105 protein-coding genes, 2 tRNA genes and 2 pseudogenes (2 of these 109 cut by a window edge) are annotated in these 111,695 nt (G+C 73.1%); 54 read left to right on the forward strand and 55 right to left on the reverse strand.

The genetic code is table 11. From position 1 onward, the window contains the following. A protein-coding gene (locus K1Y72_RS05865; protein WP_220163990.1) for a thioester domain-containing protein crosses the window boundary here: on the forward strand, nt 1–167 show its 3' portion. It extends 1,531 nt beyond the left edge of the window; only the last 167 of its 1,698 coding nucleotides appear in the window; its start codon lies off the left edge, out of view; the stop codon is at nt 165–167. A 117-nt stretch (nt 168–284) separates the two neighbouring features. On the opposite strand, the pseudogene K1Y72_RS37540 reads toward K1Y72_RS05865, so the two are convergent. The 3 genes and pseudogenes from K1Y72_RS37540 to K1Y72_RS05880 all read right to left on the reverse strand — a co-directional run. Then, nucleotides 285–632, reverse strand: a pseudogene (locus K1Y72_RS37540) (suppressor of fused domain protein); the annotation flags it as partial. A gap of 127 nt (nt 633–759) precedes the next feature. Further along, nucleotides 760–1,443: a winged helix-turn-helix transcriptional regulator gene (locus K1Y72_RS05875; protein ID WP_220163992.1), complete on the reverse strand. Its 684-nt coding sequence runs from the start codon at nt 1,441–1,443 to the stop codon at nt 760–762. A gap of 37 nt (nt 1,444–1,480) precedes the next feature. After that, nucleotides 1,481–1,909: an Ohr family peroxiredoxin gene (locus tag K1Y72_RS05880; RefSeq protein WP_220163994.1), complete on the reverse strand. Its 429-nt coding sequence runs from the start codon at nt 1,907–1,909 to the stop codon at nt 1,481–1,483. A gap of 102 nt (nt 1,910–2,011) precedes the next feature. Between K1Y72_RS05880 and K1Y72_RS05885 the strand changes: the two genes are divergently transcribed. Together K1Y72_RS05885 and K1Y72_RS05890 are read left to right on the forward strand one after the other, a co-directional pair. Next, entirely contained in the window at nt 2,012–2,953 is a 942-nt protein-coding gene (locus K1Y72_RS05885; protein WP_220163996.1) for an LLM class flavin-dependent oxidoreductase, read from the forward strand. Continuing rightward, a complete protein-coding gene (locus K1Y72_RS05890) occupies nt 2,950–3,606 on the forward strand; it encodes an alpha/beta fold hydrolase (RefSeq protein WP_220163998.1) in 657 nt (218 codons plus the stop codon). The genes K1Y72_RS05885 and K1Y72_RS05890 overlap by 4 nt, the downstream gene beginning before the upstream one ends. Before the next feature lie 262 nt (nt 3,607–3,868). Here K1Y72_RS05890 and K1Y72_RS05895 read toward each other — a convergent pair whose 3' ends face one another. After that, a complete protein-coding gene (locus tag K1Y72_RS05895; RefSeq protein WP_220164000.1) occupies nt 3,869–4,507 on the reverse strand; it encodes a hypothetical protein in 639 nt (212 codons plus the stop codon). 184 nt (nt 4,508–4,691) lie between these two features. Here K1Y72_RS05895 and K1Y72_RS05900 point away from each other — a divergent pair, with 184 nt between their 5' ends. After that, nucleotides 4,692–5,969, forward strand: a complete 1,278-nt coding sequence (locus K1Y72_RS05900; RefSeq protein WP_220164002.1) for a hypothetical protein — start codon at nt 4,692–4,694, stop codon at nt 5,967–5,969. Between the two features lie 425 nt (nt 5,970–6,394). On the opposite strand, the gene K1Y72_RS05905 is transcribed toward K1Y72_RS05900, so the two are convergent. Both K1Y72_RS05905 and K1Y72_RS05910 read right to left on the reverse strand, forming a co-directional pair. After that, nucleotides 6,395–7,261: an alpha/beta fold hydrolase gene (locus K1Y72_RS05905; protein WP_220164004.1), complete on the reverse strand. Its 867-nt coding sequence runs from the start codon at nt 7,259–7,261 to the stop codon at nt 6,395–6,397. Nucleotides 7,262–7,301: 40 nt separating this feature from the next. Beyond that, nucleotides 7,302–8,456 carry an MFS transporter gene (locus tag K1Y72_RS05910; RefSeq protein ID WP_220164006.1) on the reverse strand — a complete coding sequence of 385 codons (1,155 nt, stop codon included), beginning with the start codon at nt 8,454–8,456 and terminating at the stop codon, nt 7,302–7,304. A 47-nt stretch (nt 8,457–8,503) separates the two neighbouring features. On the opposite strand from K1Y72_RS05910, the gene K1Y72_RS05915 reads away from it, so the two are divergent. Then, on the forward strand, nt 8,504–9,016 hold the full coding sequence (locus K1Y72_RS05915; RefSeq protein ID WP_220164008.1) for a CGNR zinc finger domain-containing protein: 513 nt from the start codon (nt 8,504–8,506) through the stop codon (nt 9,014–9,016). 16 nt (nt 9,017–9,032) lie between these two features. Here K1Y72_RS05915 and K1Y72_RS05920 read toward each other — a convergent pair whose 3' ends face one another. Beyond that, nucleotides 9,033–9,461 carry a nuclear transport factor 2 family protein gene (locus tag K1Y72_RS05920; protein WP_220164010.1) on the reverse strand — a complete coding sequence of 143 codons (429 nt, stop codon included), beginning with the start codon at nt 9,459–9,461 and terminating at the stop codon, nt 9,033–9,035. Nucleotides 9,462–10,133: 672 nt separating this feature from the next. Further along, the gene (locus K1Y72_RS05925; protein ID WP_308286919.1) at nt 10,134–11,111 is read right to left on the reverse strand and encodes a GlxA family transcriptional regulator; all 978 of its coding nucleotides are present in this window, start codon (nt 11,109–11,111) and stop codon (nt 10,134–10,136) included. Nucleotides 11,112–11,185: 74 nt separating this feature from the next. Here K1Y72_RS05925 and K1Y72_RS05930 point away from each other — a divergent pair, with 74 nt between their 5' ends. From K1Y72_RS05930 to K1Y72_RS37715, 6 genes and pseudogenes are all read left to right on the forward strand, one after another. Beyond that, the gene (locus tag K1Y72_RS05930; protein ID WP_258571989.1) at nt 11,186–12,004 is read left to right on the forward strand and encodes a dienelactone hydrolase family protein; all 819 of its coding nucleotides are present in this window, start codon (nt 11,186–11,188) and stop codon (nt 12,002–12,004) included. 1,359 nt (nt 12,005–13,363) lie between these two features. Further along, the gene (locus tag K1Y72_RS05935) at nt 13,364–15,733 is read left to right on the forward strand and encodes an ATP-binding protein (RefSeq protein WP_220164012.1); all 2,370 of its coding nucleotides are present in this window, start codon (nt 13,364–13,366) and stop codon (nt 15,731–15,733) included. Next, nucleotides 15,730–17,391, forward strand: a complete 1,662-nt coding sequence (locus K1Y72_RS05940) for a DEAD/DEAH box helicase (RefSeq protein ID WP_220164014.1) — start codon at nt 15,730–15,732, stop codon at nt 17,389–17,391. Before K1Y72_RS05935 ends, K1Y72_RS05940 begins: the two co-directional genes overlap by 4 nt. Nucleotides 17,392–17,401: 10 nt before the next feature. After that, nucleotides 17,402–17,986, forward strand: a complete 585-nt coding sequence (locus K1Y72_RS05945; protein ID WP_220164016.1) for a hypothetical protein — start codon at nt 17,402–17,404, stop codon at nt 17,984–17,986. Continuing rightward, the gene (locus K1Y72_RS05950; RefSeq protein ID WP_220164018.1) at nt 17,986–19,401 is read left to right on the forward strand and encodes a hypothetical protein; all 1,416 of its coding nucleotides are present in this window, start codon (nt 17,986–17,988) and stop codon (nt 19,399–19,401) included. Before K1Y72_RS05945 ends, K1Y72_RS05950 begins: the two co-directional genes overlap by 1 nt. 1,157 nt (nt 19,402–20,558) lie before the next feature. Continuing rightward, nucleotides 20,559–20,821 (forward strand): annotated as a pseudogene (locus K1Y72_RS37715) (transposase); the annotation flags it as partial. Nucleotides 20,822–20,833: 12 nt separating this feature from the next. Here K1Y72_RS37715 and K1Y72_RS05955 read toward each other — a convergent pair. From K1Y72_RS05955 to K1Y72_RS37550, 8 genes are all read right to left on the reverse strand, one after another. Then, complete coding sequence (locus K1Y72_RS05955; protein ID WP_220164021.1) at nt 20,834–21,319, reverse strand: transposase; 486 nt, start codon at nt 21,317–21,319, stop codon at nt 20,834–20,836. A gap of 193 nt (nt 21,320–21,512) precedes the next feature. Beyond that, a complete protein-coding gene (locus K1Y72_RS05960) occupies nt 21,513–21,878 on the reverse strand; it encodes a helix-turn-helix domain-containing protein (protein WP_308286940.1) in 366 nt (121 codons plus the stop codon). A 173-nt stretch (nt 21,879–22,051) separates the two neighbouring features. Then, nucleotides 22,052–22,828, reverse strand: a complete 777-nt coding sequence (locus K1Y72_RS37005; RefSeq protein ID WP_308286920.1) for a very short patch repair endonuclease — start codon at nt 22,826–22,828, stop codon at nt 22,052–22,054. Beyond that, the gene (locus K1Y72_RS05970) at nt 22,825–24,096 is read right to left on the reverse strand and encodes a DNA cytosine methyltransferase (RefSeq protein WP_220164023.1); all 1,272 of its coding nucleotides are present in this window, start codon (nt 24,094–24,096) and stop codon (nt 22,825–22,827) included. Before K1Y72_RS05970 ends, K1Y72_RS37005 begins: the two co-directional genes overlap by 4 nt. Nucleotides 24,097–24,865: 769 nt before the next feature. Continuing rightward, the gene (locus K1Y72_RS37545; protein WP_220164024.1) at nt 24,866–25,672 is read right to left on the reverse strand and encodes an Eco29kI family restriction endonuclease; all 807 of its coding nucleotides are present in this window, start codon (nt 25,670–25,672) and stop codon (nt 24,866–24,868) included. Nucleotides 25,673–25,916: 244 nt separating this feature from the next. Continuing rightward, complete coding sequence (locus K1Y72_RS05980) at nt 25,917–26,279, reverse strand: hypothetical protein (RefSeq protein ID WP_220164025.1); 363 nt, start codon at nt 26,277–26,279, stop codon at nt 25,917–25,919. 58 nt (nt 26,280–26,337) lie between these two features. Then, nucleotides 26,338–26,745: a hypothetical protein gene (locus tag K1Y72_RS05985; protein WP_220164534.1), complete on the reverse strand. Its 408-nt coding sequence runs from the start codon at nt 26,743–26,745 to the stop codon at nt 26,338–26,340. Next, a complete protein-coding gene (locus K1Y72_RS37550) occupies nt 26,661–27,566 on the reverse strand; it encodes a serine hydrolase (protein ID WP_372452842.1) in 906 nt (301 codons plus the stop codon). Before K1Y72_RS37550 ends, K1Y72_RS05985 begins: the two co-directional genes overlap by 85 nt. On the opposite strand from K1Y72_RS37550, the gene K1Y72_RS35965 reads away from it, so the two are divergent. Then, entirely contained in the window at nt 27,468–27,875 is a 408-nt protein-coding gene (locus K1Y72_RS35965; protein ID WP_258571990.1) for a site-specific integrase, read from the forward strand. The genes K1Y72_RS37550 and K1Y72_RS35965 overlap by 99 nt on opposite strands. Nucleotides 27,876–28,137: 262 nt before the next feature. Here K1Y72_RS35965 and K1Y72_RS06000 read toward each other — a convergent pair. Both K1Y72_RS06000 and K1Y72_RS06005 read right to left on the reverse strand, forming a co-directional pair. Then, a tRNA-Ser gene (locus K1Y72_RS06000) sits at nt 28,138–28,227 on the reverse strand. A 109-nt stretch (nt 28,228–28,336) separates the two neighbouring features. Then, nucleotides 28,337–28,786 (reverse strand): hypothetical protein, encoded by a 450-nt coding sequence (locus K1Y72_RS06005; RefSeq protein WP_220164028.1) that lies wholly within the window; start codon nt 28,784–28,786, stop codon nt 28,337–28,339. 183 nt (nt 28,787–28,969) lie between these two features. Between K1Y72_RS06005 and K1Y72_RS06010 the strand changes: the two genes are divergently transcribed. Beyond that, a tRNA-Arg gene (locus K1Y72_RS06010) sits at nt 28,970–29,042 on the forward strand. Nucleotides 29,043–29,126: 84 nt separating this feature from the next. Here K1Y72_RS06010 and K1Y72_RS06015 read toward each other — a convergent pair. Further along, on the reverse strand, nt 29,127–29,639 hold the full coding sequence (locus K1Y72_RS06015) for a winged helix-turn-helix transcriptional regulator (protein ID WP_220164030.1): 513 nt from the start codon (nt 29,637–29,639) through the stop codon (nt 29,127–29,129). A 75-nt stretch (nt 29,640–29,714) separates the two neighbouring features. On the opposite strand from K1Y72_RS06015, the gene K1Y72_RS06020 reads away from it, so the two are divergent. From K1Y72_RS06020 to K1Y72_RS06030, 3 genes are all read left to right on the forward strand, one after another. Then, nucleotides 29,715–30,548, forward strand: coding sequence for an SDR family NAD(P)-dependent oxidoreductase (locus K1Y72_RS06020; RefSeq protein WP_308286921.1), 834 nt, complete (start codon nt 29,715–29,717; stop codon nt 30,546–30,548). Nucleotides 30,549–31,054: 506 nt separating this feature from the next. After that, nucleotides 31,055–31,465 carry a hypothetical protein gene (locus tag K1Y72_RS06025; RefSeq protein WP_220164032.1) on the forward strand — a complete coding sequence of 137 codons (411 nt, stop codon included), beginning with the start codon at nt 31,055–31,057 and terminating at the stop codon, nt 31,463–31,465. Nucleotides 31,466–31,578: 113 nt separating this feature from the next. Further along, nucleotides 31,579–31,878 (forward strand): hypothetical protein, encoded by a 300-nt coding sequence (locus K1Y72_RS06030; RefSeq protein ID WP_220164034.1) that lies wholly within the window; start codon nt 31,579–31,581, stop codon nt 31,876–31,878. A gap of 45 nt (nt 31,879–31,923) precedes the next feature. On the opposite strand, the gene K1Y72_RS06035 is transcribed toward K1Y72_RS06030, so the two are convergent. Beyond that, complete coding sequence (locus K1Y72_RS06035; protein ID WP_220164036.1) at nt 31,924–32,646, reverse strand: hypothetical protein; 723 nt, start codon at nt 32,644–32,646, stop codon at nt 31,924–31,926. A 132-nt stretch (nt 32,647–32,778) separates the two neighbouring features. Here K1Y72_RS06035 and K1Y72_RS06040 point away from each other — a divergent pair, with 132 nt between their 5' ends. Then, complete coding sequence (locus K1Y72_RS06040) at nt 32,779–34,368, forward strand: AfsR/SARP family transcriptional regulator (RefSeq protein WP_220164038.1); 1,590 nt, start codon at nt 32,779–32,781, stop codon at nt 34,366–34,368. Here K1Y72_RS06040 and K1Y72_RS06045 read toward each other — a convergent pair. Then, nucleotides 34,365–35,285: an alpha/beta fold hydrolase gene (locus tag K1Y72_RS06045; RefSeq protein ID WP_220164040.1), complete on the reverse strand. Its 921-nt coding sequence runs from the start codon at nt 35,283–35,285 to the stop codon at nt 34,365–34,367. The genes K1Y72_RS06040 and K1Y72_RS06045 overlap by 4 nt on opposite strands. Before the next feature lie 120 nt (nt 35,286–35,405). Between K1Y72_RS06045 and K1Y72_RS06050 the strand changes: the two genes are divergently transcribed. The 4 genes from K1Y72_RS06050 (at nt 35,406) to K1Y72_RS06065 (ending at nt 41,101) form a co-directional block, all read left to right on the forward strand. Further along, on the forward strand, nt 35,406–37,928 hold the full coding sequence (locus tag K1Y72_RS06050) for a carboxylate--amine ligase/circularly permuted type 2 ATP-grasp protein (RefSeq protein WP_258571991.1): 2,523 nt from the start codon (nt 35,406–35,408) through the stop codon (nt 37,926–37,928). Between the two features lie 22 nt (nt 37,929–37,950). After that, nucleotides 37,951–39,723, forward strand: a complete 1,773-nt coding sequence (locus K1Y72_RS06055) for an N-acetylglutaminylglutamine amidotransferase (RefSeq protein ID WP_220164042.1) — start codon at nt 37,951–37,953, stop codon at nt 39,721–39,723. 65 nt (nt 39,724–39,788) lie between these two features. After that, on the forward strand, nt 39,789–40,556 hold the full coding sequence (locus K1Y72_RS06060; protein ID WP_220164044.1) for a class II glutamine amidotransferase domain-containing protein: 768 nt from the start codon (nt 39,789–39,791) through the stop codon (nt 40,554–40,556). A gap of 71 nt (nt 40,557–40,627) precedes the next feature. Further along, nucleotides 40,628–41,101, forward strand: a complete 474-nt coding sequence (locus tag K1Y72_RS06065) for a macro domain-containing protein (protein WP_220164046.1) — start codon at nt 40,628–40,630, stop codon at nt 41,099–41,101. A gap of 197 nt (nt 41,102–41,298) precedes the next feature. Here the strand turns inward: K1Y72_RS06065 and K1Y72_RS06070 are convergent, their stop codons facing one another. The 4 genes from K1Y72_RS06070 to K1Y72_RS06085 form a co-directional block, all read right to left on the reverse strand. Beyond that, nucleotides 41,299–41,961, reverse strand: coding sequence for a hypothetical protein (locus K1Y72_RS06070; RefSeq protein WP_220164048.1), 663 nt, complete (start codon nt 41,959–41,961; stop codon nt 41,299–41,301). Between the two features lie 117 nt (nt 41,962–42,078). Next, entirely contained in the window at nt 42,079–43,461 is a 1,383-nt protein-coding gene (locus K1Y72_RS06075) for a sensor histidine kinase (protein ID WP_220164050.1), read from the reverse strand. Next, nucleotides 43,458–44,165 (reverse strand): response regulator transcription factor, encoded by a 708-nt coding sequence (locus K1Y72_RS06080; RefSeq protein WP_220164052.1) that lies wholly within the window; start codon nt 44,163–44,165, stop codon nt 43,458–43,460. Before K1Y72_RS06080 ends, K1Y72_RS06075 begins: the two co-directional genes overlap by 4 nt. A gap of 12 nt (nt 44,166–44,177) precedes the next feature. Continuing rightward, nucleotides 44,178–44,630: a hypothetical protein gene (locus K1Y72_RS06085; protein WP_220164054.1), complete on the reverse strand. Its 453-nt coding sequence runs from the start codon at nt 44,628–44,630 to the stop codon at nt 44,178–44,180. Nucleotides 44,631–44,862: 232 nt separating this feature from the next. On the opposite strand from K1Y72_RS06085, the gene K1Y72_RS06090 reads away from it, so the two are divergent. Next, entirely contained in the window at nt 44,863–45,840 is a 978-nt protein-coding gene (locus K1Y72_RS06090; RefSeq protein ID WP_220164056.1) for a DMT family transporter, read from the forward strand. Here K1Y72_RS06090 and K1Y72_RS06095 read toward each other — a convergent pair. Next, nucleotides 45,763–46,131: a DUF6578 domain-containing protein gene (locus K1Y72_RS06095; RefSeq protein WP_220164058.1), complete on the reverse strand. Its 369-nt coding sequence runs from the start codon at nt 46,129–46,131 to the stop codon at nt 45,763–45,765. The genes K1Y72_RS06090 and K1Y72_RS06095 overlap by 78 nt on opposite strands. A 70-nt stretch (nt 46,132–46,201) precedes the next feature. On the opposite strand from K1Y72_RS06095, the gene K1Y72_RS06100 reads away from it, so the two are divergent. Next, on the forward strand, nt 46,202–46,975 hold the full coding sequence (locus K1Y72_RS06100; protein ID WP_220164060.1) for a class I SAM-dependent methyltransferase: 774 nt from the start codon (nt 46,202–46,204) through the stop codon (nt 46,973–46,975). Between the two features lie 416 nt (nt 46,976–47,391). Here K1Y72_RS06100 and recQ read toward each other — a convergent pair whose 3' ends face one another. Together recQ and K1Y72_RS06110 are read right to left on the reverse strand one after the other, a co-directional pair. Next, complete coding sequence (gene recQ, locus K1Y72_RS06105; RefSeq protein WP_258571992.1) at nt 47,392–49,467, reverse strand: DNA helicase RecQ; 2,076 nt, start codon at nt 49,465–49,467, stop codon at nt 47,392–47,394. A gap of 114 nt (nt 49,468–49,581) precedes the next feature. Next, on the reverse strand, nt 49,582–50,238 hold the full coding sequence (locus K1Y72_RS06110) for an HAD family hydrolase (RefSeq protein WP_220164062.1): 657 nt from the start codon (nt 50,236–50,238) through the stop codon (nt 49,582–49,584). A 154-nt stretch (nt 50,239–50,392) separates the two neighbouring features. Here K1Y72_RS06110 and K1Y72_RS06115 point away from each other — a divergent pair, with 154 nt between their 5' ends. Both K1Y72_RS06115 and K1Y72_RS06120 read left to right on the forward strand, forming a co-directional pair. Then, nucleotides 50,393–50,875: a hypothetical protein gene (locus K1Y72_RS06115; protein ID WP_220164064.1), complete on the forward strand. Its 483-nt coding sequence runs from the start codon at nt 50,393–50,395 to the stop codon at nt 50,873–50,875. A gap of 96 nt (nt 50,876–50,971) precedes the next feature. Continuing rightward, nucleotides 50,972–51,352 (forward strand): phage holin family protein, encoded by a 381-nt coding sequence (locus K1Y72_RS06120; RefSeq protein ID WP_308286922.1) that lies wholly within the window; start codon nt 50,972–50,974, stop codon nt 51,350–51,352. An 18-nt stretch (nt 51,353–51,370) separates the two neighbouring features. Here the strand turns inward: K1Y72_RS06120 and K1Y72_RS06125 are convergent, their stop codons facing one another. Next, entirely contained in the window at nt 51,371–52,282 is a 912-nt protein-coding gene (locus K1Y72_RS06125; protein ID WP_220164068.1) for an alpha/beta hydrolase family protein, read from the reverse strand. A 101-nt stretch (nt 52,283–52,383) separates the two neighbouring features. On the opposite strand from K1Y72_RS06125, the gene K1Y72_RS06130 reads away from it, so the two are divergent. Further along, the gene (locus tag K1Y72_RS06130) at nt 52,384–52,953 is read left to right on the forward strand and encodes a TetR/AcrR family transcriptional regulator (protein WP_220164070.1); all 570 of its coding nucleotides are present in this window, start codon (nt 52,384–52,386) and stop codon (nt 52,951–52,953) included. 988 nt (nt 52,954–53,941) lie between these two features. On the opposite strand, the gene K1Y72_RS06135 is transcribed toward K1Y72_RS06130, so the two are convergent. The 3 genes from K1Y72_RS06135 to K1Y72_RS06145 are packed head-to-tail and all read right to left on the reverse strand — an operon-like array spanning nt 53,942 to nt 59,709. Beyond that, complete coding sequence (locus K1Y72_RS06135; RefSeq protein ID WP_220164072.1) at nt 53,942–57,292, reverse strand: hypothetical protein; 3,351 nt, start codon at nt 57,290–57,292, stop codon at nt 53,942–53,944. Between the two features lie 54 nt (nt 57,293–57,346). Further along, on the reverse strand, nt 57,347–58,384 hold the full coding sequence (locus K1Y72_RS06140) for a hemolysin family protein (RefSeq protein WP_220164073.1): 1,038 nt from the start codon (nt 58,382–58,384) through the stop codon (nt 57,347–57,349). After that, a complete protein-coding gene (locus K1Y72_RS06145; protein ID WP_220164075.1) occupies nt 58,381–59,709 on the reverse strand; it encodes a hemolysin family protein in 1,329 nt (442 codons plus the stop codon). Before K1Y72_RS06145 ends, K1Y72_RS06140 begins: the two co-directional genes overlap by 4 nt. 313 nt (nt 59,710–60,022) lie before the next feature. On the opposite strand from K1Y72_RS06145, the gene K1Y72_RS06150 reads away from it, so the two are divergent. Genes K1Y72_RS06150 through K1Y72_RS06175 form a run of 6 tightly spaced genes read left to right on the forward strand, consistent with a single transcriptional unit; the run spans nt 60,023 to nt 68,189 of the window. Further along, complete coding sequence (locus tag K1Y72_RS06150; protein ID WP_220164077.1) at nt 60,023–61,294, forward strand: hypothetical protein; 1,272 nt, start codon at nt 60,023–60,025, stop codon at nt 61,292–61,294. Then, nucleotides 61,291–63,717 (forward strand): serine/threonine-protein kinase, encoded by a 2,427-nt coding sequence (locus K1Y72_RS06155; RefSeq protein WP_220164079.1) that lies wholly within the window; start codon nt 61,291–61,293, stop codon nt 63,715–63,717. The genes K1Y72_RS06150 and K1Y72_RS06155 overlap by 4 nt, the downstream gene beginning before the upstream one ends. A 48-nt stretch (nt 63,718–63,765) precedes the next feature. Next, nucleotides 63,766–65,106, forward strand: a complete 1,341-nt coding sequence (locus tag K1Y72_RS06160) for a VWA domain-containing protein (RefSeq protein ID WP_220164080.1) — start codon at nt 63,766–63,768, stop codon at nt 65,104–65,106. Next, a complete protein-coding gene (locus K1Y72_RS06165; protein ID WP_308286923.1) occupies nt 65,103–65,837 on the forward strand; it encodes an FHA domain-containing protein in 735 nt (244 codons plus the stop codon). Before K1Y72_RS06160 ends, K1Y72_RS06165 begins: the two co-directional genes overlap by 4 nt. Next, nucleotides 65,834–67,333 (forward strand): GlnX family signal transduction membrane protein, encoded by a 1,500-nt coding sequence (locus K1Y72_RS06170; RefSeq protein WP_308286924.1) that lies wholly within the window; start codon nt 65,834–65,836, stop codon nt 67,331–67,333. The genes K1Y72_RS06165 and K1Y72_RS06170 overlap by 4 nt, the downstream gene beginning before the upstream one ends. 25 nt (nt 67,334–67,358) lie before the next feature. Beyond that, nucleotides 67,359–68,189, forward strand: coding sequence for a glutamate ABC transporter substrate-binding protein (locus K1Y72_RS06175; RefSeq protein ID WP_220164082.1), 831 nt, complete (start codon nt 67,359–67,361; stop codon nt 68,187–68,189). 10 nt (nt 68,190–68,199) lie between these two features. Here the strand turns inward: K1Y72_RS06175 and K1Y72_RS06180 are convergent, their stop codons facing one another. Continuing rightward, nucleotides 68,200–68,544, reverse strand: coding sequence for an STAS domain-containing protein (locus K1Y72_RS06180; protein WP_220164084.1), 345 nt, complete (start codon nt 68,542–68,544; stop codon nt 68,200–68,202). A gap of 323 nt (nt 68,545–68,867) precedes the next feature. Here K1Y72_RS06180 and K1Y72_RS06185 point away from each other — a divergent pair, with 323 nt between their 5' ends. Beyond that, the gene (locus K1Y72_RS06185; protein WP_220164086.1) at nt 68,868–69,542 is read left to right on the forward strand and encodes a lysophospholipid acyltransferase family protein; all 675 of its coding nucleotides are present in this window, start codon (nt 68,868–68,870) and stop codon (nt 69,540–69,542) included. 35 nt (nt 69,543–69,577) lie between these two features. Here K1Y72_RS06185 and K1Y72_RS06190 read toward each other — a convergent pair whose 3' ends face one another. Beyond that, the gene (locus K1Y72_RS06190; protein ID WP_220164088.1) at nt 69,578–70,147 is read right to left on the reverse strand and encodes a hypothetical protein; all 570 of its coding nucleotides are present in this window, start codon (nt 70,145–70,147) and stop codon (nt 69,578–69,580) included. Nucleotides 70,148–70,283: 136 nt separating this feature from the next. Between K1Y72_RS06190 and K1Y72_RS06195 the strand changes: the two genes are divergently transcribed. The 8 genes from K1Y72_RS06195 (at nt 70,284) to K1Y72_RS06230 (ending at nt 77,546) form a co-directional block, all read left to right on the forward strand. Then, nucleotides 70,284–70,979 (forward strand): hypothetical protein, encoded by a 696-nt coding sequence (locus K1Y72_RS06195; RefSeq protein WP_220164090.1) that lies wholly within the window; start codon nt 70,284–70,286, stop codon nt 70,977–70,979. A gap of 85 nt (nt 70,980–71,064) precedes the next feature. Further along, entirely contained in the window at nt 71,065–71,703 is a 639-nt protein-coding gene (locus tag K1Y72_RS06200) for an RNA polymerase sigma factor (RefSeq protein WP_308286925.1), read from the forward strand. After that, nucleotides 71,696–72,925: a hypothetical protein gene (locus K1Y72_RS06205; protein WP_220164092.1), complete on the forward strand. Its 1,230-nt coding sequence runs from the start codon at nt 71,696–71,698 to the stop codon at nt 72,923–72,925. Before K1Y72_RS06200 ends, K1Y72_RS06205 begins: the two co-directional genes overlap by 8 nt. Further along, nucleotides 72,922–73,122, forward strand: a complete 201-nt coding sequence (locus K1Y72_RS06210; RefSeq protein ID WP_220164095.1) for an NfeD C-terminal domain-containing protein — start codon at nt 72,922–72,924, stop codon at nt 73,120–73,122. Before K1Y72_RS06205 ends, K1Y72_RS06210 begins: the two co-directional genes overlap by 4 nt. A gap of 113 nt (nt 73,123–73,235) precedes the next feature. Next, a complete protein-coding gene (locus K1Y72_RS06215) occupies nt 73,236–74,564 on the forward strand; it encodes a flotillin family protein (RefSeq protein WP_220164098.1) in 1,329 nt (442 codons plus the stop codon). Between the two features lie 61 nt (nt 74,565–74,625). Beyond that, nucleotides 74,626–75,306 (forward strand): NUDIX hydrolase, encoded by a 681-nt coding sequence (locus K1Y72_RS06220; protein ID WP_220164100.1) that lies wholly within the window; start codon nt 74,626–74,628, stop codon nt 75,304–75,306. Nucleotides 75,307–75,385: 79 nt separating this feature from the next. After that, entirely contained in the window at nt 75,386–76,990 is a 1,605-nt protein-coding gene (locus tag K1Y72_RS06225) for a hypothetical protein (RefSeq protein ID WP_220164102.1), read from the forward strand. A 16-nt stretch (nt 76,991–77,006) separates the two neighbouring features. Next, nucleotides 77,007–77,546: a hypothetical protein gene (locus tag K1Y72_RS06230; RefSeq protein WP_220164104.1), complete on the forward strand. Its 540-nt coding sequence runs from the start codon at nt 77,007–77,009 to the stop codon at nt 77,544–77,546. Between the two features lie 460 nt (nt 77,547–78,006). On the opposite strand, the gene K1Y72_RS06235 is transcribed toward K1Y72_RS06230, so the two are convergent. Together K1Y72_RS06235 and K1Y72_RS06240 are read right to left on the reverse strand one after the other, a co-directional pair. Further along, nucleotides 78,007–78,339 (reverse strand): hypothetical protein, encoded by a 333-nt coding sequence (locus tag K1Y72_RS06235; RefSeq protein WP_220164106.1) that lies wholly within the window; start codon nt 78,337–78,339, stop codon nt 78,007–78,009. Continuing rightward, the gene (locus K1Y72_RS06240; protein ID WP_258571993.1) at nt 78,336–78,614 is read right to left on the reverse strand and encodes a hypothetical protein; all 279 of its coding nucleotides are present in this window, start codon (nt 78,612–78,614) and stop codon (nt 78,336–78,338) included. Before K1Y72_RS06240 ends, K1Y72_RS06235 begins: the two co-directional genes overlap by 4 nt. Nucleotides 78,615–78,726: 112 nt before the next feature. Here K1Y72_RS06240 and K1Y72_RS06245 point away from each other — a divergent pair, with 112 nt between their 5' ends. The 3 genes from K1Y72_RS06245 (at nt 78,727) to K1Y72_RS06255 (ending at nt 80,790) form a co-directional block, all read left to right on the forward strand. Then, entirely contained in the window at nt 78,727–79,536 is an 810-nt protein-coding gene (locus K1Y72_RS06245) for a DUF5753 domain-containing protein (RefSeq protein WP_220164108.1), read from the forward strand. After that, entirely contained in the window at nt 79,533–79,724 is a 192-nt protein-coding gene (locus K1Y72_RS06250; RefSeq protein WP_220164110.1) for a DUF397 domain-containing protein, read from the forward strand. Before K1Y72_RS06245 ends, K1Y72_RS06250 begins: the two co-directional genes overlap by 4 nt. A gap of 280 nt (nt 79,725–80,004) precedes the next feature. After that, nucleotides 80,005–80,790: an SAM-dependent methyltransferase gene (locus K1Y72_RS06255; RefSeq protein WP_220164113.1), complete on the forward strand. Its 786-nt coding sequence runs from the start codon at nt 80,005–80,007 to the stop codon at nt 80,788–80,790. Nucleotides 80,791–80,861: 71 nt separating this feature from the next. Here K1Y72_RS06255 and K1Y72_RS06260 read toward each other — a convergent pair whose 3' ends face one another. Then, on the reverse strand, nt 80,862–81,380 hold the full coding sequence (locus K1Y72_RS06260) for a hypothetical protein (protein ID WP_220164114.1): 519 nt from the start codon (nt 81,378–81,380) through the stop codon (nt 80,862–80,864). Nucleotides 81,381–81,769: 389 nt separating this feature from the next. Here K1Y72_RS06260 and K1Y72_RS06265 point away from each other — a divergent pair, with 389 nt between their 5' ends. The 3 genes from K1Y72_RS06265 to hisC all read left to right on the forward strand — a co-directional run bounded on the left by K1Y72_RS06265 (nt 81,770) and on the right by hisC (nt 84,824). After that, nucleotides 81,770–83,251, forward strand: coding sequence for a glycoside hydrolase family 71 protein (locus tag K1Y72_RS06265; protein ID WP_308286926.1), 1,482 nt, complete (start codon nt 81,770–81,772; stop codon nt 83,249–83,251). 180 nt (nt 83,252–83,431) lie between these two features. Continuing rightward, nucleotides 83,432–83,707, forward strand: coding sequence for a DUF6401 family natural product biosynthesis protein (locus K1Y72_RS06270; protein WP_220164116.1), 276 nt, complete (start codon nt 83,432–83,434; stop codon nt 83,705–83,707). Nucleotides 83,708–83,747: 40 nt separating this feature from the next. After that, nucleotides 83,748–84,824, forward strand: a complete 1,077-nt coding sequence (gene hisC / locus K1Y72_RS06275) for a histidinol-phosphate transaminase (RefSeq protein ID WP_220164117.1) — start codon at nt 83,748–83,750, stop codon at nt 84,822–84,824. Between the two features lie 30 nt (nt 84,825–84,854). Here hisC and K1Y72_RS06280 read toward each other — a convergent pair whose 3' ends face one another. The 5 genes from K1Y72_RS06280 to purB form a co-directional block, all read right to left on the reverse strand. After that, nucleotides 84,855–85,826: a hypothetical protein gene (locus tag K1Y72_RS06280; protein WP_220164118.1), complete on the reverse strand. Its 972-nt coding sequence runs from the start codon at nt 85,824–85,826 to the stop codon at nt 84,855–84,857. Nucleotides 85,827–85,970: 144 nt separating this feature from the next. Then, complete coding sequence (locus K1Y72_RS06285; protein ID WP_220164489.1) at nt 85,971–87,233, reverse strand: transcriptional regulator; 1,263 nt, start codon at nt 87,231–87,233, stop codon at nt 85,971–85,973. Nucleotides 87,234–87,924: 691 nt separating this feature from the next. After that, nucleotides 87,925–89,211, reverse strand: coding sequence for a UDP-N-acetylglucosamine 1-carboxyvinyltransferase (murA, locus tag K1Y72_RS06290; protein WP_220164491.1), 1,287 nt, complete (start codon nt 89,209–89,211; stop codon nt 87,925–87,927). A 362-nt stretch (nt 89,212–89,573) separates the two neighbouring features. Beyond that, nucleotides 89,574–90,362 carry an MOSC domain-containing protein gene (locus tag K1Y72_RS06295; protein ID WP_220164119.1) on the reverse strand — a complete coding sequence of 263 codons (789 nt, stop codon included), beginning with the start codon at nt 90,360–90,362 and terminating at the stop codon, nt 89,574–89,576. A 25-nt stretch (nt 90,363–90,387) separates the two neighbouring features. Continuing rightward, nucleotides 90,388–91,698 (reverse strand): adenylosuccinate lyase, encoded by a 1,311-nt coding sequence (gene purB / locus K1Y72_RS06300; protein ID WP_220164120.1) that lies wholly within the window; start codon nt 91,696–91,698, stop codon nt 90,388–90,390. A 187-nt stretch (nt 91,699–91,885) separates the two neighbouring features. On the opposite strand from purB, the gene K1Y72_RS06305 reads away from it, so the two are divergent. Beyond that, nucleotides 91,886–93,229: a UDP-glucose dehydrogenase family protein gene (locus K1Y72_RS06305; RefSeq protein ID WP_220164121.1), complete on the forward strand. Its 1,344-nt coding sequence runs from the start codon at nt 91,886–91,888 to the stop codon at nt 93,227–93,229. Here the strand turns inward: K1Y72_RS06305 and K1Y72_RS06310 are convergent. After that, complete coding sequence (locus tag K1Y72_RS06310) at nt 93,199–94,329, reverse strand: low temperature requirement protein A (protein WP_220164123.1); 1,131 nt, start codon at nt 94,327–94,329, stop codon at nt 93,199–93,201. The two genes, K1Y72_RS06305 and K1Y72_RS06310, sit on opposite strands and share 31 nt — an antisense overlap. A 136-nt stretch (nt 94,330–94,465) precedes the next feature. Further along, entirely contained in the window at nt 94,466–95,089 is a 624-nt protein-coding gene (locus tag K1Y72_RS06315; RefSeq protein ID WP_220164124.1) for a TetR/AcrR family transcriptional regulator, read from the reverse strand. A gap of 54 nt (nt 95,090–95,143) precedes the next feature. Here K1Y72_RS06315 and K1Y72_RS06320 point away from each other — a divergent pair, with 54 nt between their 5' ends. Further along, nucleotides 95,144–95,944 (forward strand): SDR family NAD(P)-dependent oxidoreductase, encoded by an 801-nt coding sequence (locus K1Y72_RS06320; RefSeq protein WP_220164125.1) that lies wholly within the window; start codon nt 95,144–95,146, stop codon nt 95,942–95,944. On the opposite strand, the gene purD is transcribed toward K1Y72_RS06320, so the two are convergent. Further along, the gene (gene purD, locus K1Y72_RS06325; RefSeq protein ID WP_220164126.1) at nt 95,941–97,191 is read right to left on the reverse strand and encodes a phosphoribosylamine--glycine ligase; all 1,251 of its coding nucleotides are present in this window, start codon (nt 97,189–97,191) and stop codon (nt 95,941–95,943) included. The two genes, K1Y72_RS06320 and purD, sit on opposite strands and share 4 nt — an antisense overlap. A 379-nt stretch (nt 97,192–97,570) precedes the next feature. On the opposite strand from purD, the gene K1Y72_RS06330 reads away from it, so the two are divergent. Then, complete coding sequence (locus K1Y72_RS06330; RefSeq protein WP_220164127.1) at nt 97,571–98,671, forward strand: magnesium and cobalt transport protein CorA; 1,101 nt, start codon at nt 97,571–97,573, stop codon at nt 98,669–98,671. 17 nt (nt 98,672–98,688) lie between these two features. On the opposite strand, the gene K1Y72_RS06335 is transcribed toward K1Y72_RS06330, so the two are convergent. The 6 genes from K1Y72_RS06335 to fbaA all read right to left on the reverse strand — a co-directional run bounded on the left by K1Y72_RS06335 (nt 98,689) and on the right by fbaA (nt 103,785). Next, complete coding sequence (locus tag K1Y72_RS06335) at nt 98,689–99,585, reverse strand: glycerophosphodiester phosphodiesterase family protein (protein ID WP_220164128.1); 897 nt, start codon at nt 99,583–99,585, stop codon at nt 98,689–98,691. A gap of 119 nt (nt 99,586–99,704) precedes the next feature. Then, nucleotides 99,705–100,988 carry an adenylosuccinate synthase gene (locus K1Y72_RS06340; RefSeq protein WP_220164129.1) on the reverse strand — a complete coding sequence of 428 codons (1,284 nt, stop codon included), beginning with the start codon at nt 100,986–100,988 and terminating at the stop codon, nt 99,705–99,707. A 156-nt stretch (nt 100,989–101,144) separates the two neighbouring features. Beyond that, nucleotides 101,145–101,561, reverse strand: a complete 417-nt coding sequence (locus K1Y72_RS06345; RefSeq protein WP_220164130.1) for a DUF3151 domain-containing protein — start codon at nt 101,559–101,561, stop codon at nt 101,145–101,147. Between the two features lie 74 nt (nt 101,562–101,635). Next, nucleotides 101,636–102,166 carry a GNAT family N-acetyltransferase gene (locus tag K1Y72_RS06350; protein WP_220164131.1) on the reverse strand — a complete coding sequence of 177 codons (531 nt, stop codon included), beginning with the start codon at nt 102,164–102,166 and terminating at the stop codon, nt 101,636–101,638. Between the two features lie 55 nt (nt 102,167–102,221). Further along, complete coding sequence (locus tag K1Y72_RS06355; protein ID WP_220164133.1) at nt 102,222–102,671, reverse strand: winged helix-turn-helix transcriptional regulator; 450 nt, start codon at nt 102,669–102,671, stop codon at nt 102,222–102,224. A gap of 88 nt (nt 102,672–102,759) precedes the next feature. After that, nucleotides 102,760–103,785: a class II fructose-bisphosphate aldolase gene (fbaA, locus tag K1Y72_RS06360; protein WP_220164136.1), complete on the reverse strand. Its 1,026-nt coding sequence runs from the start codon at nt 103,783–103,785 to the stop codon at nt 102,760–102,762. A gap of 279 nt (nt 103,786–104,064) precedes the next feature. Here fbaA and K1Y72_RS06365 point away from each other — a divergent pair, with 279 nt between their 5' ends. After that, nucleotides 104,065–104,793 carry a DedA family protein gene (locus K1Y72_RS06365; RefSeq protein ID WP_308286928.1) on the forward strand — a complete coding sequence of 243 codons (729 nt, stop codon included), beginning with the start codon at nt 104,065–104,067 and terminating at the stop codon, nt 104,791–104,793. 72 nt (nt 104,794–104,865) lie between these two features. After that, nucleotides 104,866–105,264 carry a hypothetical protein gene (locus K1Y72_RS06370; protein ID WP_308286929.1) on the forward strand — a complete coding sequence of 133 codons (399 nt, stop codon included), beginning with the start codon at nt 104,866–104,868 and terminating at the stop codon, nt 105,262–105,264. A 34-nt stretch (nt 105,265–105,298) separates the two neighbouring features. Here the strand turns inward: K1Y72_RS06370 and pyrE are convergent, their stop codons facing one another. Continuing rightward, nucleotides 105,299–105,835, reverse strand: a complete 537-nt coding sequence (pyrE, locus tag K1Y72_RS06375) for an orotate phosphoribosyltransferase (protein ID WP_220164142.1) — start codon at nt 105,833–105,835, stop codon at nt 105,299–105,301. A gap of 121 nt (nt 105,836–105,956) precedes the next feature. Here pyrE and K1Y72_RS06380 point away from each other — a divergent pair, with 121 nt between their 5' ends. Continuing rightward, nucleotides 105,957–106,469: a hypothetical protein gene (locus K1Y72_RS06380; RefSeq protein WP_220164144.1), complete on the forward strand. Its 513-nt coding sequence runs from the start codon at nt 105,957–105,959 to the stop codon at nt 106,467–106,469. 10 nt (nt 106,470–106,479) lie between these two features. Here K1Y72_RS06380 and K1Y72_RS06385 read toward each other — a convergent pair whose 3' ends face one another. The 3 genes from K1Y72_RS06385 to K1Y72_RS06395 form a co-directional block, all read right to left on the reverse strand. Next, nucleotides 106,480–107,100 (reverse strand): tetratricopeptide repeat protein, encoded by a 621-nt coding sequence (locus K1Y72_RS06385; RefSeq protein ID WP_308286930.1) that lies wholly within the window; start codon nt 107,098–107,100, stop codon nt 106,480–106,482. Between the two features lie 90 nt (nt 107,101–107,190). Continuing rightward, nucleotides 107,191–108,561, reverse strand: coding sequence for an NYN domain-containing protein (locus tag K1Y72_RS06390; RefSeq protein WP_220164146.1), 1,371 nt, complete (start codon nt 108,559–108,561; stop codon nt 107,191–107,193). Nucleotides 108,562–108,996: 435 nt separating this feature from the next. After that, complete coding sequence (locus tag K1Y72_RS06395; RefSeq protein ID WP_258571994.1) at nt 108,997–111,486, reverse strand: sigma-70 family RNA polymerase sigma factor; 2,490 nt, start codon at nt 111,484–111,486, stop codon at nt 108,997–108,999. A gap of 170 nt (nt 111,487–111,656) precedes the next feature. Here K1Y72_RS06395 and K1Y72_RS06400 point away from each other — a divergent pair, with 170 nt between their 5' ends. Next, on the forward strand, nt 111,657–111,695 hold the start of the coding sequence (locus K1Y72_RS06400; protein ID WP_220164150.1) for a hypothetical protein. 720 nt of this gene lie beyond the right edge of the window; the window shows 39 of its 759 coding nt (coding positions 1–39); it begins with the start codon at nt 111,657–111,659; its stop codon lies beyond the right edge, outside the window.

Genomic DNA, 111,695 nt, shown 5'->3' on the forward strand with positions numbered 1-111,695 from the left:
GCCTGCCCACCGGCTCCCGCTGCACCGCCGCCGAACCCGGGACCGGCGCCAACCCGGCCGTCACCCTCGAGAAGCTCCGCGTCATCCCGCGCGCCGCCACCATCGCCAAGCACCACACGTCCACCATCAGAATCACCGACACCTACCGCCGCAAGCGCGTCAAATAGCGCGCCCGCCCGGCACCGCTTCCGGACAAGAGAAGTCACACCGCGGAAGGGCGCCCAGGATCGGAGAAGTCGATGCCGGCCTCCTCCAGCCTGGTCTCCAAACTCCAGACCCTGATCGCGCCATAGATCGCGCTCGGCCGGGGTGATGGGCAGGAGCCACAGGATCCGGACGTGGCCGCCCGGCCAGGAGCAGACCTCGAAGTCGGGACCGAGCGGGTAGGGCAGCGAGACGAGGTACCGGTCGCAGGCCGAACCATCGGACCAGGGCCGTCCGACGGGCACCACATGGCCGTGGTCGAGCCGCTGGCCGGGCGGACCGGCATGGTAGTGGGCCCGCCGGCGGTGACCTGCCGGCAGCCGGAGCTGACATAGGTCCAGCCGGGGAAGCGGGGACCCGGCCCGATGCGAAAGATCCGGAATCCGGGGATGCGCTTCCCGATCGGGCCCCGCGCACCGCTCACGCACTCGATCTCATGATCGGGGAAGTGCGCTTCCAGGTGGGCCCGGAGGGACGCGTGCGCATCGTCGCGGCCGGCCGTTCCCACGTCGCGCCGGCGCCGGATCGTCATGCGGGCAACCTATCTCGGCGCCGTCACGGTGCCTGCTCGGGCTTCCGCGACTTCGGCTCGGGGAAGCGGAACAGCTCGCCGAGCCGGCGGATCGCCTCGGTGCTCCCGGACACCGTGGCGTCGCCGGCCCCGATCGCCGCGCCCAGCGACGACCGGCCCGACGCGATCGCGATGAGCGCGTCCTCGCCCATCGTGACGGAGGCGTCGGGCCGCTGCGCGGGCCCGTGCAGCATCCGGACCGTCCCGTCGGCGATGTCCGCGTGGAACACCTCGTCCGCCACCCGGAACTCGTACACCACGCGCAGCCCGGCCGACGCCTCCGGCAGGAAGCATGCCTCCAGGCCGAGCACGGCCCATCCCGGCCGGAAGGTCTCGCCCTCCTGCCGCTCGCCGAGCGCCCACGTCATGCCCCAGCGCGCCAGCGCCAGGACCGCCGGGCCGAGCTCCGCGCCCGCCTCGGTCAGCGCGTACGCGGGGGTGCGGGCGGGCGGCGGCAGGGTCACCTTGCGGGCGAGGCCCTCCCGTTCGAGATGCTTCAGCCGCGCCGCGAGCAGCCCGGTGCCGAGGCCGCGCAGGTTCGCCTGCAGGTCGCCGAACCGCTTCGGCCCGGTCAGCAGCTCGCGGATCAGCAGCAGCGTCCAGCGCTCGCCGACGAGGTCGAGGGTCCGCGCCGTCGCGCAGTACTGGTTGTAGTTCCGCTGCTCCATCGGATCACTCTAGGAGGTCGCAGCGCCGGCGGACCGGCTAGAGGGCCGTCCCGTTGACGACGATCGCGACGTCGACGTTGCCGCGGATCGCGCTGGAGTACGGGCACGTCCGGTGCGCGGCGCGCCCGAGCTCCACCGCCTCGGCCTCCGCGAGCGACGGCAGGGTCACCCGCAGCTCGACGCCCAGCCTGAAGGCGCCGCCCTCGGCAGGGACGAGCATCGCCTTCGCGTCGATCTCGGCGTCGCCCGCCGCGAGCCCCTTGAACTGCCCGAGCACGTCCATCGTGGAGCCGAAGCAGGCCGCGTACCCGATGGCGAAGAGCTGCTCGGGGTTGACGCCCGCGCCGTCGCCGCCCATCTCCTCGGGCAGCCGCAGCGTCAGGTCGAGACGCCCGTCGGACGTCCGCCCGCGCCCGTTCCGTCCTCCCGTCACGCGCGCCTCGGCCGTGTAGATCGGTGCCGTCATCGCTGTTCCTCCTCGTTCAACTTCTTGAAAATGAATTCTAGACTTCAAAAATAGGAAGTCAATGGCTAGGCTCGGGCCGGAATCGATCATCGGAGGTGATCCATGCGGCGCATCCGGTTCGGCTACCTGCTGCCGACGCGCGACCAGGCGGCGGCGGGCGTGCACGACCCGCACCGCCTCGTCGGGCACGCCGTGCGCGCCGAAGCGCTCGGCTACGACTCGGTCTGGGCGGGCGAGAGCCCCGTCACCCGGCCGCGCGCGGACCCGCTGCTCGTCCTGGCGGCGGTGGCGCAGGCCACCCGCCGGGTGGAGCTCGGCACCGCGGTGCTGCTGCCCGCGCTGCGGCACCCCATCCCGCTCGCGCACCAGCTCGCCACCCTCGACCGGCTCAGCGGCGGGCGGGTCATCGCGGGCATGGGCGCGGGCTTCCCGGCCGACGCCACCCGGGCGCAGTTCACCGCGCTCGGCGTCGACTTCGCGACCAGGAACCGCAGGCTGGAGGAGTCGGTCGAAGCGATGCGGCTGCTCTGGACCGGTGAGGCCGTCTCCTTCCAGGGCGAGCACGTCGCGTTCGAGGACGTGCGCATCGCGCCGCCGCCGTCCCGGCCCGCGGGCCCGCCGGTCTGGCTCGCCGGCGGCGGACCCGCGCTCCGCCGGGTCGCCCGCATCGCCGACGGCTGGCTGCCCTACCCGCCCGAGCACGGCGTCTACGCCGACGAGGCCGCGACGATCCGGGAAACGGCGCAACGGCCGGTCACCCCGGCCCTGTACGCGACGTTATGTCTGGACGGCGACCCCGGACGCGCGCGTGAGCGCCTTCGCGCGAGCATCGAGCGCTACTACAACGCGCCGCTGGAGTTCGTCGCCTCCGTCCAGGCGATGTTCGCCGGCACGCCGGAGGACGCCGCCGCCTGGCTGGCACGCTACATCGAGGCGGGCGCCCGCCACATCGTGGTCCGTTTCGCGACCGGCGACCACGAGGCCGCGCTGGCGGAGTTCGCCGGTCGCGTCCGTCCCCTCGTCCCAGCGGAGGCCCGCTCATGACCACGTTCGTCCTCGTCGCAGGCGCCTGGCACGGCCCCTGGACCTGGGACCGGGTGACCCCGTTCCTGAACGAGACCGGTGCTCGCACGCTCACCCCCGCCCTCGGCGAAGGAGACGTCGGCCTCCACGACCACGCGGACGATGTCGTCGCGGCGCTCGACGGCGCCCACGGCGATGACATCGTGCTGGTCGGGCACAGCTACGCGGGCCTCGTCGTGCGGGAGGCCGCCGACCGGCGGCCCGGACGCGTCCGCCACCTCGTCCTGGTGGACGGCTGGGCGGGACCGGACGGGACGAGCCTGTACGACCTGGCACCCGCGCCGTTCGTGCGGGCGCTGCGCGCCCTCACGTCGGACGGCCTGATCGCCGTCCCGCCGCCCGCCGCCGTCGGCATCGACGACCCGGACGACGCGGCGTGGCTCGCCGCCCGCATGCACCCGCAACCGGCCCGCACCTTCGAGGAACCGACCCGCCTCACCGGCGCCGTCGACCGGATCCCCGGCACCGCGGTCCTCTGCGAGCCGAGCGCCTACCCGTTCGAGCGGTGCGCCACGGACATCGGATACCGCACGTTCCCCATCCACGGCCCCCACGACGTCATGCTCACCCGCCCCGATGCCCTGGCCCGCCTCCTCCTGGAAGCACGAACCTGAAAACCACGCCGGGAACGCCGCAGGAACATCGGGCACGGAGGAGCGAGGATTCCAGCTCCGAACGGGCAGTGCCTTCGCCCCGACCAGCGGCGACCTCGGACGACCGCCGCGTCGTCGAACGCACCGGGGGCCTGCTGCACCGCATGATCATGCCCGGTCCCGTGGAACTCGTGGGACGCGGCCGCGGGCCTCGGCTGTCGGACAGCCGAGGCCCGCTCGGCCGTTGGGGGAGCGATCGCCCTGTGCCCGGCGTGGCGGAACCTCAGTAGAGGGTGGTGCTCTGCCAGGGGCCGAACTGGGTGCAGACCTCGCCGTCGGCCAGCACCACCTTCCCGCCGGTGACCCGGGCCTCGGAGTACCCGGTGGTCCCGTGCTCGGTCTCCCAGTGCGTGTCCCAGGAGTAGCCGGCCAGCGGCTCCCGCCAGGTCCTGCTGCCCACGCCGATGCTGTCGGTGACGCTGACCTCCCAGGTGAAGCCGACCGCGGGCGCCATCTTGGTGACGTCGAAGCCGGTGTACACGTCGGCCTTCCGGTCGCCCATGGACGCGTAGTACAGGAACGACACCCCGCAGTCCCCGTACTTGACCGGTGCGCCGGAGGCCCGCAGGGCGCTTCCGGCGGTCTTGACGCCGTCCTGCCGGATCGGCCCGTCGGAGACCTTGACGGCCGCCTGCTCGCCGTCCAGCAGGACGATCTCGTAGCCGTGGGCGTTCGCCACGGCCCTGTCGAAACCGTGCGACACCAGCCTGGCGGTGGCCTTCACCTTCCCCTTCGCCGGCGCCGGCCCGTGCCGCCGGGGGGCCGGCGTCGGGTCGGCGGCCGCCGCCGTGGCGGCGGCCAGCGTGCCGGAGACCGCCATCGCGACGATCGAGACGCAGCGGAGTGACCTTGAATTGCGCATGGTTACCTCTCGTAGCCCTCGGACTCGGTGCACAGCTCCGCCCCGGGCCGCCGGCGGGCGTCCGGCGCGCTCCATCGGTGGTCCCCCCTTCTCTTTTCGACGTCATACAGACATGATTGTCTATTAGAGCTCCTCGCGCCACCGTCCCGGCCCGTCCGGCCGGGGAAGAAGGGGGAAGACAACGATGCGCTCCAGCAGAGCGACCCGCCGCACCCGCAGAGCGTCCTGGGCCCTCAGGACCGCCGCCGCCTCGGCCGCCTGCGCGGTCACCGCCATGGGCCTGGCGGTCTCACCGGCCGCCGCCGCGCCGGCCGCGCCCGCCGCCCAGACGGCGGCCGCGCTCGGCCAGACCTGTACCGCGGCCGACCTCGGCCAGCGCCACCCGATCATCAAGAACATCGAGGTCTCCCCGACGATCACCCACTTCACCGGCTGGTACGTCACCGCGGGCACGACCGGGACCCAGACCGTCACCACCAGCACCGAGACCACCATCGCGGTCTCGGTCGGCCTCAACGGCAACGTCCACGGCAGCTTCGCCGTCGAGGCGCTCGGCATGGTCGGCGCGAGCGCGGGCCTGAACGTGAAGGTGGACTACACCTCCACCAGCACCGAGTCGCAATCGCTCACGTGGAACTTCCTGGAGCCCGGCTACTACGGCCTCTACAAGGGCACCAAGAAGGTCACCGGCACCTACGGAAGCCTCAACTGCAACCGCGTCCAGCAGAGCGACGGCGGCTGGGCGCTGAAGTGGGTCCAGGGACCCGACGGCGGCGACTACACCACCTACACCACCCTGGAGGAAGGCGCGGTGCGCTGCCAGGACACCGTGCCCGCCAACAGCATCATGGCCAAGGCGCAGGGCCTCCTGGACTGCGCCGGCGCCGCCGCGAAGGCCCAGCGCCCGGCGGGCGCGGTGGCGCCGACGGCCAAGCAGCTCCAGGACCGCCGCGCGCAGCGCCCGGCGCCCGCCACCGGCACCGACCGGCCCAAGGCCGCCGCGCAGGCCCTCGCCCTCAACTGCAGCGCCACCGCCTACAAGATCGCCGTACCCGGGCAGCCCCTGTCCTGGGGCGGACCGCTCCTGAACGACGGCGTCCGCCTGCGGCCCTCGTCGATCTTCAGCGCCCACCTGGACAACTGGCGGCTGTGCAACACGACCGAGTCCAACGGCGTCATCGAGGCGACCCTGTGGAACTGGGGCAGCGGCGGGTGCGCGACCATCGCCGCCCAGGACGCCGGCACCGAACGGGCGGTCCTGAACACGGCCTCCTGCACCGAGGACGACCTCCAGCGGTTCTACATCTACCGCGACGTGCCCGGCTCCGACCGGATCGGCGTCCAGAACAAGTACACCGGCTCCATGATGGGCCACGACCGGTACGCCGACGGTGAGTTCATCCGCCAGTACTCCAGCGGCAGGCAGGACGGTACGGGCACCTACTCCCTGCTCGGAGTCTGACGCCCCGCACCCGCGAGCGGCCCCGGCTTCGGGGACCGGTGGAGCAGCCGGCATCGACCGCTCCACCGGTCCGGGGCGCGGCGAGCGGAGGAACGGAAATCCGCGCCACGCCTCCGGGCCCGGTCACGCAGAGATCACCGGATCGGGTGTGCGGTGCGCTTACGGCAGGTGAACGCCGATGCCGGCCGGTGACCGGCCGCTCGACGCGCATCCGAACGAGAAGCCGCGGTATCGACACCGCCGGGACGACCGTCAGCGCGGATCATCGTTGCTCCGCTCGTCACGGCCCGTGGCGGCCGCGATCGAGACCGGGGAGCCCGGTCCCGTGCCGCTGAGCGACGCGATCGCGGGCCCGGAGGTCATCGAGGCGGCGATCCCGCCCGGCCGACGGCCGGGCGGGACCGGGTTCGGCCCAGCCCGGATGATCAGCGGTCACCGGGGGCGAGGAAGCCGCGGATCAGGACGGCGATCTCTTCGGTGTGGGTCTCCAGGGCGAAGTGACCGGTGTCGAGGAGGTGGAGCTCGGCGTCGGGCAGGTCCTTGAGGTAGGCGCGGGCGCCGTCGGGGCCGAAGATCTCGTCGTGTTCGCCCCAGACGAGCAGGACCGGCGGCCGGTGGGTGCGGAAGTAGTCCTGGAAGGCGGGGTAGCCGTCGAGGTTGTTCTTGTAGTCGGCGAAGAGCTGGAGCTGGATCTCCTTGTTGCCGGGGCGGTCCAGGTAGGCCTGGTCGAGGGTCCAGGCGTCGGGGCTGAGGAGGGGCAGGCGGTCGGCGGGGACACCGTGGGTGTACTGCCACTTCGTGGCGTCGGCGGTCAGGAGCTCGCGGACGGCCGGTTCGTGGGCGGGACGGTCGTCGGCGTGGGCGAACAGGACCTCCCAGAAGGGGGTGAAGCCCGCCAGGTAGGCGTTGCCGGACTGGCTGACGATCGCGGTGATCCGCTCGGGCCGGCGGGCGGCGATCCGCAGGCCGATCGGGGCGCCGTAGTCGTGGATGTACAGGGCGAACCGGTCGGCGCCGAGGGTGTCGAGCAGCTTGAGGGTCGTGTCGGTGAGGTTGTCGAAGGTGTAGTCGAACTCGTCGACGAGCGGCATGGCGGACCGGCCGAAGCCCAGGTGGTCGGGGGCGATCAGGTGGAAGTCGGCGGCCAGGGCGGGCAGCAGCCCGCGGAACATCGCCGAGCTGCTCGGGAAGCCGTGCAGCAGCACCAGCGTGGGCTTGGCGGGGTCGCCGGCCTCGCGGTAGAAGACCTCGCGGCCGTCGATCAGGACGGTGTGGTGGCGGACGGTGCTCATGGTCGTCTCCTCGTGGTGAGAACTCGATGGAAAAACTCGGTCAGGCGCGCCGGGCCGCGGGCTCCGGGGCGCGGGCGGGCGTGAGCAGCAGGGCCGCGGCGACGGTGAGGCCGAGGGCCAGGGCGAAGTAGCCGCGGTAGCCGCCCGTCGCCGCGTGGACGGCCGTCGCGACGCCCAGGCCCGCGGCGGCCGATAGCTGGTGGATCACCCAGGCGGGTGCGAGGGAGCGGCCCATCCGGGCGGGATCGAGCCCCCGCGAAACGATCGCCATGGTCAGCGGGATCACCGGGAAGGACGCCGCGCCGAACAGCACCGCGACGACGATCAGCACGGTCTCGCCCGGCACGGCCACGGCCAGAACGAGCGCGACCGCCCGCACCGCGTACAGCGCCCTCAGCAGGGTTTCCGGCCGGTGGTGTCGCAGCAGCCGGACGACCGCCGCCGAGGTCGCGGCGGCGGCGGCCGCCGCGACCGCGACCAGGCGCCCCGCCCCCTCGATCGGCCAGCCGGTCTCGACCGCATGCTCGGGCAGCATCAGGACGACGACGTAGAGCGTCGCGGCGTGCAGCCCGAACGACGCGAGGACCCTGCCCCTGCCGGTCAGCGGCTCGCCGCGGCGCACGCCGCCGCGAACGGTGAAGCGGTTGGCGGGCAGGACGAGCCAGAGCACGGCCGTGACGGCGATGCCGACCGAGCCCAGCAGGGCGTAGGCGGCCCTGACGCCCACCGGCTCGAACAGGGAGGTCGCGGCCCACGGCCCGAGGAGCTGGCCGAGGTTGATGCCCAGGGCCGCACGGGCCAGGGCGGGGCCCGCTCGGTCGCCGTGCGCCCGGCCGATCAGCGTCGTCACCGTCAGGCTGGAGGAGGCCGCGAACCCGAGGCCGCCGAGCAGCATGTAAGCGGTGACGAACTGCCAGGTCTGCTGGACGACGGCGAGCGTCAGATAGCTTCCCGAGACCAGGACGAGCCCGCCGGCCAGCACCGCGCGGGCGCCCACCCTGTCGAGCAGCCCGCCGATGAACGGCTGGGCCAGCCCGGTCAGCAGCGTGCCGAGTGCCGCGGTGAGGGCGAGCGCGGTGGGGCTCACCCCGTAGTCGGAGGCGGTCGGCGCGAAGAACACTCCCATGGAGAAGTTGAGGCCGAAGGACACCGTCATCGCGGCGAGTCCCGCCCAGGCGATCCGTTCGCGCCGCATGTGGGACTCCTAACTGTCGAACTTGCATTGAACGGTTAACATCGGGCATGAGCATCCGACCGCTGATAGGCGAACCGCTGCCCCTGGACCTCGTGGACACCCAGTGGCGGGAGCACGGCGTGCCGGTCGACGGTCTGGCCGAGCCGGGGGCGGCCGAGGCGTGGCTGGCCGAGCACGGCCTGGATCCCGCGACGGCCGCGGCCGTCGAGCCGCTGCTCCAGGCGCGCCGGGCGATCCGGATCGCGCTGGAACACGACCGGTTCACCGACCTGAACGCGGTTCTCGAACACGGCCGGATCCGGACCGGGCTGGACAGCGCCGGGCCCACCGAGACGATCGAGATCGACGACCCGGCCTGGCTGCCCGCCTGGACGGTCGCCCGGGCCCTGGTCGACCTGGTCCGCGACGCCCCGCCCGGCAGGATCCGGCATTGCGACGGCGCGGGCTGCGTCCTGTGGTTCCTCGACACCTCCCGCAACGGCCGCCGCCGCTGGTGCAGCATGGCGGGCTGCGGGAACCGCGCCAAGGCCAGGGCCCACTACTCCCGGACGTCCTCCTGAGCGGCCGGGAACCCGGTTACGCGCGCGGCCCGAAGATGGTCCGGTCCGCCGCGTCGATCGGCAGGTCGTTGATGCTGGCCTCGCGCCGCGCCATCAGCCCGTTCGCGTCGAACTCCCACAGCTCGTTGCCGTGGCTGCGCCACCACTGGCCGTCCGCGTCGTGCCACTCGTAGGTGAAGCGGACCGCGATCCGGTCATCGGTGAACGCCCACAGGTCCTTGCGCAGCGCGTACTCGCGTTCCTTCTCCCACTTCTCGGTGAGGAACCGCACGATCTCCTCGCGTCCCACCAGGAAGCGGTCGCGGTTGCGCCACCAGGAGTCGGGTGTGTAAGCGAGCGAGACCCGCTGCGGATCGCGGCTGTTCCAGGCGTTCTCGGCCGCCAGGACCTTGGCGGCGGCGGTCTCCGCGGTGAACGGCGGCACCGGGGGGCGTGCGTCCGGCATGGGGGCTCCTTCGAGGTTCTAACTGATCATCATTAGTTAGAAGGTTAGCCCATGTCGGTGGATTTCCGGTACGGGTGCCGTTGACGAACGCGTCACCAGCCGCGAACGAGGGCCTTGCGGGGGCGGTGACCAGCGAGGGCGACCGGGCCGGCGCTGCTGTTGGCCGTCAAGAAACCATCGGTTCCAGGCACCGGTGAGAGATCCGAGTGCGATGTGACCGCTCGTCGGGCACCTGGCCTGCCCATGGTCCTGAAACCAGCGCGACTGCCGGACAACCTCGCGCCCCGAGCGGGCGGGGCCGCCAAAGCGGCCCATCTCCAGCAAACGTTCTTTTGCCCGGCCCCGGCAGTGCCTGTCGTTCCAGGTGACGCCGGTACCTGCTTCAGCCGTCGGCGCCCGCATACCGTGGGGCATGGAGGACCGCACCGAGATCAAGGAGTTCCTGGCCTCCCGCCGCACGAGCAGCGCCCTGCTTAAGATGCCCGGGCATGTTCTGCGATCCGCCGAAACCCTCTTTCCGCAGGTCACGGCCCATCAGGTGCCTCAAGACCATCCATCATGTGGGCCCTCTCGGACCCGAGGTTCGGATTCGCCCGCGGAGATCGGACAGCCCTGGGTTCAGCCTGAAGAACCTTAGGTTCGCTCGAACTCCGGGGCTTCCGGGACGGTCGGTCAGGTGATGTCACGCCGGAAGGCCGCGCGGTAATCCCTCGGGCGCCGTCCGGTGTGCCGGGCGAACAGGGCGGCGAAGGTTCCGGCGTCCCTGTAGCCGACGGCCGCGGAGATCGCGGCGACGGTCCGGTCCGTGGTCTCCAGCAGATGGCGAGCGCGACGGACGCGCGAGGACTGGAGGTAGTCCAGAGGGCTGCGGCCGGTCTCGTCCGCGAAGCGCCTCAGCAGCGTCCGGGTGCTGACGCTGAAGGCGTCGGCCAGCCCGGCCAGGTCGTACCGGGCGGCGAGATTCTGGTCGAGCCACCGCATGACCCTGCGAGAGAAGTCGTTTCCCGGCTGCGGGAGAAGGCGCGCGTCGACGTACGGGGTCTGGGACGAGCGCGCGTCGTCGATCAACGCGACCCGCGCGGTCGCCCGCGCCACGCGGGCACCGCTGTGCCGGCCGATCAGTTCCAGCGCGAAGTCGTACATGGCGCTGAAGGCCGCCGTGGTCGTCACCCCTGCGTCGGTCACGACCAGGTGCTCGGGGCGGACATCGGCTTCCGGACAGCGTCGCGCCAACTCGTCCGCGAAGAGCCAGGCGGTCGTGACCCGCCGCCGGTCGAGCAGCCCTGCCTCGGCGAGCAGGAACGCGCCGACGCAGATCGAGACGACGGCCGAGCCCGTCGCCGCGTGCGCACGGATCACCGCGATCTCGGGTGCGAGGGCCGCGAGCTCGGCGGCCACGTCGAGTCCGGGCACGAGCTCGAATCCCGGCACGACCAGCACGTCGACCTCGCGCGGTGGAGCGACGGCCAGCACCGTACCGCCCGACGCCGTGACGCGCCGCCGGGGCGAGACGACCGATACCTCGTAGCCGGCGCCGTCCGGTCCGGATACGTGCGCGGCCATCGTCAGAAGATCGGGCACACCGAACACTTCGGAGGCGAAACAACCCGGATAGGCCAGGATCCCGACCCTCAACGCGCTCACGCTCACGTTGGCGAAATTACCCCGGAATATGGCGATCGGGCCTGTCGCCGTGCGCGAGCCCCCCGGGCCACTCTGGTCGCATGGACACCGCCGACGAGCACCTCGACGACCCGATGACCGATTTCGCCTGCCGCCGGGTGGAGGTGGACGGGGCGGTGAAGACGGTTCGCGTCGCCGGCTCCGGACCCGCCGTCATCCTGATGCCGGAGATGCCCGGGATCAGCCCCGACGTCCTTCGGCTGGCCCGGTGGATACAGGCCGCGGGCTTCACCGTCCACGTTCCCTCGCTCTTCGGGACCGACGGCGCCTACCCCACGGCCGAGGAGGGCCAGAAGGTCATCCGCCGGGCCTGCGTCAGCGCGGAGTTCCGGGCATTCGCCGGCGGCGGAACCAGTCCCGTCACAGCCTGGCTGCGCGGGCTCGCGCGCAAGGCCCACGCCGAATGCGGCGGCCCCGGAGTCGGCGCGATCGGGCTGTGCTTCACCGGCAACTTCGCCCTGACGATGGCGCTCGAACCGGCCGTCATCGCCCCGGTGGTCAACCACCCGTCCCTGCCCCTGGACGACCCCGCCGGCCTTGAGATCAGCGACGAGGACGCACAAGCGCTCCAAGAACGCATCGCACGGGACGGACTGTCGGTCCTGGCCTACCGTTTCGAGGGCGACCGCTGGTGCACCCGGCAGCGCTTCGACGCCTACCGGGCACTCCTCGGAGACGCCTTCGACGCACGAGTCCTTCCCGACAGCGCCGCCAACACCGATCCGCCCCCGTTCTTCCGTGAAGTGGTCAGGACCCCGCACAGCGTCGTCACCGCTCACCTGGTGGACCAGGACGGACATCCCACCCTGGAAGCCCGAGACCAGATCCTCGCCTTCCTGCGCGAACGCCTGCACCCATGATCGCCTCGCCGACGCCATCGATCCGCTCAGCGGACCGCGACGACCGGCGCCGCCGCCGAGCACGCCTCCGCCTTTCGGCGCAGACCATGAAGATGTCGATACGGCCGAGACACAACCGCCGCATGCCGCGCTCTGGAGCGAACTTCCGCGACGCCTCATCCGCATCCTGTGCACGTTGAGCCGTCAAAACGGACATCTGGAACGCCGCAGGGCCTTCGCGGGAGACGCTCGTCTCGCGCGAAGGCCCTGGTCAGGTGCGGAGGATCGGGGATTTGAACCCCGGATGGGCGGTAAACCCAAACCGCATTAGCAATGCCAAACCTCGCGTGTTTTGGAGTGGTCTGCCGTCCTGTGGATTCTTATTTTCGCAGGTAGGAAGCCCATCGAGTGCGCTGCCATCCCGCATGATTGTCCGCAGTTCGTGCTCACCGCGTGCTCGCCAATACACCTCCCGGAAATGTGGCCTGGTCGCTTCTTTTGTGTACGTAGCGTTACGGGCCGCGCTGCTTGATCGGAGCGGGCAATAAAGTTACGGAAGTCCGCAGTGCAGGCCATGACCCGGTCGCGGTCACCGGCGACTTTGCCGATGTCGGTACCGCCGATCTCCCAGCGTGCCGCTGCACTGCCGCGTGGAGGGCGGCAGAGACGCTGCGATGTCCGGCTGGCGCAGAGTGCTGATCGCCAGGTTGCGCAGGGTGGCCATGTTGGCCGGGCTGTGGCCGGTGCGGAACTTGAGGCATCCTCGGCGAAGGTGGTGTCCCGGAAGGCGCAAGGCCTCGATTGTCCTCTGTGGCCTAGCCAAATGCCCTAGGACGCGCGGGAGACCCGGCGGCGGCCCCGACCAGCGGTCGTGTGTGACCTGGCGATGAAACGCCACGCCTCTGCTGGGCGCCCGAGGTGATCAGGTCAAGAGGCATCCCTTTCGCCTCCCGCGCCCCCAACTTCCTATCCCGCGCCAGTCCTGCCTGGCTTCACTGCGCGTCCCGGTCCAGGAATCTAGCGTACGGTCTTCGGCTCCGGCCAGCTCGGCGCGGATCTTCCCCGATGGTTGGTCATCGCTCACCGACGGCCGTAGCGCCGAGGCCGTGCGCCGTGCTGCGCCCGATCTCGGCGATGTCTCCACGCTATGAGAGGAAGCCCACCCTTCTTCTGAGTGAGGTGCAGGTCCCGCGGGAGAGCTCGCTGGCACGAGACATGCGAGATCTCACTTTCTGTAACACGGATTGTACGAATAAGCAAGTATCGCCACGGTGGGCCGGCGCTCGCCCTTACCATCGATATCAGCTTGATCACCCTGTCCGGCGTCCGCGTGGCATCGGTCTATTAGGTGTTCACCGAGGTGTAGGCGATGGGGGACCGATGAAGATCACGCCGTCCTCTCGCATCCTGCGGATGCTGGGAGAGATCGAGTTCGACGAATGGCAGTGCATCGCCGAACTGGTGGACAACGCTCTGGACGACTTCTCCGAGATCGAGCGCGACGACATCCCCTGGGCGGGAGGCTTCAAGGTCTCCGTGTCGCTGCCCAGTCCCAAAGCCAAGCTCGCTGACGCGGTCGTGAAGGTCTCCGACACCGGGCGCGGCATGAGCTATGACAGGCTAGAGCAGTCGGTCCGCGCTGGCTGGTCCAGCAATGACCGCTTCGACAAGCTCGGCTTGTTCGGTATGGGCTTCAACGTCAGCACCGCCCGGTTGGGACGCCGTACCCGGGTGCTGACCACTCGGCGCGGCGATGACCGATGGATCGGCGTGGAGATCGACCTGGATCAGATCGGCGATGACTTCGAGGCCCAGGACATCGAAGAGGCGAAGGCCGACCCCAACGAGCATGGGACCCGCATCGAGATCAGTGGCCTGCATCCCGACCGTGCGGACTGGCTGCGCCGCAACGCCAGCAACCTGCGCGAGACTCTGGGACGCACCTACTCCTGGATCCTGGACAACAAGCCCTTCGAACTGTGGGTGCAAGGCCAGCGTGTCAAGCCTCGGCTGCATTGTCGGTGGGGCGACGATCGTGCCGTGACCTACGGGCAAGGAGGCTCCGCCGAACGGATCCCGGCCTACATCGCCATCGACGAAACCTTCGACCCCGCCGAGGCCTGTACCAACTGTGGGAACTGGCAGGTGCCGGATAAGGGCACGTGCGAGCAGTGCGGCGGCGACCGGCTCACCCTGCGCGAACGCCGCATCCATGGCTGGCTCGGTGTGCAGCGGCACCTGCACAAGCGCGAGTTCGGGATCGATTTCCTGCGCAACGGTCGCAAGATCCTCCAGTGGGACAAGCGCCTGTTCGACTGGAAGAACCCCAATGACCCGGCTACCGGCGCCGTGGACACCGAGTACCCGATCGAACTGGCGAACCAGGGCGGTCGACTTATCGGTGAGATCCACCTCGACCACGTTCCCGTCACGTACCAGAAGAATGCTTTCGAATACAGTGACCGCGGCTGGCGCGCGGCCATCGACTACCTGCGGGGTGTAGGACCCATGCAGCCCGAGAAAGCCAAACGGCTGGGTTACCCAGTCAATGACAGTCCGCTAGCCCAGCTGTATCGGGGTTACCGTCGCAACGCCGCTGGATTGCGCTGCCTGATTCCCGGCGACGGTAAGGGCCCCATCCACGACGAGACTCGCCGCTGGGCACAGCTGTTCCACCAAGGCGACGCCGACTACCAGGACGACCAACGATGGTGGGACGCCGTCGTCAACCACGAGGAACTCAGTAAGGCCGCCAAGCTCGCCAAGGCCGAGGGCGCCGCCCCGTACAAGCCCGATGAGGCGGCTGTACTAGAGGCGCTCGGTGTTGCCATTGGCGAGTCCGACACGCCTGGGGCGCCCCCCGGCGCCGTGTCCTCTGCCGACCAGACGCCGGCCAGCGCGCCGGCGCCTCCTTCCGCAAAGACTACCAAGGAGACCTTCCAGGAACGGATCGCCCGTTACCGCGCCGACTCCACTATCGTCCCCGAACTCACCCGCGACTTCGGGATCCCTCGCATCGGTGACCTGCGCGTCGAGACCCGCAGGCTGTCCACGGTCGAGCTGCGCGATACGGCGGCCCAACCCACCCCAGTGCTGCTGGTCCAAGGTCCTGGCGGCACCGGCACCGCCTTCGTCGACCCCGCCCACCAGGTCTTCGCCAAGCTGGGCGCCGACCCCACCGAACTCCTGATCGTCGAGATCGCCGCGGTGTTGAAGGTCAAGGCGGAGAGCGACCTTACCCACGCCCAGCTGATCGCGTTGCTGCGCGCGCACTGCCTGCTCGACCTCGCTCCTCGGATGGACGTGGTCTTCGCCCAAGCCCGCGAACTGCTCAGCGACGTTCGCCGGATGATGGCCCTGCGGATCGACGCGGACCCGGGTCGCGCATTTCAGTACCTGTCTCCCGACGAGCTCACCGCGACCGAGAACGAGATGATCGCCAACGGGCAGGTCACTCATACCCAGGCGCTCGGCCAAACCGGGGAGTTCTTGCTCTACGCCCCCCCGTTGTTCGTGGTCAGGCTCTTGGAGGAATGGCCCGAGACGTTCATGGATGGCCACGTGTTCGCGGGGCCCTACGCCTCGGTGTCCTCCCTCTCGGCACGCCGCCTCAGCGTCGCCAAAGTCGCCGGCTACCTCAACGACATCGCCACCCTCCTCAGTTTCACCGCCGAGCGTGGTCCCCAGCAGCTGCAGCGCACCCGGCTCAGCATCCAACTGCTGGCCGACGAACTGGTGGCCGAGGCATGACCGGCGGCTTCCTGTCCTTCCAGGCACTGCTCGACGGTGGGCCCCGGGGCCTACCTCACGCCCTGGAACGGACGCTATGGCACCTGGGCTTCGTCGACGTACGCATCGTGGACGGAGCCGGCGACGGTGGTGCTGACCTGCTCGCTGTCCGCGACCGCGAACAATGGGTCTTTCAATGCAAATGGTCGGCTAACCGGCCCGTGGACCGTCAGGGCATCGACGATCTAGAGCGGGCCCGGACCCGTTATGGCGCTGACAAGGCGGTTCTGGTCACCAACACCGGCCTCGCTAAGGCCGCGCAGGAACGCCGCGCCGCGCTCGAGGCCATCGGCATCAAGATCTCGGCGTGGGACGGCCCTACCCTGGTCGCCATTTTCGAGCGGATGCCCGAACGTGTCCCCGCGCGTTACCAGCTGCGCGACTACCAACTCGCCGCCGCCGACGCGATCTCGGCCGACCTGAAGTCCCACGGCCGAGCGCTCCTTGTCCTAGCGACCGGACTCGGCAAGACCGTCATCGGCGGCGAGGTCATCCGCCGGTACTTGACCGTCGACCCCACCGCCCAGGTCTTGGTCGTCGCGCATATGAAGGAACTGGTCCAGCAGCTCGAACGCGCTCTGTGGCGGCACTTGGACAAATCCGTCTCCACCCAGCTCGTCACGGGCGAGACCAAGGCTCCCGTCCACGACGGTGTCTTGGTCGGCACCGTCGAATCGGTCTTGGGTGTGGTCCGTGCCGGATGGCGGCCCAGCCTCGTCATGATCGACGAGACCCATCACGTTGGCGACAACGGAAGATTCGCGGACCTGCTGGATCTGTGCTGTGATGCGCACCAATTCGGTGTGACGGCTACCCCCTGGCGTGGCGACAAGTTCGATATCACCTCACGGTTTGGCCGCCCCAGTCTACGGATGGGAATCGCCGAGGGGATGGCGCAAGGACACTTGTCCGCCGTCGACTACCGTCTCTTCGTCGACAACCTTGACTGGGATATGGTTCGCAAGGCTAGTGAGTACGGTTACTCCATCAAGGAACTCAATCGTGCGTTGTTCCTGCCCCAGCGCGACGAGGAGATTGTCGAGCAGTTCCGCCAGGCGTGGCACGCTACCCCGGACCCGCGGGCCATCGTTTTCTGTCAGACCATCGAACACGCCGAGCGTGTCGCCACCTTGCTTTCGTTGTCGGATAGCACCTGGCGCCGCGCGTCATTTCTGCACAGCGGCCTGCCGCGCCAGCGCCGGCAGATCTTGCTCAACGAGTTCCGCCTCGGCCGCATTCCCATCATCACCTGTGTCGACGTCTTCAACGAAGGCGTCGATGTCCCTGATGTCAACCTGATCGCTTTCCTGCGCGTCACCCACAGCAGACGCATCTTCGTGCAGCAACTCGGACGCGGCCTGCGACTCAGCCCGGAAAAGAAGGCCCTCAAGGTGTTGGACTTCGTGACCGACATCCGGCGCGTCGCCGCCACCTTGGATCTCAAGCGCTCGCTGGAGGCCGCCGAAGCCGAGCACCTACGGCTCCGCCTGCCTTCCGGCTCCCGCGTCGAGTTCAACGACGAGACCGCTGGAACTCTGCTCGACCACTGGATCCAGGACGCCGCGAGCTTGGAAACCGCTGCGGATGAGGTCCGCCTGCAATTTCCCTCAGCCCTCTAGGAGGACCTACATGGCCATCAGCAAGGAACTTCAAGACAAGGTCGCCGCCCTATTGTTCGAACAGGCCGAGAAGGTTCACTGGCCTAGCCTCAGCCTCCAGCAGCGCACCGAGATGTACAACCAATGGGTCCAAGACCCTCAGATCGGCGGGCGCCTCACCGAGTTCATGCCTGTTGAGCAGGCCAGGGTCTGGATCAAAGACGGTCCTATGAAGGAGTTCGCCCGCGCCCGCTTCGGCATCGGCGGTTTCGCCAAGCATGTCCCCAACCCCAGCGCTGCCGTCACCGACCTGATCACCAGTGCCCTCGGAAACGACTGGGAAGCCGACATGGACACCATGGCGATCAAACCCTTGCGCTTGCGCGTCTATAGCGAAGAAGGAGAGGAAGCGATCTTCGCCTGGGTGGACGACTACAACCATTTCAAGCATCTGGTATGGGCCGCGCTCAAGGAACAGGCCGATGGTGCCTCCACTCCATGGATCCTGTGCGTCGCCGCGACCTTCGAAAAGCCCGTCCCTGAGGATGTCAAAGCGTTCCACCTGCGCGTCGGACGGCGTTGCGGCTTGCAAGTGGTTCATGTGAAAGGTGTCTGATGCCCGAGCCTCCGGCCTCACAGGCCGACTACCCCCACTGGTTCCAGATGGCATGGGTGAGCATGGACGCCCGCACACGCGACATGCTCGTCCGCCGCCACCACGACCAGACCCTTGAGGCGATCGGTCGCGCCCATTACCTCACACGGGAGCGTGCTCGCCAGGTCATCCGTGATGCCGGTCAGTGCCTGCTCGTGATCGCCAAGAGCATGGAGAAGACCTGGTGCGATCAGCTCGATGAACTGTTTCATGACACCGTCGCTGTCGCCGACCATGCCCTCACCGAGATCTTTCCCGATCCCGGCGGAGCGGCCCGGTACGCGCTGCTGCATACCCTCGGGTATCAGCACCCTCGCACCTGGGCCGGCGTCCAGCGCGCTTTCTGGACTCGCGAGCCCAAGTTGCTCGCCACACTCCTGGGCGAACTAGCCGCCAACGCTCCCTACCGTCCCGCCGAACTCCGTTTCCGTGCCACCGCTCTCGGGATCCCTGACGCGCTACCGATCGAAGAGATCGCTTCTCATGGCAGGAGCCCCCTCGTCCAAAACGACGATGGCGCATGGGTCAGACGCAACGCGCGGGGCCGCGACGTCGCTTACCTGTGGCTTGCCGAGCAGGGCGGTCCTCGCACTGCCGACGAGATCGCCGATGCGCTCGGCGGGGAAGGACGAGCCGTCCGCGAGTCACTGCGCCGAGATAGCCGCTTTCGTCTGATTCGCCCGGAGGGCACTTGGGCCCTGACTGAATGGCCGCACGATGAAACCGCCGATTACGGCACCGCTATCGACGCCGTCTTGGACGTCATCACCGAACTCGGCCCCATCTCCAAACGCCGCCTCATTCAGGAGGTCCAGCGCCGTTATCCCGTCAGCCTCTCCCGTGTCACCCAGTGCCTGATCGACGACCGCGTTGGGATCACCGCCGACGGCAGGGTTGATCTCGTCGAGCGGGGTGCCGCTCCATTAGAGGACAGTGAACCCACTCGGCCCAGTCACGTCGCGCTCGACGCCGCTGGCGGGATTCTGGGCTTCACCCTCACGATCGACGCCGATCTCCTGCGCGGCAGTGGGGTGATCATCCATCGCTGGATCACCTGGTACCTGGGCTTACGTCAGGCTCCCATGACCCGGGCCTTCGACCTGACGGAACTGATCGACCCCTTCGCCCCGGCCACGATCACCACTCCGCTCGACCCGCCTGGCAGGCTAACGATCACGCGTAACACCAGCGCCGCGCAGATATCCAGCCTTCGAGTGCACGCCACCAGCATGGGGCTGTCTCGTAACTGCCGCTTGGCGGTCGTGTTGCGCCTGCGAGAGGGGACCGCCTACTTGCGTCACGCCTGTCATGCCGAGGCTTGCCCGGTGCGGGAGCGCCTCCATCCCCCGACGGGTAGTAGGACTCCCTCCCCATGACCGTGCGGCTTGAATCTCAGGCCGGAAGAGCCTCTTCCGTTCGAGCTAGGACGACCGCCCGCGGGAGCGGAGCCGGCCACCCACATCTTCCGCGCGTGAAACTGGCGTCCCGGATACACGCGGAGCGGCCAATAAGCAAATGGCCATCCCCGAGTTCACGGTTTTTGATATTCTCGCTCCCGGGTCATAAGTGATGGTAGGTGATTAATTGGATGTGATACAACAGTGCCGACATGGAGGAAGGGTTCGTCTATTTTCCTGAATGTAAGTGCTGTGTACCGCTAAGGCGGCGGTGGACAAAATGATCGACGCTCCGATAAGGAATTCTGTGCGGCCTGCGCGGCTCTATATCGCGTGGACGGCGTCGTCGCTTTGTGCTGCCGAAGAGGATTAATACCTGGCCGCTGGAATGATCGGAACCGGTTAGGCGGGTCCACGGGAGGGTTATTCGATAAGGCCAATTATAGTCGCGGAGTGAAGGTTGAGCTTGAACACTCCCGCCTCCGAACAGTCGAGAGCGTCGATTGCGTTTCGGGTGACTCGGCTCGTCGGCTGACGTCGGCGAATCCGCGTGGGACGACACGATAATCAGCTCACTAAAAGCAGAAAGCGGCCCCCCGATTACGGCGGAGGGCCGCCCGAAAGACCGACCACCAGCAGCTATGACGACCGGAGGTCAGCCTCATGAACATGCCTTCCTCCCGGGAGGGTTGTCAAACTCCGCCGGAGCCGGCCCGCCTGCGGCGCTGGCCGCGGCGTGCGGCCCTCATCGGGACCACCGGAGCGGTAGTGGCTCTCGCCTATCTCTATCCGCCGGCGGCGGTCCCGCTCGCCCTCGGCATCCCCACCTACGAGTTCATCCACCGGCTCGTCCAGCGGCCGTCCCAGGAAGAGGGCGACGAGCGATGAGAGCGGTCTGGGCCTCGAAAACGTCACTCAACGGGTGGCCATAGCTAGGTTGAAGAGCCGAACGGTACCGCATCTCACAGACCGTTGGTTGACCCGATTCACTCGTAGATGGCCGCAGTGGTGATTTAGCTGGTTGCGTCCACAGAGGCGGTGTATGGATTTGGCCTGGTCAGAGGGCATGGTGTTGTGATGTGAAACGGCCATCGCGTGATCTTACGAATCGACCAGGCCGAAGGGGAGGAAACGCGATGGCCGTGGACAGCAGGGTGGAGGACTCCGCAGGCTGGTTGGCCGAAAAGATCGGAATCCATGAGCCCGATGTGTTGCGGTCGATGGTAAGACAACGGCTGGGGCGGACGTGGTGTGCGGGGCTGGGTACAGGACCCGCTCCGTCGGACGAGCAGGTCAACTACCGCAAAACGGCTACCGGTCCCACGGCTGGGATGCCCGTACCAGCGCTGTGGAGCTGGCCATCCCTAAGCTGCGGGCGGGGTCCTGTTTCCCCGAGTGGCCGCCTACACCGCTAGAGGGCTTCAATGGTGGGGTTACTGGGTATTTGCAGGTGGGTGCGGTTGAGGATCACGGCGGGCCGGTGCTGGATGCGTTTGAGTCGGGTGCGGATCAGGTCGGTGAGCTGATCGATGGTGTGTTCAACAAGGTTGGTGAGCGAGGCCTTCAGGTGCGCCCAGACGCCTTCGACGGGGTTGAGTTCGGGAGCGTAGGGCGGCAGGTAGAAGACGGTCAGCCAGCCGCGGGTGTCGATGTAGCGGCGCATTTTCTTGGAGCGGTGGCTGCCGAGGTTGTCCCGAACAAGGACGATCGGGCCGCCGAGCTGGGCGTGGGCGGCGTCCAGCAGCCGGATGTAGTCGCGTTCGGTGAAGCCCTTCGGCTCGTCTTTGCGGCCTCGGTAGGTCAGCGTCCGGTAGAGCAGGTGGGGACGCTCCCCGTCTTTGACGGCCGGCAGCGCGGCCACGGAGACGCGGTGGGTTCCCTTGCCGGTGACGTTCACGATCGGTGGCGGCCGCGTCTGCCCCAGGTTCGTCCTTTGGGCGGCCTCAGCCCCTGGCCGGCTTCGTCCTCGAAGACCAGCCAGGCACCTAGGTCGCCGACCTTCTGCCCACCGTCGGCCACACCTGCGCTTCCCACCGGGCGATCTCCGCCTGGTCGCGCTCGGTCGCCCGCCGGACCGGAACCTGCACCGATCAGCCCAGCCGGTGCATCAGCACGTCCACCCCGGCCACGGTGCAGGACACCGTGAACAGCTCGGCGATGACCGCAGCGATCCGGGCGAGCGTCCACCGCTGATCCTCGTGCCGACCGTAAGCAGCCGGGCCCTTGGCCAACTCGACCTGCAAGCACGCGAGCTGGTCGTCGGTCAGCCCGTACCGCATCCCGCCCGCGCCCTTGGACGCCAGGGCGGCCGTCCCGCCCGCCGTCCAGGACCGCCTCCACCGGTTCACCGACATCCGCGTCACCCGGAACGACCGCCCGATCCCCGCGTCCGACCAGCCGGCCTCGAGCAAGGAGACCGCCTCCAGCCGCAACGCCTCACGCCGCACCCGATCCACCGCGGTCAACCCACCCCCTCGCCATACCGCATCCACCAGCAGTAACCCACCAGGCGACCGGCGATAAGTATCTGGATCGCGACAACCAGTAACTCCCGCTATTGAATCTCTCCACTTGCGGTGGTGGCCGATGACCCGGTCGGCTATCGCACAGGATGAATGGGGGCTGATAGCTATCCGCTTCTGGCTCGCACTACCTTGGCTATCCGCTCGGCGGCCGGTCCTGGAGCCTCGTGCTCCCAAACCCTGATCGCGATCCAGCCCTCATCAATGAGAATCCGGTTGGTCTCGCGATCCCTGGCCTGGTTGGTCTGGATCTTCTCGCTCCAGAACTCACTGTTCTTCTTCGACGGGCGGTGGTGATCCGGGCAGCCGTGCCAGTAGCAGCCGTCGGAGAAGACCGCGACCTTGGCCGTGGCGAACACCAGGTCAGCGCGACGACGAAGCCGAGGGATCGGACGCTGGTCAACGCGGTAGCGGAGCCCAAGAGCGTGTACCGCCGATCGAAGAGCGAGCTCCGGCTTGGTGTCGCGACCGCGGTTCGCCTTCATGACGGAACGAACGGCTGGAGAGCTCGCCCAGGACTTCGTTTCCGCCGCTTCTCGCAACAGACCTTTAGCCGCCGCTAACCTCCACCCTTCCGTCAGGTTCTCGGCGCGGGTGTCCTTGTCGACCTCACCCAGGTACTTGTTCTTGGTCTTCCCCCTGTCCGACCATCTCAAGTAGCTACGGATCCGCCTGCGCTTATCGAAGAGCTTCAGTTCGACTGACGCGCACGCGGTCAGGCCATCCCCAAGGTCGACCAGGCGGCGTTCACGCCCGCCGGCAGCACGGTCCTGCTCTGCGGTACTGGCGGCTCGGTTCTGTCCAGGCCGACATTTCCACGCCTTGTCAGGAGGCGGCTTGTCCTTCCAAAGCCCAGCCTTGGTGACATGTGCTGGATCCGTCACTTGTTCTCCGCCCCGTGAAGCACGGTAGCGACGGCTTTGGCGAAGACCTCGCCGAGGGCGACCGGGACGGCGTTGCCTAGTTGACGCATCTTCTCTCCACGAGGACCCGCGAGCTTCCAATCATCGGGGAAGGTCATGACGCGTGCGGTCTCCCGCACGGACATGTAGCGATGGGTTCCGTCGTCAAGAAGCATTACCGACTCACCTCCCGGCACACCGTGGACACCGGCCTTGACCGTCTTGGCGGGACGATCGAGCTCGTTGGGCGTATGTCCAGGGTAGATCCGGGCGTTCGGCCAGCCAATATGGTCGGTGAAGCCTCCGAGGTTGCGTTCCTTGCGGTCGAGGTACTTCGGAGGGATCGGAGGGAGCGGTTTTTGCTCGTCGATACCGGCGATCGCGTCGCGTAGAGTGCGCCAGGGAAGCGTCTCGTCTGGTACGGAGAGCTCCTTGGGGATCCTCGCCATCACTCGTTCGCGCACCTCCTTCGGCACCTTCGGGTGGCGCTCCCAGTACGAACCTTCGATCATCGATCGGAAGAGAGCGTGTTCGGAATACCGGGGCTCGACCAACTCCTTGAACTTGTCGATGTCGACACTCAAATCCTCGCGGAACGCGACGACGATGATCCGGTTTCTGACCTGAGGGACACCGTAGTCCGCAGCGTTGACAGCGGTCACCAACACTCGATAGCGGCGGCCAGCCGAGGCGGTTCCCTTGTGCAGGACGCGCCGCAGGACAGCGTCATGTTCTTGCCAGGTAACGCTCTCGTCACGCTCCTCGAACGGCAAGGCGAGTTCGCGGAGGATGTAGTCGAAGTACGGCTTGAACGATGGACGTAGGAGCCCGCGGACGTTCTCGCAGATGACGGCCTTAGGCTCGATCTGTCGGATGGCGCGGAACATCTCCGGGAACATGTTCCGCTCGTCCTCATCGCCCCTGGCGACGCCACCCAGACTGAACGGCTGGCACGGAGGTCCGCCCGCCAGGACGTCCACGCGCCCCTTCAGATACTCGAAGTCGATCTTGCGAATGTCGCCCTCTCGAATCGGGCAGGGCTCCCCTGGCCCGGGAACGGGGAGGATCTGCCCCTCCTCCACGGGTACCGCCCCGTTCGCTCGAAGGGTCTCGCATGCCCGTTTGGCGAACTCGTTGAACAGCAACGGTCGAAAACCCGCGCGGTGGACGGCCATGGCCAGCCCGCCACCGCCAGCGAACAACTCGACGCCGGTTCGGTCCTGATCAACCTCTTGTCGCTGCTCAAGCATGCTGGAAGAGTACCGCGGAGTTGCCGAACATGCATGCTCATCCGAAAATATTTTCGGATGAGCATGGTCTGGGAAGGTCACTCGCAGCCAGGCGCGCTTGAAGTGGGAGGCTGTGGAGCCAGGCGTCGACACCGCGTAGGCGAAGTTTGGCCGCCCCACGCATCTTGTCTCATCTAGTGCGGCAGTGAAACGGGGGCCCTCCTTGTCCATCGGTAGTGAGCGCGAACGACAACGGCTGTCAGCGACGGTCGGTCGTCAAGGACCTCGCCAGACACCCACCTTGGGAGCGTTCCACTCCAGCCCCTATAGCCGGGTTCGGTCGCGCCGTCGGATTTGGCAGCCTTCGCCAGACCACTGGCCAGTGTCGCCCTGGCCCTTGCGCCTCCTTTGGCGAAGTTCTCTTCTCAGTTTCGGCGGCTCGCTCCAGGATCTGCGGCAGTTCCGGACCCACTGCTACCCAGGCGCGTCATGATGGGAGCGCTGAATCGAGGAATACACACAGAGTCAGTGGCTCGCTGCAGGCGACGGGCGCGGAACCGTCGCATGAACTTATCCGGTTGCTGACGCAGGCCGACGATCGGACCAAAACGCCTGGTAGTAAGCGCGGATCGAGTAATTCCTACTCGGCATCGGCCGGGCTGCCGCGCGTCACGCCACACTCGCTATCAGAACCAACGATATCTGACCAGTGCAACGAGCGTAGCGATTCGATTCGAACTGCAAGCGAGCATTAGTGAGGCCTGTCGATAAAGGAGAGCATGGGGATCCGCTACAGCCGTTCCGCCTCGATGCGGGCGAGGTCCTCCGCAGAGAGATTTCCCCCAAATAGGGCGCGGACGCGCTCTTTCGATGTTTCGGCTGAAACCAAGCTCGGTGCCGGCATGTTCGCTGGATGTGACCACCAGCGACCGGGATGGAGCTCGTCCCATGGTGGCCGCTTCCCGGTCTTTCGGCGATCGGCGCCAGGGTCGTGGTTTCCGAATCCGTCGACAACGCTATTCCACACTGGGTGATGATGCCTGATCATTACGCGTTCCGCGAGTGATACGAACGCCTCGATGGCGACTAGATGCCGTACCATAAAGTCCTCTACTTCCAGGTCGCATGCTTGCTGGATAGAGGATCTGTGGTCCTTGATTCGGTCCCACAGGGCAGTGGAGTCCGCGCTCTCGTCCGCAATTCCTTTGCGCGTGCCCTTGGGGCGTGCTTGGCCCACGTAGATGGGAACTTCGCAATTTTCCTGACTGATGGGAGCGTATAGTTCGTGTGGACCCGTATAATAAAGCGCGTAGATTCCACTGCCATACATCAGTACCACATTTCCGAGTGGTTCGGGGTCGCGTGCCAGCAGCTCCAGTTCTACGCTACGCCCCAAGTTGTCGAGATCTAGCGGATTGTATGCGGTGAATCGCCTTGCCTGCTGAAACCAACTCTTCGTCTTGCGGGGTTCTTTTGGCCGATTAGGTGTCTGCACTTGATTCCCATGAGATGTGCTGGATGGCAAGTCGGTTGGCGTGGTTCCTCTGGAAGAAAGGTCTATGTGTCGCAGATCGAGACGGAATGGAATCGCGTGCATGCGCGAGATACGCGCCGTATTCTCGCCACTTGGCTTGACTGGCGATAGGTGATATAGATCCGTTCACGGTGGGCTGCTGAGGCACTCTTCTGCGCCTATGATTCCAATGGCTGGGATACTCCCGCTGGCAAGGTGATCACAATTACAGGTGTGTTCGAAACAACTGTGGGTAGCCTATCTACGAAGATTGGTGGCGCCACTCTCTGTTCGGTCGCGTCGAAAGAAATGGTATTACGGCCGAGTGTTACCGCATCGATCGCTTAACATTCAGCGGAAGGATCTCCACGACCATGAACATGCCGGGGCCTGCCAGCTCTTCTTGGCCGTCGTGGACCTTCGCGTGGCCGGCGCCGTCGAGTTCTAGGCGCAGGTCGTCGACGGTCGCGAGGGACTCCTTGCCTCCCAGGGTGCGTTCGATGACGCCTGAGGGGATCTCGGCGGCGGGGAAGTTCGGGGACTCGCCGGTCACGGTGTTGATGGCGCTAACGGCGGACCAGGGCTGCAACGTGTCGGAGGTGATCCGCCCATCGCCGGACATCGTGATGACCCGCATGCGGTGACGGGAGAAGGGGTCCCGCGGCTTGGGGCCCTCGGCGTCGGTGGTCACGTCATCAAACGTACCGATGTTCGTGTGTGTCTGGTGCGGCCAGACCATCCAGGCCGGGCTATCGGCGGACGTAGGGCAGTTCTGGTGCGCGGTCGAGGCTGAGGACGAAGCCGTCCGGTTGACTTCTGTCGCCTGACAAGGTGAGCGTGTACCCGCTGCCGGCGCAGGTCTCCATTTTGATCTTGGTGAGCTGCTCTGCGGTGCCTCGGCGCCATAGGTAGAGGGCGTCCCCGCTGAGAGTGAGCCGCAGGGTTCCAAGGGCCTGGTCGCAGGTGAAGGCGCCCAGTTCGAGGTGCGGAGCTGGTTTGCCCTTCGGTCGGTTAGCGTGGGAGGTCGGCCTGGGCTGGGGCACCATGGTCGCTGCTCGGGAAAGGAGGTCGTTTAGGTCTCGTTCGGGGTGTTCGCGTAGTGCTCGGAGCAGCGTGGCAGCGACCCGATCGGCGGCGATCTCGGCGTTGTTGGACATGGCGATGAGTCGCAGGCCTGTCGCGTCCAGGTGGGCTGCGACTGAGAATCCCTGCTCATGGCCGTAATGGAAGGCGGCGGTCCTTCCAGAGCGGGCGTCGGCGTAGCGGCCGGGGCCTTAGAGGTAGGGCGGGTGGTCGCTGGGCTAATAGTGGAGTGCCTCTTGGCCAGGGAGACTCCGGTGTCTGCTCTGCCACTGCTGGTTGAAGGTGCGTAAGCCACCCGTCCAGGTCGGTGGCGGTGGCCCAGAGGCTTGCGGGGCCGGGCAGGGTGACGGGTGTCTGGGTGTGTTGCCAGCCGTCCGGGACGGCGCGGTACGCGGCGGCGGCTCCTGGTACGACTTCGCGGGGGTCGGTTTTGAAGCGGATGGCGTTCGTCCTGAGCTGGCCGAACAGGGCTTGTTGGGCGAGGTGGGCCACTTGGTGCCGTGGACGGTTTCGAGGACGTCGGCAAGAAGAAGGTAGTTGGTGTTGTTGTACAGGAAGGAGCCGTGGGGACGGCGCGCCGGTCCTGGGGGTAGGCGAGGTTCCGTAGGTCTTCGGCGGTGTAGTGGTCGAGGTCGCGGAAGCCGGCGAGTGAGAGCAGGGACTCGACGTCGCGGAGGCCCGATCGGTGGGTGATCAGGTCCGCGATGGTGATGTCGGTGATCTTCAACCCGGGCAGTAGCTCTGTGGCCTTCTGGTCGAGGTGTAGCGGGTTGTCGCCGTCGGCGAGCAGCACCAGGTGGGCGGTGATCTGCTTGGCGACGGATCCGACGTTGAAGGCGGTCTCCGGTCCGCTGGGCACGCCGTGCTCCACGTTTGCGAGCCCGATGGGCAGGATGGCGGGGTCCTCTCCGGGTCTGCGAACGAGCAGGGACAGGCCCTGGGCGTAGTGGAGGGCGGCGTTCATAGGGTGAGCGCCTTCCGGCGCACTGTGGCCAGGCGGCGGAGGTCCTCGTCATCGATCAGTCATGACCTCCGGCACGGTGCGGCGAAGCTGTCGCTGCTCGGCAAGGTCGACATGAAGGTGATCAGCGAGATGCTCGGTCACGCGCGCTTCTCGTTCACCGCCGACACTTACACCTCGGTTCTGCCGGAGGTGTCCACAGCAGCGGCTGAGGCGGTGGCAGCCGTCGTGCCGCGCGAGTGAACCTGGTCTTGGTCCCAAAGAGCCGGACCCGTTCCCCGACGAGTCGAACGTGATCTCGCTCTCGGATCGGCGGAGCAAGCGGGTCGAGCACACAGGGTAACGAGGCGGGACAGCGACAAGGGGCCTCTGAACAGGTCTTCCGTGACGCTTCCCTGACCTCCTGTGCACGTTTTGTGCACGCTGAGCCGTCAAACTGGACATCTGGAACGCGACAGGGCCTTCGCGGGAGACGCTCGTCTCCCGCGAAGGCCCTGATCAGGTGCGGAGGATCGGGGATTTGAACCCCGGATGGGCGGTAAACCCAAACCGCATTAGCAGTGCGGCGCCATAGACCGGACTAGGCGAATCCTCCATGTAGCCCTGAGGCTGAGCACAGGCTACCGGTCGGCGCGCGGACCAGCAAAGCGATACCCGCGCCAGGGTCCGAGCATAGTCCGAAACGGGGACGCCCGTGCGGCGTGTCAGCCGCCGAAGCGGAAGGTCGAGGTGAAGCCGCACGCCTTGCCGAGGGCCTGGCCGTGCTGCGACATCTGCGTCAGCGAGCCCGTCCCGCTCGCCGCGCTCGTGTTGCCGTTGCTCAGGTTGCGGAGGATGGCCGCGGCGTTGTCCAGGTCGCCCGCGAAGTCGTCGGCCGCCCGCGCCACGTCGCCGCCGGCCTTCTGGCCCTCGCTGCGGATGTTGCTCGCGGTGGTGGAGTACTTGGCCGCGTTCGCCGCCGCGCTCGCCGTCGGGTCGGCGGCGTTCGACGGCGCCGTGTTGGTGGACAGGTTCTTCAGCTCGGTCTTGATGTTGTCGCAGGCCGCCGACTTGCCGCCGCCGGTGACGGAGTCGAGCGGCCCGCAGGCCGCCGACGCGAGCAGCGAACCGCCGAGGGCGATGATGCCGATCAGCTTGGGGGTGGTCATGCTCATGGGGGTCTCTCTCCAGGGGGCGGAACGCGGACGAGCGTAGACCGCAGGTGTCACACCCGTCCCGAATACCGCTTTGTCGGTCGAATCGCCCCAGGGGTTCCGTGCTCCGCGTCACATCGCGCCGTGTCCGTCCCCCGATTCGCGGAGAGGTCCCCGCACCCGGTACAGTTGTCTCCAGCAGGCGCACCCGTAGCTCAATGGATAGAGCATCTGACTACGGATCAGAAGGTTAGGGGTTCGAATCCCTTCGGGTGCACAGCAGGTCAGAAGCCCCTCGCGGTCTCCGCGAGGGGCTTCTGCGTTGGCGGGGGTCCGATCGCAGGGGGTTGCGGGCGGCGGTTCAGGCTTCGGTGGGGCTGGAGGAGGGCGGCCGGCTCGTGGGGGGCGGCGGCGCCGCCGTCGGGCTCGGTGAGGTCGCTCCACCGACGGCGCTCGCGGGTGATGGAGGGGCGCCCGGTCGCCGGGTGCGGTTCTCGGCCATGGCGGGGCCGTGCTGGACGGCCCAGTCGGCGAGGGCCGACAAGGGGACGAGGAGGGTGCGGCCGAGCGGGGTCAGGCGGTACTCGACGCTCGGGGGGACGGTCGGGTGGACGTCGCGCTGGACGAGGCCGTCGGTCTCCAGGGAGCGCAGGGTGCGGGTGAGCATGCGCTGGCTGATGCCCTCGACGGCGCGGTGCAGCTCGTTGTAGCGGTGCGGGCGGGCGCCGAGGAGGGCGACCAGCAGCAGGCTCCACTTGTCGCCGAACCGCCGGAAGACGTCCCCGACGGGGCAGGCGTCGTGCTCGGCGGACGGCACCGGGCGGGGCAGGTCGTGCGCGAGCAGGGAGGGGACATCGGTGTGCGTACCGGACATGGAACTGCCTTCTTCCGTCCCCGGGGAGCCGGGTCGATGATCGGAGCCGTCCGCTTCCGATCCTAGGAGGGCATCGTGCCGGAGGACTCGAAGGCCGTCGTCATCAGCGGCGGCACGTCCGGGATGGGCCGGGCCGTCGCGCTGGCGCGGCTGGCGCGCGGGGACCGCGTCACCGTGATCGGCAGCAGCGGTGCGCGGGGGCGTGCGCTGCTGGACGAGGCGGGGGACGCGCGGCTGCGGTTCCTGCGGGCGGACCTGTCCTCGATCGCGGAGGTCGAGCGGGTCGCGGCCCGGATCGGCGAGGAGTACGGGGCGGTGGACGCACTCGGGTTGTTCGCGAACCGGATCGCGGCGAAGCGGGTGGAGACGGCGGACGGGCTGGAGTCGACGTTCGCGCTGTACTACCTGAGCCGCCACCTGCTGGGGACGCTGCTGCGGCCGCTGCTGGACGCCGCGCCCGCGCCCGTGATCGTCAACGTGGCGGGGGTGGGGACGACGGCCGGCGGGATCGTCTGGGACGATCCGCAGCTCGTGCGGCGCTACGGGCAGGTGCGGGCGCAGTTGCAGGCCGGGCGGGCGAACGATCTGCTCGGGGTGGCGTTCGCGGAGCGGGGGTACGGGAGGGCGCGCTACGTGCTCTACCACCCGGGGTTCACGCGGAGCGGGACGGACGGGCATCCGAACCCCCTCGTGCGGAGCTCGATCAAGGTGCTGGCGCGGTTCTTCGCGCGGAGCGTCGACGAGGCGGTGCGGCCGATCGTGGGATGGATCGACGAGCCGCCCGCGGCGCCCCTGGCGGCGTTCGATCGCGGCGAGCCCGTCGAGCTGTCGTTGAAGACCCTGGACCCCGGTGACGCCGCCCGCCTGGCCGACTACACGGAGGGGCTGCTGCGCGAGCGCGGGCGGTGAAGGGCTCCTCGCGCAGCGCGCCGCCGACCGTATGCCCGCGCACCGTCCCGCCGGCGCGGCACGGGTCCGTGGCGATACCCGGCACGCGTGACGCCGTCCCACGACGGGTCGCAGGACAAGGGGACGCCCTCGTCGAGGGCGCGGGCGCTGGGCCTTCCCCGCGTGCGGGCGATCCACCGGGTCGCTCGGGAGCGGGCATCGGCACCGTCCGCGCCCCGGACGGACACGGGCGCGTAGCGGGCGGTTCCGTGCCGGGCGACAAGTCCGGTTCCACGCGGGTCTGCGAGGTCGAGCAGAGCTGGCTCTGCCCGGTTCTCCAGTTCGCTGGAGCGCCGGTAGCGCCGCCTTCGCCGGCCGGTCCGTCGGCTGACCGGTGAGGGTGATCCGCCGGCCGTTCGTGGTTCTCCATGAACGGCCGGTCTTTTGATGTCGCAAGACCGATGCGGACGGTGAAAGGATCATCGCTCGTCGTGGTCGGACGGGGGCGGGGCGGGTAGGTCGGGCGTATGAGCGAGGACGACGCGACGGTCGAGGCCGTCGGGAAGGTCGGCGAGGCGCTGGAGACCGTCGAGCGGGCGCGCGGGCATCTGTACGCGTTCCACCAGCTGATGGGGACGGCGGACCTGGCGCTCGGCGAGGCCGTGGAGATGCTCGCGCAAGCTGGGCACGCCGAGCAGGCGGCGGTGCTGGACCGGGAGATCGTCGGCCGCAACGTGCTGGACGGCCGGTGGACGTTCCAGGTGGTCGAGGAGTACGACGCGACCTACTACGGGCCGTTCAAGGACCTGGAGCGGCGGGTGCGCGAGGATCTCGTCGGCGAGGGCCGGCACCCCTACGAGGCGCGGATGAAGGAGCGCCGGCGGACGCGGGGGCATCCGCGGCACACGGCGGCGCCGGGGGCGGCGGAGGACGGGTGAGCCGCCGGGGCCGCCAGGACAGAAGCGCTGTTCTTTCGCATCGGGTAACGGGTGCGGGAAAACCTGCCGGTCGGTGACTGTTCGCCGCCGGGGGCGCTGGTTACCCTGCGGTCATGGCGGACGAAGTCGCTTGGCAGGTGAGGCAGGGCGATGTGCTGGTCGGCACGCTCTACCGGGTGGACGTCGATTTCCCGTGGACCCACTGCCGCTTCGAGCCGGGGCCCGGCTGGGAGCCGCTCCGCCCGATCTTCGAGGCGTGGGACGACCTGATCCGGCGGGGCGCGCCCGAGGACGTCCCGCCGCCGCCCACCGCCCCGAAGGAGATGGGGCTGGAGCTGGTCCCGATCGGCGGCGGCGAGGCGTACCGGCCGGCCCGGATCTGGCTCGCGTCGACGCCGGCGCGGTTCCGGTAGCACCCCGCCCTCCCCGCCTCCGTTGGGGAGGGCGAAGCCCGGGCGTCAGGGGACGTTGACGACGAGCCGCTTCGGCGGCGCGGTCACCTTCACCGGCACGTTGTAGTCGAGGAACTCCAGCCGGTCGGTGGCGCTGGAGTCGAGGCGCACGAGGTACGGCTCGCCCTCGGCGGAGACGTACAGCTTCCCGCCGGTGCCGTCGGTCAGCGGCAGCGAGAGGCGGCCGTTGACGCGCTCCAGCCGGCCCTTGCTGACGGCGCCGTCCGGCTTCAGCAGCTCGCCGATGATCTTCGGTAGCGAGGTGAGGGCGGCGATGTCGGCGAAGTCCTTCGACGACGAGGTCGTCTTCATGTACTTGCCGGCGAGGACGCGGGCGGCGTCCGCGCCCGCCTCGGCGGTGAGGAACTTCTTGTTGGCCTTGATGTAGACGGTGTCGCGGATGCGGATCAGCTGCAGGGTCTTGCCGGGGGGCTCGGTGAGGCTGCCGGCGCTCGCGCGCGAGCCCGCGACGCGCAGGTCCATCTCGTAGACGGGGTCCTTGCCGTCCTTGAGGCGGCCGCGGATGTGCACGGAACCGGTGGCGAGCATGGCCTTGCGGGCGCGCTCCAGGATCTGGTCGGCGGGCAGCCGGTCGATGCCGTTGGTGGCGGGGGACGCCTGGCCGGCCGGCTTCCGGTCGGCGGTCTCGGCGGCGGTGCCGGCGTCGCAGGCGGACGCGAGGGGCAGCGCGAGGGCGGCGGTGAGGAGGAGGGGGAGTGAGCGGCGCATGATGCCTTCCAAGGGGAGATCGGCCGGGTCTGACCAGTGTTCTGACCACCTCTGCGGCCTCTCTGTCGTTATGCTGCGGTCGCCCCGTTTGTTCTGCCGGAGGGCTGCGGCCCCGCTGCGAGAGGAACCACCGTGCGCTTCGAGATCCTCGGGCGCCTGCGGGCATGGCGGGACACCGGGGAGGTGGACCTCGGTCCCGGCAAGCAGCGCGCCGTGCTCGGCGTGCTGCTGCTGAACGCCGGCCGCCCGGTCGCGTCGGGCGCGATCGTGGACGCCGTGTGGGGCGACGAGCCGCCCGACAACGGCGCGAACGTCGTCCAGAAGTACGTCGCGGGGCTGCGCCGCGCGCTGGAGCCGGACCGCTCGCCGCGCGCCGTCAGCACCCTGCTGCCCCTCACGCCCGCCGGGTACGTGCTGCACGTGCCGCCCGGCGGCCTGGACGTGGCGGTGTTCCAGGACGCGGTGCGGTCGGCGCTCGCCGAGCGCGGCCCCGACACCGGGGAGCGGCTCCGCGCGGCGCTGGACCTCTGGAGCGGCCCGGTGCTGGCCGACCTGGAGGGCCCGGTGTTCGACGCGGCGCGCGCCCGGTACGCCGAGGAGCGCCTCGCCGCCGTGGAGGAGCTCGCCGAGCTGGAGATCACCGCGGGCCGGGGGGCGGCGCAGGTGCCCGAGCTGCTGCGCCTCGCCGGCGAGTTCCCGCTCCGCGAGCGGCTCCGCTACCTGCTGGTGCTGGCGCTCTACCGGTCCGGGCGGCAGGCCGAGGCGCTCGCCGCCTACCGGGAGGCGCGCGACTTCCTGGTGGAGGAGTTCGGCGTCGAGCCCGGCGAGCGGCTCCAGCAGCTCCACCTGACGATCCTGCGCGCCGACCGCGTCCTGGAGCCGGAACCGCCCGCCGCGCCCGCCCCGCCCCCGCAGCCCGCCGCCTGGCCGCCCGGCCCGTACGCGCAGCCCGTCCCGGCGCCGCCGTACGGCCACCTGCCGCCGATGTTCGGGGCCGCGCCCCCGCACCGCCGGTGGACGTGGATGCTGCACTGCGTCGCGTGCGCCGCGCCGGCGCTGACGGTGGGGTTCGGCGGCTGGCTCGTCGTCACGGTCTACGCGGCGCTGCGCCGCAGCCGGCTGCTCGGGCTGTCGGCCCTCGGGTTCCTGGGGCTGCTGGTGCTCATGCTGGTGGGGTTCAGCCATCCCGAGGACGACGACGCGTGGATGGCCACGGGGCTGCTCTGCCTGCTGGCCATCGTGATCGGGGTGCCGGTCCAGATCGTGGCGCTGCTGGCGCGGGCCGAGCGCGGCGAGAGGCTGTCGACGGCGTCGGCCGCCGCGCTGGAGCGCCGCGTCCGCCGCGACGCGGCGCGCGTCCTGCTGGAGCACCGGCCCGACGTCGCCCGCCAGCTCGGCGTGGGCCGCCCCGACCTGCCGCGGGTGTTCGACGACGGCGGGCTGGTCGACGTCAACGCCGTCCCGGAGGGCATCCTGTCGGGGCTGCCGGGCGTGCTGCCGCAGCAGGCCCGGCTGATCGCGACGGTGCGGTCGGCGCAGGGCCCGTTCGGGTCGGTCGCCGACCTGGTGACGTGGGGGCTGCTGCCGATGCACACCGTCCGCGCCCTGCAGGAGGTGCTGGTCGCGCTGCCCGTCGACCGGCCGGCGCCCCCGGTGGACGCGCCGCCCGCCGACACGCCGCCCGAGGGCCTGCCGGCGGTCCCGTCCCGCGGCACGGTCTAGCTGCCGCTGGACGGCTCGGGCGGGGCGGCGGCGCGGCCGTGCAGGAGGACGTCGCGCCAGTCCCGCCGGTCGTGCCGGGCGGGCTCGGTCTTCAGGAAGTCGCCGAGGACGTCGGCGAAGCGGTCCGGGTCGTCGTGGTGCGGGAAGTGGCCGGCGTCCTCGAACACCTCCAGCCGGCTGCCGGGCAGCGCGGCGTGCGCGACGAGGGCGTGCCGGGCCGGGATGATCCCGTCGCGGCGCCCCCAGACGATGAGGGTCGGCAGCTCGCGCGCCAGGTAGCTGCGGTCGAGCATGGTGACGGCCTGGCCGCGCAGGTCGACGCCCGCGCGGATGGTGCGCAGGAACGCGCGCCGCGCCGTCGGGTCGGCGAATCGCCGGTAGCGGCCGAGGACGTAGTCGAGGTCGGGGCCGAGGCCCGCGCCGCCGAGGGCGCGGAGCAGCGGCGCGGACAGCCGGACGGCGGCGCGCGTCGCGGGCGCGGTCAGCAGGAGCATGCCGAGGCCCGCGCCGGGCCCGGCGGCGAGCCGGAACACCGGGTGCACCTCGCGGCCGAGCCCGGCGCTGCTGACGAGGGCGAGGCGCTCGACGCGCTCGGGGAACTGGTAGGCGAACTGCATGGCGATGCCGCCGCCGAGGGAGTGCCCGACGACGCTGACGCGGTCGGCGTCCAGGGTGGTGAGCAGGTCGCGCAGGCCGCAGGCGTAGGCGCCGATCGCGTAGTCGGCGCGGGGCTTGGCGGAGTCGCCGTGGCCGAGCAGGTCGGGGGCGATGACGGTGTGCCGCTCGGCGAGCCGGGCGAGCACCGGCTCCCAGGTGGCCGAGCTGTCGCCGATGCCGTGCACGAGCAGGAGCGGGGGGCCGTCACCGAGGACGCGGTACGCGCGCCGGTATCCGTGGATGTCCCGGTAGTGCAGCATCCCCGCAGGATGCGCCCGCCGTGTTGCGGGCGTGCTTCGGTCAGGTGAGAACCCGGTAAGCAGGTAAAACCTGGATTCTTAGGATATATCCGCGAAACAAAGGGCACTTAGTCTCGCGTGATGGGCGACCGTGCGGAAGTGATGGCAGTCGGCGTGGAGGAAGAGTTCCACACCGTCGACCTGGAGACCCACCGGCTGCTGCCGCGGGCCGACAGCCTGCTGGACCAGCTCCCCGTCGAGCGCTTCGGCGCCGAGCTGCAGCGGTCGGTGGTGGAGACCAACAGCCGGCCGTTCCTGCGGCTGATCGACCTGGCCGAGGACCTGGCGGCGCTCCGCCGGGGCGTGGTCGCGTCGGCCGAGCCGCTCGGGCTCGGCATCGTCGCGGCCGGCACCGTCCCGGTGGTGGACCTGGACGCGCTGAAGGTGACCCCGGACCCCCGGTTCGAGAACATGCTGGAGGAGTACCAGCTCCTCGCCCGCGAGCAGCTGATCTGCGGCGCGCAGGTGCACGTGGACGTCGGCGACCGCGACCTCGCCGTCAAGATCGCGCACCGGCTGGCGCCCCGCCTGCCCGCGCTGCTCGCCCTGTCGGCGAGCTCGCCGTACTGGCTCGGCGGCGACACCGGCTACGCCAGCTACCGGACGCTGCTCTGGTCGCGCTGGCCGACGACCGGCCCGGTCGGGGACTTCGCCTCGGCCGCCGAGTACGACGCGATGATCGACGACCTGATCCGGTCGGGCGTCATCACCGACCGCGGGATGATCTACTTCGACATCCGGCCGTCCGCGCACCTGCCCACGATCGAGCTGCGGATCTGCGACGCCTGTCCGCGCGTCGAGGACGTCGTGCTGCTCGCCGGCCTGTTCCGCGCGCTGGTCATCCAGGAGATGGACGCGGTCGCCGAGGGGCGGCCCGCGCCGCGCGTCCGCGGCGAGGTCGTCCGGGCGATGAACTGGCGCGCGGCCCGCGCCGGCCTGGAGGGCGAGCTCGTCGACCCGGCCGACGGGACGCCGATGCCGGCGCCCGTCCAGATCCGCCGGATGCTCGGCGAGCTGCGGCCGACGCTGGAGCGGATGGACGACTGGGACCTCGTGTCCGAGCTCACCGACGCGGTCCTGCGCGGCGGCGGGTCGGCGGCCCGCCAGCGCGCCGCCTACGCCGAGGGCGGCCTCGGGCAGGTCGTGGACCTGCTGCTCGCCGAGACCCGCGCCAACACCGAGTGGGCGCCCGGCGCCGGACCCGCCCGCACCCAGGTCACCGGGATGCTCGCCGGGTACGACAGCTCCGCCGACGAGGCGGTCGTGTTCGACGGCAGCGCCCGCGGCCCCTACGGCCTGCTGATGAACACCCTGGAGCGGCTCGGCCCGGACGGCCTCGCGGACCGCGAGCGCGAGCGCGACGAGGTGCAGCGCCAGCTCGGCATGACGTTCCGCGTCCCCGGCGAGGACCACGACCGGCTGTTCCCGGTGGACGTGATCCCGCGCATCGTCGCCGCCGAGGACTGGGCGCCGCTGCAGGCGGGTCTCGCCCAGCGGGTCAAGGCGCTGGAGCTGTTCCTGCACGACGCCTACACCGACCGGCACGCGATCCGCGACGGCGTCCTGCCCGCCTGGGTGGTGGACGAGGCGCCGGGCCTCCGCCCCGACGGGAGGCTCGTGCCGCGGTCGGCGACGCGGATCGCGGTCGCCGGCATCGACCTGGTCCGCGACGGCGCCGGCCGCTGGGCGGTGCTGGAGGACAACCTGCGGGTGCCGTCGGGCATCGGCTACGCCCTCGCCAACCGGCGGCTGTCGGCGCGGATCCTGCCCGAGCTGCTGCGCGCCGTCCCGATGACGACGCCCGCGCGGGCCATGACGATGCTGCACGAGGCGCTGGTCGGCGACGCCTCCGGCCTCGCGCTCGTCACCTCCGGCGAGAGCGACTCGGCCTACTTCGAGCACAAGCTGCTGGCGCGCGAGCTCGGCGTCCCGCTCGTGACTCCCGGCCAGCTGTCCTTCGACGGCGACGGGGTGTGGGCGGACGGGAACCGCGTCGAGGTGCTGTACCGGCGCATCGACGAGGACGAGCTGTTCGAGGCGCCCGGCGCCGACGGGCGCCGCCTCGGCCCGGCGCTGCTCACGGCCGTCGCGCGCGGCGAGCTGCGCCTCGCCAACGCCCCCGGCAACGGCCTCGGCGACGACAAGGCGCTCTACGCCTACGTGCCGCGCCTCATCGAGTACTACCTGGACGAGCGGCCGCTGGTGGACGGCGTCCCCACCTACCTGTGCCGCGACGAGGAGGCGCGCGAGCAGGTCCTGGACCGGCTGGACGAGCTCGTCCTGAAGCCGGTCGACGGGTACGGCGGCGCGGGCGTCACGATCGGCCCGGACGCGAGCCGCGCCGAGCTGGACGGGGCGCGCGAGCGGCTGCTCGCCGAGCCGGGCCGGTGGATCGCGCAGGAGACCGTCCGGCTGTCCACCCACCCGGTGTTCGAGGACGGCCGGCTCCGGCCGCGCGCCGTGGACCTGCGGGTCTTCGTCAGCCAGGACGAGGGCGGGCCGCGGACGGTGCCGGTCGCGCTGACGCGCGTCGCGCCCGAGGGCAGCCGTGTCGTGAACTCCTCGCAGGGCGGCGGCTCCAAGGACACCTGGCTGATGCAGTAGAGGAAGGGAACGGTAGCGGTACATGTGCGGGCTGAGCGGAGAGGTGCGCCTGGACGGCGGCGGCGCGGACGTCGCGGCGGTGGCGCGGATGACGGCGGTGATGGAGCCGCGCGGTCCCGACGGCGTCGGCGTCTGGTCGCAGGGCGGCGTCGCGCTCGGCCACCGCCGGCTGAAGATCATCGACCTGTCGGAGCACGGCGCGCAGCCGATGGCCGACGCCGACCTCGGCCTGACCTGCGTCTTCAACGGCTGCGTCTACAACTACCAGGAGCTGCGCGCCGAGCTCGCCGCCGCCGGGTACCGGTTCTTCTCCACCTCCGACACCGAAGTGATCATCAAGGCGTACCACCGCTGGGGCACCGGCTGCGTCGACCGCTTCAAGGGCATGTTCGCGTTCGCGATCGTCGAGCGCGACTCCGGCCGCGTCGTCCTCGGCCGCGACCGGCTCGGCATCAAGCCGCTCTACGTCGCCGCCGACGCGCACCGGCTGCGGTTCGCCTCGACGCTGCCCGCGCTGCTCGCGGGCGGCGGGATCGACACCGAGCTCGACCTCGTCGCGCTGCACCACTACATGTCGTTCCACTCGGTGGTGCCGCCGCCCCGCACGATCCTCAAGGGCGTCCGCAAGCTGCCGCCCGCGACCGTCCGCACCATCGACCCCGACGGCACCGTCCGGGACCGCCTGTACTGGCGGCCCGCGCACAGCCGGACCCTGGACCTCGGGCCGGCGGAGTGGACCGAGCGGGTCCTCGCCGCGCTGCGCACCGCCGTGGACCGGCGCATGGTCGCCGACGTCCCGGTCGGCGTGCTGCTGTCGGGCGGCCTGGACTCCAGCCTCATCGTCGCGCTGCTCGCCGAGGCGGGCCAGCGCGACCTGAAGACGTTCAGCATCGGGTTCCAGGCGGCGGGCGGGGAGTCCGGCGACGAGTTCGCCTACTCCGACATCGTCGCGGAGCGGTTCGGCACCGACCACCACCAGATCCGCATCGACGACGCGCGGCTGCTGCCCGCCCTCGCCGGCGCCGTCGGCGCCATGAGCGAGCCGATGGTCTCGCACGACGTCGTCGCGTTCTACCTGCTGTCGCAGGAGGTTGCGAAACACGTCAAGGTGGTGCAGTCCGGGCAGGGCGCCGACGAGGTCCTCGCCGGCTACGACTGGTACCCGCCGCTCGCCGGCGTCCCCCGCGAGGACGCCGTCGCCGCCTACACGCGGGTGTTCATGGACCGCCCCTACGACGAGCTGCGCGGCATCCTCGCGCCCGACCGGCTCCTCGACCACGACGCCGCCACCGCGTTCGTCGCCGACCACTTCGGCGAGGCGGGCGCGGAGACGGCGCTGGACGCGGCGCTCCGCATCGACTCCACGGTCATGCTCGTGGACGATCCGGTGAAGCGCGTCGACAACATGACGATGGCGTGGGGCCTGGAGGCCCGCACCCCGTTCCTGGACCACGACCTGGTCGAGCTCGCCGCGGCCTGCCCGCCGGAGCTGAAGCTCGCCCACGGCGGCAAGGGCGTGCTGAAGGACGCGGCGCGCGGCGTCGTCCCCGACGAAGTGATCGACCGCACGAAGGGCTACTTTCCCGTACCCGCCATCCGCCACCTCGACGGGCCGTACCTGGAGCTCGTCCGCGAGGCCCTGTCCGCGCCGGAGGCCAAGGCGCGCGGCCTGTTCCGGCCCGAGTACGTCGACCGGCTCCTCGCCGCGCCGCTGGAGCACCGCACGACCCTCGGGTCCAGCCAGCTCTGGCAGGTTGCGTTGCTGGAGATGTGGTTGCAGAGTCATGGCGTGTGAGTGAGACGGAGGCCGGGAACCACCCAGGCTGAAACCTGTGCCACGACGAGGGGGAAACCGCATAGATGTGTCGCCACTTCGCTTGGGTCGGCGGACCCAGGACCCTGAACGCCCTGTTCTTCGAGCCCTCCTACGGGCTCCCTGAACAGGCCAAGCTGCCGCGCTGGCAGCAGATCGGCCTGGTCAACAAGGACGGCTTCGGCGCCGGATGGCATCCGGCCGAGGGCGGCACCGAGGTGTACCGCACCACCACCCCCATCTGGGAGGACACGGTGTTCCCGGTGTGGGCGCCGGAGGTGTCCGCCCGCTGCGTGCTCGGCGCCGCCCGCGCCGCGAGCCCCGGCATGCCGATCGAGGAGACGGCGAACGCGCCGTTCACCAACGGGCAGGTGCTGTTCAGCCTGAACGGCCACTGCGACGTCGGGAAGGTCGGCGCGCTGCTGGAGGCCGGCCGCACGCCCGAGTCCACCTGCGACTCGGCGTTCCTCGCGGCGGTGCTGTGGCAGCGCCTCGACCAGGGCGCGCCGCTCGCGGACGCCGTCGAGGGCCTGCTCTACGACGTGGTCGCCCTCGACCCCAACGCCTGCCTCAACATGCTCGCGACCGACGGCGCCCGGGCCGTCGCGACGACCTGGGCCGAGACGCTCTGCTACCGGCGCGAGCCGGACGGCGTCATGGTCGCCAGCGAGCCGCAGGACGACCGGGAGGACTGGACGACCGTCCCGGACCGCTCGATCGTCCGCACCGACGGGACGTCCGTCGAGGTCGAGCCGCTGCGCACGCTGCCGTCGGCGTCCCCGACGGTCCTGCCCGGCGAGGCCGTCCCGGGCTGATCCCGCTCCGCCGCCCCGCCGGACGCCCGGCGGGGCGGCGGAATGTCGGACGCTGCGGATAGCGTCCCGGCATGGGCGGGATCCGGTACGTGCGGGGCGACGCGACGAGCCCGCAGGCCAAGGGCGTGAAGCTGGTCGGGCACGTGTGCAACGACCGCGGCGGCTGGGGCAAGGGCTTCGTGCTCGCGCTGTCGCGGCGCTGGCCCGAACCCGAGCGCGACTACCGGTCCTGGTACCGGTCGCGGGACGGCTTCGCGCTCGGCGCCGTCCGTTTCGTGCAGGTCGAGCGGTACGTGTGGGTGGCCAACATGCTGGCCCAGCACGGGACGCGGCGGCCGCGGCGGGGCGGCGTCCTCGTCCGCTACGACGCGCTCGACGCCTGCCTGGACGCGCTCGGCGCGAAGGCCGCCGAGCTCGGCGCCTCGGTGCACCTGCCGCGCATCGGGTGCGGGCTGGCGGGCGGCCGCTGGGAGGCGGTCGAGCCGCTCGTCGAGGGGCGGCTGGTCGCGCGGGGCATCGCCGTCACCGTCTACGACACGGACTGAGGAAGACGGGCCGGGAAGCACGGGCCGGGAAGCACGGGCCGGGAAGCACGGGGCCGCGCCCGGCCGGGTCCGGGCCGGGCGCGGCGGTCGTGCACGGCCCCGGTGCCCCGCGCGGCACCGGGACCATGTCCGGAGGCGCGGCCGGTCCGCGGCGGAGCGGCGCACCCCGCGCCGCCGCGGACCGGCCGGCGTGCGGGTCAGCGCCAGCAGTCCTGGTGGGTCTGGGACAGGAAGACCTGGCTGACCCGGCCCCTGTACAGGTCGAAGTTGTAGGCGGCGCTCTTGTCCGGCGTCGCGTACACCCAGGCGTGCCGGTCGTTGCCCTTCAGGCCCGGGTAGGCGCGGCGCAGGTCCCGCAGGGACGAGCCGACGGCGATGCCGCGCGGCGTCCGGGCGTCCTGCGGGGCGACGATGTTCGCGACGCCGTACTTGCGGGAGATGAGGACGTCGAAGCCGCGCCGGTCGTGGGAGGGCCGGAAGGTGTACGCCGCGCAGTGGCGGGTGCCGCGCTTCTGCCGGAGGTCGCCGGCGTGCTGGACCTGCCGCAGGTTCGCCCCGAGCGCGACGCCGCGGAAGCTCGTCGGGCCGAACGCGCCGCGCTGGTCGGGCCTGCCGGGCTGGCCGTGCTGGTCGCCGGGCCGGCCCCCGTGCTGGCCGCCGTGCTGCCCGCCGGGCAGCGGGAGCGGCAGCGTGGTGGCGGGGCCGCCGTGCTGGGCGGGCGCGCCGTTCTGGGCGGGGGCGGGGCTCGGCGCCGCGGACGCGCCGGGGGCGAGGGCCGCCGCCGCGATCGCGGTGCCGAGGAGGCCGAGGGCGCCCGCCGCGACGGGCCGGGCGAGGCGCTGCATGGTGATGTCGAGCATTGGTGATCCCCTTGTCACGTGCGTGCCGTGCCGGGCTGGTGTGTCCCGACATCTACTGCGACTACCGCTGGTCGGAGAAGGTTCGGTCGCTACCGGTGAGAATCTGAATGCGGGGAGTTACGTCACGTTATGCGGTGGAAAGGGGAGGGTGACGCGCACCGCCGTCCCCGCGCCGGGCGCGGAGCGGAGCGCGGCGGTGCCGCCGTGGGCGGCGGCGATGGCCGCGACGATCGGCAGCCCGAGCCCCGCGCCGCCCGTGCCCGCGCCCGTCCCGCCGGACGCGGCGGCCCGGTGGAACCGCTCGAAGGCGCGCGCCGCGTCCTCGGCGGGCATGCCGGGCCCCTCGTCGGCGACCTCGATGACGGCGGCGCCGTCCTGCCCGGCGATCCGCACGGTCGCGGGGGTGCCCGGCGGGGTGTGGGCGCGGACGTTGCCGAGGAGGTTGGCGAGGACCTGCCGGACGCGGCCCTCGTCCACGGCCGCGACGAGGGAGGCGGGCGCGTCCAGGGCGATCGGTCCGTGCGGCCCGGCGGCCCGCGCGTCGCGGACGGCGTCGCGGGCGAGCGCGGCGAGGTCGGCGGGCGCGCGGGCGAGCGCGGCCTCCCGGTCGAGCCGGGCGAGGGCGAGCAGGTCGGTGACGAGCCGGTCCATCCGCTGCGCCTCGGCCTCGATGCGGCCCATCGCCTCGGGCAGCTCGTCCGGGCCGAGGGCGCCGTGCCGGTACAGCTCGGCGTAGCCCTGGATGGTGGTGAGCGGGGTGCGCAGCTCGTGCGAGGCGTCCGCGGCGAACTCCCGGACCCGCGCCTCGGACCGGCCGCGCGCCCGGAACGCCTCCTCGATGCGGTCCAGCATCACGTTGATCGCGGCGGCGAGGCGGCCGGTCTCGGTGCGGCCGCCGGGGTCCGGCATGCGGGCGCCGAGGTCGCCTCCCGCGGCGATCGCGCCCGCGGTCGCCGCCATCCGGCCGAGCGGCCGCAGCCCGCGGCGGATCAGCCCGCGGCCGCCGGCGGCGAGCAGCGCCAGCAGCACGAGCGCGGTGGCGGCCTCGGCCAGCAGCAGGTTGCGGACGGCCGCGTCGATCTCGTCGAGGGGCGCCGCGACGACGACGGCGCCGCCGCGGGCCGTGGGCCGCGCGACGGCCCGCAGCCCCGGCAGCCCGAACGGCTCCATGGCGGCGGCGTGCCGGGCCAGTCCGGCGGCGCCCATGTCCTGCACGGCCCGCACGGCCGCCGACGGGTCGGGGTCGGCGCCGCTCAGCGGCCGGACCCGCCCGGACGCCGACACGTTCAGCACGACGAACCGGGCGGGCGCGACGCCCTCCTCGGGCAGGCCGGGGCGGAGCAGGCGGGCGACGGCGCGGTCCCGGGCCGCGGCGAGCTGCCCGTCCACCCGGTGCATCAGGTACCCGTGCAGGACGAGGCCGCTGACCAGGCCCATCACCGCGAGGCCGGTCAGCGCGACGGCGAGCAGGCCGGCGAGCAGCCGCGCGTTCAGCGTCATGCGCGCAGGGTGTAGCCGACGCCGCGGCGGGTGTGGATCAGCGGCGGGCCGAGCGGGTCGAGCTTGCGGCGCAGGTAGCTGACGTAGGTCTCCACCACCTGCGGGTTGCCGTGCTCCTCCCACCCCCACACCGCCGCCAAGAGCTGCCGGCGGCTGAGGACGCGCCCCGCGTGCCGCATGAGGTGGGCGAGCAGCCGGAACTCGGTCGGCGACAGGTCGATCTCGGTGCCGGCCCGCCGCACCGTCCAGGTCGCCTCGCTGAGCTCCAGGTCGCCGACGCGCAGCACCTCGGCGTCGTCGCCGGTGTCGTCGGAAGGGCCGGGCGCGGGCGCGGCGGCGCGGCGGAGGACGGCGCGCACGCGCGCCACCAGCGCCTCGATGGAGAACGGCTTGGTGACATAGTCGTCACCGCCGAGGGTGAGACCGGTGACGGTGTCGGACGGGGTGTCGCGCGCCGTCAGGAAGATGACCGGCACGCCGTCGCCCGCGTCGCGGAGGCGGCGGCAGACCTCGAACCCGTCGATGTCGGGCAGCATGACGTCGAGGAGGACGAGGTCCGGCCGCCGCTCGCGCGCGGCGGCGAGCGCCTCGGCGCCGGTCGCGGCCTCCACGGTGGCGAAGCCGTGGAAGCGCAGCGCGGTGCGCATGAGGCCGCGGATGCCGGGCTCGTCGTCCACGACGAGGACCGTGCGGTCGTCGTTCACGCGCCTCCGCCGCTACTTCTTCGGCACGCGCACGACCCGCGCGGTCCTGGTGTCCCCGGTGCGGTCACCGGCGACCACGACGGTGTCGCCGTTGGCGAGGGCGGCGACGGTGGACTTGGCCCTGTCCTTGCGGACGCGGGTCGTGCCGCTGGTCGTCCACTGCCAGGTGACGCCGTCGGCGCTGCGCACCGTGACGAGCGCGCCGCTCTTGCCGGTGATCTGGCCGCGCTGCCAGGCCAGGAGGTGGAAGCCGTCCTTGCGCTGCACCGTCGCCTCCCCGTGCACGCCGCGCAGGTCGCGGGCGGCGGCGAAGGCCCGCGCGCGCTTGTGCGGGCGGTCCTTCTGCGGGGAGGCGGTGGGCGAGGGGGAGGCGCCGGCGAAGGCGGGGACGGTCGTGTAGAGGGCGGCGCCGAGGACGCCGGCGGCGGCGACGCCGGCCGCGATGGTCTTCCTGTTCGCTCTCATGGCCCTCACTTAACCGGATGTCCCTGGCAATCCGCCCGGCGGAAACCTGGGAGAACCCTGGGAGTCCGCTCCGCTTTCGGTGCGCCCCGGCCGCGAGCGCCGCCGTGATCGTCCCCTATGCTCCGTTTCGCCTGGTGGGTGCGGTGCCCGCCGAGATCGGGGGACGATCATTTCAGCCGGAGCCCGGCCGGCGCGAGGACCGCGCGCCCGACGGAGCGGGACCGCGTGGCGGGTGGACGGCCCCGTGCTGCTCGTCGCGGTCGTCTGGGGATCCAGCTACCTCGCCACCAAGCAGATCACCGGTGCCGGGAACGTCCTGGCCGTCCTGCTGCTGCGGTTCGCGGTGGCGCTGCCGCCGCTCGCCTTCGCGGCGCGCCGCGCGCTCCGCCGGACGCGCCCGGCCGAACGGGCGGGCGGGGCCGCCCTCGGGCTGCTCCTGGCGGTCATCTTCCTGCTGGAGACCTTCGGCGTCGTGCACACCTCCGCGACCAACGCCGGGCTCATCATCAGCCTCACCATGGTCCTCACCCCGCTGGCGGAGTCCGCGCTCGACCGCCGCCGGCCGGCCGGGACGGTCGTCGCGGCCGCCGCGCTGTCGGTGCTGGGCGTGGCGCTGCTCACGCAGGGCGCCGGCTTCACCGCGCCGTCCGCCGGCGACCTGCTGATGCTGCTCGCCGCCGCCGTCCGGACCGCGCACGTCCTCGTCATGCACCGGCTGCGGGCGGTGCGCGGCAGCGACGACGCCGCGCTCACGTTCGCGCAGCTCGGGACCGCCGTCCTGGTGTTCGCCGCGCTCGTCCCCTGGACCGGGGCGGGCGTCGCGGCGACCGCCCGCGGGCTCGGCGCCGGCGGGTGGGCCGTGCTGCTCTACCTGTCGCTCGGCAGCACCCTGTTCGCGTTCCTCGTGCAGATGTGGGCGGTGCGGCGGACGTCGCCGTCCCGCGTCAGCCTGCTGCTCGGCACCGAACCGCTGTGGGCGGCCGTCGCCGGCGTCGCGCTCGGCGGCGACCGGCTCGGCGCGGCCGGGTACGGCGGCGCGCTCCTCGTCCTCGCCGGGACGTTCTGGGGGCGGCGGGCCGCGTCCCCGCCGGCCGACCCGCCCGAACCGGCCGACCCGCCCGCACCCGGCGGGTCAGCCGTCCACGTGCAGGGTGACGACGTAGCCGCGCAGCCGCAGGCCGCCGTCGTCGCGGACGCTCCGGACCACTGACGTCAGCGGGGTGAGGCGGGTCGTGCCCGGCACCGGCACGAACGTCCGGGACCCGGCGCCGTCCGGCGCGTAGCGCGCGTGCGCCGCCTTGATCGCCAGGACCGTGCCGGTCGTCGCGGGGGCGCCCTCGCCCGCGGCGCCGTGGTGGTCCTCGGCGGCGTCGAGGCGGACCGCGCCGTCGAGGTCGGGCAGGCCGGTGCCGACCAGCGTCCAGGTGACGCGCGTGCCGATCGCGAACGGGTCACCGCAGCACTCCTGCTGCCAGTCGTCGACCCAGATGGTCAGCCTCATCACCCGATCATGCCCCCGGACCCGCCGGTCCGGCCATCTCGGGCCGGGAACCGCCTCGTACGGTGGGGGCATGGAGAACGCCTTTCCCGACCATGACCGCGAGCTCGTCCGGCGGCGCGCCGCGTCCTTCGGCGGCAGCGCGGCCGCGTACGCCGCCGAGCGCCCCGGCTACCCGGCGGCCGCCGTCCGCTGGGCGCTGGAGGGGGCGCCGGGCCCGCGCGTCCTGGACCTCGGCGCCGGCACCGGGAAGCTGACCGGGGAGCTCCTGCGCGGCGGCGCCGGCCCCGGTGACGTCGTCGCCGTCGAACCCGACCCGGAGATGCTCGCCGAGCTGCGGCGCCGCGTCCCCGGCGTCCGGGCCGAGGCGGGCGGCGCCGAGGCGATCCCGCTGCCGGACGGGTCGGCCGACGCCGTCCTCGTCGGGCAGGCCCTGCACTGGTTCGACCTGGACCGGGCGCTGCCGGAGATCCACCGGGTGCTGGCGCCCGGCGGCGTCCTCGCCGCGCTGTGGAACCTCGACGACGACCGGGTGCCGTGGGTCGCGGGCTTCAAGGAGCAGGCCCGCAGCAGCGTGTCGTGGACGGGCTGGAGCGGCAACGACCTGCCGCCGTCGCGCTGGTTCCCCGGCGTCGAGCGCGCCGAGTTCCCGAACGCCCAGCGCCGCACCGCCGCGTCGCTGACCGCGACGGCCGCCACCCACTCGCACATCCTGGTGCTGGACGACGCCGAGCGCGCCGCGGTCCTCGACCGGATCCGCGCCTACCTGCGATCGGTCCCCGAGACCGCCGAGGGCGAGTTCGACCTGCCGATCGTCACCCTCGCCCTCCGCACCACCCGCGCCTGACCGCCGTCCCGGCGCGCGGGCGCACAGGCCGGAGCTGGCCGGGCGCCCGCGGCCGGCCCCCATCCCCGCGCGCGCACGGGGGCCGCCCGATCGATCACTGCCTGTCGAGGAGGAGAGCCCCGCGCGCGGGCGCGCACGGGGGCCGCTCTGCGAGAACCGCTCGGCGATGCGCCCCCATCCTCGCGCGCGGGCGCGCACGGGGGAACCCGCCGCGGCGCCCACCCCTGACGACCGCCGCCCCCGCGCGCGCAGCTCGCCCGCGCCGTCCCGCCGGTGGCCTCGGGCGCCGCGCCTCGCGCGCGAGGGCGAGAGGCCCGGCGACGGTAGCCGTCGCCCCGATCGCACCTCGCGCGCGAGGGCGAGCGCGGGACTGCGACGCCGGGGCACTCTCGGGCGCGGCTGGGGGCGGTGGGTGGTCAGTCGAAGTCGTACTCGGTGAAGTCGGGCTCGGGCGGCAGGCCCGGGTCGTCGTCCTGCACGGGCGTCCGGCTGCGGGCCTGGCGCTGCGGCGCGCCGGAAGCCGGCACGCGGGCGGGTGCGGGCGCAGGAGCGGGGGCGCTGAAGGCGGGCGCCTGAACGGGGGCGGGGGCCGCGTTCCGCGCGCTCGCTCCGTCCGGCCTGCTCGCCCCGGTCGGGGCGGGTGCCGGGGGCGGGGCGTCGCCGCCGAATTCGGCGAGGGCCTCCAGCACCTGCTCGCCGTACTTGGCGAGCTTGTTCTCGCCGACGCCGCTGATGCCGCCGAGCGCGCCCAGCGTCGCCGGGCGGGCCGTGGCGATCTCCCGCAGCGTCGCGTCGTGGAAGATGACGTAGGCCGGGACGCCCTGCTCCTTGGCGGTGGCGCCGCGCCAGGCGCGCAGCTTCTCGAACAGCGGCGCGACCTCGGCGGGCAGCTCGGCCGGGGCCTTGCGCTCCTTGGCCGTCTTCGCGGCCTTGGCGGCGGCCCGCTCGGGCTCGCGGCGCATCGGGACCTTGCGCTCGCCCTTGAGGACGGCGGCGCTGCCGTCGGTCAGCACCAGCGCCCCGTAGTTGCTCTCGACCGCCAGCAGGCCCTGCGCCAGGAGCTGGCGGACGACGCCCCGCCACTCGCCCTCGCGCAGCTCGGCGCCGACGCCGAACACGCTGAGCGCGTCGTGGTCGAACTGGATGATCTTGGCGTTCTTCTTGCCGAGCAGGATGTCGATGATGTGGGTGGCGCCGAACTTCTGCCGCCGCTCGCGCTGCAGCCGCAGCACCGCCGACATCACCTTCTGCGCGGCGACCGTGCCGTCCCACGTCTCGGGCGGCGTGAGACAGGTGTCGCAGTTGCCGCACGGCTCCGCCCCCGCCTGCCCGAAGTAGTCGAGCAGCCGCACGCGGCGGCACTCGACCGTCTCGCAGAGCGCCAGCATCGCGTCCAGGTGCTGGGACAGCCGCCGCCGGTGCGCCGCGTCGCCCTCCGACGTGTCGATCATCTTGCGCTGGTTGACGACGTCCTGCAGCCCGTAGGCGAGCCAGGCCGTGGACGGCAGCCCGTCGCGGCCCGCGCGGCCGGTCTCCTGGTAGTAGCCCTCGACGGACTTCGGCAGGTCGAGGTGGGCGACGAACCGCACGTCGGGCTTGTCGATGCCCATCCCGAACGCGATCGTGGCGACGACGACGAGGCCGTCCTCGCGCAGGAACCGCGACTGGTTCGCGGCGCGCGTCGCCGGGTCCAGGCCCGCGTGGTAGGGGACGGCGGGGATGCCGTTCTCCGACAGGAACTCGGCGTGCTTCTCCACCGAGTTGCGCGACAGGCAGTAGACGATGCCGGCGTCGCCGGCGTGCTCCTCGCGCAGGAACCGCAGGAGCTGCCGCTTCGGGTCGGTCTTCGGCTCGATCCGGTACTGGATGTTGGGCCGGTCGAAGCTCGCCACGAAGTGCCGGGCGGCGGTCAGGTCGAGGCGGGTCGCGATCTCCTCGCGGGTGGCCTGCGTGGCCGTCGCGGTGAGCGCGATGCGCGGCACGTCCGGCCAGCGCTCGTGCAGGTGCGACAGCATGAGGTAGTCGGGCCGGAAGTCGTGCCCCCACTGCGACACGCAGTGCGCCTCGTCGATCGCGAACAGCGCGATCGTGCCGCGGTCGAGGAGGTCGACGGTGGCGGCGACGCGCAGCCGCTCGGGCGCGAGGTAGAGGAGGTCGAGCTCGCCCGCGAGGAACTCGGCCTCGACGGTGCGGCGCTCGTCGAGGTCCTGGGTGGAGTTGAGGAACCCGGCGCGCACGCCGAGCGCCCGCAGCGCGTCCACCTGGTCCTGCATCAGCGCGATCAGCGGGGAGATCACGACGCCGGTGCCCTTCCGGACCAGCGCGGGGATCTGGTAGCAGAGCGACTTGCCGCCGCCGGTCGGCATGAGCACGAGGGCGTCGCCGCCGTCGACGACATGGTCGATGATCTCCTGCTGCCCGTCCCGGAACGCGTCGTAGCCGAAGACGCGCTGGAGCGTCCGCAGGGTCTCGTCCACCTCGGGGGAAGCCATGGACCCATCGTAGGAGCCCCGCCCGACACTACGGGCGCTCCTCGGCGCACCCGTCACAACTCCGTCACCCGAGCGCAAGCCCGATATGGCGGCCGTACGGGACGGCGGCGGACGCTACAGGCTCCTCAGCAGCTCCCCGGTGACCTCGTCCAGGCCGCTCGCGACGTGCGCGGCGAGCGCGAGCGCGTCCGGCGCCGGCGGGTACTCGGGCCGCGGCACCGCGATCACCCGCATGCCGGCGGCGGCCGCGGACCGCAGGCCGTTGCTGGAGTCCTCGACGGCGGCGCACGCGGCGGCGGGCACGCCGATCCGGGCGGCCGCGACGAGGTAGCCGTCCGGGGCGGGCTTGCCGGCGTCGACCTCCTCGGTGGACACCGTCGCCCGGAACAGGCCCGCCACCCCGATCTCGCCGAGCACCAGGTCGATCAGGGCGCGGGGGGAGGAGGACGCGAGGCCGAGCACGTGATCATCGGCGAGCCGGCGGACGGCCTCGACGGCGCCGGGCAGCAGCGGGACGTGCTCGGCGTACCGGCCGCTCATCCGGTCGATCACCTGGTAGGCGACCTCCTCGGTGGTCGGCCCCTCGACCAGGTCGGTGGCGAGGTAGGCCGCCCACTCCTCGGTGGACATCCCCATGAGACGGTCCTGGGTGTCGGGCGGCCAGCGGCCGCCGTGGTCGGCGACGAAGGCGCGGCGGACCTCCTCCCACACCGGCTCGGAGTCGACGAGCACCCCGTCCATGTCGAACACCACGGCGCGTACCGGCGGCATGCGGCCCCCTTCGCCTCGGCGGGTCGGTACGCGATCACTACCCGCCGCCGTCCGGAACGAATCCGCTGACCAGCACTTTCGGGATGAACGCGGACGAAATCCGACCGTTCTGGCAGGGTGGTGCTCCTCTCACCCCCTGGAGAGGAGTCCCCGCATGGTGATCATCGGCCTGCTCCTGGCCGCCGCGGCCGTCGCCGTCGGCGTCGGGATCGTCATGGAGAACAGCGCGCCCGCCACCCTCACCGCCTTCGGCCACACCGTCCCCGGCGTGACCGCCCAGTGGCAGGTCTTCTTCGCGGGAGCGGCCGTCGCGATCGTCTTCATCCTCGGCACCACCACCCTGTTCGCCGGCGTCGGGCGGCGCCGCCGCAAGCGCCGCGACCGGCGCGAGCTGCGCCGCGAGCGCGAGGAGTCGCTGAACACCCTGGAGATGGAGCGCCGCCGCCTGCAGCGCGAGCTCGCCGGCGCCCGCTCGGCCCCGGCGCGCCCCGCGCCGTCCCGCGACGCCGCCCGCGCCACGGTGACCGACGCGCCCCGCCGCACGCCGTGCCCCGACGTCCCCGTGGCCACCGGCCGCCCGCCGGCGCCGGCGCCGCGCCGCCCGGCCCCCGCTCCCCGCCCCGGACCGCGCGGCTAGAGGGGGCCGGGTCGTCCCGCAAGACGAGCGGCGCGCCCCGGATATCGTTTCGCAGGGGGATGGCCCGCCGGAGCGCCGTCCAGGATGATCGCTTTCGTGCGGATTCTCCTCAAGGTGGCCATCACGGCCGCGGCCCTGTGGGCGGCGACCGAGCTGATCTCGGGCATCACCGTCACGGGCGACACCGTCGGCCGGCGGGCGCTCACCCTCATCGTCGTGGCGATCGTGTTCGGCGTGGTCAACGCCGTCATCAAGCCGATCGTCAAGACGCTCGGCTGCGCCTTCTACGTCCTCACGCTCGGCCTCTTCGGGCTGATCGTGAACGCGCTGCTGCTGCTCCTCACCAGCCACCTCGCCGGGCGCCTCGACCTGCCCTTCCACGTGGACGGCTTCTGGCCCGCGTTCTGGGGCGCCATCGTCGTCGGCCTGGTCGGCTGGCTCCTGCACCTGCTCTTCGGCGGCGACGATGACGACTGAGCGGTGCGCACCGCCGCGTCACTTGCCGGTGAGGCTCCACGTCCCGTCACCGGCCGCCGCGGCCTCGCCGAGGGCGGCCCACGCGGCGCCGTCGACCTTGAGGGCGTCGAGGAGGTAGGCGGCGACCGCGTCGGCGACGAGGGCGACGCGGGCGGGGTCCTCGTCGGTGGTCTCGGCGACCGCCTCGCCCGCGACGCCGCCCAGGGTGTGCTCGCCCGCGGCGACGACGACCAGGCTCTTCGGGGACGGGCTCAGGCGGTAGGCGTCGGTGAACCAGTCCGGTCCGCGGGTGGAGAGCCGGGACCGGTCCTCGCCGCCCGCGATGACCAGGGCCGGGGCGGTCATGGTGGAGTAGTCCGGCCGCATGAACGGCAGGTGCTCGGCGGCGAACGGGGTGAGCGAGTCGCCGGTCCCGGTCGCGGCGATCAGCGCGCCGGCCGCGACCGCGGGGTGGGCGAAGTCCTCCCCGGGGACGCCGTCGGCGCCGAGCACGCGCGCGCCGAGGAGCGCGCCGGCGGTCTGGGCGCCCCAGGAGTGGCCGGCGACCGCGACGCGTCCGTGGTCGACGCGGTCCGCCAGGTCGCCGGCCTGGCGGAGGACGTCGTCGAGACCGTCGAGGACCGCGTGCAGGTCGGCGATCCGGACGCGCCAGATGGTGGGGAAGCGCGGGTCGTCCCAGCCGATGCCGTTGCGGCGGGAGTCCAGGTGGGTGGGTTGCACCACGACGAACCCGGCGGCGGCCCACCGGTCGGCGAGGGGCCCGTACCCGTCCATGGACCAGGCGTTGCCGTGGGAGAACACGATGACGGGCAGGTCCCGGCCCGACGTGGGGGCGGTGACCTTCACCTGGAGGTCGGCGCCGCGGCCGGGTGCGGGGACGGTGATGGGCTTGACGGAGAAGATCGGGGAGTCGGGGAGGTGGAAGGACATGGGAGACCTGAGCTTTCGCCGGAGGACCGCTCTGCCGTAGATTGGCGGAGCGTTGTTCCGCCAATTTAGCGGAACATTGTTCCGCGAGCAAGGGAGGACCCGTGCCCGAACCCGCCGGCGTGCGGCGAGCACAGGCGCAGCGCACCCGCGACGGCGTGCTGGCGGCCGCCGCGGCCGTCTTCGTGGACCGGGGCGTCCAGGCCCCCGTCCGCGACATCGCCGAACGCGCCGGCGTCGGCGTCGGCACGATCTACCGGAACTTCCCGACCCGGGCGGATCTCGTCACCGCCGTGTACCGGCACCAGATCGACACCTGTGCCGCGCTCGCCCCCCGGCTCCTGGCGGAATCGGCCTCCCCGTTCGCCGCCCTGACCGGCTGGGCGGACGCGTTCGTGGAGTTCCTGGTGACCAAGCACGGGCTCGGCGCGGCCCTCGGGGCCGGCGACCCGGGGATGGAGAACCTCCACACCCTCATGCTCGACACCCTGGTTCCGGCCTGCGCGACCCTGCTGGAGGCCTGCGCCGCCGCCGGCGAACTCGCCCCCGGCATCACCGCCTACACGCTCATGCGCGCCATCGGGAATCTCTGCATCACCGGCCCCGACTACGGCCGGTCCGACGCCGGCCACATGGTCGCCCTCCTCCTCGCCGGCTGCCGCAACGGCACATGAACGCAGACCCCGCACCTGCCCCCGGCGCCCCGGTCGCCCGGCTCCCCGGCTCCCTGGCTCCCCGGCCGCTCCACCTTCGGCCTCTCTCTGGCCTCAGGCCCCCACGGCTCCAGACTCCTTGACCTTCAAGCTCCGGCCTTCCCGGGCTTCGCGGGCCTCCCGGCCTCCCCGCTTCCTCGGCTCCGGCCTTCCCGAACTTCCCGAGCCTCCCGGACTTCTCGGACCTCCCAGGCTCCCCGCTTCCCGGGCTCCCGGGCCTCTCGGGCCTCTCGGCTTCCCGCGCCTCCCGGCCCTCTCGGCTTCCCGCGCCTCCCGGCCTCCCGGCCTCCGGGCCTCCCGGCCCTCCCGGCTTCCCGGCCCTCCCGGCTTCCCGGCCCTCCCGGCTTCCCGGGCCTCCCGGCCTCCCGGGCCTCCCGGCCTCCGGGCCTCCCGGCCTCCGGGCCTCCGGGCCTCCGGGCCTCCCGGCCTCCTGGGCTCTCGGGCTCCCGGTCTCCCCGCTTCCCCGGCTCCGGCCTTCCCGAGCCTCCCGGGCTTCTCGGGCTTCTCGGACCTCCCGGGCTCCCCGCTTCCCGGCCTTCCGGGCCTCTCGGCTTCCCGCGCCTTCCGGCCCTTCCGGCCCTTCCGGCCCTCCCGGCCCTCCGGGGCTCTCGGCGCCGCTCGCGACATCGGGCTCTGCCTTGGCCGCAGAGCTGCGGGCCGGGCCGTTGAACCGCGTGGTCGCGATACCTCACCGCATGCGGTTGAAGCGCGCAGTCGCTCGTTCACGAGTGCGACAGCGGCAGCGGTCTCTTCGGACCACGGCGCCCGACCGCCGCAAGGGCCACGCCCCTGCACATGTCATGGATCTCCTGAGTGGCACCGCTACTCGTGACCACCCGGTCGCCCAAAGTTGAGATGCGGCGTGTTGGCCACTTTCAAGATCGAAAGTGGCCAACACGCCGCATCTCAATCGGGCCGGACACGGCATGAAGATCCACGAACCCGTGGTCTAGGGGGCCGTGGTTCCGGCTTCGGGGTGCGTTGCGGGCGGGTCGACAGGGGTGACCGCCGACTTCGGTGATGACTCCGAATCCGGCTCCGTGGAGAGGATGGGGATGGCCTGGGTGACGAGGGCATCCGGAGGCGAGTACGCGGGCGCAGGCGTGATCGCGCTCGGTGTCGAGGCGCCCTGATCGGCTTTCGAGGACTCGACGAACGCCATGGGGGTGTTTCCCGTGCTGGGAGGGTTATCCACAGGACGGGATTCCTCTTCCTGCGGGAGCGCGGGGGGTTGACCATGGGAGTAAGCGGTCCGCCCCCGGGTGGGAGGGGCCTGCTGTTCGGAGGAAGAGGGGCCGGATCGGCGGTTGGGGGCGGTCTCGCCGCCTGGAGCGATCCGGTTGATTCGGCCAGGATGGTCGCCCCGGCCGACTTGGTTGCCCAGGTCGGGCTGGTTGCTCCGGTCGGGCCGGTCAAGCTGGTCGGGCCGATCAAACTGGTCAGGCTGGTCGGGCTGGTCAGGCCGATCAAACCGGTCAGGCCGATCAAACCGGTCAGGCCTGTCAAGTTGGTCAGGCCTGTCAAGTTGGTCGGGCCGGTCAAGTTGGTCGGGCTGGTCGGGCTGGTCGGGCTGGTCAGGCCGGTCGGGCCGGTCAAGGTGGTCGGGCCGGTCAAGGTGGTCGGGCCGGTCAAACCGGTCGGGCCGGTCAAGCTGGTCGGACCGATCAAACCGGTCGGGCTGGTCGGGCTGATCAAATCGGTCGGGGCGGTCGAGCTGGGCGGCGGCGGCAGGGGAGCAGTGCTCCTCCGCGTCGTGAACGGTGTTGCCCGTGCCGTCCGGAGGACGCACCGGAGCGGGTTCCTCCGGCTTGTCGCCGACCGGCGCGAAGGGCACGGCGGCCGGGTCGTCCTCGCCGGCCGCATCGGGTTCCCCGACCCCGGTCGAGGCGGCGCCCGCCGCCTCCGGCTCGGGAGCGACGGTCTCCGCCGCCTCCGGTCCGGGCGCGTTCGTGCTCGCCGTGGCGCGGGCGAAGAGGGTGGTGCCCGACGGTTCCGGGTGGGCGGGCGCCGGGTCGTCCGGTGAGCCCACCAGCACCCACGCGGACGTGCGCGTGGCGCCGAGCAGGAGCTCGCCGTCGGTGAGCGATCCCGCGCCCGCGGCGACCAGGACGTCCAGGTCGGGGAAGCGGGCCGCGCCGATGGCGAGGGGCGTCCCGCAGACCAGGTCGGCCGCGGGGAGCAGGAAGTCCGCGTCGTTCTCGGCGCCGGCGCGGGCGGCCGACAGCTCCTCGATGCGCGCCATCGCGTGCCGCTGGTGGGCGGCGAGGACGTCGGGCTCGGGGTCCTCGCCGGTGATCTCGACGACCTTGGCGCGGGACTCGGCCGCGGCCTCGCGGGCGGCGGTGAGTTCGGCCTCGGCGGCGGCGAGGGACTCCGCGCCGGACGTGCGGCGCTCCTCCAGCGCGGCCTCGGCGGCGGTGAGGCGCTCGCCGGCGGCGCGGGCGTCGTCGCGGGCGCGGTCGGCGGCGCTCGCGGCGACCTCGTGGGCGGTGGTGGCGGCGGTGAGCCGCTCTTCCAGGGCGCGGGCGGTCTGCTGGGCGGCGCGGGCGGCGGCGGTGGCGCGGGTGGCGCGGTCGACGCCCTCGGCGGCCAGCCGGGCGCGCTCGCGGTGCTCGGCGCCGGCGGTCTCGCGTTCGGCGGTGAGCCGGACGATCTCCTGGTCGAGGCGGACCTGGGCCTCCTGCGCGGCGACGAGGGCGGTCCCGCCCTCCTGGAGGAAGCGGTCGAGCTGGGCGCGGCGCTGCTCGGCGCGGTGCGCCGCGTCCTTGACCTCCTCGGCGCGGCCGGCGGCCTCGTCGGCCTTGCGGGTCTGGGCGCGGACCTCGTCGCGGAGCCGTTTCAGCTCGGCGGGCGGCGCGGCCATGTGGAGGCGCTGCGACAGGGTCATCTTCTGCCGGATGGCGCCGAGCGCGGACTCGGCGGCGGCGAGGCGGTAGTAGCTGGCGTGCCCTTCGGCGACGGCGTCGGCGTCCTGCGCGGCGAGCCGCTCGGCTTCCGCGGCGACGTCGGGGAGTTCGGCGCGGGCGCGGGCGAGGTCGGCGGTGAGGCGTTCCTCCTGGGCGGCGGCGGCCTGGAGTTCGGCGCGGGCGCGGGCGGCGCGTTCGTCGAGCCGGTCGCAGCGGGACTTGGCGGTGTCGGCGGCGCCGGTGAGTTCGGCGGCTTCCCGGCCGGCGGCGTCGGCGGCCTGCTGGAGTCGCTCGGCTTCGGCGCGCGGTTCGGTGAGCGCTTCGGCGGCGTCGGAGCGTTCGGCGGCGAGGCGTTCGGCGTCGGCGTCGGCGGCGGTGATGGCGTTCTCGGCGGTCGCCAGCTCGCCGCGGAGGCCCTCGGCGCGCAGGCCGAGGTCGGTGAGTTCGCCGTGGAGGTCCTGCTCGCGGCGGTCGCGGCCCGCTTCGAGCGCTTGGACGCGGTCGTGGTCGCGGGGCCACTGTTCCAGCCAGAGCAGGCTGCGGCGGAGCAGCCGCTCCTCGGCCTCCCACGCCTGCCGCCACGCGTCGCCGACGGGCCGGACGGTCGTGCCGCGCACCCACGTTTCCGGTGCGGGCGGGCGGGCGGCCTCGCCCGCGACGGGTGCGTCGGGGGCGGCGGTCGGGAGGGTGCCGGACGGGTCGGCGTCCAGCGCCGCCGCCGGCACGCCGGTGAGCGGGGTGGTCGCGGACGGGTCGGCGGGGGGCAGGTCCGCGGCGGGCGCGGACGGCGTGGTCGAGGCGGGGGAGGGCGCGGCCGGGCCGGTGATCTCTTCCAGCGGCAGGGTGCCGGTGGACGGCGCCTCGGGCGCGTCCGGCAGTTCGGGGAGCACCTGGGTGTCCTGGCGGGGGGCGGTCGACGGCAGCGCCTCCGGCGGCACCGGCGCGGGCGGCGGCCGGAACTCGATGGTGCCGTTGGATCCGGCCTCGCCCCGGCCGCGCAGTGCGGGGGCGGCGGCGGGCGCGCCCGGCTCCTCGTCCACCCGCACGGCGAACAGGGCGTCGGTGTCGAGGCCGTCCAGGACGGCGTCCAGGACGGGCGCGGGCGCCATCAGCAGGACCCGCGACCCCGCCGCCAGCAGTTCCGTGACGCGGGCCCGCGCGGCGCCGGCCTCCTCGGCGGCGTCCACCGAAACCACGGACGCGGCGCCCGCCGGCGGCGCGGCCAGCAGGCCCGCGACGTCGGGGCGGGCGCCCGACAGCACGGCGCGCAGCGCCGCCAGATGCGGCGCCCACCCGATCACGCCCCCCGCGCCGCCGCCGATGCCGGCGTGCAGGTCCTCGTAATAGGCGGCCAGCGGCCCGTAGCCGTTCTCGACCTGTTCGTGCTGCTCCACTGCGATCCCGCTCCCGATAGCTTCGGGCCGTTATGTGTCCGTATCTGCCCCTGATTAACGTCTCACCGGCGCGGGCTCTCCCGTCTGGGGGGTCGCGAGGAGCTGGACGAGCAGGTCGTCGAGGGTGACGATCCCGGCGAAAGCCGATTCCGGCGACCGCACGACGGCGATCTGCGCGCGCGCACGCCGCATCCGCGACACCGCGTCCAGCACGGTGGTGCCGGACGGCAGGGACGGCGCGGGCGTGGCGAGGTCGGCGGCGCGCCGGTCCTCATCGGGGGTGGCGACGGCCGCGCGGACGTGCACGATGCCGATGGGGCGGGCCGCCGACAGCACCAGCAGCCGGCTGTGCCCGGACGCGGTGGCGACGCGGCGGATCTCGGCCGGGGACGCGTCGGCGTCGATGGTGGTGACCCGCTCGGCCGGGACGGTGAGCGGCGCGAGGGTCGCCTCCCGGGAGGAGATCGTGCGGTGCAGGAGCTCGTGGTCGTGGCGGCCGATGAGGCCGAGCCGCCGCGACTCGCCGACGAGGTGCCGGAGGCCTTGCGGGTCGGTGTGGCTCTCCAGCTCGTCGCGGGGCGCGACCCGCACGAGCCGCAGCAGGGCGTTGGTGAGGCCGTTGAGGGCGGCGAGGACGGGCCGCGACACCTTGGCGAACGCCCGGAACGGCAGCGCCAGGATCAGCGCGGCCCGCTCGGGCGCGGCGATCGTCCACGACTTCGGGGCCATCTCGCCGACGACCATGTGGAGGAACGTGACGAGCGCGAGCGTCGCCGCGAACGCGACGGCCTTCGCGCCGGCCTCCGGCACGCCCACCGCGTGCAGGGGCGGTTCCAGGAGGTGCTCGACGGCGGGCTCGGTGACGATGGCGAGGCCGAGCGAGCACATGGTGATGCCGAACTGGGCGCCCGCCAGCATCAGCGACAGCTCGCGGACGCCGGCGAGGGCGGCCTGTGCGGGGCGGCTGCCGGTGGCGGCGGCGCGTTCGAGCTGGCCGCGGTTGGCGGCGACGAGCGCGAACTCGGCCGCGACGAAGAACCCGTTGCCGAGCAGCAGCAGCACGGTGACCACGAGGGAGGCGGCGGGGCTCACGAGGACGCCTCCGCCCGCTCGGCGGCGGCGGGGGCGGCGGGCACCGGCCGCAGCCGCACCTGGTGCGGGACGCGCCGGTGCACCGACAGCACCTCGATCTCCACCGGGTCGACGGTGAGGCGGTCGCCGGCGGCGGGCAGCCGCCGCAGCTCGGCCATGATGAGGCCGCCGAGGGTGTCGTAGTGCTCGGCCTCGGGCAGCGGCAGCCCGGTGAGGCGGGTCACCTCGTCGACGCGCAGGCCGCCGCCCGCGACCCAGGCGCCGTCGGGCGACGCCGTCGGCAGGTCGGGGCGGGCGTCGGTCTCGTCGGCGATCTCCCCGACGAGCTCCTCGGCGATGTCCTCGAAGGTGAGGATGCCGGCGAGGCCGCCGTACTCGTCGACGACGCAGGCGAACTCCTCGCCGGTCTCGCGCATCTGCCCGAGGACCCCGTACAGGGGCTGGCTGCCGGGGACGAGCAGCGCCGGGCGGGCCACGTCGCGGAGCGGCGTCGCCGGGTCGAGGGCGTCGTCGGCGACCTCGCGGACGCCCGCGACGCCGATGACGTCGTCGACCTCGGTGCCGTAGACGGGATGGTCGGTGTGGCCGTTCTCGCGGATGACGGCGACGAGGTCGGCGACGGTCGCCGACCCGGCGAGCACCGACACCTGCGGGCGCGGGACCATCACCTCGTCGGCGGTGCGGTCGCCGAACGCCAGGGCGCGTTCGAGCAGGCCCGACAGGTCGGCGGGCAGCGCGCCCGCGTCGTGGGACTTGCCGATGATGTCGCCGAGCTCCTCCAGCGTCGCGCCGCTGTGCAGCTCCTCGACGGGCTCGACGCCGGCGGCCCGCAGCAGCCGCGCGGCGGCGGCGTCGAACAGCCGGATGAGGGGGCCCGCGACGGCCAGGTAGGCGAGCGTCGAGCGGGCGAGGACCCGCGCGATCGTGTCGGCCTCGGCGAGCGCGAGGTTCTTGGGGAACAGCTCGCCGAGCACCATCTGGATGAGGGTGGCGAGCGCGAACCCGGCGACCAGCGCGATCGCGCCGGTCGCGCCGGCCGGGACGCCGGCGGCGGCGAGCGCGGGGCCGATCAGCTCGGCGAGGGCGGGCTTGGCGACGAACCCGACGACCAGGGTCGTCATGGTGATGCCGAGCTGCGCGCCCGACAGCATGAACGAGAGCCGGCCGAGGACCTTGACGGCGCGGCGCGCGGCGGCGTCGCCCCGTTCGGCGGCCTGCGCCAGGCGGACCCGGTCGGCGGCCATGTACGCGAACTCCTGCGCGACGAAGTAGCCCGTCGCGGCGGTGAGCAGGATCACGGCGAGGAGGCCGAGGACCGCGGTCACCACGGGGCACCCGGTCCGGTGCCGTCGGGTCTATGACTAGGGTCCGACACTGCGGACTCACCACTCCTTCCACGGCGACTGCTTCCCCACGAAGCAACGTCGTCCCACTTTAGGACGTTCCCGCCGCCCGCCCGGCGGGGACGTGACGCGGACCTCACGGCGGCGCCACCCCCGCCTTCCCCGCCCGCACCGGCGAAACGCGGTGTACGCAAAGCGTCTTGTCTCGGAAAGTGCCACCGATCACACTGAATGCAGGCACATCGCACCAGGATGGCCTCAGGGTGCACAGCTGAAGACCGATCGCGGGGCTGAGGTGACAGAGAGCGGGTCCGGGGCCGCCGCGCCCATGAGCCGGGAGGGCGTCGACCACGCCCTCGCGGGGCTGCGCGCCGAGCAGGACCGCGTCGCCGCCGCCCTCCTCGACCTGGAGGGCCACGACGGGTACCGGCTGCTCAGCGGCGCCGCCCTCACCGGCGAGACCTGGCGCCGCTGGGACGAGGCCGGCGCCCGCGTCGCGCTGCTGTGGCGGCTGTTCGACGCCTACCGGACGGTCCTGGACGAGGCCGCGGCGCTGCGGGCGGCGCGCCCGCGGCCGGACGCCGGGACGCTGGCGCGGCTCACCGAGCTCCTCACCGGCGACGCCGTCGAGACGCCCGGCGGGGACGTCCCGCTGGAGCGCCGCACCCTGCTCGGGCCGCGGCGCGAGCGCGTCACCCTGGACGAGGCGGTCGCGCTCATGTCGGCGGCGTTCGAGCGGGTCGCCGAGGTCGTCGTCGCCGCCGACGACGCCTGGACGGCGCTGCTCGTCCCGCTCGGCGAGGCCGAGGAGCGGTGGCGGGAGGCGGCGCGCCTCGCGCACGAGCTGGCGGGCGCCCGCCATCCGGAGCTGGACCGGCTCGGCCGCGAGCTGTCGGCGCTCGGCCGCACGGCCCGCACCGACCCGCTGTCGCCGGACGTGGACGCGGCGCGCCTCGCCCGCCTCCGCGACGGGATCGAGGCGCTGCGCGCCGACCTCGCCGGCGCCGTCCGGCTCCGCGACGCCTACCCGGAGCGGCTCGCCGAGGTGACCGCCGCCGTCGAGGAGGCCGCCGCGGCCGAAGCCGCCGCCCTGCGCGGCGCCGCCCTCGCCCACCAGAAGATCGACGCGGCCGGGCTGCCCGAGCTGCGGCCCGCCGCCGCCGCGCTCCGCGACCGGCTCGCCGCCCTCGACGGGCTGCGCGGCTCGGGCCGCTGGGCCGACCTCGCGGGCCGCTTCGCCGGCCTGGAGCGGGCCGCGGCGGGCGCGCGGGAACGCGCCGCCGAGCACCTGCGTCTCAGCGGGGGGCTCCTCGACCGGCGCGCCGAGCTGCGCGGGCGGCTCGGCGCCTACAAGGCCAAGGCGGGCCGGCTCGGGCTCGCCGAGGACGAGGGGCTCGCCCGGCTGCACGAGCGGGCCCGCGACCTGCTCTGGACGGCGCCGTGCGACCTGCGGGCGGCGACGGTGGCGCTGGTCCGCTACCAGCGCGCGATCCAGACCGCCGGGGCGAGGACGGGCGGGGCGGGGCAGGACGAGGTCGGCGAGAACGAGGCGGCGACGCGGCGATGACGAGCGGACCGGCGACGACGAGCGGGCCGGCGGCGCGCTGCGCCCAGCCCGACTGCACCGGCACCATCGCCGGCGGCTTCTGCGACCTGTGCGGCCTGGCGCCGCTCGCGCCCCTGCCCGTCGCACCCCTGCCCGTCGCACCCCCCGCCGTCGCACCGCAGCCCGTCGCGCCCCGCGAGTCGTCCCGCCTCGCCGCCCGCGTCCAGCCCGGCCTGACCGCCACCCCCGCCGCCGGTTCGGCGGGCACGGGCGTCGGCAGCGCCGCGACGTCGCCCGCGCGGATCCCGGACGCCCCGCCGTCCGCCGCGTCCGGCGCCGGCGGCCCCACCACCGGCCGGACCGCCTCCTCCGGCGGCTCGACCGGCTCGCACCGGCGCGGCAAGCTCGGCGCCGGCCTCGTCGAGGTCCCGCCGGTGCCCTACCGCGACCCCGCGCTCGCCGTCATGGCGCGCCCCGAGGTCCCCGAGAACCGCCGCATCTGCAGCCGCTGCGACGAGCCCGTCGGCCGCAGCCGCGAGGGCCGCCCCGGCCGCACCGAGGGCTTCTGCCGCACCTGCGGCCACCCCTTCTCCTTCACCCCGAAGCTGAAGCCCGGCGAGCGCGTCTCCGACCAGTACGAGGTGCTCGGCTGCCTCGCCCACGGCGGCCTCGGCTGGGTGTACCTGGCCCGCGACGCCAACGTCAGCGACCGCTGGGTCGTGCTGAAGGGCCTGCTGGACACCCGCGACGCCGACTCGCTCGCCGCCGCGACCGCCGAGCGCGCCTTCCTCGCCGAGGTCGAGCACCCCAACATCGTCAAGATCTACAACTTCGTGCGGCACGGCGGGTCCGGCTACATCGTCATGGAGTACGTCGGCGGCGAGTCGCTGAAGGACATCCTGGTGCGGCGCCGCGACGCCGAGGGCGACGACGCCGCGCTGCCCCTCGGCCAGGTCATCGCCTACGGCCTGGAGGTGCTGCAGGCGCTCGGCTACCTGCACGGCCTCGGGCTGCTGTACTGCGACTTCAAGCCCGACAACGCCATCCAGTCCGAGGAGCAGCTGAAGCTCATCGACCTCGGCGGGGTGCGCCGCGCGTTCGACGCGAGCAGCCCCATCTTCGGGACGCCCGGCTACCAGGCGCCCGAGATCGCCGCGCAGGGCCCGTCGGTCACCTCCGACCTGTACACCGTCGGCCGCACCCTCGCGGTGCTGAGCTTCCCGTTCCGCGGCTACGCCGGCCGGCACAGCCGCAGCCTGCCGCCGCGCGGCGAGGTGCCGCTGCTGCAGCGCTACGAGTCCTACCACCGGCTGCTGCGCCGCGCGACGCACGGCGACCCGGCCCGCCGCTTCCAGTCGGCCGCCGAGATGGCCGAGCAGCTCACCGGCGTCCTCCGCGAGGTGCTGTCGGCCGAGGACGGGAGGTCGCGGTCCGCGCCGTCGCCGGTGTTCGGGCCCGAGCAGTCGTCGGCCGGCACCGAGACCGTCCCCGCGGCGGAGGGCGGGGACGGCGGCCGGGTGCTGGTGCCGCTGGACCCGGCCGCCGCCGCCGCGGCGCTGCCCGTCCCGCTCGTCTACGAGGGCGACCCGGCCGCCGCGTTCCTGCGCGGCCTGTCGGCCCGCGACCCCCGCGACCTCGCGGGCGCCCTCGCCGCCGCGCCGGTGTCGTCGACGGAGGTGCGGCTCGCGCTCGCCCGCGCCACCGTCGAGCTCGGCGAGCACGGCCGCGCCGACGCGCTCCTGGACGACCTGGCCCGCGACTGCCCGGACGACTGGCGCGTCGACTGGTACCGGGGCGTGCGGGCCCTCGCCGCCGGGGACGGCGAGACCGCCGCCCGCACCTTCGACGACCTGTACGACCTCATGCCGGGCGAGACCGCCCCGAAGCTCGCGCTGGCGTTCGCGCTGGAAGTCCGCGGCCGCACCGGCGACGCCGAGCACTACTACCAGGCGGTGTGGCGCACCGACGAGACGTTCGTCAGCGCCGCGTTCGGCCTGGCCCGCGCCCGCCTCGCCGCCGGCGACCCCGCCGCCGCCGAGCGCGTCCTCGACGAGGTCCCGCGCATCTCCGCCCACTACGTCGCCGCGCAGCTCGCCGCCGTCGCCACCGCCGTCCGCACGCGCGGCGCCGCCGATCTCGACGCCGCCCTGCTCACCGGCGCGGGGCGCCGCCTGGAGCGGCTGCCCCTGGACACCGAGCGCCGCGCCCGGTTCGCCGCCGAGATCCTGGAGGCCGCCCTCGGCTGGCTCCGCGCGGACGGCGCCGCGACCGCGCGCGCGGACGAGGGCGCCGCGTCGCTCCTCGGCGTCCCCCTCACCGAGCCCGCGCTCCGCCGCCGCCTGGAGCGCACCTACCGGTCGCTGGCCAAGCTCGCCGGCACCTACGGCGAGCGCCACGCGATGGTCCGCCGCGCCAACGCCGTCCGCCCCCGCACCCTCTTCTGACCCCCGACCATGCCCGCCCTGACATGCCCGCCCCAGGGAGCAGCGCAGATGAGCGACCTTCCCGAGTTCACCGTCGACGTCGACCAGAACCCCTACCTGCCGGCGGGGGGCCGGGAGATGCACGCCGTCGTCACCGTCCGGTCGCGCGGCGCGGGCGGCGCCGCGCCCGGCCCCGCCGCCGGCGCCGTCGAGATCGTCATCGTGGACGCCTCCGGGTCGATGGGGTACGGCGGCCGGCTGCCCGCCGCCGTCCGCGCCGCCGAGGCCGCCGTCGGGGCCCTCCGCGACGGCGTCCGGTTCGCCGTCATCGCCGGCGCCACCCGGCCCACGATGGTCTACCCGCGCGAGCGGACCCTCGCCGAGGCGGGCCCCGCGACGCGCCGCGCCGCCGCCGAGGCCGTCGGGAAGCTCGACGCCTACGGCGGCACCGCCATCGGGTCGTGGCTGCGGCTCGCCGCCGACCTCGCCAAGGAGCACGCCGGCGCCGTCCGCCACACCATCCTGCTCACCGACGGCAAGAACCAGCACGAGGACGCCGCCGCCCTCGACGCCGCCCTGGAGTACTGCGCGGGCGCGTTCGTCTGCGACGCCCTCGGCGTCGGCACCGACTGGGAGGTCGCGGAACTCCGCAAGATCTCCACCGCGCTGCTCGGCGGGTTCCTGGACGTCCCCGAGCCGGCCGGTCTCGCGGCGCGCTTCCGCGACCTCGCCGAGGACGCCATGGGCAAGGAGGTCGCCGACGTGCGGCTGCGGGTCTGGACGCCGCAGCACGCCGAGCTGGTGTTCCTGAAGCAGATGGTCCCGGCCGTCGACGACCTCACCGGCCGCCGCGACCCGTCCGGCCCCCGCACCGGCGACTACCCGCTCGGCTCCTGGGGCACCGAGGACCGCGAGTACCACCTCTGCGTGAGGGTGCGGCCCGGCGACGTCGGCCGCCAGATGCGGGCGGCGTGGGTGAAGCTCCTCGCCCCCGACGGCACCGAGCTCGCCGCCGGCGACGTCCTCGCCGAATGGACCGAGGACGAGGCCAAGTCCACCCGCATCAGCGCCCGCGTCGCCCACCACACCGGGCAGTCCGAGCTCGCCGACGCCATCCGGGAGGGGCTGGAGGCGCGCCGCCTCGGCGACGAGGACGCCGCCACCGCCCGCCTCGGCCGCGCCGTCGTCCTCGCCCGGCGGGTCGGCAACGACCGGATCGCCGGGCTCCTCGACCGCGTCGTCGACGTCATCGACGCCGAGTCCGGCACCGTCCGGCTGAAGAAGGGCGTCAGCAAGGCCGACGAGATCTCCCTCGACACCCGCTCGGTCCGCACCGTCCGGACCCGGCCGGGCGCCCCCGGCGACCCCGCCGGCGAGCCCGCCGACGACCGCGACGAGGAGGGGGAGTGACGGTGGCGACCTGCCCGAACGGCCACACTTCCGAGTCCGCCGACTACTGCGATGTATGCGGCGACCTCATGGACGGCGCCGTCCCCGCCGACCTCGACGCCGCCGCGCCCGCCCTCGCGCCCGCCGGCGGCGAGGAGCCCGTCCGGTGCCCGATCTGCGGCACGCCCCGCGCCGGCCGGTTCTGCGAGGAGGACGGCCACGACTTCGCGACCGCCGGCGGCCAGGCGACCCACCCGCACCGGCGCGGCGGCCGCCGCGAAGCCGCCGGCCCCGACCCGATGGAGACGACGCCGCCCGAGCCCGCACCGCTGCCCGGCTGGTCGGTGCTGATCTCCGCCGACGCCGCCTACCACGCCCGCGTCCTCGCCCAGGAGGGCCCCGACTCGGGCGGCCTGCGGTTCCCCCGGCACTTCCCGCGGCGCCGCGTGCCGCTGCTCGGCGACAAGGTCCGCATCGGCCGCCGCTCGGTCGCCCGCGGCCTGCTCCCCGAGATCGACCTGTCGGTGCCGCCCGAGGACCCCGGCGTCTCCCACACCCACGCCCTGCTCGTCGCCACCCCCGAGGGCGGCTGGACGCTCGTCGACCCCGGCTCCACCAACGGCACCACCCTGAACGGCGCCGACGACCCGGTCCCGCCCGGCACGCCCGTCCCCGTCGGCGACGGCGACCGCATCCACGTCGGCGCCTGGACCACCCTCACCCTCCAGCACCGCGGCGGGAGCCGGCCGTGACGACCACCCCGACGACCGCCCCGGCGACCGCCCCGGCGACCAGCCAGGCCCCGCCCGCCCGCCGCCGCGGCCGCCTCCGCACCTTCGCGCGCGGCCACTGGCTGAAGACCGTCCCCGGCCGCATCCGCGCCTGCGCCGCGCTGCTCCTCGCCCTGCTCGCGCTGCTCGCCGCCGTCCTCACCGCCGCCCTCGACAACGCCCGCGACGGCGTTCAGACGATCGGCCACGACGCCGGCCCGCAGGTCGTCGCGACCGGCAAGCTGTACTTCGCGCTCAGCGACATGGACGCCCAGGTCGCCGACATCCTCCTCATCGGCCGCGAGCAGTCCCTCGGCATCGGCCGGCAGGGCTCGCTGCGCCGCTACGAGCAGCGCCGCCACGAGGCCGGCCTCGCCGCCGTGCAGGCCGCGCAGCTCGCCGGCCACGACCCGAAGCGCCAGCGCACCGTCCAGGACGTCCTCGACGGCCTCGGCCGCTACCAGCAGCTCGTCGGCCGCGCGCTGCTGCTGAACGACCAGTCCGACCACCCCGCCGGGGAGGCCGGCGCCGACGTCCTGAAGATCTACCGCGACGCCACCGACCTCATGCGGCTCGAACTGCTGCCGAAGGCCTACAACCTCACCCTGGACAGCGGCGCCGTCGTCCGCGAGTCCTACGAGAGCAAGCGCGCCGCCGTCATGACCGGCCGCGCCTGGGTGGTCCTCACCGGCGTCCTCGCCCTCGCCGGGCTGCTCCTCGTCCAGCTCTACCTGGCCCGCGAGTTCCGGCGCCTCGCCAGCCCCGGCCTCGCCCTCGCCGCGCTCGCCGCCGTCGCCGTCGTCATCGCCGCGTTCGCGCAGCTCACCGCGCAGGCCGGGCACCTGCGCGACGCCAAGGACGACGGGTTCGACTCGGTGCTCGCGCTCTGGCGGGCCCGCGCCATCAGCCACAGCGCGTTCGCCGACGAGTCCCGCTACCTGCTGGACCCCGAGCGCGCCGACACCTACGAGCAGGTCTACCTCGACAAGTCCCTGTCGGTGCTCTACGTCGAGCCCGGCCCCGGCCGGCCCGTCAACCTCGGCACCTACTACACCGCGCTCGGCACCGCCCTGTCCGGCTACCGGCCCGGCCGCGGCGGCTTCCTCGGCTTCTTCGGCGACGAGGACCGCCGCGCGGGCGGCGGCACCGGCCGGGACGCCCTCACCCGCACCCTGCGCGCCTACGCCGCCGTCCAGGACAACGACCGGACGCTCCGCGCGCTCGCCACCGGCGGCGACCGCGCCGGCGCGATCCGGCTCCGCATGGGCACCGGCGCCAACGGCGCCATCAGCGCCTTCGACGCCTACGACCGCGGCGTCGACGCGCTCATCGCCACCCACGCGCGGGCCTTCGACGACGCCATCGCGGGCGCCGACGGCGGCCTGCGCGGCTGGCGCTGGACGCCGCTCGGCGCCGCCCTCGCCATCGCCGCCCTGATGTTCGCCGGCCTGCGCCCCCGCCTCGCCGAATTCCGCTGACCCGAGCCGACCCGAGGAGCCCCCCATGCGCGCCACCCGCGCCGCCGCCGCGGCGATGCTGCTCGCGCTGTCCGGCGCGTCCGGCTGCGCCCTGGACGCCGGCGCCGACTCCGGCTCGATCACGCACCGCCGGTCCCTCGCCATCGGCGTCAAGGGCGACCAGCCCGGCCTCGGCCTCAAGGGCCGCGACGGCCGCTACCAGGGCTTCGACGTGGACGTCGCGACCTACGTCGCCGGGCGCCTCGGCGTCCCGCCCGGCCGCATCACCTTCCGCACCACCCCGTCGTCGCAGCGCGAGGACGCGCTGCGCGAGCGGGACGTGGACCTGGTCTTCGCGACCTACTCCATCACCGCCAAGCGCAAGACCCAGGTCACCTTCGGCGGCCCCTACTACGTCGCCCACCAGGACACCCTCGTCCGCTCCGGCGCCACCGGCATCAACGCCGTCCGCGACCTGCGCGGCAAGCGGATCTGCGCCGTGAACGGCTCCAACTCCTGGCGCCGCGTCACCGACGAACGCAAGATCGCCGCGCGGCCGGTGCCGGTGCCGGACTACCGGGCCTGCATGACGCTGCTCGCCTCCGGCGGCATCGACGCCGTCTCCACCGACGACCTCATCCTCGCCGGGTTCGCCGCCCAGACCGGCGGCGGCGTCCGGCTGCTGAACGCGCCGTTCACCGACGAGAAGTACGGCGTCGGGCTCCGCAAGGGCGACCTCGCCGGCTGCGAGGCCGTCAACCGCGCCCTCACCGAGATGTACCAGGACGGCACCGCCGGGCGGCTGCTGAAGAAGTGGTTCGCCACCTCCGGCGTCAGCTACACCACCAGCGTCCCCCAGTTCGAAGGCTGCTCGTGAGCGCGGGGGGTCAGTTCGAGCCGAGGGAGCCGAGGGCCTCCCGCAGCGTCTCGTAGACCGGGACGTACCGGTCCATCCCGGTGATGCGGAAGACGCGCCGGACGCGCGGCGGCAGCGCCACCAGCGCCATCGGGGTGTCCCGCTCGGCGGACCGCCGGCCCGCGACGACGATCGCGTTGAGGCCGGTGGAGTCGCAGAACGTCACCTGCCGCATGTCGACGATCATCGGGCGGCCGGAGTCCAGCACGCCCAGCATCGACTCCTCGAACACCGGCCGGGAGACCAGGTCGATGTCCCCCCGCACCCGGACCAGGGTGCAGCCGCCGTGGTGCAGCAGGTCGATCTCGAAGTCCACGGATCACCTCACGCCCCGAAGCCCGCGCCAGCGCCTCCTCCAGCATCGCCCGGCCCCGGCGCCCTGCCAAGCGCCCCGGGGGCGCCCGGCACGGAAGTGCTACCCGGCGGTAATGGCAGAAAAGGCTACCGGACGGAAACTTACTAATCGGTAAGGAATGGCTCCGGGATTGGACCACCCGTCCAGTTGCGGCGTTCCGGCCGCTTTCGCCGACGGCGCCCTGACGTGCGCGGACGCGCTGATATCAGGGACCTCGCGGGCGCCGCGGCCGGCGCTCGCGCGCACTGCGGTTAAAGTTGGCGTTGCCGAATTCTGGAGGCTGGGTGTTCTACACGTTCATGTCCCGCGTCGTCGCGCCGATCCTGCGGCTGCTTTTCCGGCCGCGGATCGAGGGGCTCGAGAACGTCCCCCTCTACGGGCCGCTCATCGTGGCCAGCAACCACCTGTCGTTCATCGACAGCTTCATCATCCCGCTGTCGGTGCCGCGCCCGGTCACCTACATCGCCAAGGCCGAGTACTTCGAGGGCGGCGGCCTGAAGGGGCGCTTCGTCCGCTGGTTCATGACGACGCTCGGGCACGTGCCGGTGCAGCGCGGCGCGCAGCGCTCGGCCATGGGCGCGCTGGAGCAGGCCGTCGGCATCCTCGACAACGGCGGCGCCTTCGCCATCTACCCCGAGGGCACCCGCTCGCGCGACGGCCGCCTCTACCGGGGCCGCACCGGCGTCGGCTGGCTGGTGCTCGCCTCCGGCGCCCGGGTGCTGCCCGTCGGGCTCCAGGGCACCGAGCGGATCCAGCCGATCGGCGCCGGCCGCCCCCGCTTCCTCGGCCCCCGCCCGACCGTGCGGATCGGCCCGCCCATGGACTTCGCGCACCTGCGCGACCTGCCGCCCGCCAAGGCCCGCCGCGCCGTCACCGACGAGATCGTCGAGACCATCGGCACGCTGTCCGGGCAGGACTTCGCCGGCTCCTACAACGAGCGCGCCGACACCGGGGCCTGACCCCGGCGCCGGCGCGCCCGCCGTTCCCGCCCGCGTCAGACGTTCGGGACGTCGCGGTCCTTGATGTTCACGCCCGCCTGGCTCGCCTGCGACTTCAGCGCGTCCAGCGCCCCGCCGACCGCGCCGATCTCGCTCGGGTCCACGTCGCCCGACTTGAGCTTGCCGGTCAGCTGGCTGATCTTGTTCCAGGCGGCGTCCAGCGGCTGCTTCAGGGCCTTGCAGAGCGTCGGGTCGGCGTTCACCATCTTGCGCCCGGCGTTCAGCCGGTTCAGCGCGAACGCGCCCGCCGCGGCCGCCTTGACGATCGCCTTCGTGCGGCCGTCCGCGCCGCTCTTGAACGTGCCGGCCTGGTAGGGCTTGTAGATCCAGCGGTGGAAGGCGCCGAAGGCGAGGCCGGCGTCCGCGACGAAGCGCGTCTTCGCCAGCTTGGCGGTCGCCTCGCTCGGGCACGCCGCCGGCGACGCCGAACCGGACGCCGTCCCCGACGCCGCCACCGCGGACCCGGTGTTGCCGACCGGCGCGGCGTCCTTGCTCCCGCCCCCGCAGGCCCCGGCGCCGACCAGGGTCGCCAGCAGCACCGGCAGCACGATGATCTTTCTGAGCATGTTCGTCCCCCGACGAGTCCTTGTGTGCGCGCGCCCCCGCGCGCGCACACCGGCACTCGTACCCAGGTCGGGACGAATTCGTTCATGGTCGGCGTGTCGCCGTCCCGCCCGCGCGGCCGCCCGTAGGGTCGCGGGCATGACGCGCAGGCTCCTCCCCACCGCCGCCCTCGTCGCCCTCACCGCCGGGCTCGCCGGCTGCGGCGGCGGCGACGGCGACCAGGGGGCGCGCGCCGCGGGCGGATCCGCGTCCGCGGCCTCCGGCTACACCGCCGCCCAGCTGGAGCAGGCCCTGCTCGCCGACGCGGCGGGCTTCCGCCGGGCCGGGGAGCCCGACTCGGGCGAGTACGGGACGCTGAAGGCCGTCCAGAGCTTCGCCCACCTGCAGCGCGAAGTGAAGATCGACAAGAGCCGGTGCGCGGGCGCGAACCCCGCCGGCTCGCCGCCCGGCGACGCGCCCGCCGCGCTCGTCTCCTTCAGCGGCGGCGCCGGCGGCAGCGCCACCGAGACGCTGATGGCGATGCCCGACGCCGATGCCGCCGCGCAGGTGCGGACCCGCGTCCCGGCCGGCTGCGCGAGGTTCCGCACCCTCGTCGGCGGCCAGTGGGCGCAGCACGAGGTCGTCGAGCGGCCCGGCGGCGCCATCGGCAGCGGCTCGCGCACCGTCGGCGTCGTCACCACCAGCGGCGGCGCCCACACCAAGACCTGGTACGTCGTCGCGCGCGCCCCCCGGCTGCTCGCCACCGTCAGCCTCTACGGCCCGAACGCCACCCGCGAGGACGCCGAGCGCCTCGCCCGCGCCGCCCTCGACCAGGCCGCCCGCATCCTCGGCTGACCGCCCGTCCCGCCCGGCCGTGAACAGGATCGGCCGCTCCCGCGGATCAACCGGTGAAGCCCCCACCGGATCCCGAGGAGCCGCGTTGATCCTGTCGTCCCGGGGACGCCCCCCGACCGGCCGTCCGCCCGAACCGGCCGGCGCCGACGCCGACGCCGCGGTGATCGCGCGGTCGCGGCGCGAGCCCGAGTGCTTCGCCGCCCTCTACGACCGCCACTTCGCCGGGATCCACCGCTACCTGACCGCCCGCCTCGGCCGCGACGCCGCCGACGACCTCGCCGCCGAGACCTTCTGCGTCGCGTTCCGCAAGCGGGCCGGCTTCGACGCCGCGCGCGGCGCCGTCCGGCCGTGGCCGTACGGGATCGCGACCAACCTCGCCGCGCAGCACCGCCGCGACGAGGGCCGCCGCTACGACCTGCTCGCCCGCGCCGCGGCCGGCGGCCCCGGCGGTCCCGACGACGTGGCCGACCGCGTCGCCGACCGCGTCACCGCGCAGGACCTGCGGCCCCGGATCGCGGGCGCCGTCGCCGGCCTGCCGGACGGCGACCGCGACGTGCTGCTGCTCGTCGCCGTCGCGGGCCTCGGCTACGCCGAGGCCGCCGCGGCCCTGGGCATCCCCGGCGGCACCGTCGGATCGCGGCTGAACCGGGCGCGGCGCAAGGTGCGCCTCGCCCTCGGCGGGATCGACCCCGCCCGCATCGTCGAGGAGGACCCCCGTGGATGAGACCCCCGCCTACGACGGTGCGGTCGCCGCCGCGCTCGCCGGGGACCGCCCGTCGGCGGAGGCGACGGCCGCGGGCCGCGACCGGCTGCTCGCCCTCGCCGCCGCCGAACCGTCCCGCGGGCGGGTCCTCGGACTCGGGCCCGGACTCGGGCTCGGAGCGGCCGCCGCCGTCGCGGCCGTGACCCTCGCGGGCGGCGCGGCCGTCCCCGGCGACGGCCCGCGCACCGCGACGCCGGACGCCCGGACCGTCCTGCTCGCCGCCGCCGAGCGGGCGGCCGCGGAACCGTCCGGCCGCTACTGGCACGTGCGGTCGGTGGAGGGGACGGGTTTCCGCATCGGCGGGCCCGGCGGCTACAACGTCCTCGACCGCAAGCAGGTCGACGACTGGCGCGCGCCGTCCCTGGACACCGCCGACGTCGTCTACCAGCGCGACCTGGGCGCCCGCCCGGCACGGCCCGCGGACGCCGCCGCCTGGCGGAAGGCCGGATCGCCCACCCGGTTCCCCTTGGGGCGGGGCGCCGCGCTGTCCACCGTCCCGGGCCAGGGCCTCCTGCCGCACCAGGCCGGATGGCGGAAGCTGACCGTCCGTCCCGCCGCCAAGAGGATCCAGGACGAGGCGGCCCGCCGCACCTGCGCCCGGTGGGGCGAGCTGGGCCAGTGCGGCCAGAACCCCGGAACGGCCGCCCGCGTCGCTCGCGACCCCGCCCTTCTCAAGCGGCTCGTCGAGAACGGGGACGGGGGGATGCCTCCGGCGGGGCTGGAGAACGGGTACACCTTCCTCACCGACGCCCCCTCGCGCCCGCCGCGCGCGCGCAGGTCCTCCGCTTGCTGGCCGGGCTGCGCGGCGTCAGGTCGGTCGGCGCGGTCACCGACCCGCAGGGCCGGACCGGCATCGGCCTGGTGCAGCACGTGGAGCCCGCGGCGAAGGACGGGCCGGGCGTCTCCTACGACTTCCACCTGGTGCTGGAACCGGGGACCTACCGCGTCCTCGCCGGCTACTCCGTCGTGGCGGGGGGCGGTACCGGCCCCGGGGCGCTGGGGCTCCTCCCAGGTGACGTCGAGCGGCAGACCGTCCTCCTCGACTACGGGTGGACCGGCGCCGCCCCGCACCGCTCCTGACGCGCGCGCCGGGTGCTTCCGCGGCGCCCGGCCACTCGCGCGGGGGCCGTGCAGCGGTTACGGTGCCTGCACAGGCGGCGGGACGAGCGGGGGTGCGGCGTGATCGGCAGGGAGGGCCGGGTCAGCGGCCGGATCGGGCCGGGCCGCACCGGCGAGGTGATCATCGCGATCCGGGGCGGCACCGAGGCGTTCTACGCCCATCCCGTCGACCCGCGCGACGACTTCCCGGTCGGCTCGATCGTCGTGGTCGTCGAGTACCACCCGCCGCGCACCGTGTACGTGGCGCCCGCCCTGGCCTGACCTCCCCGGGAACGGCGGGGCCTTTCCCGGCCAAACCGGCCGATCGGGCGAACCGAACGGGCCTCCGCGGCGTCTACTCGATGCCGTTCCGTCATCTCCCGAGGAGGAGTGCGATGCCGCTAGCCGTCATCGCGGCGATCGCGGTCGCCGCCGTCGCCCTGCTGATCATCATCTTCAAGCTGATCTGGCGGGTGGCCGAGCCCAACGAGGCGCTGATCATCTCCGGGCTGGGCGCCAAGGCGCACAACCGGGACACCTCCGAGTCCCTCGGCTTCAAGATCGTCACCGGGAAGGGCGTCTCGGTGCTGCCGGGCTTCCAGACCTGCCGCCGGCTCTCCCTGGACACCCGCGCCTCCGACCTCGACGTCAACTGCGTCACCCGCCAGGGCATCAAGGTGCACGTGCGCGGCGTCGTCATCTACAAGGTCGGCGACGACTTCACCTCCATCGCCAACGCCGCCCGCCGCTTCCTCGACCAGCAGAAGCTGATGGACGACAAGACCCACCAGCTGTTCGCCGGCCACCTGCGCTCCATCATCGGCCACCTCACCGTCGAGGACCTCATCCACAACCGCGAGGAGCTCACCAACCAGGTGCGCACCTCCTCCGCCGACGAGATGGGCAAGCTCGGCCTCATCGTCGACTCGCTGCAGATCCAGGAGATCGAGGACGACAGCGGCTACATCGACGCGCTCGGCCGCCCCGACGCCGCCGCCGTCGCCTCCGCCGCCCGCATCGCCGAGGCCGCCCGCAACCAGGAGGCGACCGTCGCCGAGCAGCACGCCGAGCGCGAGAACGCCGCCGTGATCCGCGACACCCAGATCAAGCAGGCCGAGTACAAGGGCCAGGTCGACCAGGCCGCCGCGCTCGCCCGCCAGGAGGTCATCCTCCGCGAGACCCGCAACGCCGAGCTGGAGGCCGAGCGCACCGAGAAGCGGCTGGAGTCGGAGATCCGCAAGCCCGCCGACGCGCGCGCCTACGAGCAGGTCAAGCTGGCCGAGGCCGAGCGCGAGGAGCGCATCGCCTACGCCCAGGCCGCCGCGCAGGAGGTGCAGCTGAAGGCGTCCCGCGAGGCCGAGGCGACCCGGCTGCTCGGCGAGGCGCAGGCCGAGGCGACCCGCCAGAAGGGACTCGCCGAGGCCGAGTCCATCAAGGCCCGCGCCGAGGCCCTCGCGCACAACCAGGAGGCCGTCATCGCCCAGCAGCTCGCCGAGCAGTGGCCGCAGATCGTCGAGGCCGGCGCGAAGGTGTTCGGCAACGTCGACAACATGGTCGTGCTGAACGGCGCCGAGGGCCTGGAGGACATGCTCGCCAAGGCGCTCACCCTCGGCGGCGCCGGCATCGGCGTCGCCCGCACCCTCCTCGCCGGCATGGGCCAGGGCGTCGCCGCCGCGCCCGCGAACGGCGCCGCGCCGGTCCCGGCCGACACCCGGAGCGAATGAGGCGCCCCCGCGCGGGCCGGCGCCGGCCCGCGCGGGGCCCCGGAAGCACTAGCGTTCTGCCATGTCCGTGCCCCGGCTCGCCGTCACCGTCGACCTCGTCGTCCTCACCGTCCGCGAGCAGCGGCTCAGCGCCCTCATGTGGCGGCGCGACCGGGCCCCCTACGCCGGGGCGTGGTCGCTGCCCGGCGGGTTCATCCAGCTCGACGAGGACCTGCCCGCCGCGGCGTCCCGGCTGATGGCCGACCGGGCGGGCCTCGCCGGCGTCCCCCTCCACCTGGAGCAGCTCGCCACCTACGGCTACCCCGACCGCGACCCGCGCCAGCGCGTCGTCAGCGTCGCCTACCTCGGCCTCGCCCCCGACCTGCCCGCCTCCAGCCGCGCCCAGGTGCTGTGGACGGCCGTCGACGACCTCGTCCACCGCGACACCGCCGCCTTCGACCACCGCCGCATCCTCGGCGACGGCGTCGAGCGCGCCCGCGCCAAGCTGGAGTACACCTCCCTCGCCGCCGCGTTCTGCCCGCCCGAGTTCACCGTCGCCGAGCTGCGCCGCGTCTACGAGATCGTCTGGGGCACCGCCCTGGACCCCCGCAACTTCCACCGCAAGGTCACCGGCGCCGACGGCTTCCTCGTCCCGACCGGCCGCACCACCACCCGCGACGGCGGCCGCCCCGCCCGCCTCTACACCCGCGGCGGCGCCGAGCACCTCCGCCCCCCGATGCTCCGCCCCGCCCCCGCCCGCTGACCGGACGCGGACACCGACCCCCGCCCTGACCCCCGGTGATCCACACTGTGGAGCACCGGTCCGGACGCGGGGGTGCGGCATGTCGCGAGCGCAGCGCGCGGCGGCCGCGCTGCCCACCGTCGCGCGCCTCGCCGAGCAGACCGCCCCGCCCCTCGGCACCGCCTACCGCGCCCTCCAGGAGGGCGCCCTGACCGGCCCGGCCGGCACCCGGCTGTTCCACGCCCTCGCCGACCGCCACCGCGACGTCCGCGCCGCCTTCACCGACGCCCTCGACCAGCTCGAACACCTCGCCGCCACCGACCCGTCCGGCCCGCCCCGCACCCGCCGCCCGCACCTGCCCGGCCCCGCCCGCGGCGGCCCGCGCGGCACCGGCGACGAGCGCTCGGGCTCGCCGACCCTGCTCGGCGTCCTCGCCGCCGACCTCGACCGCATCGGCCGCGACTGGCGCGCCGCCGGCCGCACCCTGACCACCATCCTCACCGGCCTCGGGCTCGGCGGCGCCCCCGGCGCCCGCATCGAGCGCGCGGGCGGCTGGGCCGCCGCGCAGCGCCCCGACCTCGACCGCCGCCGCGACGAACTCCTCGCCACCGACCGGCAGCCCGTCCTCACCGCCACCGGAACCGCCACCGCCACCGCCACCGGCGGCGGCGTCCCCATCGGCCAGGCGCTGAAGCAGACCCTGGACCTGTACGGCAACCACTACCTGCGCGGCGTGTGGGACGGCGGATCGGAGATCGCCCTCAGCGCCCTCGCGGGCAACCCCATGACGGCGCCCTTCTACCTCTCCGTCGACGCGGACGGCTGGCTGGACCACAGCCCCATCGGCCAGCTCAAGGGCCTCATCGGCGGCGTCCAGCACCCCGTCGCCTTCGCCAAGGCCATGGTCGACTGGGAGGAGTGGGCGAAGGACCCCGTCCGGGCCTTCGGCCACCTCGTCCCCGGCATCGTCCTCGCCGTCCTGACGGGCGGCCTCGGCGCCCCGAAATCCGGCGGCGTCCTGAAACGCGTCACCGCCCTCCGCCGCCCCAAACCGCCCGCAGCAGGCGAAGACCTCACCGCCACGTCCCCGAAGCCCCCGCCCAGACCCGCGCGGCCCCTCCCACCCGACAAACCGGTCGCCGGCAAGGCGAAACCGCCCGCCCTCCCCGAACCCGGCGACAAACCCGTCGCCGGCGCCGGCCGCAAACCGTCCGACGGAGAGCCGGGCGACAAGCCCGTGGCGGGCGCCGGCAAGCGGTCGGCCGGCCCCGGAAGAGGGAGCGCGGGTGGGGACGTGGATATCGATCCCGTCGTCCTCCCTGCGGCCCGGCTGGCGGAGATGGCCAAGGCGGCGGGCGGGCTACGGGGCCTCTACGAACAGCGTGGCTCCGCATTCGCCGGGACGGCGATCGGTGACGAGGCCAAGGCCGTCCCATCGGGGAGACGGGCCTTCATCGCCCGCCGCGTCGTCGGTCTCGGACTTCCACAACAGGCGACGGCGGACGTGGTCATGGCAGCCTCTGCGCGCCTGTGGGGAGAGGCGGGCGAGATGCGCCTGCCCAACGGGGACATCGCCGTCGTCCCCGGCCATCCGGGCGTGCCGGACACCTTCGTGGTGTCGCCGGACGGCAAAGTGACCATCACCCGCTCGCGACGCTGGTGGGATCCGGATGCCGGAGAGCAGCGAATCGAGATCCTCGACTGAAAGGGACGGAGCGCTCATGGGGAACGCAGGGCCTGTCAGCGCGCTCGACTACGAGCTGTACGTCCTGCACGTCATGGTGGACGCGCCTGCGGAGCTCGTCGACGAGACGCTGCACCGGGCGGGTGTGGGTCGTGACGCTTACCATGCGGCGCAACGGCGAGTGAGGGACCAGAACTACATCATGCTCCCGGCGTTCGAGGAGGTGAGCCGCATCCTCGGCCCGCCGCTGCGCGAGGAGACCGCCGAGGAACAGGGCCACGACCTCCAGGTGCGGACCTTCCCTCTCCGCCTCTGGGACGGATACGCCTTCGCCGTCTACGGGCGCGGGGACGGCATGATCTGGAGCGAGCGCTTCGTGCGCACGGAAGACTCGCCACCCTCCCTCGAACCGTGGCGCATGACCAAGGCCGAAGCCGAGGCCGACTACGGTCCGCTCGAAGAGGAGGACCTCTGGCCCCCCTACGAGGCGTACCGAGCGACCATCGAGGGGCGCCGGTACCTGCTGGTGTTCTCCTGGTCCCTCCTGCAAGCCGTCACCGAGATCCGGGACGCATGACGGCCGGCCCCCCTCGCCTGCCGGTTGCACATTCCGGTCGCGATGGACCAGGGGCCGCGTGAACATCCGGAGGCCGGGCCGGCGTTCCTCGGGGCCGACACGGCGTAGATGAAGGAGGCGCACCACCGCATCTCCCGGCTCACCATGCTCTTCGACGCCGAGACGGGCGAGCCGGCGCGGGAACGGACGGATACGGGTGAGGACGACCGGCCGCGCCTGATCAGGGATTTCGCTTTCCCGTTGTGGCCCGCCTTCTTCCTTGAGGTCGTCGCGACCGAGGACGGGATGCTCTGGAGCGAAGGCTCGCCCGCCGCCCCGCCGCCTGTGGCCGGTCGGTCACCTGAAGTTGAGATGCGGCGTGTTGGGCACTTCGAAGATCGAAAGTGCCCAACACGCCGCATCTCACCATGTGATGGCCGGGTGGTCATGGTCGTGGCGGGGCCGGACGGCCCGCACGGGCTCAGGCGCGGTGCCCGTCGGGGGCGCCGACGGCCTCGGCGGCCGCCAGCGCGACGCGGGCGAGGTCGGCGCGGGAGCCGAGGCGGGCGCCGGAGCGGGCGCAGACGAAGTGCCAGGCGCCCTCCAGGTAGTCGCCGCCGATCTCGACCGAACGCGCAGGCTCAGCGGAGCTGATGACGTGCAGCACCGGCAGGCCCTTGCGCGGCACGATCCCGCACGCGACACCCGGCAGTGCGCGAACGGCCGCGTCGAGCGCGGACAGCATTCGCCGCCGCTCGTCCGGAGGCGACCAGACGACGGTCTCCAGGCGGTCCTCCCGGCCCCCGCGCCTCACGCCCGGCTCCAGTGGAAGCCCCCGCGCGCGGCCTGCTCGTCCTGCTGCGCCTGAAGGCCGGCGAGGGTGGCGAGGTCCGCGGCGATGACCACCGACAGCAGCCCCGCCATCTCGGCGGCGGGCGTGAGCGGCCGCCGCAGGCACGCCCGCCACATCCCGTCCACGGACCGGTAGGGCTCGCCCCACCGCCCTTCCGGCAACGGCACGTGCGGCAGCGACTCCCACGCCTCGACATGTGGGACGCCCGCGCCGCCCCGATCGCCCTGATAGATCATCTGGCCGCCCTCCGCTGGCATCGACCGGCTTTTCCACTTCCCCTGACAGAGTGCGACCACTTGGTTACCGTGACCAGGCGAGTTTCCGAAACTCAACTGAGCGAGGTGGGCCATGCGCACGCGCGGCGGATTCGATCCGGACGGCGATCTGTGGGACTGCGTGGCCTCCGAGCTGCGCCATCGACGTATCGAGCGCAGCCTCTCGCTCGCCGCGGTGGGAGATCTCATCGACCGGGATCGGTCTCTTGTCGCGCGCGTTGAGGCCGGCGAGACCAAACTCCAGGCCAAGCACGCCGTCATCATCGACCGCGCTTGGACGACCGGCGGCCTCTTCACCCGCCTCGTCGGGTTCGCCAAGTCCAAGCACGACGTGGAGTGGTTCAAGACCCATCTGGAGAAGGAGGCCCGCGCCGGCGAACTGCGCATCTGGGAGCTCGGCTGGATCCCCGGCCTCTTCCAGACGGAGGGCTACATGCGCGCCATCTTCGAGGCGTTCGCCATGGAGGACATCGAGGAAGGCGTCAAGGTGCGCCTTCGGCGCCAGCAGTGCCTGCATCGACGTCCGCGGCCCAGAATCTGGGTGCTCTTGGATCAGAGCATCATCGAGCAGCCTGTCGGTTCAAGCCGGATCATGCATGAACAGATCGAGCATCTGATGGAGATGGCGCGTCTTCCGCACATCACGATCAGAATCGTTCCGCGAGAGGCGGGCGCGCACGCGGGACGGGACGGTTCGTTCAAGATCATGTCCGAGGGGGTCGGTACCTTGGTCTACGTGGCGGCGCACGGCGGAGGTCGCCTTGTCCATGACGCGGCCGAGCTGGCTTCGTACCGCGTGTGGTTCGACATGATCGGCGATGTGGCGCTGACCAAGGACGCGTCGTTGCACCTGCTCGAAGAGGCATTGGAGCGATTCTCGTGATCGTTTGGCGCAAGTCCAGCCGCAGCGGCGGGAGCTCGACCCAGTCCGACTGTGTTGAGTTGGCGGGATTCCCCTCCGGGGTCGGTGTCCGCGACAGCAAGGCCCCCCACCACGGCCATCTGGTGCTTTCCCCCAAGGCGTTCGCAACGCTCGCGGAGCGCTTGAGGGCGTCCACCGCCGAGCGCTGAGTTCTTCGCCCGGCCCCGTGCGGCTACGTGTCCCCTTCGCCAGTGACCACCTGGTCGTCGCGCGTTGACTTGCGGCGTGTTGCCTTTGTGGAACGTGCCAAAGTGGCAACACGCCGCAAGTCGACGATGAGTGACCGGGTGGTCGTATCTGCGAGGGCGAGGAGGGGCGATTAGGGGGAATGTCGCCCTTGGGGGAGGAAGCGGCTCTAGAGTGATCGTTGTCGGCGGGGGCGTCGGAACGGGAGGGCCGGGCATGGGCGAGCGGGTGGATCCGTCTTCGGTGGATCTGCGGACCGATGTGCCGCATCCGGCGCGGGTCTACGACTTCCTGCTCGGCGGCAAGGACAACTTCGAGGCCGACCGCGCCGCCGCCGCCGAGGTCCTCAAGCACCAGCCGAACTCGCCGCGCGCCATGCGGTCCAACCGGGCGTTCCTGGCCCGGATGGCGCGGCACGTGGTGCGCGAGCACGGGATCCGGCAGTTCCTCGACGTCGGGACGGGCCTGCCGACGTCGCCGAACCTGCACGAGGCGGCGCAGGAGATCGCGCCGGAGACGCGCGTCCTCTACGTCGACAACGATCCGATCGTGCTCGTGCACGCCCGCGCGCTCCTGACGAGCGCGCCCGAGGGCGCGACGGCCTACCTGGACGCCGACCTGCGCGACCCCGCGTCCATCCTCGGGTCCGCCAAGCTGCGCGAGACGCTCGACCTGTCGCGGCCGGTCGCCCTCACCCTCCTCGCCGTGCTGCACTTCGTGACCGACGAGGACGAGGCGCACGCGATCGTCCGCGCCCTGCTGGAGCCGCTCGCGCCCGGCAGCGTGCTGGCGATCTCGGTGGTGCCCGACGCGGACGAGACGGACCCGACGGTCGCCGCCGGCGCCAAGGCGTACCGGGCGCAGGGGCTCCAGCTCAAGACGCGCACGAAGGCCGAGGTGGAGCGGTTCTTCGACGGCCTGGACCTGCTCGGCCCGGGAGTCACCCGCACCGAGCACTGGTACCCCGACCACGACGTGGACCTCACCGACCTCCAGTACATGTACGCGGGCGTCGCCGTGAAGCGCTGAGCCCCGGACGCGCGAGAGGCGCCGCCCGGGGCCTGGGCGGCGCCTCTGGAGTCAGGCGTGGGCGGTGTTCCTTACGGGAGCTTGCGCCACTTGCCCTGGGCGGAGACGTAGAAGGTGTCCTTCTTCAGCTTGCCGACGGCGGCCCGGAGGCGGAACTCGGTGTTCTTCCAGTCCGGGAAGGCGTCGGCGATCCGCAGCGTCTTGCCGTCGCCCTTGGTGTTGACGAGGCACATGTCGTCGATCGCGACGTTCTCGGACTTGATGACCAGGTCGTAGCAGAACCCGGCGCTCTTCCCGTCGCCGCGGGTGTCCTTGATCTTGGCGACGATGAAGACGAACGGCTTGCCGGTGCCCTTGCGGGCCCAGTACCAGTGGCCCCAGACCTGGGCGCCGCGCACCGGCGGCACCGTGTACTGGTGGACCTTGCCGACGCGCATGAAGGTGCCGGCGGCCGCGGAGGCGGTGGCGGCGCTCCGCAGCGTGCCGCCGGTGCGGACCTCGTGGCCGGTGGCGGCGCTCGCGGGGGCGGCGAGGCCGAGGGACACGGCGAGGGCGGTGGCGGCGGCGCCGGCCGTGACGAACTTGCGCATGAACATCCCCTGGAGGTGAAAAGCGGGGAGGGGAGAGCGGCGTGATCATACTGAGGATCCGCGATCTGACGGGATCCTTTTCGGGGCGGACGGAAAGCGGTCGGGCGCCGGGCGGGGCGGACGGGCGCCCGGCCTGCGGTCACGTCCGGCCGGGCGTCCTGAAAAGGAGCTGAAAAGGGCGCGGACTTCGTCGTTTCCGCCGAACTTCCGCCGACCGCCCCGAGCGTGCAGGAATACCTGGACGCGGCGGGCACGGCGGGCACGCGGGGTGGCGGGACGGGCCGGTTCGGTGAAGCGGCGGCGCGGGGCGCCGGGACGGGGCTAGGGTCCCTCCCCAAGATCAACAACCCCCTGCCGAAGGATGTGCGTTCCCCGTGCGCTCACCGAAAGTGCTCTTAACGGCCCTCGCCGGAATCCTCGCCGTCGGGCTCGTCGCCGCCTGGCTGTCGCGGCCCGTCCCGACGGTGACGGCGGCGAAGTCCGGCGCGACCGCCGCGGCCGCCGCGAGCCCGCTCCCGTTCGACCTGCCCTCCACGGCGACGCTGCGCGCCTCCGGGAAGCTGGTGTTCGCGCACTACTTCACCCCCTACCCCCGGTCGCTGGACAACAAGGACGCGTCCGCCGACTACTACACGCGCAACTACCTGAACCCCGCCGGCGAGGGCGGCATCCACGCCGCCTACGGCGGGCTGCTGCGCGACCGGCCGGCCGCGCGGGCGCCGCTCACCGGCGACTACCAGCTCGCCGACATGGAGTACGAGGTCCGCACCGCGATCGCCGCGGGCCTCGACGGCTTCACCGTGGACCTGCTGAACCTCGACCCGTCCTCGGCCCACCGCAAGCGCGTCGACCTGCTGATCAAGGCCGCGCAGGCCGTCGACCCCGGCTTCAAGATCGTGCTGATGCCGGACATGACCGCCACCCAGATCAAGGCCTACACCCCGGCCGGGCTCGCCGCCGCGCTCGCCGGGCTCGCCGCGTCGCCGAACGTGTACCGGCTCGCCGACGGGCGGCTCGTCCTGTCGCCGTTCAAGGCCGAGAACCAGACCGCCGACTGGTACACCCAGCTCACCACCGCGCTGTCGTCCACGTACGGGATCAAGACGGCGCTGGTGCCGGTCTTCCTGAACTTCGGCGCCAACTACGCCAAGTACTCCGCGATCAGCTACGGGTTCTCCAACTGGGGCAACCGCAGCCCGAACCTCCAGGGCGGCGTCGCCGGCAACGTGAGCACCTCCCACACCGCCGGGAAGATCTGGATGCAGCCCGTCGCGGTGCAGGACGAGCGGCCCGACCAGAAGATCTACGACGAGGCCGGCAACACCGAGAACCTGCGCACCACCTGGCAGAACGCCATCAGCGCCGGGACCGACTGGGTGCAGCTCACCACCTGGAACGACTTCTCCGAGGGCACCCAGTTCGCGCCGTCCCCGCACAACGGCGGCGCCTACCTCGACCTCGCGTCCTACTACCTGACCCGGCTGAAGACGGGCGCGTGGCCGGCGATCGTCCGCGACACCGCCTACGTCAGCCACCGGACGCAGCTCGCCGCGACCAAGCCCACCGCGGGCGGCCAGACGGCGTTCATGGTGCCGCGCTCGGGCACGACGACGCCCCGCGACACCGTCGAGGTGCTGTCCTTCCTGAAGGCGGCCGCGACGGTCCGCGCCACCGTCGGCGGCACCGCGACGGACTACGCGGCGGCCGCGGGCGTCCAGGCGAAGCTGTTCCCGCTGGCGTTCGGCGCCAACGGGGCCGCGATCGTGCGGAGCGGGACGACGGTGGCGTCGGTGGCGTCGCCGTTCACCGTCACCGCGACGCCGACGGTCCAGGACCTGCAGTACTCCATCGTGAGCAGCGGCCGAGGCTGACCGTGATCTAGAGGCGGGGCCGGTCCCGGACCGGCCCCGCCCAGATCTTTACCCGGCGTCTCCGGCGGGCGCGGACCCCCGGAAAACAGGCGCTTCCGGCGTTCGGGACGGCGCGGCGGCCGCGGCGGCGGCGAGGCCATGACCTGGGCGTTGCTAGCTTTTTTCATTATGGATAGCGATATGTCCGAAGAGCTGGGGCTGCTGGTCCGCGACATCGGCGACGCGGGCGTCGCGGAGATGGCCCTCACCCCCGGCCTCGCGGCCGCCGTTGACCAGCACGTCGCCGATCTCCGCGCGCTGCTCCCGGACGCCGGCGAGGACGCCCTGATGGGCTACCTCGGCACCTTCGCCGAGGACGCCTTCCACCGCGGCTGGTGGCCCGGCGACACCCGCGACTGGGAGTTCGTCCGCATCGTGGCGGTCTGCTGGATGCTGCGCGAGGGCGCCGCTCACTAAGCTGGACGTACCACCCGTTCGGCGTTCCTGGAGGACAACGGTGTCCGAGACCCCCGCCCCGCGCTTCCGCCCGGTCCTGGACCGGTTCGCGGCCTACCGGCCCGGCCGGGCCGTGGTCTCCCCGGACGGCCGGACGTTCAAGCTCTCCTCCAACGAGTCGCCGCACGGCCCGCTGCCGTCGGTGCAGGAGGCGATCGAGCGGGCCGCCCGCGACGTGAACCGCTACCCCGACAACAGCGCGACCGCGCTGGCGGAGGCGATCGCCGCCGAGCACGGCGTCGCGCCGGAGCAGGTCGTCGTCGGCTGCGGCTCGGTCGGCGTCGCGCAGATGCTGCTGGAGGCGGTCGCCGAACCCGGCGCCGAGATCGTCTACGCTTGGCGCTCGTTCGAGGCGTACCCGCTGCTCGTCGCGCTGTCGGGGGCGACCGGCGTGCAGGTGCCGCTCCGCGACGAGGTCCACGACCTCGCCGCGATGGCCGGCGCGATCACCGAGCGGACGCGGCTGGTGTTCGTCTGCAACCCCAACAACCCGACCGGCACCGTCGTGCACCGCGCCGAACTGGAGGCGTTCCTCGCCCGCGTGCCCGCCGACTGCCTGGTCGTGCTGGACGAGGCGTACACCGAGTACGTCCGCGACGACGGCGTCGTGGACGGCCTGGAGCTGCTCCCCGCCCACCCGAACCTGCTGGTGCTGCGGACCTTCTCCAAGGCGTACGGCCTGGCCGGGCTGCGCACCGGCTTCGCGATCGCGCACGCGCCGGTCGCCGAGGCCGTCCGCAAGACCTACCTGCCGTTCAGCGTCAACTCGATCGCGCAGGCCGCCGGCATCGCCTCCCTCGCCGCCAAGGGCGAGCTGCTGGAGCGCGTCGAGGCGACCGTGAAGGAGCGCGACCGCGTGCACGCCGCGCTCACCGCCGGCGGCTGGACCGTGCCGCCGTCGGAGGCCAACTTCGTGTGGCTGCGCCTCGGCGACCGCACGCTGGAGTTCGCGGCCGCCTGCGAGGAGCAGGGCGTCAGCGTGCGGCCCTTCGACGGCGAGGGCGCGCGCGTGTCCATCGGGTCGGCGGAGGAGAACGACGCCTTCCTCGCCGTCGCGCGGGCCTTCACCGCACGCTAGCGCGTACCGCACGCCAGCGCGTACCGCGCGTCAGGGAGTCGCGGCGGGCGTGGGCGTCGCCGGGGGCGGCGGCGAGGGGGTCGGGCTGGACGCCGGAGCCTTGGTCGGCGCCGGGGCGGGCTTCTGCGTCGGCCGCGTGCGCTGCGCCGACGTCGCGGACGCCTTGGCCTTGGGCTTGGCCTTCTTCTTCGGCGCCTTCGCGCTCGGCTTCGCCGTCGTGGCGCCCGCCGACGGCGTCGCCGGCGCGGACGGCGCGGGCCGCGACGCGCCGGGCGTGCCCGGCGCCGCCTCGCGGGGCTCGGCGGACGCCGGCGCGGACGGCTTCCGCGACGGCGCCTCCGGCTTCGGCGACATCTGCAGGACGCTCGGCAGGCCGCGGCGGATCGGCGTGTAGCCGACCGTCGAGGCGACGGCCGCGCCGATCGCGACGACGAGCACCGCCGTGCACGCGGCCGCGGCGATCCGCCACCGGTCGCGCCGGGCCGGGCGGTCCGGCGCGCCGCCGGTCCGCTGCGTCGCGAGGGTGTCCTGCGCGGCGGCCGGCACGAGCGCGGGCGTGATCTTGGGGATGGGGCGGGTCTCCTCCTCCAGCAGGCCCGGGCGCTCGGCCGCGGCCGCCACGGCCGCCGCCGCGGGACCGGCGAGCGCGTCGCCGGGCGCGGTGCGCGTCGGAGCGGCGGCGGCGCGGCGCGGGCGCGGGCCGTCCTTCAGCCACCGGTGGCCGGTGGCGGGACGGTAGGCCGTCACCTCGTCGCCCGCCTCCGGGGCGGGCGCCGCCGCCTCGGGGGCGGGGCGGTGGCGCCGGGCCGGCCGGTCGCGGCGGGTCTGGAGGGTGTCGGAGGCGGGCGCGCCCGCGTCGATGAGGGCGCGCACGGCGGCGTCGGCCGGATCGCGGACCGTGACCGGCTCGCCGTCCGGGCCGCGCGGCGTCGCATCGCACGGGGCCGGGTCGTCGGACGGGACGCGGGCGCCGCTGCGGGGGGCCGCGGTGGAGTCTCCCATACCTGTTCCGACGTGGGATCAAGGCCGGGGGTTGCATCCGGGACGCGAGATACCGGAGAGAATCCGCAGGTCAGAGCGGCAAAAGGGGTATGTGGTGCGGATCGGACGGGTCCGGGGGGCGGCGGGCCCGGACCCGTCCGGCGCTCACGTCCCCGCCTTCGGCCCCAGCTTCTCCACGATGAGCCGGTAGAGCTGGCGCGGCCGGCCCGGCTGCGGCGTCCGGTTCGGCGGCAGCGGCCAGGCGAGGCCCTCCTCGACCAGCGTGCGGAGCAGGCGGCGCGCGGTGCGCGGGGTGACGCCGAGCATCTTGCCCGCGTTCTCCGCGTCCACGATGAGCGGCTGCTCCTGGTCGCCGAGCTTGTCGGCGAGCCGGGCGAGGATCTCCAGCCCCTTCGGCTTGGCCTGCGGCGCCGCGCGCGGCGGCGTGCGCGGCGCGGGCACGAGCGCCCGGCCGTCGCGGTCGAGCGCGAAGCCCTGCGCCCGCTGCGAGGACTGCGACCGGGCGAGCGCCGCGCGCGCGTGCGACTCGGCCTCGTGCGCGGTGCGGCCCATGCCGATGCCGACCTCGATGGCGAGGCCGAGCTCCTCGCGGACCCGCTCGACGAACGGCGGCGTGCGGAACCCCTCGGTGGTCGCGGTGACCGAGCCGCGGGTCGCGATGACCAGGTAGCTGTGGTCGTCCAGCGGCCACACCGAGGCGTTCATCCGGTGCGCCTCCTGGAGCAGCACCCGGTGCAGCGCGAGCTTCAGCTCGTCGCGCCAGTAGCGGGGGGTGACGCGCCGCGGGGTCTCCCGCAGCGTCGGCACGTCCACCAGCACCACCACGAGCTGCGACTCCTCCAGCCGGTGGTGCGCGCCGAGCAGCGCCGCCGTCTGCAGCGAGCTGCGGATCGCCGCGCCCGTCGGCCGCACCCGGATGGTCGGCACGCCGGCCATCTCCATGCGCTCGGCGGTGGCGTGCACGCAGGTCATCGCGACGGTCGTCGCGCCGCGCCGCCAGAGCCGCTCGTGGAAGGCCGCGAGCGTGCCCGGCCCGGCGGCCTCCTCGCGCAGGTGCACCTGGTCGGTGCCGAGGCTCACCTCGGCGTAGGCCTCCTCGACCTCGGCGCGGCCGAGCACGTCGATGCTGACCCGGCCGGGGTCGAAGCGCTCGTCCAGCGCGGCCCGCAGCAGCGCGCCCTGGAGGGCGGCGCCGTTCAGCGGGACGTAGGTGGCGGGCATGGTGAGCACGCCGGCCTTGCGCGCGAAGTCGTAGGGGACCGGGCTGGCGAACAGGCACACGTCCACGCCCGACCCGAGCCGGACGACCTTGTCGGCCGCCTCCTGCTCGTCGCGGTAGGCGGCGGCCACCAGCCGGCTCGGCACCGGCGTCGGGCCGTGGCCCATCAGCATGACCCGCTCCACCAGGTCGTGCGGCCCGACCACGCCGATCGTGAGGTCGGGCGTCACCGACCCCGTCCGCGGCGCCGTCACGGGCGCCCGCTCGGTTCCCGCGCGGAGGCCGTCCCCCCGCGCGTGGGGGGACGTTCCTGTCCGGTTCGGTGGCCCCGGTCCGGCCATGCGTTCGCGCACGCTCCGCCCAACGGTCGTCTCATGGCTTGTCGCCCCTGCCTTCTGACCCTGCACCGCAGTTCCCGTGCGATTCGTTCCTCAGTGGGCAGATCGGGTCAGGGCGACCGCGTGTGACGCCCAGACGCGAAATCGAATCAAGAGTGCGGCGAAAAAGTAACCTACGCGACCCCTTGGTCAGTAATTTGTCACCATTCGGCCAGCCTTGATCCAGCATCTTCGGTCGTCCGAAGTTGAAAAACAAGACCCGAAAACGCGGCAAGGGGCCTCCGGTGGCGCTGAAGCGCATCCAGGAGACCCCTGTGGCGGGCGTTTCGTCTACCCCTTGGCCGAAACGTGTGCGAAGCGTTGCCTGCCGTCCGGAAAGACGACCGATGTGATCATCTACTTGATCATCTGGCCGGTACCGGTGATTTTCTGCCTTGACCGCTTCTGTCAGCCGCCCGGGAGGACCGGGTTTCGCGCCTGGTGTTCCGTTTCGGTGCGAATCGGGGAATCGCCCCGGGCGGCCGGCAGCGTGACCGCCCGGTCAGACCTCTTCGCGGACGATGTCGGCGCCGAGCCCGCGCAGCCGCTCGGCGGTGTGCGCGTGCCCGCGGTCCAGGTAGTAGGCGGAGGTGATGGTCGTCTCGCCCTCGGCGGCGAGGCCGGCCAGCACGAGCGCGCTGCCGCAGCGCAGGTCGTGCGCCTCCACCGTCGCGCCGCGCAGCCGGGACGGCCCGTTGACCTTGGCCCGGTTGCCGTCCACCTCGATGTCGGCGCCCATCCTGCCGAGCTCGCCGGCCAGCTTGAACCGGCCGTCGAAGATCCGCTCGTAGATGTAGGACGGGCCGTCGGCCAGGCAGGACAGCGCCATGATCGGCGACTGCAGGTCGGTGGCGAAGCCCGGGTACTCGTCGGTGATGATGTTGATCGGGCGGAGCGCCCGGTCGCGGCGCACCTGCAGGACGGCGCCCTGCTGGTGGAACTCCACGCCCATCTGCTCCAGCTTGTCGCCCGCGACGCCGAGGTGCTCCAGGTTCGCGCCGACCAGGCTGAGGTCGCCGCCGGTGATCGCGGCGGCCATCACGAACACGCCGGCGTCGATGCGGTCGGGCATCACGGTGTGCTCGACGCCGCTCAGCTCGCCGACGCCCTCGACGGTGATGAAGCCGGTGCCGCCGCCGCGGATCTCGGCGCCCATGGCGCGCAGGATCGCGATGTTGTCGAGCACCTCCGGCTCCAGCGCGGCGTTCTTGATCAGGGTGGTGCCGCGGGCCATCGCCGCCGCCATGATCAGGTTCTCGGTGCCGGTGTGCGAGGGCGTGTCGCAGTACAGCGTGGCGCCGCGCAGGTCGCCGGCCTTGATGTGGATCGTTCCGTCGCCGTTGTCGGCCACCTGCTCGGTGACCGTGGCGCCCATCCGCTTGAAGCCGTTGTAGTGGAAGTCCAGGTTGCGGCTGCCGAGGTTGCAGCCGCCGACGCCCTCGATGACGGCCTCGCCGAGCCGGTGCAGCAGCGCCGGGACGAACAGGAACGACCCGCGGAACCGCGCGGCGATCTCGGCCGGCAGCACCGGGCTGTTCAGGGTGGAGGCGTCGATGACCAGGGTGCGCTCGGCCTCGTGCAGCTCGGCCTTGGCGCCGACCGCGCGGGCCAGCTCCACCGCGCGCCGCACGTCCTCGATGATGGGGACGTTGCGCAGCACGGTGCGGCCCTTGCTGGCCATCAGCGAGGCACCGATCATCGGCAGCACGGCGTTCTTGGCCCCCTGGATGAAGACGGTGCCGTGCAGCTGGCCGCCGCCGCGCACGCGGTAGCGGACGTCGTGGGCCATGCTCATGCCGTGTGACTCCTTATCGCCGCGGGCCGGGCGCCCGCCGGAAGGTCCGGGACCACTCGCCCGCGCGCTTCCAGCGGCGGTGACAGGGCCGCGAGCGCATCGGACGGGCGTCCTGCGTGCCGATCGCGGAACCAGTAAACCACCGGGGCGAGCGTGGAGCGTCCGTGCGCGCCCCGGGGCGGCGAGTCTGATCGTTGAGATGCGCGATCACCCCTCGCGGGTTCGCCGAAATGCCCACTGGATCAAGAAAAATCGGAAATGTCGAGCCGCGCTCCCCCGGGGTGGTCCCATGATCGACGACGCCCCGGACGAGGACGGGCCGCCGACCGCGATCGCCGTCCTCGGCCGCCGCCGGCCTACCGGTGCGCGAGCACCTCGACGTCGTCGCCGACGGCGAGCGGGCCGGTGACGCGCGGGACGGCGTTCTGGCCGAACAGCAGCCCCCGGTCGATGTTGCGGTAGCGGGCGAGGGTGCGCAGCGGCTCGCGGCCGCGCTCGCCGGTCTCCTGGTCGGTGGTGGTGATGACGCAGCGCGCGCACGGCTTGACGAGCTCGATCTCGGTGCCGCCGATCCGCAGCAGCCGCACCTTGTCCTCCCCGTAGGCGCCGAGGCCGCGCACCACCAGGTTCGGGCGGAAGCGGTCCATGGGCAGCGGCGCGTCCAGCCGCCCGTTGAGGTCCTCCAGCGACTCCTCGGAGATCAGCAGCAGCGGGTAGCCGTCGGCGAAGGCGACCTCGCCGCCGCCGTGCGCGGTGGCCCGGTGCCCGGTGAAGCGGACGAGGCGGCACGGGCGGCCGAGCGCCCGCGCGAACCAGGCGGCCGCCGCGTCGCCCTGGTCGACGCCGAGGCAGGGGTTGCCGTGGACCGTCACCCGGGCCGCCGGGCCGCCGTCCACCGGGGTGTGGACGAGCGGCTCGGCGTCGTCGAAGCGCACCGACAGGACGCCGTCGCGGACCGGCTCGCGGACCGGCCGCAGCCGGGCCATCGCGGCGCACTCGCGCTGCGACAGGTGCCGCCCCTCCGGCGTGGCCAGCATGAACTCCCGGTCGTCGCGCAGGCCGGTGGCGATCAGCTCGGCGCCGCGCAGGGACGTCCCGCCGGCGCTCTTCAGCGGGTAGGAGTGCAGGGCGGTCAGGGTCGCCATCGGGGGCTCCTGTCGGTCGGGAGGGTCAGGAGAGCGCGGCCAGCCGGTCGAACATCGGCGCGAGCCGCTCCACGAACCGCTCGGGGCGGCAGACCTCGTCGAGCCGCGCCTCGTCCAGCTCCAGGCCCGCCTCGGCGGCCCGGGTCCGCAGCGTCTCGCGGAAGGGGACGCCGGTCTCCCAGGTCTCCATCGCGGCCCGCTGGACGAGCGGGTACGCCTCGTCGTCGCGGGACATGCCGGCCTCGACCAGCTCCAGCAGCACCGTGGAGGTGTAGATGAGGCCGCCGGTGGAGTCGAGGTTGGCGCGCATCCGGTCGGCGTCCACCACCAGGCCCGACATGAGACGGTCCGTCAGGTTCAGCATGTAGTCGAGGGCGATCGAGGCGTCCGGCAGCGCGATCCGCTCGGTCGAGGAGTGCGAGATGTCGCGCTCGTGCCAGAGCGGGATGCCCTCCATGACCGGGACGATCTGCGCCCGCACGATCCGCGCCATCCCGGCGAGCCGCTCGGAGATGATCGGGTTCTTCTTGTGCGGCATGGCCGAGGAGCCCTTCTGGCCCTTGCCGAACGGCTCCCACAGCTCGCGGACCTCGGTGCGCTGCCCGTGCCGCACCTCCAGCGCGACCGCCTCGCAGACCGTCGCCATGATCGCCAGCGCGGACGTCCACTCGCTGATGCCGTCGCGCAGCACCACCTGCGTGGACACGTCGGCCGCCGCCAGCCCGAGCTCGCGCGCCACGTGCGCCTCGATCGCCGGGTCGATGTTGGAGTAGGTGCCGACGGCGCCGGAGATCGCCATCACGCCGACGGCTTCGCGGGCGCGGCGCAGCCGGTCGCGCGAGCGCGCCATCGCGAACGCGAAGTCGGCGACCCGGTGGCCCCACACGTCGGGCTCGCCGTGGATGCCGTGGGTGCGGCCGACGCGCAGCGTCGCCCGGTGCGCCAGCGCGTGGTCGCGCAGCGTCGCGACCAGGGCGTCGGCCTTGGCCAGCAGGATGTCGGTGGCCTCGGTGAGCTGGAGCGCGAGGGCGGTGTCCAGCAGGTCCGAGGACGTCATGCCGAAGTGCACGAACCGGGCCGCCTCGCGCGGCTCGGTGTTGTCCGCCCAGGCCGACAGGAACGCGATCACGTCGTGCTGGGTGACCGCCTCGATCGCGTGCACCGCCTCCGGCGTGGGCGGCGGCGCCTTGCGGACGGGCTCGACCACGTCGGCGGGGACGGTGCCGGCCTCGGCGTGCGCCTCCACGACCAGGGTCTCCACCCGGCACCACAGCTCGTACTTGTGCGCGTCCGACCAGACGCGGCCCATCTCCGGAAGTGTGTACCGTTCGATCACCCCCCGATTCTCCCAGCTCGGCGGGGATGCTCGGCGCGCGCGGGGGCGTTCCTGAGCATTCGGTGAGAAACGCCCCGCTCAGGGCGTCGCCGTCCGGAACATGCCCTAGCATTCCCTTGTCCCGACGTCGTGACCGCAGCCCGACCCTGCCGGGATACCGCCACCCGCCCGGAGGAGGGGTCCCGCCATGCGTCCGCAGCCCCGTTCGGCCCCCCGTCTCACCGTGATCGGCACCGGCTACCTCGGCGCCACCCACGCCATCTGCACCGCCGTCCTCGGCTACGAGGTGCTCGCCGTGGACGTCGACGCCGCCAAGATCGAGAAACTGGCCGCCGGCGAGGTCCCGTTCTTCGAGCCGGGCCTGCCCGAGATGCTCGCCAAGGCCCTGGAGTCGGGCCGGCTCCGCTTCACCGCCGACCTCGCCGAGGCCGCCGCGTTCGGCGACGTGCACTTCGTCTGCGTCGGCACCCCGCAGGCCGACGGCTCCGGCGCCGCCGACCTGTCCTACGTGGACGCCGCCTTCACCGGCCTCGCCCGCCACCTCGACCGGCCCGCCGTGATCGTCGGCAAGTCGACCGTGCCGGTCGGGACGGCCGCGCGCCTCACCGCGCTCGTCCAGGACCTCGCGCCCGCCGGGACGGACGTCGAGGTCGCCTGGAACCCCGAGTTCCTGCGCGAGGGGTTCGCCGTCGAGGACACCCTGCGCCCGAGCCGCCTGGTGTTCGGCGTCGCCTCGCCGTGGGCGGAGGAGCGGCTGCGCGCCGCGTTCGCGCCCGTCATCGCCGAGGACGTCCCGGTCGTCGTCACCGACCTCGCCACCGCCGAGCTGGTGAAGGTCGCCGCGAACAGCTTCCTCGCCACCAAGATCTCCTACATCAACGCGATGGCCGAGGTCTGCGAAGCGACCGGCGCGGACGTCAAGGACCTCGCCGACGCGCTCGCCTTCGACGACCGGATCGGCGGCAGGTTCCTCAAGCCGGGCCTCGGGTTCGGCGGCGGCTGCCTGCCCAAGGACATCCGGGCCTTCGCCCACCGCGCGGACGAGCTCGGCGTCGGGCAGGCGGTGTCGTTCCTGCGCGAGGTGGACGCGATCAACCGGCGGCGCCGCGCCCGCACCGTCGACCTCGTCCGCGAGCTCGCCGGCGGCGACCTGGACGGCGCCCGCATCGCCTGCCTCGGCGCCGCGTTCAAGCCCGACAGCGACGACATCCGTGACGCGCCCGCGCTCGACGTGGCGCGCACCCTGCACGGCCTCGGCGCCCGCGTCCGCGTCTACGACCCGGCCGCCCTCGGCAACGCCCGCCGCGCCTTCCCCGAGCTCGACTACGGCACCGGCGCCCTGGACGTCGCCCGCGACGCCGACGTGGTCGTCCTGCTCACCGAGTGGGCCGAGTTCCGCGAGATCGACCCCGGCGCCCTCGCCGAGGCCGTCGCGCACAAGCGCATCGTGGACGGGCGGCACGTCCTGGACGCCGCCCGCTGGCGCGCCGCCGGGTGGGACTACCGGGCGCTCGGCCGCAACTTCGGCTGATCCGGCGCGGGCGCGCGGCGCTCGGCGACGACCACCGCCGCCAGCACCGCGATCAGCAGCGCCAGCTCGGCGGCGGCGAGCGCGAGGCCCGCCGCCGCCACCGCGAGCGCGGCCGCCGCGCCCGCCAGCCGGATCCGGGACGGCCCGATCCCCATGACCCGCCGGAACCACACGTCGCCGAGCAGGTAGAGCGCGACGCCGCCGCCGAGCGCGAGCGCCTGCGCGAAGGTGAGGTGGCCCCAGGCGTGCCCGATCGCCTTCTTGGCGCCCGCCGCCATCGCCACGATCCCGATGATCAGCGGGAGGTGGGCGTAGAAGTAGCCGAACATCGTCATCTGGGTGCGGGCCGTCTCGTCCGCCTCGGCCAGCGCGTGCTCGGCGCGCGCGTCGTCGCCGTCGAAGTAGGTCCACCAGACGCCCGCCGCGAGGGCGAGCCCGAGCACCGCCGCGGCGGCGAGGCCGGCGTCCCGCGGCAGGCCCTCCGCGCCCACCCCGACCGCGATCACCGACTCGCCGATGGTGATCATGACGAGCAGGCCGTGCCGCTCCACGATGTGGCCCGGCTGGATGAGGAACCGGCCGCCCGCCGGGACGACGTAGGGCTGCACGATCGGCACCACGAGCGCCAGCGTCCAGAGGACGTACACGAGCGGCCCGTGGCCGGCCAGCCCGGCCCCGACGATCAGCACGCCGGCGAGCAGGTTGGCGGGCAGGATCCGGAAGATCTGCGGGTTGCCCTGCGCGTACAGGGCGGCGTGCGCGGCCACCAGCACCAGGTAGCCGGCGCCCCACAGCACGCCGCCGTCGCCGAACGCCGTCGGCGTGGCGAGCGCGACGAGCAGGAAGCCCGCCATCCCCGCGAGGACGACGAGGCGCCGCCCGGCCGACGTCGGCGCCATCGTGTTGGTCAGCCAGGCGTAGCCGCTGTACATCCACCACAGCACGCCGAACATGAGGGCGACCTCGGCGAGGCCGTGCGGGGTGAGGTCGTGCGCGAGCACGCCGGTGAGCTGGGTGATGCAGAACACGAAGACCAGGTCGAAGAACAGCTCCAGCGTCGTGACGCCGAGCACCTCCTCGACCCGCCGGGGGAGGGTCATGGCCGGTAAGTATGTAATCATCCGCCCCTCCCTGGCTAGATCACTCCGCCCCCCCCGGTTGAGATGCGGCGTGTTGGCCTCTGGGAGCGCTCCCAGAGGCCAACTCGCCGCATCTCAACGGGCGGTGACCGGGGGGTCAGGGGATGAGGCGGTCCAGCAGGCGGGGATCCAGGCCGGGGACGGGGTCCAGGGCGTGCGCGGCGCGCAGGGCGGCGACGAGGGTCGCGGTGGCGAGCGCGACGACCGTCGCGGCGGGGACGTCGCGGTGCTCCAGGCGGTCGGCGAGCATCGCGTCCCAGCCGGTGACCCAGCCGCGCACGGCGGCGCGCAGCGCGGGCGGATGCGGCTCGCGGACGCCGAGCGCGGCCAGCAGCCGGGCGGCGCCCGCCGCCTGGTGGCGCTCGATGAGGGCGCGGACCTCGGCGTCGGCGCCGTTGCCCGCGCGCATGAGCGCGAGGAAGCCGCGGGCGTGCGCGTCGATGTGGGCGACGTGGCGGGTGAGGGCGTCGCGCAGCCGCTCCGCCGGGGGGCCGTCCGCCTGCGGCGCCTCGTGGACGGCGCGCAGCCGCTCGGCGGCGGCCTCGACGACGGCCAGGTACAGGCCGCGCTTGCTCCCGAAGTGGTGGGCGACCAGGCCGTAGGCGACGCCGGCGCGGCGGGCGACCTCCGACGTCGTCACCTCGTCGAAGGGGCGGGCGGTGAACAGCTCGGCCGCGGCGTCGAGGATGAGGGCGCGGCGGCCGGGGTTGACGGTCGGCACGGGACGAGGTTAGCGTCCGGACTGATTGATAATCAATCAGTCCTGGAGGGGCGCATGGGCCGGATCTCCCTGGCCGGGGCGCCGGTGCTGGTCACCGGCGCGTCGAGCGGCATCGGGCGGGCGGTCGCCGCCGAGTTGGCGGCGCGCGGCGCCCGGCTGGCGATCGCCGCCCGCCGGACCGCGCTGCTGGAGGAGGCCGCCGACGCGATCGCCGCCGCCGGCGCGCCCCGCCCCGTCGTGCTCGCGGCCGACCTCGCCCGGCCGGGCGCCGCGGACGCCCTGGCCCGCGACGCCCTCGCGGCCCTCGGCGGCGTCCGCGTGCTCGTCAACAACGCGGGCGCCGGGCTGGTCGCCGCGCAGGGCGAGGCGGGCGACGGCGCGGAGGCCCGCGCGCTGTTCGAGACGAACTTCTGGGCGCCGCTCGCGCTGACCCGGCGGCTGCTGCCCGCGCTGCGCGCCGAGCGCGGCACGGTCGTCAACGTGACGTCGAGCCTGCAAGCCGTCCCGGTGCCGCTGCTCGGCCACTACGGCGCGTCCAAGGCGGCGCTCGCTCACGCCACCCGCACCCTCCGGCACGAGCTGGCCGGCACCGGCGTCACGGTGCTGGAGGCGGTGCCCGGCGCCACCGACACCGCCGCCCGCGACATCGACCTGCTGCCCTGGCGGGACGGCCCGATGCGCACGCCGCCGCCGGTCTCCCCGGAGTCGGCGGCGCGCGCCGTCGTCACCGCGATCGAGAAGGGGCGGCGGCGCCGCGTCCACCCGCGCCTCTCGCTGCTCCCGCTCGAACTCCCCGCCGCCGGCCGCGCCGTCGCCGCCCTCGTCACCCCGCGCATCGACACCGCGCGCGGCTAGGACAGCCCGGACGCCTTCAGGGCGATGTCGGTGCGGTGGTGGGAGCCGCGCAGGGCGATGCGGGCGGTGGCGGTGTAGGCGGCCTCGCGCGCCTTCGCCAGGTTCTCGCCCGTGCCGACGACGCTGAGGACGCGGCCGCCGGTCGCGACGAGGCGGCCCTCGCCGTCCACCGCGGTGCCCGCGTGCAGGACGTAGGCGCCGGGGACGGCGTCCGCCTCCGGGACGCCGGTGATCACGTCGCCCTTGACGGGGGACTCGGGGTAGCCCTCGGCCGCCACGACCACCGTCACCGCCGCGCCGTCGTGCCACTCCAGGCGGAGCGCCGGGTCCAGGCCGCCGAGCGCGCACGCCTGGAGCAGCCCGGCGAGCGGCGTCGCGAGGCGGTCCAGGACGACCTGCGTCTCCGGGTCGCCGAAGCGGGCGTTGAACTCCACCACCCGCACGCCGTTCGACGTCAGCGCGAGGCCCGCGTACAGCACGCCGACGTAGGGCGTCTCGCGGCGCCGCAGCTCGTCGATCGCCGGCTGCACGACGGTCGCCATGACCTCCTCCACCAGGCCGGGCGCGACCCAGCCGAGCGGAGTGTAGGCGCCCATGCCGCCGGTGTTCGGGCCCGCGTCGCCGTCGAGGGCGCGCTTGAAGTCCTGGGCGGGCAGCAGCGGGACGGCGTGCGCGCCGTCGCTCAGCGCGAACAGCGACACCTCGGGGCCGTCGAGGAACTCCTCGATGACGACCCGCTCGCAGCCGGCCGCGTGCTCCAGCGCGGCCGCGCGGTCGCCGGTGACGACGACGCCCTTGCCCGCCGCGAGGCCGTCGTCCTTCACCACGTAGGGCGGGCCGAAGGCGTCCAGGGCCGCGGCGGCCTCGGCCGCCGACTCGCAGACGAACGCCGCCGCCGTCGGCACCTTCGCCGACCGCATGACCTCCTTGGCGAACGCCTTGGACCCCTCGATCCGCGCCGCCGCCGCGTCCGGCCCGAAGCAGGCGACGCCGGCGGCGCGCAGCGCGTCCCCCACCCCGGCGACCAGCACGGCCTCCGGGCCCACGACGACGAGGTCGACGGCGAGGCGGCGGGCCAGCTCGACCACCGCCACCGGGTCGGTCGGGTCGATCTGGTGGTTGACCGCGATCGGCGCCGTGCCGGGGTTGCCGGGCCCGCAGTGGAGCTCGGTGACGGCGGGGTCGCGGTGCAGGGCGCGGGCGAGCGCGTGCTCGCGGCCCCCGGATCCTAGGACGAGTACTCGCACGCGCTACAGCCTGCCAGAACGCGCGCCCCGGCGAGACGCGGGGCATACCCGCGCATGAGGTTCCGTTGTCCCGGAGGGCGCGGCGGTACGCGGTGAACCTGCGCGTTGTCCCAGGCGTCTCATATGTCGGCTGGTAGGCTGCGCCGGGTCGCGGGTACGTTCCGCGGCCGACGCGCTGTGACCGAAGGGAGGTGGTCGGGATGCATCCTGGTGATACGTGTAGTTCGCCGGAGAACCCTCACAGTCCGAGCCGGACTGTCCGACCGTCCGCCCTCTCACGGCGTCCGGCCATCGCCCCCGCGCGCTCCCTCAGCCTTCTTTCCTGAGGCGGGTCGAGCGCGCCCGCGCGCGTCGCATGGCCGGAGGTTAGGAGCCCCTCATGGCCATGACGCGTGTCCGCCCCCGGGCGACCATGTCCCTGTTCAAGCCCCGCAGCCGCCCGCACGGCGTGCCCGTCCAGAGCGCCGCCCCCGACACCTCGGTGATCGACTGGGCCGCCTACATCGACGGCCACCGCGTCTGCACCGGCTCGGTCGCCGACGCCGTCCGGCTCGTCCGCGACGGCCGCCTCGACGCCCCCGACGAGGGCAGCGCCGGGTTCGTCTGGGTCGGCCTGCACGAGCCGTCGGCCGCGGAGCTGACCGACCTCGCCGAGGTGTTCGGCCTGCACCCGCTCGCCGTCGAGGACGCCGTGCACGCCCACCAGCGGCCCAAGCTGGAGCGCTACGACGACGTCAACTTCTTCGTCATGAAGACCGTCGGGTACGTCGCCCGCGAGCCCGACCAGGCGGAGGTCGTCGAGACCGGCGAGATCATGGTGTTCTGCGGCACCGACTTCGTCGTCACCGTCCGGCACGGCGCGCACGGCGAGCTCGGCTCGGTCCGCCGCACCCTGGAGCGGCTCCCCGGGCGCCTCGCCCTCGGCCCGACCGCCGTCCTGCACGCCATCGCCGACCGCGTCGTGGACGGCTACGTCAGCGTCGCCGACGCCGTCCAGGAGGACATCGACGAGGTCGAGGAGGCCGTCTTCTCGCCCGAGCGCACCGACGAGGCGCGCCGCATCTACCGGCTGAAGCGCGAGGTCATCCAGCTCAAGCGGGCCGTCGGGCCGCTCGCCGGGCCGCTCCGCCACCTCGCCGGCCGCCGCTTCGTCCCCGACGACATCAAGGAGTACCTGCGCGACGTCGAGGACCACCTGACCCGCGTCCGCGAGCAGGTGGAGTCCTACGACGAGCTGCTCAACCCGATCCTCCAGGCGCACATGACGCAGGTCACCGTCGCCGACAACCAGGACATGCGGCGCATCTCGGCGTGGGGTGCCCTGTTCATGGTGCCGACCGCGATCGCCGGGATCTACGGCATGAACTTCGACAAGATGCCCGAGCTGCGCTGGGACTACGGCTACCCCGCGGTCCTGTCGGTGATCGCCCTGTCCTGCCTCGCGCTCTACCGCGGCTTCCGCCGCAACGGCTGGCTGTAGGCCCGGACGGGCCGGGGTCAGACGGCCGCCGCGGCCATGGCGCGGGGGAGCGGCAGGCCGTGCGCGGCGAGGACGGCGCGCAGGACGTCGGGGCGGTCGGTGACGATCGCGTCCACGCCGTAGCCGGCGAAGCGGGTCATCGCGTCGGGGTCGTTGACCGTCCACACCGCCACCGGCAGGCCGAGGGCCTGCGCGGTGAGGACGAGCTCGCGCGTCGTCAGGTGGTGCTCGGGGGACAGCATCGTCGCGCCGGCGGCGAGGGCCGCCTCGGCGGGCGCCTCCGGCGGCAGCCCGGCGAGCCACTCGGTGCCCGGCACCAGCGTCTTGCGCTCCACCAGCGCGACCCGGCCGAGCCCGGGCGCGACCGCGCGGGCGGCGGTGAGGACGCGCCAGTCGAACGCCAGCAGCCGCGCCCGCGACGCCACCCCGCACGCGGTGAGGACGCCCGCGACGGCGGCGGTGAACTCCTCGACGACCGGCGCGGGCCAGCCCGGGTCGGTCTTCAGCTCGACCGCGAGGTCGACCCCCGCCGGGCCGAGCAGCGCGCACGCCTCGGCGAGCGTCGGCAGCCCCGCGCCCGGCGCCGGGCGCTGCGTCGCGGCGAACGCCGCCGGCGCCCGCGACCCGGCGTCCACGGTGCGCACCTGCGCCAGTGTCAGCTCCCGGATCGCCCTGCCCACGTAGGGGAAGAGCGGGTCGCCGGGAGTCACCGGGCCGGTGTCGAGCAGGTGCCCCGACAGCACCTGGTCGTGGTTCAGCACCACCGCGCCGTCGGCGGTGAGGCCGACGTCCAGCTCGACGGCGTGCACGCCGACGTCGAGCGCGTGGGCGAAGCCGGGCAGCGTGTTCTCCGGGCGCAGCCCCCGCGCGCCCCGATGGCCGTGGATCTCCACGGTCCCCCCGAACGAAGTCACGGCGGGTACGCTACCGGCTGTAACCGAATGCACGGTGGCTTACTGGTGAGAACGGTCCGAACGGAATCGAAGCAGCACAGTGGTGAACGAAATCGTCCCCGCTGTGCTACACCGGCCCGCTACACCAGGGAGCGCAGCGCCAGCGTCTGGTCGCGGCCGGGGCCGACGCCGATCGCGGAGATCTGCGCCCCCGACATCTCCTCCAGCGCCCGCACGTACGCCTGCGCGTTCTTCGGCAGGTCGTCGAACGTCTTCGCCGCGGTGATGTCCTCCCGCCAGCCGTCCAGGTACTCCAGGACCGGCTCGGCGTGGTGGAAGCCGGTCTGCGACGGCGGCATCTCGTCGACGCGCTCGCCGTCCACCTCGTAGGCGACGCAGACCGGGACGCGCTCCAGGCCCGACAGCACGTCCAGCTTGGTGAGGAAGAAGTCGGTGATGCCGTTGACGCGGGTCGCGTAGCGGGCGATGACCGCGTCGAACCAGCCGCAGCGCCGGTCGCGGCCGGTGGTGACGCCGTACTCGCCGCCGGTCTTGCGCAGGTACTCGCCCTGCTCGTCCAGCAGCTCGGTCGGGAACGGGCCCGAGCCGACGCGGGTGGTGTAGGCCTTCAGGATGCCGATCACCCGGGTGATCTTGGTGGGGCCGACGCCGGAGCCCGCGCACGCCCCGCCCGCCGTCGGGCTGGAGGAGGTGACGAACGGGTAGGTGCCGTGGTCGATGTCCAGCAGGGTGCCCTGCGCGCCCTCCAGCAGCACGACCTTGCCCTCGTCGAGGGCCCGGTTCAGCACCAGCGTGGTGTCGGCGACGTAGGGCTTCAGCCGCTCGCCGTAGGCCAGGTACTCCTCGACGATCGGGCCGGTCTCGATCCGCCGCCGGTTGTAGACCTTGGTGAGGACCTGGTTCTTCTCGCGCAGCGACAGGTCCAGCTTCTGGGTCAGGATGTTCGGGTCGAACAGGTCCTGCACCCGCACGCCCATGCGGTTGATCTTGTCGGCGTAGGCGGGGCCGATGCCGCGCCCGGTGGTGCCGATCCGGGCCTTGCCGAGGTAGCGCTCGGTGACCTTGTCCAGGGTGCGGTGCTGCGGCATGATCAGGTGCGCGTTCGCCGAGATCAGCAGCTTGCCGGTGTCGATGCCGCGCTCGACCAGGCCGTCGATCTCCTGGAGCAGCACGCCCGGGTCGATGACGACGCCGTTGCCGATGACCGGCACCACGTCCTCGGACAGGATCCCCGACGGCAGCAGGTGCAGCGCGTAGGACTTGTCGCCGATGACCACGGTGTGCCCGGCGTTGTTGCCGCCCTGGTAGCGGACGACGTAGTCCACGTCGCCGCCGAGGAGGTCGGTTGCCTTGCCCTTGCCCTCATCTCCCCACTGGGCTCCGACAAGAACGATGGCGGGCATGCCACTTTCCCTTCCCACGACGAAGGCCCCGGTCCGCAAGCGCGAAGGGGCCTCTTGCGATCAAATCGTACCCGCCCCGGGGCGCGGAAGAAACAGCGCGTGACCGGGCGGCGGCCGGAAAGGGCAGGCGGGCGGCCCCTTCCGGCCCCCGGCGGGTCAGCCGAGAAGGTCGGCGGCGGTGGGGCTGGAGTCGCGCAGGAAGGTCCGGCAGCGCACCGCCTCGGCGTCCTCGCCGATCGCGGCGGCCGCCCGGCCGAGCGCGGCGAGGGCGCGCAGGAACCCCTGGTTCGGCTCGTGCTCCCAGGGGACGGGGCCCTGGCCCTTCCAGCCGGCGCGGCGGAGCGCGTCGAGGCCGCGGTGGTAGCCGGTGCGGGCGTAGGCGTAGGACTCGATCACGCCGCCGGCGGCGAAGGCGCGGTCGGCGAGCGCCGCCCAGGCCCCGGGGTACTCGGGGTGGCGGGCGGCGACCTCGACGGGGTCCGTGCCGTCGTCCAGCGCGGTCCGGGCGTCGGCGTTGTCCGGCAGTTCGGTGGGGGGCGGGCCGCCGAGCAGGTTCTGGGTCATGCCGGTCATCGTAGGCGGGACCGCACCGGCCGCGTCCACCCCGCCCCCGGGGCGGCGCCGGATCGGGGCCGGTCAGGGACCGGTCAGGGCGCCGCGGGCACGGGCAGGGGCAGCCGGTAGCGGGCGGCGTTGCCGTCCAGGGAGGCGCGGGCGGCCGCCGGCCAGCCGCTGCGGATGGCGCCGAGCGCGCCCCGGTTGTCGATGATCACGGTGGCGTCGAAGGCGGCGATGCCGCGCCGCTCGGCGAGGCCGGCGAGGAGCCGGACGAGCAGCCCGCCGAGGCCGTGCCGCTGCCAGGGGTCGGCGACGAGGACGGCGCACTCGGCGCGGGCCGGGTCGGCGCCGTCGCGGAAGTACTCGGCGATGCCGACCATGTCGCCGTCGACGAGGGCGGCGAGGGCCTCCCGGTCCCAGTGGTCGAGCCCGGCGAGGGCGCGCACGTAGGACTCGGGGATGGCGGGGGTGCCGCCGAAGAAGCGGGTGTAGAGGCTCTCGCCGGACACCGCCGCCGACATGGCGCGCAGCCGGGCCGCGTCGCCGGAGCCGTAGGGCCGGATCCGCACGTCCCGCAGGCCGGCCCGCGTCGCTGGGGGCCGGTCATCGAGTTTCTTCATGCAACTCATTGCAGCGCAGTGGGTTGCGTCAAGCAACCTGTTTGGCCGGGGCCGGTCAGGCGCCGGGGCCGGGCAGCGGCAGGATGTCGCCGGGGCCGAGCGGGGCGCCGCAGGACGAGCAGGTGAACCCGGGGGTCAGCGAGCCCCCGCAGCCGCGATGCGTGATCAGGGCGGGCGGGCCGTCCGGGGAGTAGTGCCGGTCGCCCCACATCAGCAGCGTCATCATCGCCGGCCAGAGCTCGACGCCCTTGCGGGTGAGCTTGTACTCGTAGCGCGGCGGCCGGTCCTGGTAGCGGACGCGCCGCAGGATCCCCTCGTCGCAGAGCCGGCCGAGCCGGTCGGTCAGCACGTTGCGGGCGACCCCGAGGGCGTCCTGGTAGTCGTCGAAGCGCCGCACGCCCTCGAAGGCGGAGCGGATCACCAGCAGCGTCCAGCGGTCGCCGACGACCTCCAGGGCGCGCGCGATGGAGCAGTTCTGCGACTCGTAGGTGCGGGGTAGGGCCACGCCCGCGAGGCTACCCGAGTTTCGTCAGGCAACGCACCGGCGCGGAAGGGGGCCGGGACGCGCGCGGCGTCCCGGCCCCGTCCGGAACCTACTTCTTGAGCGAGCGGCCCGCCGACTGGAGGCTCTCGCACGCCTCGGTGACGCGCGCGGCCATGCCCGCCTCGGCGGCCTTGCCGTAGGAGCGCGGGTCGTACTGCTTCTTGTTGCCGACCTCGCCGTCGATCTTCAGCACGCCGTCGTAGTTGCGCAGCATGTGGTCGGCGACCGGGCGGGTGAAGGCGTACTGGGTGTCGGTGTCGACGTTCATCTTGACCACGCCGTAGGAGACGGCCTCGCGGATCTCCTCCAGCGACGAGCCCGAGCCGCCGTGGAAGACCAGGTCGAACGGCTTGTCCTTGCCGTACTCGCGGCCGACCGCGTCCTGGATCTCCTTCAGCACCTCCGGGCGCAGCTTGACCGAGCCCGGCTTGTACACCCCGTGCACGTTGCCGAACGTCGCGGCCAGGATGTAGCGGCCCTTCTCGCCGACGCCGACGGCCTTGGCGGTGTCCAGCGCGTCGCCGACCGTGGTGTACAGCTTCTCGTTGATCTCGTTGGCGACGCCGTCCTCCTCGCCGCCGACGACGCCGATCTCCATCTCCATGATGATGTTCGCCTTGGCGCACTCGGTGAGGAGCTCGGCGGCGATCCGCAGGTTCTCGTCCAGCGGCACGGCCGACCCGTCCCACATGTGCGACTGGAACAGCGGCTGCTCGCCGCGCGCCACCCGCTCCTGCGAGATCTTGATGAGCGGCCGCATGAAGCCGTCCAGCTTGTCCTTCGGGCAGTGGTCGGTGTGCAGCGCGATGTTCACGCCGTACTCGGCCGCCACGACGTTGGCGTACTCGGCGAGGGCCGCCGAGCCGACGACCATGCTCTTCACCGACTGCCCGGACAGGTACTCGGCGCCGCCGGTGGACACCTGGACGATGCCGTCGCTCTCGGCCTCGGCGAACCCGCGCAGCGCGGCGTTCAGCGTCTGGCTGGACGTCACGTTGATGGCGGGGTAGGCGAAGCCCTCGCGCTTGGCACGGTCGAGCATCTCCGCGTAGACCTCGGGGGTCGCGATGGGCATGTGGAAGTCCTTTCGTTCGCGGTGGTGCCGCCGGGCGTCCGGCCGGGCGGTGGGTCGCACCCTCCCGCGCAGCTCCAGGTCAGGGCTCCCGGGCGCGCGGAACGGGAGTGGCATGCCGTCCACGGCCAGTATCTCGTTTTTCCCGCCGCACACCAGCGGGGGGCGGCCCTCGGGGTGTCCGGAACCCCGGGCCGCCCGATGCGGGTCCGTTCGTCCCGGGTTCGCCCCGGGTGCGCCGAGTCCCGGAAAGCGGGCGCCCCCGGCGGGTACGCTCACAGCGTGGATCTCGCGCTCATTCCCCTTGACATCACCGAATGGCTGCACCCGACGGCGTGGCTGGCGCTGTTCGGCACCTTCGCGACGATCGGCGTCCTCGCCATCATCTTCGCGGAGACCGGCCTGCTGTTCGGCTGCATCCTGCCCGGCGACTCGCTGCTGTTCACGGCGGGCATCCTGACCGCGGTGACGGAGGTGCAGGGGGAGCACTTCGAGCCGCTCTCGCTGCCCTGGCTGCTCATCGGCGGCCCGATCGCCGCGATCGCCGGCGCCCAGCTCGGGCACTGGCTCGGCGCCCGCTACGGCCGCAAGCTGTTCGACCGCCCCGACTCGCGCATCTTCAAGCAGGAGTGGGTGGAGAAGGCCGAGCACTACTTCAACCGCTTCGGCCCCGCCAAGGCCGTGCTGCTCGCCCGCTTCATCCCGATCGTGCGCACGTTCCTGAACCCCCTGGCGGGCATGCTCGGCATGGACGCCCGCAAGTTCCTCGTCTGGAACGCCATCGGCGGCATCGTCTGGACGGACGCGCTGTTCCTGCTCGGCCACTTCCTCGGCACCCGGGTGCCGAACATCGAGCGCTACATCCTGCCGGGCGTCGCGGTCATCCTGATCCTGTCGGTGATCCCGATCGTCCGCGAGATGATGCGGGGCCGCGGGGGGAAGGGCAACGGTCCGAATAAGAATGTCCCTGAAGAGTCCCGTCCGTCGCTCAGCGGTGACAGTTATCGCTAACCTCCCCATGTGGGACGTCATCGGTCGGACCCCAGGGGTCTAGCGCGCATACTGATCGCGGCCATTGCCGTGGTGGCGGCCTTAGCGCTGCTCGTGGTCGGCGGTATCGCCCTGGTGAACGCGCTGACGTCCAGCTCGGACAAGGCCGCGCCGCCCCCCGGCGCGTCCGCCTCCGCCTCGAAGGCGGTCTCGCCCGGCGCGAAGGCGCCCGAGTCCTCCGCCGGCGGCCCGCTGCCCCTGGTCATCAAGGGCCAGGGCGGCAAGGCGACGTTCGTGACGATCACCGTGGCGGGCAGCAACGAGGTGCTCTACCACGGCCTGCTGAACCCCGGCGAGGGCCGCCAGTACGCGCAGGCGCCGCTGAACGTCGTCGCCAACGACGGCGGCCTCGTGCAGGTGACGATCTACGGCAAGGCGCAGGCGCGCCCGGCGGGGCAGCGCGGCGAGTGGTTCGTCCCGGCGAAGGGCTGACCCCGGCCGCGCCGCCCGGCGCCCGGCGGCGGGGCTAGTCCAGCCCGAGGTCGGCGACGGTGTAGGGGTGGCGGTACTCCAGCCCCTCCGCGGCGATGCGCGGCGCGGCGCCGCGCTCCAGGATGGTCGCCACCGCGACGACCTCCGCGCCCGCCGCGCGGAGCGCCTCGACGGCCGTCAGCACCGACCCGCCCGTCGTGGAGGTGTCCTCGACGGCGAGGACGCGGCGGCCCGCCACGTCCGGTCCCTCGATGCGGCGCTGCAGCCCGTGCCGCTTGTCGGCCTTGCGCACCACGAACGCGTCCAGCCGGCGGCCCCGCGCGGCGGCGGCGTGCAGCATCGCGGTGGCGACGGGGTCGGCGCCGAGGGTGAGGCCGCCGACGGCGTCGTAGTCCAGGTCCGCGGTCGCGTCCAGCATGACCCGGCCGACGAGCGGCGCGGCGGCGCCGTCCAGCGTCACCCGGCGCAGGTCCACGTACCAGGACGCGCGCCGCCCCGACGACAGGGTGAAGTCGCCGTGCACGACGGCCCGGTCCTTGATCTCTTGCAGCAGTTCCTCGCGATCGCTCACAGCGGGAAGCCTATTCACCCCGGCCGGTGCCCGCGTACCCGCGCCCGGCCCGCGGCGGGCGTGTACGGTTACGGGCGTCCGAGGGGCCCGGCCCCGCGAGATGGGGTCGGAGGTCGAGCGCATGACGCCCGGGACACTGGTGCTGCTGCACGCGCCCGGCGGCACCGCCGCCGCCTGGGGCGATCTGCCCGAGATGCTGCGCTCCTACGGCCTCGACGTGGTCGCCCCGACCGTGCCGGACGCCGGCGCCGGGTACGTCGCCCGCGCCTCCCTGATCATCGCGGCGACCGATCCGGCGGTGCCGCTGGTGCTGGTCGGGCACGGCGCCGCCGGGCCGCTGCTGCCCGCGGTGGCGCTGGCGCAGCGCGCCGCGCACCGCAAGGTCGGCGGCTACGTCTTCGTGGACGCCGCGCTGCCCCGCCCGCGCCGCGAGCATGATCATTCGGACGCGGCGCCGCCCGTGGCCGTCCCGGCGGACTGGCCGGAGGCGCCCTGCGGCTACCTGCGCACGCACGGCGCGGCCGGGTGCGAGCAGGCGGCGCGCGAGGCGCGGCTGCGCGGCTGGCCGGTGGCGGAGCACGAGCCGCCCGTCACGATCGCGCAGGCGCTCGGCGAGCTGATCGCGACGCTGTAGGGCGCGCGGGTCAGGCGTTCTTCAGCAGGTCGTCGAGGAGCGCGTCGTAGTCGTCCTCGCCGCGGCCGAGGTCGACGCGGGCGCGGTAGCGCAGCCGCAGCAGCGCCTCCAGGCTGTCCTCGGCGAGCGCGAGCTCGTCCGGGTCGGGCGCGCCCTCGCCGGGGCCGCCCACGCCGGTGCCGACCGCGCGGTCGCGGAGGGCGAGGATGACGTCGGCGCCGCTCGTCGCCCACTCGTGCGCGCCCGCCGCGTCGCCCTGCGCGTAGAGCACCTCGGCGACGGCGCGGTACACCTCGGGGTCGCGGGGGGCGTCGGCGCGGATCTGCGCGACGAGGGCGCGGGCCTCGTCGGCCTCCTTCAGCTCGAACAGCGCGTCGGCCAGGTAGGCGCGCGGGTCGCCGTAGGTCTCGCCGCCGTCCTGCACCGCCCGGCGGTAGTAGTCGGCGGCCCGGCGGTGGTCGCCGGCGTGCTGCCACTGCTCGCCGGCGCGCAGCAGCACGTTGGCCCGCGACACCCCGCCCGACCTGGCCTCGGCCAGCTCGCCGAGCCGCCGGGCCGCGGTGACGTGATCGCCGGTGCGCAGGGTGTCGAACTCCAGGTCGTCGAGATCGTCTTCCGTCACATGCGTCACGGTTCCACGCTACCCGCCGTCCGGCGGCCGAAGCGGGCGAATTCCGATGATCGTGAATGTTCTACACGTACGGGTCCCCGGGGACGCCCGTCACCTGCGGGAACGTTCGAGGGCGTCCCAGAAGCCGCGGCGCAGCGCGTGCCGCACCTCGTCGTGCAGCAGGAAGTCGATGGGCAGCGACGAGCCCTGCAGCAGCCGCGCCTCCAGGTCGGACGGCATCCGCGGCTTGCGGGCGAGGACCGCCTCCAGCCAGAGCGCCGGGGCGTCGCGGGCGACGGACTCGCCGAAGTCCTGGCCCTCCTGGTGGGCGGCCTTCACCGCGTCCGACAGCGTCGGGGTGCTCTGCTGCTGCACCGGGACGGGCGAGATCTGCTGCGGGCCGGTGTAGGGGCCGTGCGGGGCGGGGGCGGCGAGGGGCGGGGCGTACTGCGGGGCGGCGCTCGCCGGCGGGGTCGTCGGCAGCGGGTTCATGGTCTGCGGCGTCGCGGCCGGGGCGGGGGCCGGCGGCATCGGCGCGGCCTGCTGCGGCACGCCGGGCGGGGCGCCGATGGACGAGCCGAGGCCCGCGCCGCCGAGCCCGGACGCGCCGAGGCCCGACGTGCCGAGGCCGGAGCCGCCGAGGCCGGAGCCGGTCAGGCCCGCGCCGGACGAGCCCGCGCCCGGCGTGCCGAGCCCGGAACCGCCCAGGCCGGCCGGGCCGAGCCCGGCCGAGCCGGCGTGGCTCGGGACGTACCCGCCGGAGCCGCCGGCGCCGAGGTTCGGCGCGGGGGAGGCGGGCGGCGGGACGGTGAGCGGCGAGGACGGGGGCGGGCCGCCGCCGGCGGCCGCCGACAGCGCGCCGAGCGACGCGCCGCCGCCGCTGCCGTGCCCGTTGGACAGCGGCGCGGCGGGCAGCGCGGGGGCGCCGGAGGAGCCGGAGTCCATGCCGGCGAGCAGGTTCACGTAGGGCCGCAGGTGGCCCGAGCCGATCTCGATGAGGTCGTCGCACTCCTGGCGCAGCACCCGCGAGATGGTCCAGTTGCCGTCGACCGCGACGTGCACGACGGTGACCCGGACGCCGAGGTCCTGGGCGTCGGCGACGACCCGCGCGAGGTCCTCGTCCCCGCTGACCAGGACGGCGTCGGCGAGCGCGCCGTTGCGGGCGAGCGCCATGAGGTCGCGGTGGATCTCGGTGTCCACGCCCTCGCGGCGGCCGGGGCGGATGCGGCCGAGCCGCAGCTTGAGGCCGGGCAGGTCGGCGAGCGCCTCGTGCTCGGGGGCGCGCCGGCCCTCGACCGTCGCCTCGTACCAGTAGCAGCGCAGCAGCGGCATGCCGGTGCGCTCGCGGGCCAGGTTGCCGAGCAGCTGGAGCAGGCCGCCGAAGTCCCACGAGACGGTCTCGCGGTGCCGGGTGCCGTGCACGGCCATGGCGCCGTCGGCCAGCAGGTAGCCGGCGTCTACGAACAGCGCGCAGCGGTCCATGGGACACCGCCCTTCCTCAACAGGAGACCTCTCAGCACGTCCACTCCACGGTCGGATTGACGAGGGTGACCATTGGAGCACCCCTGATCGCGCACTTCCCGGCTCCTCGGGGATCCGGACCGGCGAGCGGCCCCGGACCTCCCAGCGTAGTGAAACCGGCCCGTTCCGCAGGGCGGTACGGCGGGTCGGCTCCGCCGGCGCCCTGCACCGCTCGGGGAAGACGCTCGCGGCCTGGCGGCGCCGCGTCGGCGAGCGGTCGACGACCGTGCCGACGACCGTGCGGTCCGCCACCGGTCGGCGGCGCGAGCGCACCGGTGGCCCTGGATGTCAGCGCGGACGTTACCAGCCGTTCCTTTCTGTCGGGATACTTCCCCATGATCTTTACGGGGAGGATCGGCGGCGGGGTTCAGTCGTAGCCGGGGCCCGACCGGGATTTCAACTCCGCATGGGCGCGGTCACCGTCACGACCCCGGTCAGGAAGGCGTCCTGACCTGTGGAGAGCGTGACGGCGGGCCGCCGCCCGAGAGCGACTGCGAAGTAATCCACATCTATCCCAAAAGTGAGGTTCGCGTCGATAGCTCCGGCGGCCGATGAGTCCAGAATGTTGTCATTCAACTGATCACCGCTCTGCGGAGTGAGCGCGGCGCCACCCACCGCGAGGCGGTCGCCGGCGAGGCCCGCGTCGCCCTCCCAGGCGACCAGCCCGATCCGCGCCGTCCCGGCCCCCGCGACCAGCCCGTTCAGCGACACCTCCAGGCGCCGCGGCCCGTCCGGGCCGAGCGCCCGCGCGTCGTCCAGGACCATGGCCTGGCGGTAGGGGCCGGCCGGGTCCTCGACGACCGCGACCAGCGCCCAGCCGGCGTAGTGCGCGGCGCCCGCGACGGTCGGCACGTCGGCGCCCCACCAGGTCCCGCCGCCGCCCGCGCGGACGAGCGCCGTCACGTCGGCGAACGCCTGGTAGACGGTGAAGTCGGGCAGCCGCCCGCGCCGCACCTCCGCCGCCCGGACCGTCGTGTAGGAGCCGCCGGGCGCGCGCAGCTTCGCGGACGCGCCGTCGCGGCGCGCGGCGTCGCCCGCCACGCCCGACCAGTACAGGCCCGCCCACAGCACGCGGCCGCCCGCCGGCACGTCCAGCCGCGCCGCGCTGGAGGAGGACGTGGCGGGGTCGGCGTCGCGGTCGACCGGGCGCATGTCGAAGAAGTCGTCGTCGCGGCGGTCCCCCTTGCGCGCCATCGCCGCGCGGCAGCCGTCCTCTTCGGGGTCGCAGCCGAGCAGCGCGTTGCCGGTCTGGACGGTGCGGACGTGCCCGTCGGCGGCGAACCGCGCGCGCATCCCGTCGGCGGCCACCCCGGCGTCGGCGGTGGCGGTGCGGAGTCCCCGGCCTCCGCGCAGCGTCACGGTGGGCGGCGTGCCGTAGGGCGCGGCCGCGCCGACCTGCACGCCGAGGTAGGCCGACGCCGTCGCGCGCGCGGGGAGCGGCGCGTGCGTGCAGCGCACCGTGCGCGGTCCTGACGGGCGGCACGACCAGCCGTCGCCCGGCTCGCGGGCCGGGGTGAAGCGCGCCGCCTCGCGCCCGGTCGCACCGCCCGCGTAGGCGACGTCCGGGGGCAGCGTCACGTCGGCGACGACGTCCTTCGAGGGGGCCTTGCCCGCGTTCGCGACCGACATCGCGACGATGCCGTCCCGGCCGCGCAGCAGCGTTCCGACGGCGCCGATGCGCGCCGTCAGGTCGGGCGGCGGCGCCGGGGTGGACGCGGACGCGGAGGGGGACGGCGCGGGCGGTTCCGGGGCCGCCTTCGCCACGGGCTTCGCCACCGGCTTCGGAGCGGCGGCGGGCGGCGGTGCGGGCGCGGCGCGCGGCGCCCTCGGCTTCGGGTCCGGCTTCGCCGGCGCCACGGCCGCGGGCGGGTTCGGCTGCGGGCGCGGCGCGGGGCGCTGGACGGGCGAGGTGCCCGACACCAGCAGCATCGCCGCCGCCGCGGCCGCCACCGCCGCCGCGCCCGTCGTGCCGCTCAGCACCTGCTGCTGCCGCTTCGGCAGGTGCCGGAACCATGCCAGCAGCTTCGCGCCGACCGCCGCGCCGCCCCCGTGCCCGGCCGCCGCCAGGTACAGGACGCCCGCGGCGCCGAGCACGAACGGGCCGACGCCCTCGCGCAGCGTCCCGTTGACGTCGGCGATCTCGGCGTGGATCGCCGCGCAGCGGGCGCACTCGTCCAGGTGGGCCTCGACGGCCCGCGCGTCGCGCTTGGCGAGGCCGCCGCGCACGTACGCGCCCAGCTTGTCCAGCGCGGGCCGGCACTCCTCGGTGCCGGCCGGGACGCCCTCGGCGCGCACCAGCGGCGCGTCCGGCTCGGCGAGGTGCATCTGCAGGTACGCCTGGCGGAGCCCCTCGCGCGCCCGGTAGGCGAGGGCGGCGACGCCGTTGGCGGTGAGGCCGAGCAGCGGCGCGACCTCGGCGGCCTTCGCGCCCTCGATCTCGGTGTGCCAGAGCACCGCCTGCCAGCGCTCGGGCAGCGACCGGAAGGCCCGCACGATCAGGGACCGCTCCAGCCCGGCGAGCGCCGGGTCGTCGAACGGGACGCCCTGGTCGAGCAGCTCGGTCCGGTCGGTGGCCTGCACGCGCTTGTCGCCCCGGTAGCGGTCGTAGACGGTGTTGCGGACCGAGGTCAGCAGGTACGGCCGGAACCCCGCCCGCGGGCCGCCGCCCCGGCGCAGCACGTCCAGGATCTTGGTGAAGGTCTCCTGCACCGCGTCCTCGGCGGCGTCCCCGCCGACCAGGTGCCGGGCGAGGCCGCGCGCGGCGGCGAGGTGGCGCTCGTAGAGCGGCCCGTAGGCGCCCGCGTCGCCGTCCCGGATGAGCGCGATCAGCGCCGCGTCGCTCGGCTCGGCCGGCGCCGGCCCGGCCGGGGGCGTGGCGTTGCTCAACAGGGGCCTCCTCGCCCGGCGCTCGCGCATGGTGACCGGATGAACACCTTGCGTCGCGGAAAATGATGGCGCATCCCGCGTCATCACCGGACCGGTTCGGCGTGAGAGGTGCGAAAGGACGCACCTTCAGGACATGTGCCGATGGCACCGAGAGAGGAAACGGGAGCGCGATGGCGTACCTGTGGAGCGGCCCGCGACCGGGCGGCCGC

The sequence above is a fragment of the Actinomadura parmotrematis genome, assembly GCF_019458805.1.
GTDB classification, from domain to species: Bacteria; Actinomycetota; Actinomycetes; order Streptosporangiales; family Streptosporangiaceae; genus Spirillospora; species Spirillospora parmotrematis.

Excerpts from the sequence above, each read along its gene's own strand:
- K1Y72_RS06240 (WP_258571993.1), bottom strand. The coding sequence starts at position 78,614 with ATGATCTATCAGGGCGATCGGGGCGGCGCGGGCGTCCCACATGTCGAG.
- K1Y72_RS06245 (WP_220164108.1), top strand. The coding sequence starts at position 78,727 with ATGCGCACGCGCGGCGGATTCGATCCGGACGGCGATCTGTGGGACTGC.
- K1Y72_RS06055 (WP_220164042.1), top strand. The coding sequence starts at position 37,951 with ATGTGCGGGCTGAGCGGAGAGGTGCGCCTGGACGGCGGCGGCGCGGAC.
- K1Y72_RS06085 (WP_220164054.1), bottom strand. The coding sequence starts at position 44,630 with ATGAGAGCGAACAGGAAGACCATCGCGGCCGGCGTCGCCGCCGCCGGC.
- K1Y72_RS06305 (WP_220164121.1), top strand. The coding sequence starts at position 91,886 with ATGCGTCCGCAGCCCCGTTCGGCCCCCCGTCTCACCGTGATCGGCACC.
- K1Y72_RS06060 (WP_220164044.1), top strand. The coding sequence starts at position 39,789 with ATGTGTCGCCACTTCGCTTGGGTCGGCGGACCCAGGACCCTGAACGCC.
- K1Y72_RS05890 (WP_220163998.1), top strand. The coding sequence starts at position 2,950 with ATGACCACGTTCGTCCTCGTCGCAGGCGCCTGGCACGGCCCCTGGACC.
- K1Y72_RS06030 (WP_220164034.1), top strand. The coding sequence starts at position 31,579 with ATGGCGGACGAAGTCGCTTGGCAGGTGAGGCAGGGCGATGTGCTGGTC.
- K1Y72_RS05930 (WP_258571989.1), top strand. The coding sequence starts at position 11,186 with ATGGACACCGCCGACGAGCACCTCGACGACCCGATGACCGATTTCGCC.
- K1Y72_RS05905 (WP_220164004.1), bottom strand. The coding sequence starts at position 7,261 with ATGAGCACCGTCCGCCACCACACCGTCCTGATCGACGGCCGCGAGGTC.
- fbaA (WP_220164136.1), bottom strand. The coding sequence starts at position 103,785 with ATGCCCATCGCGACCCCCGAGGTCTACGCGGAGATGCTCGACCGTGCC.
- K1Y72_RS06345 (WP_220164130.1), bottom strand. The coding sequence starts at position 101,561 with ATGACCGGCATGACCCAGAACCTGCTCGGCGGCCCGCCCCCCACCGAA.
- K1Y72_RS06195 (WP_220164090.1), top strand. The coding sequence starts at position 70,284 with ATGACGCGCAGGCTCCTCCCCACCGCCGCCCTCGTCGCCCTCACCGCC.
- K1Y72_RS05910 (WP_220164006.1), bottom strand. The coding sequence starts at position 8,456 with ATGCGGCGCGAACGGATCGCCTGGGCGGGACTCGCCGCGATGACGGTG.
- K1Y72_RS05945 (WP_220164016.1), top strand. The coding sequence starts at position 17,402 with ATGGCCATCAGCAAGGAACTTCAAGACAAGGTCGCCGCCCTATTGTTC.
- K1Y72_RS06070 (WP_220164048.1), bottom strand. The coding sequence starts at position 41,961 with ATGCTCGACATCACCATGCAGCGCCTCGCCCGGCCCGTCGCGGCGGGC.
- K1Y72_RS06100 (WP_220164060.1), top strand. The coding sequence starts at position 46,202 with ATGGAGAACGCCTTTCCCGACCATGACCGCGAGCTCGTCCGGCGGCGC.
- K1Y72_RS06005 (WP_220164028.1), bottom strand. The coding sequence starts at position 28,786 with ATGAGCATGACCACCCCCAAGCTGATCGGCATCATCGCCCTCGGCGGT.
- K1Y72_RS06350 (WP_220164131.1), bottom strand. The coding sequence starts at position 102,166 with ATGAAGAAACTCGATGACCGGCCCCCAGCGACGCGGGCCGGCCTGCGG.
- K1Y72_RS06380 (WP_220164144.1), top strand. The coding sequence starts at position 105,957 with ATGACGCCCGGGACACTGGTGCTGCTGCACGCGCCCGGCGGCACCGCC.
- K1Y72_RS06215 (WP_220164098.1), top strand. The coding sequence starts at position 73,236 with ATGCCGCTAGCCGTCATCGCGGCGATCGCGGTCGCCGCCGTCGCCCTG.
- K1Y72_RS06280 (WP_220164118.1), bottom strand. The coding sequence starts at position 85,826 with ATGGGAGACTCCACCGCGGCCCCCCGCAGCGGCGCCCGCGTCCCGTCC.
- K1Y72_RS06175 (WP_220164082.1), top strand. The coding sequence starts at position 67,359 with ATGCGCGCCACCCGCGCCGCCGCCGCGGCGATGCTGCTCGCGCTGTCC.
- K1Y72_RS05920 (WP_220164010.1), bottom strand. The coding sequence starts at position 9,461 with ATGCCGGACGCACGCCCCCCGGTGCCGCCGTTCACCGCGGAGACCGCC.
- K1Y72_RS06035 (WP_220164036.1), bottom strand. The coding sequence starts at position 32,646 with ATGCGCCGCTCACTCCCCCTCCTCCTCACCGCCGCCCTCGCGCTGCCC.
- K1Y72_RS06065 (WP_220164046.1), top strand. The coding sequence starts at position 40,628 with ATGGGCGGGATCCGGTACGTGCGGGGCGACGCGACGAGCCCGCAGGCC.
- K1Y72_RS06110 (WP_220164062.1), bottom strand. The coding sequence starts at position 50,238 with ATGCCGCCGGTACGCGCCGTGGTGTTCGACATGGACGGGGTGCTCGTC.
- K1Y72_RS06340 (WP_220164129.1), bottom strand. The coding sequence starts at position 100,988 with ATGCCCGCCATCGTTCTTGTCGGAGCCCAGTGGGGAGATGAGGGCAAG.
- K1Y72_RS06270 (WP_220164116.1), top strand. The coding sequence starts at position 83,432 with ATGTCCGAAGAGCTGGGGCTGCTGGTCCGCGACATCGGCGACGCGGGC.
- K1Y72_RS06295 (WP_220164119.1), bottom strand. The coding sequence starts at position 90,362 with ATGGCGACCCTGACCGCCCTGCACTCCTACCCGCTGAAGAGCGCCGGC.
- K1Y72_RS06115 (WP_220164064.1), top strand. The coding sequence starts at position 50,393 with ATGGTGATCATCGGCCTGCTCCTGGCCGCCGCGGCCGTCGCCGTCGGC.
- K1Y72_RS06190 (WP_220164088.1), bottom strand. The coding sequence starts at position 70,147 with ATGCTCAGAAAGATCATCGTGCTGCCGGTGCTGCTGGCGACCCTGGTC.
- K1Y72_RS06220 (WP_220164100.1), top strand. The coding sequence starts at position 74,626 with ATGTCCGTGCCCCGGCTCGCCGTCACCGTCGACCTCGTCGTCCTCACC.
- recQ (WP_258571992.1), bottom strand. The coding sequence starts at position 49,467 with ATGGCTTCCCCCGAGGTGGACGAGACCCTGCGGACGCTCCAGCGCGTC.
- K1Y72_RS06310 (WP_220164123.1), bottom strand. The coding sequence starts at position 94,329 with ATGACCCTCCCCCGGCGGGTCGAGGAGGTGCTCGGCGTCACGACGCTG.
- K1Y72_RS06155 (WP_220164079.1), top strand. The coding sequence starts at position 61,291 with ATGACGAGCGGACCGGCGACGACGAGCGGGCCGGCGGCGCGCTGCGCC.
- K1Y72_RS37545 (WP_220164024.1), bottom strand. The coding sequence starts at position 25,672 with ATGCACGCGATTCCATTCCGTCTCGATCTGCGACACATAGACCTTTCT.
- K1Y72_RS05915 (WP_220164008.1), top strand. The coding sequence starts at position 8,504 with ATGAGCATCCGACCGCTGATAGGCGAACCGCTGCCCCTGGACCTCGTG.
- K1Y72_RS06390 (WP_220164146.1), bottom strand. The coding sequence starts at position 108,561 with ATGGACCGCTGCGCGCTGTTCGTAGACGCCGGCTACCTGCTGGCCGAC.
- K1Y72_RS06225 (WP_220164102.1), top strand. The coding sequence starts at position 75,386 with ATGTCGCGAGCGCAGCGCGCGGCGGCCGCGCTGCCCACCGTCGCGCGC.
- K1Y72_RS06025 (WP_220164032.1), top strand. The coding sequence starts at position 31,055 with ATGAGCGAGGACGACGCGACGGTCGAGGCCGTCGGGAAGGTCGGCGAG.
- murA (WP_220164491.1), bottom strand. The coding sequence starts at position 89,211 with ATGGCCCACGACGTCCGCTACCGCGTGCGCGGCGGCGGCCAGCTGCAC.
- K1Y72_RS06015 (WP_220164030.1), bottom strand. The coding sequence starts at position 29,639 with ATGTCCGGTACGCACACCGATGTCCCCTCCCTGCTCGCGCACGACCTG.
- K1Y72_RS06125 (WP_220164068.1), bottom strand. The coding sequence starts at position 52,282 with ATGTCCTTCCACCTCCCCGACTCCCCGATCTTCTCCGTCAAGCCCATC.
- K1Y72_RS06050 (WP_258571991.1), top strand. The coding sequence starts at position 35,406 with ATGGGCGACCGTGCGGAAGTGATGGCAGTCGGCGTGGAGGAAGAGTTC.
- K1Y72_RS06160 (WP_220164080.1), top strand. The coding sequence starts at position 63,766 with ATGAGCGACCTTCCCGAGTTCACCGTCGACGTCGACCAGAACCCCTAC.
- K1Y72_RS06330 (WP_220164127.1), top strand. The coding sequence starts at position 97,571 with ATGGCCATGACGCGTGTCCGCCCCCGGGCGACCATGTCCCTGTTCAAG.
- K1Y72_RS05885 (WP_220163996.1), top strand. The coding sequence starts at position 2,012 with ATGCGGCGCATCCGGTTCGGCTACCTGCTGCCGACGCGCGACCAGGCG.
- K1Y72_RS05970 (WP_220164023.1), bottom strand. The coding sequence starts at position 24,096 with ATGCTTGAGCAGCGACAAGAGGTTGATCAGGACCGAACCGGCGTCGAG.
- K1Y72_RS05935 (WP_220164012.1), top strand. The coding sequence starts at position 13,364 with ATGAAGATCACGCCGTCCTCTCGCATCCTGCGGATGCTGGGAGAGATC.
- K1Y72_RS06230 (WP_220164104.1), top strand. The coding sequence starts at position 77,007 with ATGGGGAACGCAGGGCCTGTCAGCGCGCTCGACTACGAGCTGTACGTC.
- K1Y72_RS06075 (WP_220164050.1), bottom strand. The coding sequence starts at position 43,461 with ATGACGCTGAACGCGCGGCTGCTCGCCGGCCTGCTCGCCGTCGCGCTG.
- K1Y72_RS05875 (WP_220163992.1), bottom strand. The coding sequence starts at position 1,443 with ATGGAGCAGCGGAACTACAACCAGTACTGCGCGACGGCGCGGACCCTC.
- K1Y72_RS05895 (WP_220164000.1), bottom strand. The coding sequence starts at position 4,507 with ATGCGCAATTCAAGGTCACTCCGCTGCGTCTCGATCGTCGCGATGGCG.
- K1Y72_RS05985 (WP_220164534.1), bottom strand. The coding sequence starts at position 26,745 with ATGTCCAACAACGCCGAGATCGCCGCCGATCGGGTCGCTGCCACGCTG.
- K1Y72_RS06045 (WP_220164040.1), bottom strand. The coding sequence starts at position 35,285 with ATGCTGCACTACCGGGACATCCACGGATACCGGCGCGCGTACCGCGTC.
- K1Y72_RS06095 (WP_220164058.1), bottom strand. The coding sequence starts at position 46,131 with ATGAGGCTGACCATCTGGGTCGACGACTGGCAGCAGGAGTGCTGCGGT.
- K1Y72_RS05940 (WP_220164014.1), top strand. The coding sequence starts at position 15,730 with ATGACCGGCGGCTTCCTGTCCTTCCAGGCACTGCTCGACGGTGGGCCC.
- K1Y72_RS06260 (WP_220164114.1), bottom strand. The coding sequence starts at position 81,380 with ATGCGCAAGTTCGTCACGGCCGGCGCCGCCGCCACCGCCCTCGCCGTG.
- K1Y72_RS05880 (WP_220163994.1), bottom strand. The coding sequence starts at position 1,909 with ATGACGGCACCGATCTACACGGCCGAGGCGCGCGTGACGGGAGGACGG.
- K1Y72_RS05900 (WP_220164002.1), top strand. The coding sequence starts at position 4,692 with ATGCGCTCCAGCAGAGCGACCCGCCGCACCCGCAGAGCGTCCTGGGCC.
- K1Y72_RS06320 (WP_220164125.1), top strand. The coding sequence starts at position 95,144 with ATGGGCCGGATCTCCCTGGCCGGGGCGCCGGTGCTGGTCACCGGCGCG.
- K1Y72_RS05950 (WP_220164018.1), top strand. The coding sequence starts at position 17,986 with ATGCCCGAGCCTCCGGCCTCACAGGCCGACTACCCCCACTGGTTCCAG.